General features: G+C 75.0%; 98 protein-coding genes, 1 tRNA gene, 1 other RNA gene and 1 pseudogene (1 of these 101 cut by a window edge). 56 read left to right on the top strand and 45 right to left on the bottom strand.

Translation table 11 applies throughout. The annotated features are described in order from the left end of the window. On the bottom strand, positions 1–372 hold the 5' portion of the coding sequence (locus ACH4SE_RS32935) for an RICIN domain-containing protein (RefSeq protein ID WP_398547213.1). Its footprint begins 72 nt before the window's first position; 372 of the gene's 444 nt are visible here — the first part of the coding sequence; its start codon is at positions 370–372; its stop codon lies off the left edge, out of view. Between the two features lie 499 nt (positions 373–871). On the opposite strand from ACH4SE_RS32935, the gene ACH4SE_RS32930 reads away from it, so the two are divergent. The 3 genes from ACH4SE_RS32930 (at position 872) to ACH4SE_RS32920 (ending at position 4992) form a co-directional block, all read left to right on the top strand. Next, positions 872–2149, top strand: a complete 1278-nt coding sequence (locus tag ACH4SE_RS32930; RefSeq protein ID WP_398547212.1) for a hypothetical protein — start codon at positions 872–874, stop codon at positions 2147–2149. 131 nt (positions 2150–2280) lie between these two features. After that, positions 2281–4392 carry a tetratricopeptide repeat protein gene (locus tag ACH4SE_RS32925; RefSeq protein ID WP_398547211.1) on the top strand — a complete coding sequence of 704 codons (2112 nt, stop codon included), beginning with the start codon at positions 2281–2283 and terminating at the stop codon, positions 4390–4392. Between the two features lie 39 nt (positions 4393–4431). Then, positions 4432–4992, top strand: a complete 561-nt coding sequence (locus tag ACH4SE_RS32920; RefSeq protein ID WP_398547210.1) for a flavin reductase family protein — start codon at positions 4432–4434, stop codon at positions 4990–4992. A gap of 23 nt (positions 4993–5015) precedes the next feature. Here ACH4SE_RS32920 and ACH4SE_RS32915 read toward each other — a convergent pair whose 3' ends face one another. Next, positions 5016–5810, bottom strand: coding sequence for a BTAD domain-containing putative transcriptional regulator (locus ACH4SE_RS32915; RefSeq protein ID WP_398547209.1), 795 nt, complete (start codon positions 5808–5810; stop codon positions 5016–5018). 597 nt (positions 5811–6407) lie between these two features. Between ACH4SE_RS32915 and ACH4SE_RS32910 the strand changes: the two genes are divergently transcribed. Continuing rightward, positions 6408–6953 (top strand): nuclear transport factor 2 family protein, encoded by a 546-nt coding sequence (locus ACH4SE_RS32910; RefSeq protein WP_398547208.1) that lies wholly within the window; start codon positions 6408–6410, stop codon positions 6951–6953. A gap of 164 nt (positions 6954–7117) precedes the next feature. Here ACH4SE_RS32910 and ACH4SE_RS32905 read toward each other — a convergent pair whose 3' ends face one another. Both ACH4SE_RS32905 and ACH4SE_RS32900 read right to left on the bottom strand, forming a co-directional pair. Continuing rightward, positions 7118–7264: a hypothetical protein gene (locus ACH4SE_RS32905; protein WP_398547207.1), complete on the bottom strand. Its 147-nt coding sequence runs from the start codon at positions 7262–7264 to the stop codon at positions 7118–7120. A 266-nt stretch (positions 7265–7530) separates the two neighbouring features. Further along, a complete protein-coding gene (locus tag ACH4SE_RS32900) occupies positions 7531–9162 on the bottom strand; it encodes a hypothetical protein (protein ID WP_398547206.1) in 1632 nt (543 codons plus the stop codon). A 286-nt stretch (positions 9163–9448) separates the two neighbouring features. On the opposite strand from ACH4SE_RS32900, the gene ACH4SE_RS32895 reads away from it, so the two are divergent. From ACH4SE_RS32895 to ACH4SE_RS32875, 5 genes are all read left to right on the top strand, one after another. Continuing rightward, complete coding sequence (locus ACH4SE_RS32895) at positions 9449–10501, top strand: ABC transporter substrate-binding protein (protein ID WP_398547205.1); 1053 nt, start codon at positions 9449–9451, stop codon at positions 10499–10501. A gap of 139 nt (positions 10502–10640) precedes the next feature. Beyond that, positions 10641–11513, top strand: a complete 873-nt coding sequence (locus tag ACH4SE_RS32890) for a Nif3-like dinuclear metal center hexameric protein (protein ID WP_398547204.1) — start codon at positions 10641–10643, stop codon at positions 11511–11513. Then, positions 11510–12250, top strand: a complete 741-nt coding sequence (locus ACH4SE_RS32885) for a zinc ribbon domain-containing protein (protein WP_398547238.1) — start codon at positions 11510–11512, stop codon at positions 12248–12250. Before ACH4SE_RS32890 ends, ACH4SE_RS32885 begins: the two co-directional genes overlap by 4 nt. Before the next feature lie 5 nt (positions 12251–12255). Next, complete coding sequence (locus ACH4SE_RS32880; protein WP_398547203.1) at positions 12256–12963, top strand: histidine phosphatase family protein; 708 nt, start codon at positions 12256–12258, stop codon at positions 12961–12963. Positions 12964–12967: 4 nt separating this feature from the next. Further along, positions 12968–13345 carry a hypothetical protein gene (locus tag ACH4SE_RS32875; protein ID WP_398547202.1) on the top strand — a complete coding sequence of 126 codons (378 nt, stop codon included), beginning with the start codon at positions 12968–12970 and terminating at the stop codon, positions 13343–13345. On the opposite strand, the gene eda is transcribed toward ACH4SE_RS32875, so the two are convergent. Both eda and yaaA read right to left on the bottom strand, forming a co-directional pair. Continuing rightward, complete coding sequence (gene eda / locus ACH4SE_RS32870) at positions 13342–13962, bottom strand: bifunctional 4-hydroxy-2-oxoglutarate aldolase/2-dehydro-3-deoxy-phosphogluconate aldolase (protein WP_398547201.1); 621 nt, start codon at positions 13960–13962, stop codon at positions 13342–13344. The two genes, ACH4SE_RS32875 and eda, sit on opposite strands and share 4 nt — an antisense overlap. 182 nt (positions 13963–14144) lie before the next feature. Then, positions 14145–14921, bottom strand: coding sequence for a peroxide stress protein YaaA (yaaA, locus tag ACH4SE_RS32865; protein WP_398547200.1), 777 nt, complete (start codon positions 14919–14921; stop codon positions 14145–14147). 94 nt (positions 14922–15015) lie between these two features. Between yaaA and rnpB the strand changes: the two genes are divergently transcribed. The 3 genes from rnpB to ACH4SE_RS32850 all read left to right on the top strand — a co-directional run bounded on the left by rnpB (position 15016) and on the right by ACH4SE_RS32850 (position 19759). Next, an RNA gene (gene rnpB, locus ACH4SE_RS32860) (RNase P RNA component class A) lies at positions 15016–15419 on the top strand. A 128-nt stretch (positions 15420–15547) separates the two neighbouring features. Continuing rightward, positions 15548–16069 carry a DUF664 domain-containing protein gene (locus tag ACH4SE_RS32855; RefSeq protein WP_398547199.1) on the top strand — a complete coding sequence of 174 codons (522 nt, stop codon included), beginning with the start codon at positions 15548–15550 and terminating at the stop codon, positions 16067–16069. Between the two features lie 126 nt (positions 16070–16195). Next, positions 16196–19759: an ATP-binding protein gene (locus ACH4SE_RS32850; RefSeq protein ID WP_398547198.1), complete on the top strand. Its 3564-nt coding sequence runs from the start codon at positions 16196–16198 to the stop codon at positions 19757–19759. A 61-nt stretch (positions 19760–19820) separates the two neighbouring features. On the opposite strand, the gene ACH4SE_RS32845 is transcribed toward ACH4SE_RS32850, so the two are convergent. After that, a complete protein-coding gene (locus tag ACH4SE_RS32845) occupies positions 19821–20771 on the bottom strand; it encodes a LysR family transcriptional regulator (RefSeq protein WP_398547197.1) in 951 nt (316 codons plus the stop codon). Positions 20772–20913: 142 nt separating this feature from the next. On the opposite strand from ACH4SE_RS32845, the gene ACH4SE_RS32840 reads away from it, so the two are divergent. Continuing rightward, the gene (locus tag ACH4SE_RS32840; protein WP_398547196.1) at positions 20914–22143 is read left to right on the top strand and encodes an MFS transporter; all 1230 of its coding nucleotides are present in this window, start codon (positions 20914–20916) and stop codon (positions 22141–22143) included. Between the two features lie 16 nt (positions 22144–22159). Here ACH4SE_RS32840 and ACH4SE_RS32835 read toward each other — a convergent pair whose 3' ends face one another. Next, complete coding sequence (locus ACH4SE_RS32835; RefSeq protein ID WP_398547195.1) at positions 22160–22657, bottom strand: hypothetical protein; 498 nt, start codon at positions 22655–22657, stop codon at positions 22160–22162. Positions 22658–22669: 12 nt separating this feature from the next. Continuing rightward, positions 22670–24106, bottom strand: a complete 1437-nt coding sequence (locus ACH4SE_RS32830) for a helix-turn-helix domain-containing protein (protein WP_398547194.1) — start codon at positions 24104–24106, stop codon at positions 22670–22672. Between the two features lie 129 nt (positions 24107–24235). Between ACH4SE_RS32830 and ACH4SE_RS32825 the strand changes: the two genes are divergently transcribed. Beyond that, positions 24236–24466: a hypothetical protein gene (locus ACH4SE_RS32825; RefSeq protein ID WP_398547193.1), complete on the top strand. Its 231-nt coding sequence runs from the start codon at positions 24236–24238 to the stop codon at positions 24464–24466. 100 nt (positions 24467–24566) lie between these two features. Here ACH4SE_RS32825 and ACH4SE_RS32820 read toward each other — a convergent pair whose 3' ends face one another. From ACH4SE_RS32820 to ACH4SE_RS32805, 4 genes are all read right to left on the bottom strand, one after another. Further along, a complete protein-coding gene (locus ACH4SE_RS32820; protein ID WP_398547192.1) occupies positions 24567–25772 on the bottom strand; it encodes a globin domain-containing protein in 1206 nt (401 codons plus the stop codon). Between the two features lie 137 nt (positions 25773–25909). After that, entirely contained in the window at positions 25910–26353 is a 444-nt protein-coding gene (locus ACH4SE_RS32815; RefSeq protein ID WP_398547191.1) for an RrF2 family transcriptional regulator, read from the bottom strand. A gap of 147 nt (positions 26354–26500) precedes the next feature. Beyond that, positions 26501–27448 carry a hypothetical protein gene (locus ACH4SE_RS32810; RefSeq protein ID WP_398547190.1) on the bottom strand — a complete coding sequence of 316 codons (948 nt, stop codon included), beginning with the start codon at positions 27446–27448 and terminating at the stop codon, positions 26501–26503. An 81-nt stretch (positions 27449–27529) separates the two neighbouring features. Next, a complete protein-coding gene (locus ACH4SE_RS32805; protein WP_398547189.1) occupies positions 27530–29794 on the bottom strand; it encodes a serine/threonine-protein kinase in 2265 nt (754 codons plus the stop codon). 439 nt (positions 29795–30233) lie between these two features. Between ACH4SE_RS32805 and ACH4SE_RS32800 the strand changes: the two genes are divergently transcribed. Together ACH4SE_RS32800 and ACH4SE_RS32795 are read left to right on the top strand one after the other, a co-directional pair. Then, positions 30234–31004, top strand: coding sequence for a LysM peptidoglycan-binding domain-containing protein (locus tag ACH4SE_RS32800; protein WP_398547188.1), 771 nt, complete (start codon positions 30234–30236; stop codon positions 31002–31004). Positions 31005–31185: 181 nt separating this feature from the next. Further along, on the top strand, positions 31186–31647 hold the full coding sequence (locus ACH4SE_RS32795; RefSeq protein WP_398547187.1) for a VOC family protein: 462 nt from the start codon (positions 31186–31188) through the stop codon (positions 31645–31647). Positions 31648–31763: 116 nt separating this feature from the next. Here ACH4SE_RS32795 and ACH4SE_RS32790 read toward each other — a convergent pair whose 3' ends face one another. After that, a complete protein-coding gene (locus tag ACH4SE_RS32790; protein ID WP_398547186.1) occupies positions 31764–32945 on the bottom strand; it encodes a cellulose binding domain-containing protein in 1182 nt (393 codons plus the stop codon). A 345-nt stretch (positions 32946–33290) separates the two neighbouring features. On the opposite strand from ACH4SE_RS32790, the gene ACH4SE_RS32785 reads away from it, so the two are divergent. Further along, positions 33291–34598, top strand: a complete 1308-nt coding sequence (locus ACH4SE_RS32785) for a PP2C family protein-serine/threonine phosphatase (RefSeq protein ID WP_398547185.1) — start codon at positions 33291–33293, stop codon at positions 34596–34598. A 49-nt stretch (positions 34599–34647) separates the two neighbouring features. Here ACH4SE_RS32785 and ACH4SE_RS32780 read toward each other — a convergent pair whose 3' ends face one another. Beyond that, a complete protein-coding gene (locus ACH4SE_RS32780) occupies positions 34648–35442 on the bottom strand; it encodes an ATP-binding protein (RefSeq protein WP_398547184.1) in 795 nt (264 codons plus the stop codon). Between the two features lie 130 nt (positions 35443–35572). On the opposite strand from ACH4SE_RS32780, the gene ACH4SE_RS32775 reads away from it, so the two are divergent. The 3 genes from ACH4SE_RS32775 to ACH4SE_RS32765 are packed head-to-tail and all read left to right on the top strand — an operon-like array spanning position 35573 to position 36912. Beyond that, the gene (locus ACH4SE_RS32775) at positions 35573–36406 is read left to right on the top strand and encodes a helix-turn-helix domain-containing protein (RefSeq protein ID WP_398547183.1); all 834 of its coding nucleotides are present in this window, start codon (positions 35573–35575) and stop codon (positions 36404–36406) included. Continuing rightward, positions 36403–36609, top strand: coding sequence for a DUF397 domain-containing protein (locus ACH4SE_RS32770; RefSeq protein ID WP_398547182.1), 207 nt, complete (start codon positions 36403–36405; stop codon positions 36607–36609). The genes ACH4SE_RS32775 and ACH4SE_RS32770 overlap by 4 nt, the downstream gene beginning before the upstream one ends. A gap of 36 nt (positions 36610–36645) precedes the next feature. Next, on the top strand, positions 36646–36912 hold the full coding sequence (locus tag ACH4SE_RS32765; RefSeq protein WP_398547181.1) for a DUF397 domain-containing protein: 267 nt from the start codon (positions 36646–36648) through the stop codon (positions 36910–36912). On the opposite strand, the gene ACH4SE_RS32760 is transcribed toward ACH4SE_RS32765, so the two are convergent. Further along, positions 36897–39101 (bottom strand): tetratricopeptide repeat protein, encoded by a 2205-nt coding sequence (locus ACH4SE_RS32760; RefSeq protein ID WP_398547180.1) that lies wholly within the window; start codon positions 39099–39101, stop codon positions 36897–36899. The genes ACH4SE_RS32765 and ACH4SE_RS32760 overlap by 16 nt on opposite strands. A 127-nt stretch (positions 39102–39228) precedes the next feature. Next, the gene (locus ACH4SE_RS32755) at positions 39229–39873 is read right to left on the bottom strand and encodes a dihydrofolate reductase family protein (RefSeq protein WP_398547179.1); all 645 of its coding nucleotides are present in this window, start codon (positions 39871–39873) and stop codon (positions 39229–39231) included. 244 nt (positions 39874–40117) lie between these two features. On the opposite strand from ACH4SE_RS32755, the gene ACH4SE_RS32750 reads away from it, so the two are divergent. The 5 genes from ACH4SE_RS32750 (at position 40118) to ACH4SE_RS32730 (ending at position 44978) form a co-directional block, all read left to right on the top strand. Further along, on the top strand, positions 40118–40741 hold the full coding sequence (locus ACH4SE_RS32750; RefSeq protein ID WP_398547178.1) for an RNA polymerase sigma factor: 624 nt from the start codon (positions 40118–40120) through the stop codon (positions 40739–40741). Beyond that, positions 40734–41717, top strand: coding sequence for a CU044_5270 family protein (locus tag ACH4SE_RS32745; protein WP_398547177.1), 984 nt, complete (start codon positions 40734–40736; stop codon positions 41715–41717). The genes ACH4SE_RS32750 and ACH4SE_RS32745 overlap by 8 nt, the downstream gene beginning before the upstream one ends. Positions 41718–41958: 241 nt before the next feature. Beyond that, positions 41959–42897: an ABC transporter ATP-binding protein gene (locus ACH4SE_RS32740; RefSeq protein ID WP_398547176.1), complete on the top strand. Its 939-nt coding sequence runs from the start codon at positions 41959–41961 to the stop codon at positions 42895–42897. Further along, positions 42897–43628 carry an ABC transporter permease gene (locus tag ACH4SE_RS32735; RefSeq protein WP_398547237.1) on the top strand — a complete coding sequence of 244 codons (732 nt, stop codon included), beginning with the start codon at positions 42897–42899 and terminating at the stop codon, positions 43626–43628. Before ACH4SE_RS32740 ends, ACH4SE_RS32735 begins: the two co-directional genes overlap by 1 nt. Positions 43629–43715: 87 nt before the next feature. Continuing rightward, positions 43716–44978: a sensor histidine kinase gene (locus ACH4SE_RS32730; protein ID WP_398547175.1), complete on the top strand. Its 1263-nt coding sequence runs from the start codon at positions 43716–43718 to the stop codon at positions 44976–44978. A gap of 104 nt (positions 44979–45082) precedes the next feature. On the opposite strand, the gene ACH4SE_RS32725 is transcribed toward ACH4SE_RS32730, so the two are convergent. Both ACH4SE_RS32725 and ACH4SE_RS32720 read right to left on the bottom strand, forming a co-directional pair. Next, a complete protein-coding gene (locus ACH4SE_RS32725) occupies positions 45083–45517 on the bottom strand; it encodes an ASCH domain-containing protein (protein WP_398547236.1) in 435 nt (144 codons plus the stop codon). 114 nt (positions 45518–45631) lie between these two features. After that, complete coding sequence (locus ACH4SE_RS32720) at positions 45632–46714, bottom strand: DUF5937 family protein (protein ID WP_398547174.1); 1083 nt, start codon at positions 46712–46714, stop codon at positions 45632–45634. Between the two features lie 101 nt (positions 46715–46815). Between ACH4SE_RS32720 and ACH4SE_RS32715 the strand changes: the two genes are divergently transcribed. After that, a complete protein-coding gene (locus ACH4SE_RS32715) occupies positions 46816–48051 on the top strand; it encodes an MFS transporter (protein WP_398547173.1) in 1236 nt (411 codons plus the stop codon). Positions 48052–48110: 59 nt separating this feature from the next. Beyond that, positions 48111–48737, top strand: coding sequence for a response regulator (locus tag ACH4SE_RS32710; RefSeq protein ID WP_398547172.1), 627 nt, complete (start codon positions 48111–48113; stop codon positions 48735–48737). A 16-nt stretch (positions 48738–48753) separates the two neighbouring features. Here ACH4SE_RS32710 and ACH4SE_RS32705 read toward each other — a convergent pair whose 3' ends face one another. Continuing rightward, the gene (locus ACH4SE_RS32705) at positions 48754–50202 is read right to left on the bottom strand and encodes an MFS transporter (protein ID WP_398547171.1); all 1449 of its coding nucleotides are present in this window, start codon (positions 50200–50202) and stop codon (positions 48754–48756) included. 196 nt (positions 50203–50398) lie between these two features. Here ACH4SE_RS32705 and ACH4SE_RS32700 point away from each other — a divergent pair, with 196 nt between their 5' ends. From ACH4SE_RS32700 to ACH4SE_RS32685, 4 genes are all read left to right on the top strand, one after another. Then, entirely contained in the window at positions 50399–51067 is a 669-nt protein-coding gene (locus ACH4SE_RS32700) for a class I SAM-dependent methyltransferase (protein WP_398547170.1), read from the top strand. A 75-nt stretch (positions 51068–51142) separates the two neighbouring features. Next, positions 51143–52060, top strand: a complete 918-nt coding sequence (locus tag ACH4SE_RS32695; protein ID WP_398547169.1) for an N-acetylmuramoyl-L-alanine amidase — start codon at positions 51143–51145, stop codon at positions 52058–52060. Positions 52061–52250: 190 nt separating this feature from the next. Then, complete coding sequence (locus ACH4SE_RS32690) at positions 52251–53075, top strand: hypothetical protein (protein WP_398547168.1); 825 nt, start codon at positions 52251–52253, stop codon at positions 53073–53075. Between the two features lie 119 nt (positions 53076–53194). Next, positions 53195–53479 (top strand): hypothetical protein, encoded by a 285-nt coding sequence (locus tag ACH4SE_RS32685; protein ID WP_398547167.1) that lies wholly within the window; start codon positions 53195–53197, stop codon positions 53477–53479. A 15-nt stretch (positions 53480–53494) separates the two neighbouring features. Here the strand turns inward: ACH4SE_RS32685 and ACH4SE_RS32680 are convergent, their stop codons facing one another. The 3 genes from ACH4SE_RS32680 to ACH4SE_RS32670 are packed head-to-tail and all read right to left on the bottom strand — an operon-like array spanning position 53495 to position 56783. Continuing rightward, on the bottom strand, positions 53495–54604 hold the full coding sequence (locus ACH4SE_RS32680) for a prenyltransferase (RefSeq protein WP_398547166.1): 1110 nt from the start codon (positions 54602–54604) through the stop codon (positions 53495–53497). After that, positions 54601–55362, bottom strand: a complete 762-nt coding sequence (locus tag ACH4SE_RS32675; protein WP_398547165.1) for a methyltransferase domain-containing protein — start codon at positions 55360–55362, stop codon at positions 54601–54603. The genes ACH4SE_RS32680 and ACH4SE_RS32675 overlap by 4 nt, the downstream gene beginning before the upstream one ends. Continuing rightward, a complete protein-coding gene (locus tag ACH4SE_RS32670) occupies positions 55356–56783 on the bottom strand; it encodes a glycosyltransferase family 4 protein (protein WP_398547164.1) in 1428 nt (475 codons plus the stop codon). Before ACH4SE_RS32670 ends, ACH4SE_RS32675 begins: the two co-directional genes overlap by 7 nt. A gap of 204 nt (positions 56784–56987) precedes the next feature. On the opposite strand from ACH4SE_RS32670, the gene ACH4SE_RS32665 reads away from it, so the two are divergent. Both ACH4SE_RS32665 and ACH4SE_RS32660 read left to right on the top strand, forming a co-directional pair. Beyond that, positions 56988–57578 (top strand): TetR family transcriptional regulator, encoded by a 591-nt coding sequence (locus ACH4SE_RS32665; protein ID WP_398547235.1) that lies wholly within the window; start codon positions 56988–56990, stop codon positions 57576–57578. Positions 57579–57870: 292 nt separating this feature from the next. Beyond that, a complete protein-coding gene (locus ACH4SE_RS32660; RefSeq protein ID WP_398547234.1) occupies positions 57871–58470 on the top strand; it encodes a LuxR C-terminal-related transcriptional regulator in 600 nt (199 codons plus the stop codon). On the opposite strand, the gene ACH4SE_RS32655 is transcribed toward ACH4SE_RS32660, so the two are convergent. The 4 genes from ACH4SE_RS32655 to lanKC form a co-directional block, all read right to left on the bottom strand. Continuing rightward, positions 58439–60259, bottom strand: a complete 1821-nt coding sequence (locus ACH4SE_RS32655) for an ATP-binding cassette domain-containing protein (RefSeq protein ID WP_398547163.1) — start codon at positions 60257–60259, stop codon at positions 58439–58441. The two genes, ACH4SE_RS32660 and ACH4SE_RS32655, sit on opposite strands and share 32 nt — an antisense overlap. Positions 60260–60476: 217 nt before the next feature. Further along, entirely contained in the window at positions 60477–62153 is a 1677-nt protein-coding gene (locus ACH4SE_RS32650; RefSeq protein ID WP_398547162.1) for an ABC transporter ATP-binding protein, read from the bottom strand. Between the two features lie 667 nt (positions 62154–62820). Next, positions 62821–62937 (bottom strand): SapB/AmfS family lanthipeptide, encoded by a 117-nt coding sequence (locus ACH4SE_RS32645; RefSeq protein WP_398547161.1) that lies wholly within the window; start codon positions 62935–62937, stop codon positions 62821–62823. A 71-nt stretch (positions 62938–63008) separates the two neighbouring features. After that, positions 63009–65756, bottom strand: a complete 2748-nt coding sequence (gene lanKC, locus ACH4SE_RS32640) for a class III lanthionine synthetase LanKC (protein WP_398547160.1) — start codon at positions 65754–65756, stop codon at positions 63009–63011. 588 nt (positions 65757–66344) lie between these two features. Between lanKC and ACH4SE_RS32635 the strand changes: the two genes are divergently transcribed. From ACH4SE_RS32635 to ACH4SE_RS32605, 7 genes are all read left to right on the top strand, one after another. Then, a complete protein-coding gene (locus ACH4SE_RS32635) occupies positions 66345–67199 on the top strand; it encodes a helix-turn-helix domain-containing protein (RefSeq protein WP_398547159.1) in 855 nt (284 codons plus the stop codon). 16 nt (positions 67200–67215) lie between these two features. Continuing rightward, on the top strand, positions 67216–67410 hold the full coding sequence (locus tag ACH4SE_RS32630) for a DUF397 domain-containing protein (RefSeq protein ID WP_398547158.1): 195 nt from the start codon (positions 67216–67218) through the stop codon (positions 67408–67410). A 97-nt stretch (positions 67411–67507) separates the two neighbouring features. Further along, positions 67508–68770: a prenyltransferase/squalene oxidase repeat-containing protein gene (locus tag ACH4SE_RS32625; protein WP_398547157.1), complete on the top strand. Its 1263-nt coding sequence runs from the start codon at positions 67508–67510 to the stop codon at positions 68768–68770. After that, entirely contained in the window at positions 68770–69429 is a 660-nt protein-coding gene (locus ACH4SE_RS32620) for an SCO2322 family protein (protein ID WP_398547156.1), read from the top strand. Before ACH4SE_RS32625 ends, ACH4SE_RS32620 begins: the two co-directional genes overlap by 1 nt. Continuing rightward, on the top strand, positions 69426–70649 hold the full coding sequence (locus tag ACH4SE_RS32615; RefSeq protein ID WP_398547155.1) for a CbiQ family ECF transporter T component: 1224 nt from the start codon (positions 69426–69428) through the stop codon (positions 70647–70649). Before ACH4SE_RS32620 ends, ACH4SE_RS32615 begins: the two co-directional genes overlap by 4 nt. Then, entirely contained in the window at positions 70646–72379 is a 1734-nt protein-coding gene (locus ACH4SE_RS32610) for an ABC transporter ATP-binding protein (RefSeq protein WP_398547154.1), read from the top strand. Before ACH4SE_RS32615 ends, ACH4SE_RS32610 begins: the two co-directional genes overlap by 4 nt. Further along, positions 72376–73188 (top strand): ECF transporter S component, encoded by an 813-nt coding sequence (locus ACH4SE_RS32605; RefSeq protein ID WP_398547153.1) that lies wholly within the window; start codon positions 72376–72378, stop codon positions 73186–73188. Before ACH4SE_RS32610 ends, ACH4SE_RS32605 begins: the two co-directional genes overlap by 4 nt. Before the next feature lie 1107 nt (positions 73189–74295). Here ACH4SE_RS32605 and ACH4SE_RS32600 read toward each other — a convergent pair. The 3 genes from ACH4SE_RS32600 to ACH4SE_RS32590 all read right to left on the bottom strand — a co-directional run bounded on the left by ACH4SE_RS32600 (position 74296) and on the right by ACH4SE_RS32590 (position 77955). Continuing rightward, positions 74296–74760, bottom strand: coding sequence for a hypothetical protein (locus ACH4SE_RS32600; RefSeq protein WP_398547152.1), 465 nt, complete (start codon positions 74758–74760; stop codon positions 74296–74298). Positions 74761–75092: 332 nt separating this feature from the next. Next, positions 75093–75800: a hypothetical protein gene (locus tag ACH4SE_RS32595; RefSeq protein ID WP_398547151.1), complete on the bottom strand. Its 708-nt coding sequence runs from the start codon at positions 75798–75800 to the stop codon at positions 75093–75095. Positions 75801–75903: 103 nt separating this feature from the next. Next, a complete protein-coding gene (locus ACH4SE_RS32590) occupies positions 75904–77955 on the bottom strand; it encodes an MFS transporter (RefSeq protein WP_398547150.1) in 2052 nt (683 codons plus the stop codon). A gap of 233 nt (positions 77956–78188) precedes the next feature. Here ACH4SE_RS32590 and ACH4SE_RS32585 point away from each other — a divergent pair, with 233 nt between their 5' ends. The 3 genes from ACH4SE_RS32585 (at position 78189) to ACH4SE_RS32575 (ending at position 81404) form a co-directional block, all read left to right on the top strand. After that, entirely contained in the window at positions 78189–79196 is a 1008-nt protein-coding gene (locus tag ACH4SE_RS32585; protein WP_398547149.1) for a peptidoglycan-binding protein, read from the top strand. An 881-nt stretch (positions 79197–80077) separates the two neighbouring features. Continuing rightward, positions 80078–80635 (top strand): hypothetical protein, encoded by a 558-nt coding sequence (locus tag ACH4SE_RS32580; protein ID WP_398547148.1) that lies wholly within the window; start codon positions 80078–80080, stop codon positions 80633–80635. A gap of 115 nt (positions 80636–80750) precedes the next feature. Further along, a complete protein-coding gene (locus tag ACH4SE_RS32575; protein WP_398547147.1) occupies positions 80751–81404 on the top strand; it encodes an HAD-IA family hydrolase in 654 nt (217 codons plus the stop codon). 3 nt (positions 81405–81407) lie between these two features. Here the strand turns inward: ACH4SE_RS32575 and ACH4SE_RS32570 are convergent, their stop codons facing one another. Further along, positions 81408–81989 (bottom strand): TMEM165/GDT1 family protein, encoded by a 582-nt coding sequence (locus tag ACH4SE_RS32570; RefSeq protein WP_398547146.1) that lies wholly within the window; start codon positions 81987–81989, stop codon positions 81408–81410. A 583-nt stretch (positions 81990–82572) separates the two neighbouring features. On the opposite strand from ACH4SE_RS32570, the gene ACH4SE_RS32565 reads away from it, so the two are divergent. Next, positions 82573–83259 carry a DedA family protein gene (locus ACH4SE_RS32565; RefSeq protein ID WP_398547145.1) on the top strand — a complete coding sequence of 229 codons (687 nt, stop codon included), beginning with the start codon at positions 82573–82575 and terminating at the stop codon, positions 83257–83259. Positions 83260–83494: 235 nt separating this feature from the next. Next, the gene (locus ACH4SE_RS32560; protein WP_398547144.1) at positions 83495–84913 is read left to right on the top strand and encodes a family 2B encapsulin nanocompartment shell protein; all 1419 of its coding nucleotides are present in this window, start codon (positions 83495–83497) and stop codon (positions 84911–84913) included. Between the two features lie 321 nt (positions 84914–85234). Here the strand turns inward: ACH4SE_RS32560 and ACH4SE_RS32555 are convergent, their stop codons facing one another. The 5 genes from ACH4SE_RS32555 to ACH4SE_RS32535 form a co-directional block, all read right to left on the bottom strand. Beyond that, positions 85235–85987, bottom strand: a complete 753-nt coding sequence (locus ACH4SE_RS32555; RefSeq protein ID WP_398547143.1) for a hypothetical protein — start codon at positions 85985–85987, stop codon at positions 85235–85237. After that, positions 85984–86508, bottom strand: a complete 525-nt coding sequence (locus ACH4SE_RS32550) for a hypothetical protein (RefSeq protein WP_398547142.1) — start codon at positions 86506–86508, stop codon at positions 85984–85986. Before ACH4SE_RS32550 ends, ACH4SE_RS32555 begins: the two co-directional genes overlap by 4 nt. A 496-nt stretch (positions 86509–87004) precedes the next feature. Continuing rightward, positions 87005–88309, bottom strand: coding sequence for an RNA polymerase sigma factor (locus ACH4SE_RS32545; RefSeq protein ID WP_398547141.1), 1305 nt, complete (start codon positions 88307–88309; stop codon positions 87005–87007). Continuing rightward, complete coding sequence (locus ACH4SE_RS32540; RefSeq protein WP_398547140.1) at positions 88309–88728, bottom strand: YciI family protein; 420 nt, start codon at positions 88726–88728, stop codon at positions 88309–88311. Before ACH4SE_RS32540 ends, ACH4SE_RS32545 begins: the two co-directional genes overlap by 1 nt. Positions 88729–88856: 128 nt before the next feature. Further along, the gene (locus ACH4SE_RS32535; RefSeq protein ID WP_398547139.1) at positions 88857–89789 is read right to left on the bottom strand and encodes an alpha/beta hydrolase; all 933 of its coding nucleotides are present in this window, start codon (positions 89787–89789) and stop codon (positions 88857–88859) included. A 385-nt stretch (positions 89790–90174) separates the two neighbouring features. Here ACH4SE_RS32535 and ACH4SE_RS32530 point away from each other — a divergent pair. Both ACH4SE_RS32530 and ACH4SE_RS32525 read left to right on the top strand, forming a co-directional pair. Next, positions 90175–91244: pseudogene (locus tag ACH4SE_RS32530) on the top strand (alpha/beta fold hydrolase). Positions 91245–91682: 438 nt separating this feature from the next. Then, positions 91683–92486: an alpha/beta hydrolase gene (locus ACH4SE_RS32525; RefSeq protein WP_398547138.1), complete on the top strand. Its 804-nt coding sequence runs from the start codon at positions 91683–91685 to the stop codon at positions 92484–92486. Between the two features lie 88 nt (positions 92487–92574). Here the strand turns inward: ACH4SE_RS32525 and ACH4SE_RS32520 are convergent, their stop codons facing one another. Further along, on the bottom strand, positions 92575–95340 hold the full coding sequence (locus ACH4SE_RS32520) for an AAA family ATPase (RefSeq protein ID WP_398547137.1): 2766 nt from the start codon (positions 95338–95340) through the stop codon (positions 92575–92577). 595 nt (positions 95341–95935) lie between these two features. On the opposite strand from ACH4SE_RS32520, the gene ACH4SE_RS32515 reads away from it, so the two are divergent. From ACH4SE_RS32515 to ACH4SE_RS32505, 3 genes are all read left to right on the top strand, one after another. Further along, entirely contained in the window at positions 95936–96403 is a 468-nt protein-coding gene (locus tag ACH4SE_RS32515; RefSeq protein WP_398547136.1) for an SsgA family sporulation/cell division regulator, read from the top strand. Between the two features lie 230 nt (positions 96404–96633). Beyond that, on the top strand, positions 96634–97062 hold the full coding sequence (locus ACH4SE_RS32510) for an Ohr family peroxiredoxin (RefSeq protein ID WP_398547135.1): 429 nt from the start codon (positions 96634–96636) through the stop codon (positions 97060–97062). Positions 97063–97097: 35 nt separating this feature from the next. Continuing rightward, positions 97098–97301 carry a hypothetical protein gene (locus tag ACH4SE_RS32505; protein WP_398547134.1) on the top strand — a complete coding sequence of 68 codons (204 nt, stop codon included), beginning with the start codon at positions 97098–97100 and terminating at the stop codon, positions 97299–97301. A gap of 283 nt (positions 97302–97584) precedes the next feature. Here ACH4SE_RS32505 and ACH4SE_RS32500 read toward each other — a convergent pair whose 3' ends face one another. The 3 genes from ACH4SE_RS32500 to ACH4SE_RS32490 all read right to left on the bottom strand — a co-directional run bounded on the left by ACH4SE_RS32500 (position 97585) and on the right by ACH4SE_RS32490 (position 101660). Then, complete coding sequence (locus ACH4SE_RS32500; RefSeq protein ID WP_398547133.1) at positions 97585–98148, bottom strand: CGNR zinc finger domain-containing protein; 564 nt, start codon at positions 98146–98148, stop codon at positions 97585–97587. A gap of 143 nt (positions 98149–98291) precedes the next feature. Then, on the bottom strand, positions 98292–99944 hold the full coding sequence (locus ACH4SE_RS32495) for an ABC-F family ATP-binding cassette domain-containing protein (protein ID WP_398547132.1): 1653 nt from the start codon (positions 99942–99944) through the stop codon (positions 98292–98294). A gap of 81 nt (positions 99945–100025) precedes the next feature. Next, positions 100026–101660 carry an ABC-F family ATP-binding cassette domain-containing protein gene (locus tag ACH4SE_RS32490; RefSeq protein WP_398547131.1) on the bottom strand — a complete coding sequence of 545 codons (1635 nt, stop codon included), beginning with the start codon at positions 101658–101660 and terminating at the stop codon, positions 100026–100028. A 661-nt stretch (positions 101661–102321) separates the two neighbouring features. On the opposite strand from ACH4SE_RS32490, the gene ACH4SE_RS32485 reads away from it, so the two are divergent. Next, a complete protein-coding gene (locus ACH4SE_RS32485) occupies positions 102322–103944 on the top strand; it encodes a DUF6351 family protein (protein ID WP_398547130.1) in 1623 nt (540 codons plus the stop codon). 43 nt (positions 103945–103987) lie between these two features. Beyond that, the gene (locus ACH4SE_RS32480) at positions 103988–104578 is read left to right on the top strand and encodes a DUF308 domain-containing protein (RefSeq protein WP_398547129.1); all 591 of its coding nucleotides are present in this window, start codon (positions 103988–103990) and stop codon (positions 104576–104578) included. Positions 104579–104706: 128 nt separating this feature from the next. Here the strand turns inward: ACH4SE_RS32480 and ACH4SE_RS32475 are convergent, their stop codons facing one another. After that, positions 104707–105195: a TetR/AcrR family transcriptional regulator gene (locus ACH4SE_RS32475; RefSeq protein ID WP_398547233.1), complete on the bottom strand. Its 489-nt coding sequence runs from the start codon at positions 105193–105195 to the stop codon at positions 104707–104709. 288 nt (positions 105196–105483) lie between these two features. Here ACH4SE_RS32475 and ACH4SE_RS32470 point away from each other — a divergent pair, with 288 nt between their 5' ends. Continuing rightward, a complete protein-coding gene (locus ACH4SE_RS32470) occupies positions 105484–107031 on the top strand; it encodes an MDR family MFS transporter (protein ID WP_398547128.1) in 1548 nt (515 codons plus the stop codon). A 434-nt stretch (positions 107032–107465) separates the two neighbouring features. Here ACH4SE_RS32470 and ACH4SE_RS32465 read toward each other — a convergent pair whose 3' ends face one another. After that, positions 107466–108317 (bottom strand): alpha/beta fold hydrolase, encoded by an 852-nt coding sequence (locus tag ACH4SE_RS32465; RefSeq protein ID WP_398547127.1) that lies wholly within the window; start codon positions 108315–108317, stop codon positions 107466–107468. 227 nt (positions 108318–108544) lie between these two features. After that, entirely contained in the window at positions 108545–109111 is a 567-nt protein-coding gene (locus tag ACH4SE_RS32460) for a TetR/AcrR family transcriptional regulator (RefSeq protein WP_398547126.1), read from the bottom strand. A 132-nt stretch (positions 109112–109243) separates the two neighbouring features. Between ACH4SE_RS32460 and ACH4SE_RS32455 the strand changes: the two genes are divergently transcribed. Then, entirely contained in the window at positions 109244–110686 is a 1443-nt protein-coding gene (locus ACH4SE_RS32455) for an aldehyde dehydrogenase (protein ID WP_398547125.1), read from the top strand. Positions 110687–110780: 94 nt separating this feature from the next. Here the strand turns inward: ACH4SE_RS32455 and ACH4SE_RS32450 are convergent. Then, a tRNA-Val gene (locus ACH4SE_RS32450) sits at positions 110781–110852 on the bottom strand. Between the two features lie 169 nt (positions 110853–111021). Here ACH4SE_RS32450 and ACH4SE_RS32445 point away from each other — a divergent pair. Next, positions 111022–112263 carry a hypothetical protein gene (locus ACH4SE_RS32445; protein ID WP_398547124.1) on the top strand — a complete coding sequence of 414 codons (1242 nt, stop codon included), beginning with the start codon at positions 111022–111024 and terminating at the stop codon, positions 112261–112263. 33 nt (positions 112264–112296) lie between these two features. On the opposite strand, the gene ACH4SE_RS32440 is transcribed toward ACH4SE_RS32445, so the two are convergent. Continuing rightward, positions 112297–112527 carry a zinc ribbon domain-containing protein gene (locus tag ACH4SE_RS32440; RefSeq protein ID WP_398547123.1) on the bottom strand — a complete coding sequence of 77 codons (231 nt, stop codon included), beginning with the start codon at positions 112525–112527 and terminating at the stop codon, positions 112297–112299. Between the two features lie 97 nt (positions 112528–112624). Between ACH4SE_RS32440 and ACH4SE_RS32435 the strand changes: the two genes are divergently transcribed. Then, positions 112625–113167 carry a DUF4383 domain-containing protein gene (locus ACH4SE_RS32435; protein WP_398547122.1) on the top strand — a complete coding sequence of 181 codons (543 nt, stop codon included), beginning with the start codon at positions 112625–112627 and terminating at the stop codon, positions 113165–113167. Positions 113168–113332 lie beyond the last annotated feature (165 nt).

Here is a 113332-nt window from a genome sequence, read left to right as displayed (position 1 = left end):
CAGGCAGAAGCCGGTGGACACGTTCTTGAACTGCACCGCGCCGCCGCCCACGCCCTGCTTCAGCCAGTGCTGGTAGTTGCCGCCGTTGCAGCCCAGCGTGTACACGTTCCCGTTCCCGTTGCTGTCGAGACAGAAGCCGGTGGACACGTTCTTCAGCTGGACCGCGCCGCCGCCCACGTCCTGGACGTCCCAGTTCTGGTAGTTGCCGCCGTTGCAGCCCAGCGTGTAGACGTTGCCGCTGCCGTTGCTGTCCAGGCAGAAGCCGGTGGACACGTTCACGAAGCGCGACGTGGCGGCGTTGGCCGGGACGGACATCGCGAGAGCCAGGGCGCCGGCCGCCCCGATGGTGCCCAGCACCGTACCCATACGCATGGGTGAACCTCCTGTTCCGATCGGCCACTTGGGACCGATGACACTCGAACAATATCGGCTGTATGTCCAGGAATTTACGAGTACGTGACTCTTGGTCACCCGTTCGTGGCAAGATCGCCCCGCCCGGCCGAATAGGCGCCAGGCACGCGCCCCGGCGTGCGGGTACGCGCCCGCGACCGCCCCTCCGCGGGAGGGGTTTGGCCGGGCTTTGGCGACCTTCTGGGGGCGGCGCCGAGTGTGGTGGAGCACGTTCCGTTCCCCCTTTCCAGGAGGCAGCCATGAAGAAGATCGTGATCCGCAAGGCCGGCCCGGTCCGTCTGACCACCTCCGGCTGCCACGTCTACCCCGCCGCCTGATCCGAGGCAGCCGGGTGACCCGGTAGAACCGCCGTCCGGCAGCGGCCACTTCGCTGCCGGACAGCGGCGCATCCGCCGCCGGCGGGGCAGGGACGACACGACGCGCGCACGTACGGCGCAGGCCCGGGAAGCGAGGTCGAGCGGTGCCGGAGCAGACGGAGCAGACGGAGCGGGCCGAGCAGGCCCGCCAGGCGGAACACACCACCAGCACACGGCGCGGGACCGACCAGCCGGTCCTCTTCCACCCGCTGGTCTACCTCGACGACGCCGACGGCGTGACGATCGGCCGCGCCGACATCGACTCGTACGCGATCTTCCCCCCTGACGGCGCACAGCTGGTGCGCTGGCTGGAGGCGGGCGCGACCGCCGCCGAGGCCGCGCGGCGCTACGAGGCGGAGTACGGGGAGAGCGCCGACGTCGCCGACGTGCTGGAGGCCCTGGACGAGCTGGGCTTCACCCGCCGGGCCGGCGAGGCCCCCGCCGAGAACGCCCCGCTGCGCTGGCAGCGGCTCGGCCGCGCGGCCTTCTCCCCTCCGGCGTGGGCCGGTTACGCGGCCCTCGTGGCGGCCGCGGCGGCGCTGACCGTACGGTTCCCGACGCTGCTGCCGCGCTCCCACGACATGGTCTTCAGCTCGTACTACACGGTGGTGAACCTGACGCTGCTGGTCGCCGTCACCCCGCTGATCGCCCTGCACGAGATCTTCCACGCGCTCGCCGGGCGGCGGCTCGCGATCCGCTCGAAGGTCTCGATGTCCTACCGCTTCTACTTCCTCGTCGTCGAGACCGCCCTCGACGGCCTGGCCGCCGTGCCGCGCCGCAGGCGCATCCTGCCGATCCTCGCCGGGATGCTCGCCGACGTCCTCGTGCTGTGCGGGCTGGTCGTCCTCGCCTACGTGCTCGGCGCCGCGGACGCCGCCCCGCCGGTGGCCGCCCGGGTGTGCCTCGGTGTCGCCTTCGCGACCTTCACCCGGCTGCTGTGGCAGTTCTTCTTCTACCTGCGCACCGACATCTACGTGCTGATCACCACCGTGCTCGGCAACGTCGACCTGCACGGCGTGGCGCTGCGCACCCTGCGCAACCGGCTGTGGCGGCTGCTGCGCCGCCCGGACAGGGTGCGGGACCTCGGCGGCGCGCACCCCGTCGACCTCAGGGCGGCGCGCTGGTACGCGTGGCTGGTGCTGGGCGGCTACACCGTCAGCCTCGCCACCACGCTGTTCGCGCTGCTGCCGGTCTTCGCCGACATGACGGCCGGCTCCGTGCGCCGCTTCACCTCGGGCGACGCGGGAGTGCTGCGGCTGCTGGACGCGGTCGGCTTCCTCACACTGCTGCTCGGCCAGATGCTGCTGCCGCTGTGGATCGCGCTGCGCGACCGCGCCCGGCGGCGCCGCGCCGGGTCCGCCCCCAGCGCGCTGGCCTCCTGACCCGCGCGGACCCGCACGTCGCACGACCCCGCACCACCCGTACCGCGTACGGACCGCACGGGCACCACCCGTACCGCGTACGGCCCCGCACCACCGTCGGAAACGAGCAACGAGCGTCGAAAGGCAGGCACATGGGCACCCACTACTGGATTCAGGCGCCGCTTCGGGCCGATCGCGACCGGGTGCGTGCCGGTCTGCCGCTGCCGCCGCCGCTCGCGCGGGTCAGCGCGCACCGCAACCTGCGCGGCCCCTACACCGCGGTGGGCACGCTCATGCGGCAGATCGCCCCGGAGGCGCTGCGCCGCGAGCCCGCGCTCGCCTACCGGCACCGCATCGAACTGCAGGAGACCACGCCGGAGTTGCTGGGCCTCGTCCCGGCGATCCAGCGGCCGCTGGAGGCGGCGGCGCAGGGCGGCGCGGTCGCGATCAGCCGCTACCCGGCGCGGCTGCACTCGCTGCGGGTCGCGCACGGCCTGGTCGACTTCCTCCAGGCCCATCTGGCGGCGACGGGCGGCGGACCGCGCACCCTGGTCGTCACGGACGTGGAGCACGCGGACGCCACCGACCGGGAGTTTCTGGCGGTGCTGCTGCGGCGCGTCCGGCCGGAGCTGCTGACCGTCGTCGTCGACACCGGCCCCGACGAGGTCGCGGAGGTGCCCGGGCCGGTGTCGGAGTCGCTGCCGGCGGCGCTCGCGGCCCACACCGGGCGGATCACCGACCCGGGACGGCCCGAGCCCGCCGCGACGGAGTCCGCCGCGGACCTGGCCCGTGCGTACGTCGACTCCGACGGCGTACGCGACGACACCGCGGCCCTCGCCGCCTACGGGGCGCTGGACGCCGGCGACCGCGCCGCCCTGCACGACGCGCGGGCCGAACTCCTCGCCGGCCGGGCGGAGTCGGAGCCGTCGCTGCGGCTCGGCGCCCTCACGTACCACCTGGAGCGGGGCAGCCGGCGCCGCACCGCGGGGGTCGAGGCGCTCATCCGGGCGCACGAGCGCTGCAAGTACCTGGGGCTCTACGGCACCGCCGTCGAATACGGCAGACGCGGGCTCGCCCTCGTCGACCCCGGCGAACAGCCGCAGGAGTGGTGGGAGCTGACGCGCGGCACGGGCGTCTCGCTCGCCGCGGGCGGCCGCCCCGACGAATCCGCCGAACTCCAGGACGCCGCGCGCCGCACCAGCCTCGACCCCACCGTGCACATGAAGCTCGCCTACGAGACCGCCATGCTCTACGCCCGCCACCACACCCCCGACAAGCGCGACCCGCAGCTCGCGCGGGCCTGGGTCAACCAGGCCATCGCGATCGCCTCGCTGCTGGAGGACCCGGCCGAGCGGGCGTTCTTCTCCGTCTTCAACCGCAACGGCCTCGCCCTCGTCGCCACCCGCACCGGGGGCATGGCGGAGGCGCTGCGGCTGCTGGACGAGGGCATCGAGCGGCTCGACAAGGAGATGGGCCTCGGCGAGCGCAGCTGGCACCGCGTCGGCCTGCGCTACAACCGCGCCCAGGTCAACGCGATGAGCGGGCGGCTGGAGGACGCGCTCGACGACTACGCGCACATCATGGCCATCGACGACGACTTCTCCGACCACTACTTCAACCGCGGCAACATCCTGCGCCGCATGGGCCGCACCGAGGAGGCGCTCGCGGACTACGAGCACGCGCTCACCCTGGAGCCGCCCTTCCCCGAGGCCCACTACAACTGCGGTGACGCGCGGCTGGAGCTGGGCGACACCGAGGGTGCGCTGCGCGAGTTCGACCGGGTGCTCGTCCTGGAGCCCGGCAACGTCGACGCGCTCCTCAACCGCGCCGGCATCCACGCCGAGCTGGGCGACGCGCGGGCCGCGCTGGACGACATCGCGGCGGGGCTGGAGCTGGCCCCGGGCCACGCCCACCTGCTGTGCCTCCAGGGCCGGGTGCTGGCCGAGCAGGACGCGCCGCAGGCCGCCCGCACCGCGCTGGACGCGGCGCTCGACGCCGACCCCGGGCTCGCCGAGGCGTGGGCGCTGCGGGCCGAACTCGCTTTCGGGGCCGGTGACCTGGCCGCGGCCGCCGCGGACTTCGACCGGGCGGTGGAGCTCGGCGGCTCGGTGGCCATCCGCTACAACCGCGGACTGGTCCACGAGGCGGCCGGGCGCTTCGCGCAGGCCGCCGACGACTTCGCGGCGGTGCTCGCCGAGACGGACGACGAGGACGCGCGCACCCACCACGCGTCGTGCCTGCGCGGCGAGCGGGCCGGGGTGTAGGGGGTGGGCCGGCGGGTCGCGCCGCATGCCCCGGCCGCGGTGCCGGGGCACGCGGCGGCCTTCACCGAGAGCATGGCGCACCTCGCCTCCGCCGTCGCCGTGGTCACGGCCCGGCAGGAGGACGGGGCACCGTGCGGGCTGCTGGTGTCCTCCGTGTGCTCCTACAGCGTCGCGCCGCCCTCCGTCCTGCTCACCGTCGCCGCGTCCGCCCGCGCGTACCCGGCGTTCGCGGCCGGCGCCCCCTTCGGCGTGCACGTGCTGAGCGGCGCCGACTCCCGTACGGCGGAGGCCTTCGCGCGCCGGGGCGCCGACAAGTTCGCCGCCGTGCGGTGGAGTTGGGACGGGCCGGTGCCGCGCCTCGCGGGCGTGCCCTGGTACCTGCGGTGCTTGTCCGCGGCCGTCTTCCCGCACGGTGACCACGCGGTGGTCATCGGCGAGGTGGTGTGCTGCGCGCGGGACTCCGGGAGCGGCCGCGAGCCGCTCGTCTACTACCGGCGCCGGCTCGGCTGGCGGCTCGGGGAGCCCGCCGGGGAGGAGCCGGACGCCGCGGCGCAGGCGGCCGCGGCCCCCGGGCCCGGCGGGGCGGTCGTCCTGCGGTGAACCCGCGGGCCGCCCCGCCGGGCTCAGGGGCAGTTCCGGTGCGCGGCCGCGTACGGCTCGCGGGCCTCCAGGGCGACGAGCTGCGCCGCCCTGAGCCCCGGGCCGGGCTCGATGCCCAGCTCCGCGACCATCATGCCGCGCACCTTCGCGTAGACGGCGAGCGCCTCGGCCCGCCGCCCGGCCCGGACGAGCGCCCGCACCAGCTGCTCCTGGAAGGACTCCCGCAGCGGGTGCGCGGCGCACAGCTCGTGCAGCTGCCCGACCGCGTCGGCGACCTCGTGGCTCTCCCCGCGGCACAGCACGGTGTCCAGGTACTCGCCGAGCAGCGCCAGCCGCTCCTCCTCCAGCCGCACCCCGTAGGCGCCGAAGTGCCCCGCCCCCTCCAGATCGGCGAACGGGCGCCCGCGCCACAGCCCGAGGGCCCGCCGGAACGCCTCCCCCGCCTGCCGGCACCGCCCCTCGCCCAGATGCCGCCGCCCGGCCGCCGCGAGCACCCGGAAGCGGTCGAGATCCAGTTCACCGGGCGCGACCCGCAGGCGGTAGCCGGTCACCTCCGTGACCAGCAGCGGATGGTGCCGCGGATCCCGCCGTGCCGCACCGTGCGCCGGATCGAGCGCCCGCCGCAGGCCCGTGACGTACATCTGCAGCGTCGCCGCGGCCGCCCGCGGCGGGCACGTCCCCCACAGCCCCTCCACCAGCCGGTGATTGGGCACGGGCCTGTCGGCCGACAGCAGCAGCAACGCGAGCAGCGCCCGCTGCTTGAGCGCGCTGGGTGTGCACGGCCTGCCGTCCCTGTAGACACCCACCGGTCCCAGCACGAGATAGCGCGGGTCCTCGCCGTACCCTTCGGCAGCGCTTTCCTGTTCCTGCGAGGCGGAAGGTGGCTGACTGACCACAGAGAGGTCTCCGAATTCTCAGGCATCGGTCTGATCACGACGGCGGTGCTGATCCGGGTACTGATCCGATCGATATCCGCGCGGCCCCGCCCCGCGCGGAAAGCACTCCGCGCCACGGCGCCGCACACGCTGTTCCTGGTGGGCCCCTTGAGCACCCGCCCGGAATGCGGTATTCCCTTGCCAGCTGATGTGGATGGACTCTGCCACACCGGCAGCCAGGCCTGAAGCAGAATTCAAGACACATCATGATTCCGGCCGTTAGGTCCGGACGGCGGCGCCGGGGTGGGGCCGCCGGCCGCGCGCTGTGCGCACACGATCCGTGCTTCGTCCGCGCCGTCGCCGGCGGGCACCCGGATCCCGCCCACGGGATCCGCCGGCCCGCTCACCACCGGTCCGCCCCACGCAGGACCCCCGGCCCCCACGGAGAATCGCCCCGTGACAGAACTCGGACATGCGCTCGGGAAACGCGCTGTCCGATTCCCGCCAGCGCCTTTCCCGCCGGATCGTCACCATGGTCCGGTGAGCGCAGAAAACACAGTGAATTCGAGCCCGACCACGGTGCCGGCGACCGGGCCGCGCACAGGCGAGGGCGCACGAGGCGACGCCCTGGCCGTACTCCAGGAGTTCTACGCGGCCGAGGCGGCCTACATCGCCGCCGGAGGCATGGGCAAGGCCGACTTCGGCGCACTCGCCGCGTGTCTCGATCCCGAGGTGGTGATGTACCAGGCGCCCGGGCTGCCCTACGGGGGCACGTGGCGCGGGCCGCGCGGCATCGAGGAGTTCATGGCCGCGATGAGCGAGGCGTGGCAGTCGCTGGAATTCCTGGAGCAGCGGTTCGTGGTCGGCGCAGACGCCGTCGTCGTAATGAACCGGGGCCGCCTGAAGGCCCGCGCCACCGGGCGGATCCTGGACACCTCGGTCATGCAACTGATCACCGTCAAGGACGGACTCATCACCGAGATGCACCCGTTCTACTGGGACACCATGGCGGTAGCCGAAGCCCTGCGCCCGGAGGAGGAGCTCCCGGTACGAGACGATCCGCCGGTGACTCGTCGTCCCGCCTGAGGCGAGTGACGAGGGGAGGGCCTCCGCAGCGCGTCCTGGACGCGCTGCGGACCGGAGCCGGAGGCTTCTCCGGGACCGGTGACCGTCCCCCGCTCCGGTGTCGTACGCCGCCTCACACTCCCGCCGTCCCAGGCCGGGTGACGGCCCGGAAGGGGCGTGGCGCGTCAGGACTCCGCGGGGCGGCGGTGGCGGCCGGGGGCGGGCGGGGCCTCGGGCTCGGGGGGCTCCGGGGAGGCGGGGCCGCGGTGGCGGCCCTGCGGGGGCGTGTGGTCGTGCGGGCCGGTGGTGGTGGACGCTGCGGCGTCGGACAAGGTCGGACTCCCCGTGGTGTGTCGGCGGCGCCGGAGACGGGCGAGCAGCGAAAACGCATGCGCGTGCTCACGTTGCGTCCCCCGACGCGCAACGGCGAGCGAAAAGTCTAGCGGGGGAAGATCGGGCGCGTGCGGCCGGCCCCCCGGCGTCCCCTCCACGGCAGGTGGTCCCGCCGCCCCGCTCAGCTCCTCCCACCGCACGCTCGCCGTCGCCCCCGGCGGGTGGGGTGCCCAGCGGGCGGGGTCGGCGGCCACCCGGGTGCGGCTCATGACGCGCGCACGGCGGCGAGCGGCGCCTGCTGCAGCGGCAGTACGGCCCAGGTCCGGCGTACGGGCAGCGGCCGCCCCCACTCCCCGGCGGGGGAGGGCGGCTCCACGGCGCGCCCCCCACCGCCCCGGCCCCCGGCGGGCAGCAGCACCCTGCCCCCGGCGCACCCGGCGAACGCCCGTGTCCCCCGGTGGCCCGCGGACGCGCAGGGCGTCGCCGCCCGCGCGGCTCCCCCGGCGGGGCTCGTTCCGGCGGGGCCACTCCCGGCGGCCCCGCCCGGACGGGCCGCGCCGCTGGCTCCGCGTGCCGCACCGGCGGCGCCCTCCCCGGTGGCCGCCGCCCCCGCCGCGCCGCCAGGTCCCCACGCCCGCCGAGCGGCGCCGCCCCGGCCCGCCTCCCCGCCGGTCACGCCGGTCACGCCGGCCGGGCCCTCGGTTCCGTCCCCGGCCGAGGGCCCGGGCCCGGCCTCCCACGCCGAGGCCACCACTCCCCACCTCACCGGCGGCTCGTAGGCCGCCAGCCCGCACACCCCCGCCCCGGCTCCTCCCGCCGCACCCGGCGCACCTGCCGTAGCGGCCGAGGCGCCCCCCGGCGCCGACTCCCCCACCGCGTAGGGCAGTTTCAGCTCGTCCCGCGGCAGCCACAGCCCCGCGCCCAGCCAGCCCAGGGGCGAGGCCCGCCAGTGGAGGCGGCGTTCCCCGGGGCGCCACAGCGCCAACGACTGCGCGCCGCCCGGGACTTCCGCGCGCAGGGCGACCACCGAGGCCTCCGGGGCGAGGATCTGGCCGGGCTGCGCGGCGACGGGGGTGAGCTGGACGCCGGGTACGCGCAGGGCGTCGGGGAAGCGCACCGGGTGGCGGCTGCCGAGCACGCCCCAGCCGAGCCGCGTTTCGCCCGCGGCGTCACTGCGGAGCACCAGCAGGCCGCTGTCGGGCTCGGCGAGCAGCAGCCGGTCGTCGCTGTCGTCGGTGAGCTGGAGCAGCGGGCTGGTGCGCCCGGTGCCGAGGTCGGCGGCCACCGCCTTGGTGCGGCCGCCGAGTTCGCGGTCGAGGGCGAGCAGCCGGCCGGCGCGGTCGAGCCACACCCCGCCGGTGCAGCGGCCCTCGACGGTCATGACGGGCTCGGGGCCGCGGCCGTCCGTGCCGTGGACGCGCCACACGCCGGTACGGCCGGCAGCCGCGTCGTACGCGAGCGCGTAGGCCACCGGCGGGGAGGCGGGGACGGGCGGCAGCAGGCGTACGTCGTCGCCCGTGAGCGAACCGGCGGGCAGTTCGCCGGTCTCGGGGCCGGAGGGGTAGAGCAGTGCGAGGTCCCAGCGGTCGGCGACGCGGCGGCGTACGAGCACCCGCCCGTCGGCGAGGGGGAGCGCCTGCGTGCCGGGCTCCTCGGGCTGCCGGCCGGGCAGGGGGACGGCGTAGGGCTCGGGGCCGGCGAGGGTCCAGCGCTCGACGAGCAGGCCGCGTCCGGTGCCGTCCGGGGTGACGCTCTCGGCCAGGCAGGCCGCGTACGAGCCGTCCGCGGCGATCGTGAGGCCCGACCGGCGCACGGCACGCGGCGCCCCCGCCCCTGTGGCCGCGTCGTCGCCCGTGGCCCGCAGTGCGCTCATCGCTCCCACAGCTGTGACGGTCATGTGAGTCGTCCACCTCCGGCGCACGACCGTAGTTTTCGCACTTCCGGGCGATCAACGCGACTGGGGTCCATTCACCCGTAAGGGTGTTGTCGTGCACGATTCCCCCGCGGGGCGTACGCGGGTGTGCACAACGGCGCCCGGCCACCGGGGACGGGGCCGGGCCGCGGGAACCGGGGGTGGGTGCGAAGGCCGCCCGCGAATGAGGTTAGGCTCACCTAAGAGACTGTGTGAATCTTGAACCACCAGCACGGTCGCCTCCGACACCCATCGCACCAGGAGTCCCGCCATGTCCCACCGGCGCCGCCGTAACACCGCCGCCGTCGCCCTCGCCGTCGCCGCCGGACTCGCCCTCGCCGCGTGCGGCGGCTCCTCCGACGACGGGGGGAAGGGCCCGGGCGGCGCGGACGCCGCGGCCAAGGACAAGCAGGCGGTCGCCAAGGGCGGCAAGGACTTCGGCTCCGCGGCGGACAAGACCGCCGCGATGGGGACGGACGCGAAGCCCGGCCAGTGGCCGCGGACGGTCCGGCACGCGATGGGCACGACCGTGATCCCGAAGCGGCCCACCCGGGTCGTCGTGCTCGACGTCGGCGAGCTGGACAACGTGGTGTCGCTCGGCGTCAAGCCGGTCGGCTACGCGCCCACCGAGGGCTCGCCTTCGCTGCCGTCGTACCTGAAGAAGGACGGCGGCGACCCGAAGAACGTCGGCACGATCAACAACCTCAACCTGGAGGCCGTCGCGGGCCTCCACCCCGACCTGATCCTCGGCAGCCAGCTGCGCGCCGCCACGCAGTACAAGGCGCTGGAGAAGATCGCGCCGACCGTCTTCTCGGTCCGCCCCGGCTACACCTGGAAGCAGAACTACCTGCTCAACGCGGCAGCGCTCGACAGGACGGCGCAGGCCGAGGCGAAGCTCGCCGACTACGACAACAGGATCAGGGCGCTGGACGCGGCGCTCGGGGCGAAGAAGCCCACGGTGTCGATGGTCCGCTACATGCAGGACGGGAAGACGCGGCTGTACGCGAACCAGTCCTTCATCGGCACGATCCTCAAGGACGCCGGGATCCCGCGGCCGGCGAACCAGGACATCGACGACCTCGCCGCCGAGATCTCCGCGGAGAACATCGACAAGGCCGACGCCGACTACATCTTCACCGGTGTCTACGGCGACCCGAAGACGACGGACATGGCACGCGCGCGGTCCAACCCGCTGTGGAAGAACCTGCGCGCGGTGAAGGCCGGGCACGCCTACGACGTCCCGGACGAGACGTGGTACCTCGGGCTCGGCGTCACGGCGGCGGACCTGGTCGTGGCCGACCTCCAGCACTACCTGGCGCCCTGACCCGGCGGGCGGCCGCGCCGCCCCCGGCCCCGGCGGGGGCGGCGCCGGGCCCCCGCCGGCGGCCGCACCGCCGGGGGCCGGGGCTCCTCCGCGAGGGGCAGGACCTGCGGCACGCCCGCGGCGGGTAATCTTCGTGGACGTGCCACGTCTATCCGAGCTCATCGACTCCCTCGACGCCCTCTGGCCGCCGGCCACGGCGGAGAGCTGGGACGCCGTGGGACTGGTGTGCGGTGATCCGGAGGCGCAGGTGGACCGGGTGGTCTTCGCCGTCGACCCGGTGCAGGAGGTCGTGGACGAGGCCGTCGAGGCCGGCGCCGGCCTGCTCGTCACGCACCACCCGCTGTACCTGCGCGGCACCACGAGCGTCGCGCCCGTGGGCCCGGCCGGCTTCAAGGGGCGGGTCGTGCACGACCTCATCCGCAACGGGATCGCGCTCTACGTGGCGCACACCAACGCCGACCGCGCCGACCCCGGGGTCTCCGACGCGCTCGCCGCGGCGGTCGGGCTGCGGGTGACCGGGCCGCTCGTGCCGGACCCGTCCGATCCGGCGGGGCGCCGCGGGCTGGGCCGGATCGGCGTGCTGGACGAGCCGCTGAGCCTCGCCGACTTCGCCGCGCAGGCCGCCCGCGGGCTGCCCGCGACGGCTACCGGGCTGCGGGTGGCCGGCGACCCGGCGGCCCCCGTCCGTACGGTCGCGGTGTGCGGCGGCTCCGGTGACAGTCTCTTCGAGCAGGTACGGGCCGCGGGCGTGGACGCGTACCTGACCGCCGACCTGCGGCACCACCCCGCCTCCGAGGCGCGCCAGGCCGCGCCGCTCGCGCTGATCGACGCCGCGCACTGGGCCACCGAGTGGCCGTGGTGCCCGCAGGCCGCCCGCCAGGTGGACGCGCTCGCCGAGTGGCACGGCTGGGCGCTCAGCACCCAGGTCTCGTACGCCGTCACCGACCCGTGGACGGCGCACGCCCCCTCCGCTTCTCCCGTCCCTTCCAGCAGCCCAGGAGCCCCCCGCTGAACGCCGAGCCCGCCGACCAGATCCGCCTCCTCGAAGTCCAGGCCCTCGACTCGCGCATCGCGCAGCTGGACCACAAGCGCAGTACCCTCCCCGAGCACGCCGAACTCGAACGCCTCGGCGCCGATCACGCCCAGCTGCGCGACCTGCTGGTGGCCGCGCAGACCGAGGAGAGCGACACCGCCCGCGAGCAGACCAAGGCGGAGCAGGACGTCGACCAGGTGCGGCAGCGGGCCGTACGCGACCAGCAGCGGCTGGACTCCGGGGCGCTCGGCGCGAAGGACCTGGAGAACGTGCAGCGCGAGCTGGCGTCGCTCGCCAGGCGGCAGTCCGACCTGGAGGACGTCGTGCTCGACGTCATGGAGCGCCGGGAGGCCGCGCAGCAGCGCGCCGCGGAGCTCGCCGAGCGCGTCGCGGCCGTGCAGTCGGAGACGGCGGCGGCCGAGGCGCGCAAGGCGGAGGCGCTGGAGGCCATCGACGCCGAGGGCTTCAGGGTGGCCAAGGAGCGCGAGGTGCTGGCCGCGGCCGTTCCCGACGAGCTGATCAAGCTCTACGACAAGCTGCGCGGCCAGGGCGGTGGCGTCGGCGCCGCGCGCCTGTACCAGAAGCGCTGCGAGGGCTGCCGGCTGGAGCTGAACATCACCGAGCTGAACGAGGTGCGGGCGGCGCCCGCGAACCAGGTGGTGCGGTGCGAGAACTGCCGCCGCATCCTGGTGCGTACGGCCGACTCGGGCCTCTAGGGCCGGTGACGTCGCCGGGTACGGGGGCGGGCGCCTCGCCCCTCCCCGACCTCGGGGCGCCGACCGTGCTGCTCCTGCTGCGGCACGGGGAGACCGGGCTGACCGCCGGGCGCCGCTTCTCCGGGAGCGGCGGCGCGGATCCGGCGCTGTCGGCCCGCGGGCGGGAGCAGGCGGCGTGCGCGGCACGGGCGTTGGCGGACGCGCGGCCGCCGGTGGACGCCGTCGTGTCCTCGCCGCTCGCCCGCTGCCGGGAGACCGCCGCGGTGGCCGCCGGGCGGCTCGGGCTGCCGGTCGCGGTCGAACCGGGCCTGCGGGAAACGGCGTTCGGGGCGTGGGAGGGCCTGACCTTCGCCGAGGCCCGCAGGCGCGACCCGGCCGCGCTGGACGCCTGGCTCGCCTCCCCCGCCGCCGCGCCGCCGGGCGGCGAGAGCTTCGCCGACGTCGCCGCACGGGTCACCGCGGCGCGCGACGCGCTGCTGGCCGCGTACCGGGGGCGCACGGTCCTGCTGGTCAGCCATGTCACGCCGCTGAAGACGCTGCTCCGGCTGGCGCTCGGCGCCCCGTACGAGGCCCTCTTCCGGATGGACCTCGACCCTGCGTCCCTGTCGGCGGTCGCCTGCTGGGCGGACGGCAACGCGACCGTCCGGTACCTCAATTCGACCGCGCACTTGGCTTCTTGCCCGGACGCCGCGGAGGGCACCGGGCCACAATGACCGCGTGGACGGACGAGACGGGGAAGCGCAGGACGGCACGTCCCGGGGTGCGGGTGTCGAACGGCTCATGGAGCCGCTGCGGACGAATGTGCCGCCGGACCGCGACATCAGCTTCGAGGGCATCCGCCGGATGGGCAGCCCCGTCCCCCTGCTGGTGAAGAACGACGGCGGGGACCTGCTCCAGCTGTGGCTCGAACCCGTCGGCCAGGACTACTGGCTGAGCCCGGGAGAGTCCGTGTACGTGACGTCGTACGGGATGTGGAACCGCCTCCCCTTCGAGATCGTCCACGAGGCGGACTGCATCACCGTGTGGGCCACGTCCTGGTTCGCGACGGTCTCCGACATGAACGGCGACGAATTCCCGCCGGGCCGCCGGGGTTAGGCCGCACCGAGCGCGGCCGCCTCCCTGGCCAGGGCGGTGATGCCCTCCCAGTCGCGGGCCGCGAGGAGTTGTGGCGGGATCATCCAGCTGCCGCCCACGCAGGCGACGTTCGGCAGCCGCAGGTACTGCGGGGCGCGGGCCGCGTCGATCCCGCCGGTCGGGCAGAAGCGGGCGCGCGGCAGCGGTGAGGCGAGCGACTTCAGGAAGGGCGCGCCCCCGGCGGGTTCGGCGGGGAAGAACTTCATGTCCGTGACACCGCGCTCCAGCAGCTTCATGACCTCGGAGGCCGTCGAGACGCCCGGCAGGTACGGCAGCCCCGTCCCGCCCATGGCGTCCAGCAGCGTCTCCGTGCACCCCGGGCTGACCAGGAAGCGCGCCCCGGCCGCTGCCGCCGCCGCCGCGTGATCGGGCGTGAGCACCGTCCCGGCTCCCACGACCGCGCCGGGCACCTCGCGGGCCACCGCCGCGAGCGCGTCGAGGGCGGCGGGCGTCCGCAGCGTCACCTCGATCGCCCCGAGCCCCCCGGCGAGGAGCGCCCGCGCGAGGGGTACGGCGTCGTCGGCGTCCTCGACGACGACCACGGGTATCACCGGGGCGAGCCCGAACACGGAGTCCATACGCCCATCCTGGCCCGGGCCCGCAGCCCCTGCAACGCGCGTTGCGCATGCCGCAACGCCGGGTGGACCTGTGCGGGGGGCACGTTCTCGTGGGTGCGGGGAAGCGCGCGCGGCCACAGGGCGCCGGCGGCCGCGCAGGGCCCCGGGGGCGGCCCGGGGCGGGGGCGGTGCGCCCGGCGGGCTCAGACCTCGCGGACGAGGATGTCGAAGCGCGGCCCGTCCGTCTCGACGGTGAAGCCCAGGTCGCGCAGGTCGCAGGCGAGGGCCTGCGGGGTCCGGGGCCGCGCCCCGGAGGTGAGCAGGGCCCGCACGACGCGGCCCTTCGTCGCCTTGTTGAAGTGCGAGACGACGGCCCGCCGCTCGACGCCGTCCACGACGGTGACCTGGAGCACCCGCACGGTGACCGTGCGCCCCGCGACCTCCCCCCGCGGCCGCCAGGCCGCCGCGTAGGCCGCCGAGCGCAGGTCGAGCACGAGCCCGCTCCCCGCGGCCTCCGGGAGCACCCGCTCCAGATGCGGCTTCCAGTAGGCGGCGAGCCCGCCCGCCCCCGGCAGCCGTACGCCCATGGAGCAGCGGTACGCGGGGATGCGGTCGGCGGGCCGCACGGCGCCCCACAGGCCGGAGAAGACCAGCAGCGACTGCCCGGCGCGGCGCTTGGCGGCGGTGTCGAGGGTGCCGAGGCCGAGCGCGTCGTAGAGGACCCCGGTGTAGAGCCGCCCGGCGGGCACCGCGGGGGCGGTGCGCAGCGCGGCGTTGCGGGCGATCTCGCCGCGCAGCCCGGGGGTGAGCCCGAGCACGTCCGCGGCCTTGTCCCCGTCCCCCTCGCACAGCGCGACCAGCTCGTCGAGCACGGCCGCGCGGGCCTGCGTGAGCGCGGGCAGCGACAGCGTGTCGAGGGCGAGCGGCCGCCCGCGTACGGCGCCGGTCTTCCCTTCCGACGGCGGCAGCAGGACGAGCACGGTTTCTCCTCGGGCGGGGTGCGGTCCGGGCCAGCCTACGCGGCCGCGGCACGGGGCCGGCGCCCTGATCCACTACGATGGCGGGTACGGCAGACGAGCCGGGCGGACGGCCGCGTCGGGATCTCCGGATCCCGCCGAGGAAGGTCCGGGCTCCACAGGGCAGGGTGATGGCTAACGGCCACCCGGGGTGACCCGCGGGAAAGTGCCACAGAAAACAGACCGCCGGGGATCTCGGTCCCCGGTAAGGGTGAAACGGTGGTGTAAGAGACCACCAGTGCCCAGGGTGACCTGGGCAGCTAGGTAAACCCCACCCGGAGCAAGGTCAAGAGGACGGTACGGCGACGCACCGTCCGCGCGGACGTCCGAGGGCTGCCCGCCCGAGTCCGCGGGTAGACCGCACGAGGCTGCCGGCAACGGCAGCCCTAGATGGATGGCCGTCGCCCGGGCCGCCGCGAGGCGCCCGGTGCACAGAACCCGGCCTACAGCCCGGCTCGTCTGCCGCCCCCTCCGCCCGCGGCCGGGGCGGCTTCCCCCCGCGGCCCTGCGGCCCCGCGGCCGAAAACGTCCTGCGTCCCGCGGCCGAAAACGCTCGCGCTGCCGCGCGAAGTCCGCGATCCTCGGTGCCTATGGCTGACAACACGACCGCGCACACACCGGATCCCGAGGTCGGGACACTGCTCAGGGTCCTGGACGCGCAGCGCCGCCATGTCCTCGGCGCCCTCGACGGCCTCGACGAGGAGGCACTGCGGCGGCCCGTGCTGCCGTCCGGATGGCACTGCCTGGGCCTGGTCCAGCACCTCGCGCTGGACGTCGAGCGGTTCTGGTTCCGCGCGGTCGTCGCCGGGGACCGGCAGGTCGTCCAGGGCCTGACGAGCGGCGACGAAGCCTGGCAGGTGGCACCGGACGTGCGGGCCGCCGACGTGCTGGACGGGTACCGGCGGGAGGCGGAGCTCGCGGACGCGGTCGCCGCCGCGGGTCACGCCGACACCCCGCCGGCCTGGTGGCCGCGCGATCTGTTCGGCGGACCGCACCTGCACACGCTGCGCGACGTCCTGCTGCACGTCATCACCGAGACCGCCTGCCACGCCGGGCACCTCGACGCGGTCCGCGAACTCCTCGACGGCCGCCGCTGGCTCGTCCTGACCTGAGGGCCGTGTTGCGGGCGGCATCAGGCGTGCTTCCATGGAATGGCCGGGAAGCGCGGCCGCCTGCCTGGGCGGGGTCCGCGGCCCCGGACCGAGTCACCGACCCCTCGGGGGGCGGAGGACCGCACCATGACCAAGGTCGTTCGGCACCCGGACGGGAAAGAGCGCCCGCGCAGCGCGCCCTGGTACACGCTGTACCCGCGGCGCCTGTCGGCCCGCGTGGGCGGCGCGATCGGCCGCCGCTGGCGGTGGTGGCTGACGAGCCGCGAGGCCCGCCGCAGCATCGTGCCCAACCGCCACTGGCGCAGGTGGCGGCTGTCGTTCGGCCGCGTATTGCGGATCTACGCCTACGTGGGCACGCTGCTGCTGGCCGCGTGGGTGGCGGCGATCGTCTACGACGCGGTGAACGGCGAGCACACCTTCTTCCACCGGCCGACGAACGAGACCTGGTTCTCGACGCTCATCGGCTACCTCGGTCCGTTCCTGGTGGCCGCCTTCGTGCTCACCCTGTTCCTGCTGTACTGGTTCCACAGGACCAAGCGGCCCCTCGTGCGGAAGGCCAGGACGGCCCCGCACGAACTGGTGCCCACCTCGGGCACCCTCGTCGACCGGATCGTCGGGCGCCACGAGCTGGCGCAGGTCATCGCGCAGACCCTGCGCGACCGCCGGACCCGCAAGCCCTATCTGATCGTCGGCGGCGTGGGGGTGGGCAAGACCGCGGTCCTGGTGGAGCTGACCCGCATGCTGGCCCGGCAGGACGCCGTACCGGTGCCCGTCCGGCTGCGCGACTGCGACGGCGCGGGCGAGCTGGACTTCGAGAAGCTGGCCCGGCGCCGTTTCGCCGAGGAGGCGGATCCGGGCGTGCTCGCCGAGGGCCAGATCGACAAGACCTGGCGGCAGCTGCGCCTGGACGACAAGGTCGTCGTCCTGGCGGACGGGCTGGAGGAGGCCCTGCTCGACGACGAGCACCGCGACGACCGCGACAACATCATCCGCCGGGCCATCGACCGCGCCGACCGCCAGCACCTGCCGGTCGTCATCGCCTCGCGCCCGCACGCCCCCCTGGAGGGCACCCGGGCCGCCATCACCGAGCTGGAGCCGCTGAGCGAGGAGGCGGCCCTGGAGTACCTGGCCAAGGACGCCGCCGAGGCGGACGAGCGGCGGCTGGACTGGATCGTGGAGACCGCCGACATCTCCGACTCACCGATCTACCTGCAGGTCGCCCGGGTGCTCGGGCAGCACAACCTGCTGGATCACGCGTCGGCCGGCAGCCGCCGCGGCACCCTCGACACCCGCAGCCACGACCGTTCGACCCTGCGCCTGTGGCTGCTGGACACCTACCGCGAGGGCGTCGAGGACGGGCGGCTGTTCGACCGGCTGGTGATGAGCCGCGAGGAGCGGCAGGACACCTTCTGGGTCGTCTCCGCGCTCGCCTGCCTGGGGCTGCTGGAGGACAGCCTCGACGTGAGCTTCGACAGCTTCCTCGGGCCGGACCGCCAGGAGCGGTCCCGGGAGATCTGGGAGACGCTGAGCCGGCGTTTCGGGGACCGCCTCGCACATCCCCGCGGGCGGACGAACGGCGGCGACGCGCACTGGCTGGATCCCGAGCAGCACGCGGAGGAGTGCCGGACCGCGCTGGCCCGTTTCGCGGCCGGCGCCCAGCAGCTCGGCCTGGTCAAGAGCTACCGCAACCGGGTCCGCTTCCCGCACAGCATCATCCAGGCCTACCTGGGCCACCGCCTGCTGGCCGAGATGACCGACGAGGGGCTGTGCCGCGTCGTCGAGCCCGCCCTGCGCATGCCCGGCCCCAGCCGCGAACTGCTCATCGCGCTCGTCCTGCTGTCCCGTCGGCGGGCCGCCGGGGCCGGGGCCCGGTCTCCCGGGTCCCCGGCGCCGGCCGGCGCGGGGGGCGGGCTGTTCCCGCGCGGTCTGCTGCGGAAGTTGCGCGAGAACGCGGACGACCGCCAGGACGTGAAGTTCTTCGACCTCTACGCCACCGCCCTGGAGATCGGCAGCGTCGATCCGCAGGAGGACCTGCAGGACGTGGCCGTGTCGCTGCTGGACAGGTGGAGGACGCTGTCGGTCGAGGGCGACCAGCAGTCGGTGGAGGAGGCGAAGCTGCGGCTGGTCGGCCGGTTCGGGGCCGCCCTCCACGAGGCGGACCGGCGTACCCGCGGGAGGACCGGCGGCGACGGCTCGCCGGCGGTCCCGCAGCCCTACGACACGTTCTTCGACCTCGGCACCTACGAGTCGTCGCACTCGGTGCGCTTCGCCATCGTGCGCGAGCTGGCCGCGGGGGGCGACGCGTCCTTCGACGTCCTGATCCGGCACTTCCCGAAGGGGGACGACCCCGTCGAGCTCTACCTGGGGTGGGTCAAGGAGCTCGGGCGCAAGCGGGGGGAGGAGTACAGGGCCTGGCAGGAGGGCGGCCGCCGGGCCGACCCGCGCGACACGGCCAGCGCCGCCAGACGCGACGCGGAGCACCTGGCGGCCGTCGAGCGGTACGACGAGGAGCGGGCCCGGATCTGGCGCTACTGCGTCATGCGGACGTGGGTGCTGCCCATGTTCGTGGGATCGGTCTCCGGGACCTACCGCGACGAGGCCAAGGAGCGCCTGGAGAGGTGGCTGATGCACCTGGCCCCCCGCGCCGGCCAGGGCGGGGCGGCGCTGTCCGGCACCGGCGGCGCGGCACCCGACCTGCCGCTGTCGCTGGAGAACGCGCTCGCCCAGGGGCTGAAGAACACGGCCAACCGCAGGAGGCGGCACCCCGATTCCCGCGACGAGACCCGCGCCTACCTGGTCAAGCAGGCCGAGCGGATGCTCGCCTGCAGCCGCTACTGGCACGCGCAGGTGATCCTGCTCCAGGCGCTGTGCCTGTGGCAGCTGCCGGAGGACGGCACCGGGCGCGCGGCGCCGCCGGGGAGAGGGCGGGCCCCGGGCAGGGCGGCGACCGACGACCCGGTGCGGTCGGTGGCCCGCTGGCTGTCCATGGCGGGCACCGCGCACGACCCGCCCGCCGAGGACGGCACCGGCGGGCACCACGGCGACCGGCTGCTGCACCCCTTCGTCGCCGAGGCCGGGGACCTGGTGACGCTCGCCCTGGAGACCGGGCACCCCGAGCGGTTCCTGTGGATCGACGAGAAGGGCGCGGTCGGCAACGTCGGCTCCACCCCCGCCGACCCGGAGCGCTATCGCAAGCACAACCTGTGGATCGCGCCCTCGGTCGGGTGGAGCGTGCTGCACCCGCGGGCCCAGAGGCTGATCGCCGACGTCCTGGTGATGCTCAACCTCACCGAGCGCAACAGCGGCCCCGACGACATCGAGGACCGGCTGGCGCGGGCCGACACCCCCCTCCTGCCGCCGTGCGTCACGCACGACCGCACCCCGCTGCATCCCGAGCGCAGTGTCGGCCGGGCGGACGAGGACGAGCCGGGTGCCACCTGCGTGGCCACCTGCCGCTTCCGGCTGTGCCCGTACCCGCCCAAGGCCGGCAAGGCGCAGACCGAGATCGAGGAGCCGTTCTGCCGCCAGCAGCAGGCCCTCCTGCACAGCCGCTTCCGCTGGCGTCCGCCCGCGATCAGCCGGCGCACCGCGCCCTGGGTGAGCATCCCGGTGCGGGAACTGCACTCGTTCTGGGAGGAGATGGCCAACCGCAACCGGACCACGTCCGGGGACGAGCCGCCCATGATCTGAGGCCCGCCGCGGTCCTGCCGGGCGGCTCCTCCCGGCCGGGCGCCGTGGACCGGTGGCGCCCTCACTCCGCCGGTGTCCACGGCGGGGTCCAGGTCCCCGGGGACCCGTGGCCGGGGGTGGTGGCGGCCAGGTGGGCGCGCAGGAGCGGGAGGGCGGGGTGGGGGTTGTCGCGGTGCCACAGGAGGGCGTGGGGGTAGACGGGGGCCGGGTCGGTGACGGGGACGAGACGCAGGCCGCGCTGCCCGGGGGTGCCGTCCTGCGGCAGCCGGGGCAGGGAGAAGGCGCCCATGAAGGTCGCCAGCGCGGGGGTGTCGGCGATGGTGTCGAGGAGGGCGTCGGAGCCGAAGTTGGGGCCGGTCGCCTCGATCGTGAGGCCGAATGCGGTGGCCAGGTCGTCGTAGTACGCGGCCCATTCCGTGCCGGGGGCGAGGCCGGGCATCCAGATGCGGTGGCCGGCGAGTCCGGCGAGGGGGACGGAGGGGGCCTCCGCCAGGGCGTGGGCGGGGCCGGTGAGCAGCTGGAGCGGCTCGTCCAGGACGCGGGCGCAGGCGATGTCCTCGGGGAGCGGGAGGCCGGGGGCGGCCACGGCGCGGAAGGAGGCGTCGAGGGAGCCGGAGCGGATCGCGTCGACGGCCTCCCCGAACCCGAACAGCATCACCACGTCGAGCGCGATCGCGGGGTGCGCGCGGTGGAAGGCGCGCATCACCCCCGACGCGGCGCTGCGCGAGGCGATGATGTCGACGCGCAGGGGGCGTCCGCCGGTGCGTACGGACGCGGCCGCGCGCTCGGCGACGCGCAGCAGCTCGCGCGCGTGCGGCAGGAACGCCTGGCCGTCGACGGTGAGTTCGGCCCCGCGCGGGGTGCGGGTGAACAGCCGTACGCCGAGGCTGCGCTCCAGTGCGGCGATGCGCTTGGAGACGGCCTGCTGGGTGAGCGAGAGCTCCGCGGCGGCTTCCTGGAAGCGCCCCGCGTCGGCCGCGGCGACGAAGGTCCGCACGGTGTCGAGGTCCACACCGCCACCCTAGGGACACAACCGGTGGTTGTGGCCCAGCGGCCCGGCGGTTGTTTGCGCGCCGCCGCCGGCCCCGGCTTGGATGCTCCGGGTCGCGGCCCGGGTTCCCCCGGCCGTCGCGCGGAGACGGAGGGGCGGGGACATGGCCGAGGCGGGTGGCCGGCTGGGGCGGCGGTTCGGGTGGCTGTGGGGGGCGTACGGGACGAGCGCGCTGGGCACGTGGCTGGCCTTCGGCGCCTTCCCGCTCATCGCCGTCCGGGTGCTGCACGCCGGGCCCGCGCAGGTCGCCGCGCTGGCGGCGACGGGCGCGGCGGTCGGCGCGGTGGTGGCGGTGCCGCTGGGGCCGTGGGTGGAATTCCGCCGCAAGCGGCCGGTGCTGGTGGGATTCGACCTGGTGCGGTGCGTGGCGCTGCTGACCATCCCGGCGGCGTACGCGTTCGGCGCGCTGACGTACCCGCAGCTGCTGCTGGTGTCCGTGGTGGTCGCCGCGGCGGACATCGGCTTCCGCGCCGCTTCCGGCGCCTATCTGAAGACGCTGGTGCCGCCGGAGCACCTGCTGACGGCCAACGCGCGCTTCGAGTCCACGGCGTGGACGGCCACGGTCGTCGGGCCGCCGCTGGGCGGTGCGGCGATCGCGCTGCTCGGGCCGGTGGCGACGGTGGCCGCCGACGCGGCGAGCTACCTGCTCTCCGCGCTCGGCATCCGCGCGACGGGCGGCCACGAGCCGCGCCCCGGGCGCCCGAAGGCGCCGCGGGTGCGGCCGCGCGACCTGCTCGACGGCTGGCGCCACATCCTCGCCGATCCGGTGCTGCGGCCGCTGTTCGCCAACACCGCCCTCTTCAACGCGCTGGTGATGGCGGCCGAACCGCTGCTGGCCGTGCTCCTGCTGGGCCGCCTGGGCTTCACACCGTGGGAGTACGGGCTGGCCTTCGCCGCGCCCTCGCTCGCGGGCCTGCTCGGCTCGCGGCTGGCCCGGCGGTTCGTGACGCGTTTCGGGCAGCACCGGGTGCTGGTCGCCTCGGGCACCCTGCGCGCCGTGTGGCCGGTGGGGCTGGCTCTCGTCGGGCCGGGGGCGGGCGGGCTGCTGGTGGTCATGGGCGTCGAGACGGGGCTGATCTTCTGCTGCGCGGTCTTCAACCCGGTCTGCGCCACGACCCGTCTCGAACGCGCGGCCCCGGACCGGGTCGCCCGCACCCTGTCGGCCTGGGCGGTGACGACGAAGGCCTCGACGGCGCTGCTCACGGCGGTGTGGGGCGTGCTCGGCGCGCTGATCGGCATCCGCCCGGCCCTCGCGCTGGCGGGCGTCCTCGTGCTGGCGACGCCGCTCCTGCTCCCCCGCGCCGAGCCGGAGCCGCTGCCCGCGGCGGCGTGAGGCCCGGCGCCCGCGGCTACCCGCGGGCGGCGCCCTCCGGCCACACCACGTCCACCGGTATGCCCAGCGCGCGCGCTTCCAGAACGGTGTCGGCCGTGCCGCCGCCGCGGCCCGTGGGGGGCCGGCCGTCCCACACCGCGACCAGGCGCTGCGCGCGGCGCAGCAGGGCGCGGTTGGCGCTCTCGTACGCGCGGCGGCCGGCCGTGGCGTGGTCCATGACCTCGACCTCTGCCGCGGCGCCGAGCAGCCGGTCGAAGCGCCCGGCGTGCGCGGGGGCGACCTTCGCGGCGCGGTAGTCGCGGGAGGGGACGATGACGACGAGCCGGCCGCCCGCGGCGAGCACGGCCTCGGCGAAGACGCTGTCGGCGCCCGCCGCGAGGCACGACACCCCCGTGAGCCCCGGTCCGGCGCACGGGGCGAGGAGGTCGTCGAGGGCGGCCCGTACGAGCGGGACGGACGGCGGTGTGAGGTTGATGTGCCCGGTCACGGCCAGTGTCACGCCCGGCGTCGTCACGGCGTTCCCCCCTCAGTCGGCCAGTTGCTCGCGGAGCCTAGCGCGCGCCTCCCGCACGGGCGCCGAGTGCCCGTGCCCGACGGTGCAGGAGTAGAGCCACTGCGCGCCTTCGCGGACACGGCCGGAACGCACCCCGGAGGCGGCGTCGACCGCGGCGTGCGTCTCGGCGACGGCGGAGTGCAGGTCGCCGAGCAGGAAGCAGGTCTCGGCGAGGCCGAGCCGGTCGAGGGCGACGGCCCGCCCGGCGCCCTCGCCGCGGGTGGCGAGGGCGTGCCGGATCTCCTCGCCGGCCTGCTCGGCGTGCAGGTGCGGGTCCTTGCGGGCGAGTTCCAGGCGCCGGCCGCCGGTGGTGCCGGCGAGTTCGGCCTCGTCGAAGTAGCCGATCCAGTACGGTTCCCGGCCGCTGCCGTCCGCCCCGGACAGGGCGTGCCGGGCCTGCTCGGTGGCGCGGGTGAAGGCGGCGGTGCGGCCCATCGCGGCGAGCGCCCAGGCCTCGCGGGTGTGCAGCATGGCCCGCAGCCGCGGTCCGGCGACCTCGCGGGAGCCGTCCTGCGCGAGCCGGACCAGCTCCAGCGCGTCCGACGGCCTTCCGGCGTAGAGGAGTTGGCGGGCCATGCCGGCCAGCACGTTGGCGCCCCACAGCCGGTCGCCGCCGGCGTGCGCGGCCCGCAGGCTGAGCCGGTAGTAGTCCTGGGCGCGGCGCTGGAGGCCGCAGTCCCAGGCGGCGCCGGCCGCGGTGCCGGCCAGCACGGCGAGCACCCGGTAGAGGCGTTCCTCCACGTCCGGGGCCTGGTGCTCGCCCAGCAGCGCGGTCACCTCGGAGAGCTGGCCGAGGACGGCGCGGCGCCGCAGGCCGCCGCCGTAACTGTGGTTCCAGGCGCGGAACGCCCGTGCGGTCTCCTCCAGTTGCTCGATGTCGCGCAGCCCCAGCCGGCCGGGGCGGACGCGCCGCCGGCCCGCCTCGCCGGGGTGCATCCAGCCCTCCAGGGAGTCCAGCAGGACGGGACCGCTCATGGCGGTGGCGGCGAGGGCGCGGGCCAGTGCCCGCCGGTCCGTCGCGAGGTCGGCGCGGGTGAGCCGGGCGGCCAGGTCGACGGTCGCGGCGGCCTGCCAGGGGGTGTCCACACGCAGCGGCACCTCGGGGTCGGGCACGGACTGCGGTGCGCGGGCGCGCTCCCAGGGGCGGGCGGCCAGGCCGAGCAGGTCACCGGGGACGCGCAGGCCGTCGGCGATCCGCCGCAGCACCTCGATGGAGGTGATCTGCGCGCTGCCGGACATGATCGTCGAGACCTTGCCGGGCGTGAGGCCGCACGCGAGGGCGATCTTGTTCTGGGACAGGCCCGCGTACTGCTTCAGCAGCCGGAAGGCGGCGGCGAAGTCGTGCTCGCGCAGGGCGTGCCGGAGGTCCGGCCTGGCCAGGACGCCGGAGGGGATGGGTGAGGGGCTCACGTGGCTCGGCGCTTCCTCGTACTCGTCGGGCTCGTGGAAGCCCGACCGGGGCTTCGTGCACGGGGGTTACCGCCGCGGGAACCCGAGACGGTACTACCCTCGTCCGGCCCCGCCCACGACTCTGGGTGCATGCCTGATCACGAGACGGCCGCCGCGCTCCGGGGCACGCCCCCGGCCGCGTCCCCCGCGGGGGCGCGCCACTGCGACCACTGCGGGCGGACGACCACCGAGTGGGCGGTGCGCGAACGCCTCGACGACCGCGGCCCGGTGGAGCTGGTGTGGTGCCGTGACGCGCGGTCCTGCGGCGCCGCCCGCCGCGCGGGCCGCACCCTGCCCCGGAGGTACTCCCGGGCGGGCTGAGCCGGGTCCCCGGCGGTTCGCCGTGCCGCCGGGGGCCCCGCCTGCGTGACCCGCGCTCCCCCGCGCCCGGGTCACGCAGGCACCCACGTCCGGCGGGGCGTCAGCGGCTCTGCCAGAGGTCGGGGCCGAAGACCTCGTAGTGGACGGCGGACGGGTGGAGGCCCTTGGCCAGCAGCTGGCCGCGCACCGCGCGCATGAAGGGCAGCGGGCCGCACAGGTAGGCGGTGCTCGCCGGGTCGGGGGTGAGGTGGGCGAGATCGGCGCGGCCGGTGCGCGCAGCGGGGTGTGCGGCCTCGTGCGCGTCCTGCTCGTACCACAGGTGCAGTTCGGCCCCGGGCAGCCGGCCGACGAGTTCGGCCTGCTCCTCGCGGTGGGCGTGGTGGCGCGGGCTGCGGGCGGCGTGGATGACGGTGACGGGCCGCCGCGAGGACGTGCGGGCGAGGTGGTCGAGCATCCCGAGTACGGGGGTGATGCCGATGCCGGCCGACGCCAGGACGAGCGGGCTGTCGCCGTCCGGCAGTGCCAGGTCGCCCGCGGGCAGCGACACGTCGAGGACGTCGCCGACCCTTGCGTTGTCGTGCAGCCAGGTCGAGACCTCGCCGTCCGGCACCGCGCCCTCCGCGCCGGTCTCGCGCTTGACGGTGATGCGCCAGGTCTTGCGGTCGGGCGCGGCGGACAGGCTGTACTGGCGTATCTGCCGTGCCCCGTCCGGGAGCTGGACGCGGACGCCGACGTACTGGCCGGGCAGGAAGGGCCGGGTGGGCAGGCCGTCGGTGCGGCGCAGGACGAGGGAGACGGCGTCGTCGGCCTCGCGGGTGCGCGCGGTGACCTCCATGGGCCGCCACACGTCGCCCTCCGCGACGCCCGCCCCGGCGTACAGCCGCGCCTCGGCGGCGATGAGCGCGTTGGCCATCAGCCAGTACACCTCCTCCCAGGCGGCGGCGACCTCGGGGGTGACGGCCTCGCCGAGCACCTCGCCGACGGCGCCCATCAGGTGCCGCCCGACGAGCGGGTACTGGTCGGCGGTGATGCCGAGGGAGACGTGCTTGTGCGCGATGCGCGACAGGATCGCGTCGGGCCGCTCGGCCGGGCGCTCGACGAGCAGCGTCGCGAAGGCCGCGACCGCGCCGGCGAGCGCCTGGCGCTGCGTACCGGTGGCCTGGTTGGTGCGGTTGAAGAGGTCGCGCAGCAACTCCGGGCGCTCCTCGAACAACCGGCGGTAGAAGGCCTCGGTGATCGTGTTCAGCGACGCCCCCACAGCGGGCAGGGTGGCCTCCACCACGGGAACGGACTGCTCGGACAGCATCGGGCACTCACTCCTCGGACGGTTGTTGAAATTGGTATGTCGAATGCGTATTCAGCGTCGGCGGGCAGGCAGGAGCGGCCGCACGCGCGGCGGCATGTCGCCTCACACCTCTCACGGCCCTTGCGGACGGGCCCCGTTCAGCCCGGCGGCGCCCCCAGCGACAGCAGGACGGGCCCGGTCGGCGAGGCCACCAGATCGGCGACGGTCAGGGCGTTGAGCGAGCCGTAGAACGCCTCCTGCGCGTCCCGCAGTGCGCGCCGCAGCCGGCAGGCGGCCGCGAGCGGGCAGGGCTCGGCACCCTCGCACACCACGGCTTCCCGGTCCGACTCCAGCGTCCTGACCAGGTCCCCCACCGGCGCGCGGCGTCCCGCGTCCGTCAGCGCGAGCCCGCCGCCCCGCCCGCGCCGCGCCTCGACGACGCCGAGGTGCTGGAGCTGTGCGACGGCCTTGGCCATGTGGGTGTACGGGACGCGCATCGACTCGGCGATCTGCCGCGTGGTGAGCAGCTCGGGGCCGTCGTCCACGACGGCCAGTCGCATCACCGCGCGGAGCGCGAGGTCGGTGTATCTGGTCAGCCGCACACCGGGACACTATCAATGTTGTATTTCAGATGCGTATTTGGGAGGGGGTGAGCCGTGTCTCATCCCGCCCCCCGCCCCCCGCCCGCCGGGGCGGGGGGGCGGGATCAGGCACGTCCCGGCAGGCCGCGGCGGGCGGAGGGGCCGCGCTCAGTCCTCGTCGGGGAGGGCCAGCCACAGGTCGATGTTGCTCACCATGAGGCGGCCGGGGTGCTGCTCGGCGCTGTCGGGGACCGTCACCCGGACGTACGGGAGATCGCCCTTGCCCACGGTCACCTTGCTGCCGCCGTAGAGCTTCGGCTTCTTCGCGGCGGCCGCCCGCAGGCGGCCCGCGACGTCGTCGGCGGTGTCCTGGTCCTTGGTGACCACGCACATCACCTCGGTGTTTTTGCCGCCGTCGTCCGCCTGGCCGAGCACCGTCAGCTGCACGGCGTCCTTGGTGCTCAGCCCGTTGAAGTCGGCGCGGTAGACGTCGCCGAGGCAGTCGGCCGCGCGCCGGTACTGGTCCGAGCCGGCGAGTGAGTCGCCCTTGTCCGGGTCGGCCGCCGTGAAGGTCTTGGCGTTCCCCGAGTAGCGCAGCTCGTCGTCGGTGACCAGGATCGTCAGCTCGCCGGTGTGGCTGTCGCCCGTGCCCTCGTACGCCAGGACGTCCTTGCCGTCCTTCTTCACGGCCTTGTAGCCGGCCGCCTTGAGCTTCGCGACGACGGCGTCGGCGTCGAAGTCGCCCTTCCACGCGCCGAGGACACCGGCGTCGATCTCGCTCGCGATCTGGCCGGTCTTGAGCGCGTCGCCCCACGGCGGCGTCCCGTAGGTGTTCAGCAGCCGGCTGGGCGACACCGCGACGGAGCGGTAGCGCTTGTCGTCGGCGGCGCTCAGCTTGCGCACGCGCTCCTGGTCGACGTAGCTCACCTGGCCCGAGGCGGCGCTCTTCGGCAGGTGCCGCAGCGCCTCCTCCGTGGCCGAGCCGCCGCCCGAGCCGGACGAGCAGCCGCTGACGGCGACCGAGGCGACGAGCAGCGCGGCGGCGAGGGCGGGGGCGGAGCCGCGGGCGAGCGCGGAGACGGACGGGGCAGCGGATCTGTCTGGTCCTATGTGCATAACAGAGCAGCCTAGGGTGTGCGTCCGCAAAGTCCCGCCTGCTGAAGGGCACTTCGCGGCGCGGGCCCGGGGCGGGACGGCTCAGCCCAGGCCCGCGACCGCCTTCCGGACGGGCGTCAGCAGCGTGTCGGGCAGGGGGCCGTAGCCGAGGGCGGTGGCGTCCTGACGGCCGGACGCACCCGTGGCGTACGCCAGGAAGGCGCGCAGCACGGCGAGGGCCGCGGGGTCGTTGCCCTTCGCGCACACGACGGCGTAGTTGACGGCGGTGAGCGGGTAGGCACCCGGACCGGGGCCGGCGGGGTCGGGGGTGAGCGCGAGGCCGCCGCCGGGGCCGCCGTTCGCGGCCGCGTGCGCGACGAAGGCGGTGGCGGTGGCGGGGCCGATCGCCACGGGCCCACCCGTGCCGGTCACGAGCCGCGCGGTGGCGAGCGTGTCGCCGGGGCCGGGGGTGGCGTAGCCGATCGCGCCCACCACCGACGCGACCTCGTGTTCCTGGGCGAGCACGCCCGTGCTCCCGGTGCCGCCTCGGCCGGGCCACGAGCCGCCGGGGGCATAGGGCCAGGCGGACCCCGCGGCCGCGTGGAGGTAGCCGGTCAGGACGAGGGTGGAGCTGCTGTAGTCGGCGCGGTGGACGGGCCGGACGGCGGTGGCGGGGAGCGCGGCGCCCGGGTTGAGCCGCGCGATCGCCGCGTCGTTCCAGCGGGTGACGCGGCCGTCGAAGATCCTCGCGAGCGTGGGCGCGTCCAGGACCAGGTCCTGGACCCCGGGCACGTTGTAGACGACCGCCACCTGCGTGGCGGCGAGCGGCACGTCGACGGCCTGCCCGCCCCCCGGGCCCGGGCAACGGCTCCTCGACCGGTCGACGCCGCGCTGGTCGAGCGGGGCGTCCGCCACCGCGAATTCCGCCTGCCCGGACAGGAAGGCGGTCAGCCCCGCGTCCGGGCCCGTGGCCAGGTAGTCGACCGCGGCGGCGGGGCACAGTTCCTGGAAGCGCTGCACCCACCGGTTCATGAGCGGGCCGAGCAGATTCGAGCCGTCCGCCCGCACATGCCCGCGGGCACCGGCACAGGAGAAGGCGGCGGCCGAGGAGGGGGAGGAGGACGCGGTGGCCTCGTGCCGCGGGGAGGACGCGCCCCGCCCGCGGTCGCCGTCGCGGTCGTGCAGGACCACCAGGGGGACGGTCACGGCCGCCGTGAGGGCGAGGACGGCACCGGTGACGACGGCCGCGGTCCGCTTCCGCCGCGGCCGCCGCCCCGCCGGGTCCGGGGGCGGGGGCGGAGACGGGGAGGGGTCGGGGACGCCGGGCGCAGCCGAGGGGGCGGGCGGGCCGGGCCGGAAGCTCCCGGTCTCCCCCACCGCGTCCGGCCCGGCGGCGGGCGGTGCGGCGGCGTCCGGCCCGGCGGCGGGCGGTGCGGCCGGCGCGGGGGGCGTGTCCGGACGGGTCGGGGTGTCGGCGGGGGCGGGGAGGGCGGGCTCCGCGGCGGGCGCGGCAGACGGTGCGTGCCCGGCCGGTGCGGCAGACGGTGTGTGCCCGGCGGGCGCGTCGCCCGGGGCCGCCGCCAGGGAGAGCAGCAGCTCCTCCGCCGTGGGCCGTTCGCCGGGCTCCTTCGCCAGGCACGCCTCGACGAGCGGCCGCAGCTCGCCGGGCAGCCCGGTCAGGTCCGGCTCCTCGTGGACGACCCGGTAGCCGACGCCGTACGCGCCCTCGCCGTCGAAGGGGCCGTGGCCGGTCGCGGCGAAGACGAGCACGGAGCCGAGCGCGAAGACGTCGCCCTCCGGTCCGCTGCCGCCGGTGCGCAGCTGCTCGGGGGCCATGTAGCCGGGCGTGCCGAAGACGACGCCGGTCGTGGTGAGCGGGGCGGCGGCGACGGCGCGGGCGATGCCGAAGTCGATGACGCGGGGGCCGTCGTCCGCGAGCAGCACGTTGCCGGGCTTGAGGTCGCGGTGGACCAGGCCCGCGCGGTGGATGTCGCGCAGCGCCTCGGCGAGTCCGGCGGCCAGCGCGCGCAGGGCGCCCGCGGCGAGCGGGCCCGCGGAGGCGACGTGCTCGTGCAGCGAGGGGCCGGGCACGAAGAGCGTGGCGAGCCAGGGCCGTTCGGCGTCCGGATCGGCGTCCACGACGGGGGCGGTGAAGGCCCCGCTGACCTGCCGCGCCGCCGCGACCTCGCGCCGGAAGCGGATGCGGAAGCCCTCGTCGGTGACCAGTTCCGGCCGGATGACCTTGATCGCGAGCCGCCGCCCGGACACCGAGCGGCCCAGGAAGACCACTCCCATGCCCCCCGCGCCGAGCCTGCGCTCCAGCCGGTACCCGCCGATGTGCGGCGGGTCCCCCTCCAGCAGCGTCACCGCACAGTCCTCCCTGTCCCGGGTGCGGCACCAGGATAGGGACGCCGGGCCCCTTCGGCGGAGCCCCGAGGGCGGCCGACTTGTCCGTTTTACCGGGTAAGCCATAAATGACTTCTTAAGGAAGTTGAGGACTTATTCATGCGATAAGGCCGCGGCAAAAGGGCCCGCGGGAGCGTGACGCGCGCCACAGGACGCACATCACTTACTACCGCGCTTAGTGATTCCGGCCCCCGCCGGCGGGCCCATTCCCCGGGGAACCCCGGACCCGGCCGGACGGGCTTTCTACTACGCCGCTTAGAACAGCAGGTAATTGTCGCGTCAAATTCGAGCTGATACCAATGTGCTCGCCGCAGCGCACCGCAAACGAAATGCGGGTCGGATTGGCATCGGCGGGGGCCGGCGCCTGCGGAGAGGAATTGACTGGAACGAGGTCCGCACCATGCCGAAGCACGCCCGTAACCGCTCGCTCCCCAAGCGTCTGGTCTCCCTGCGCGGAGCTGTCGTCGCCGGAACGTTCGCCGCGCTGTCCTGCGGGATCGTCACCGGTACGGCGAGCGCCGCCGCCCCGGCGAAGTCCCCCGCGAAGTCGACCGTGGCCGCGCAGCAGAAGGCCGGGCACAAGACCGGCAAGCGCACGTACACGGTCAAGAAGGGCGACACCCTGATCGGTATCGCCCGGCACCACAAGGTGACCGGCGGATGGAAGGGCATAGCCGCCCGCAACCACATCCGCAGCCCGTACATCATCCACCCGGGCCAGGTCCTCCACCTCCCGCACGCCCCCGGCGCGAAGGCGCCCGCGGCGCCGGCCAGGACGGCTGCGGCGACCACGGCGAAGAGCACCACCGCGACGGCCACCGCGCAGACGGCGAGCACCGCCACCGCCTACCCGGACAACCTGGACGGCTGGATCAACCACGCGCTGGCCATCATGAAGCAGCAGGGAATTCCCGGCACTTACGACGGCATCTACCGCAACATCATGCGGGAGTCCTCCGGCAACCCGAATGCCATCAACCTCTGGGACTCCAACGCCGCGGCGGGCACCCCGTCCATCGGTCTGCTCCAGGTGATCCAGCCGACCTTCGACGCGTACCACGTGCCGGGCACCTCGAACAACATCTACGACCCGGTCGCGAACATCACCGCCGCGTGCAATTACGCCTACCACGTGTACGGCTCGATCGACAACGTCAACGGCCCCTACTAGGCCGCGAATTCAGTTCCTCCCGGCACCCGCCGCCGAGAACCCCGCAGGGGACGCACCCGCTTTTCCGGGCGCGTCCCCCGCGGCGTTCTTCCCGCCGCCCGCGCACCCGGCCCGCCCCCGTTGTCGGACCCTGCTGCCAGGCTGGGCACGATCCGCGTGAGCCGAGTGAACGGAGCAGCCGATGAGCCGTCAGGTCCAGATCACCTTCGACGCGCACGACCCGCTGGCACTGTCGTCCTTCTGGCGTGACGCGCTGGGATACGTCCATCCGGGGCCGCCCGGTGTGGAGGTGCCCGAGGGCGCGGACCCGCTGGCGGCGTGGGCGGAGTTCCTGGAGCGCGTCGGGGTGCCGCCGCAGGAGCGCGACGCCCGCTCGGCGATCGAGGATCCCGAGGGCCGCGGTCCCCGCATCTTCTTCCAGCGCGTCCCCGAGGAGAAGGCGGGCAAGAACCGCGTGCACCTCGACGTCCGCGTCGCGCCCGGGCTGCGGGGCGAGGAGCGGATGGCCGCGCTGGAGGCGGAGTGCGACCGCCTGGTCGCCCTCGGCGCCAAGCGCGGCCGCCGCCACGAGCCCGAGCCCCCGCTCGCCGCCGGCCACATTGTCCTGACCGACCCGGAGGGCAACGAGTTCTGCCTCGACTGAGGCCGGGCGGGGCGTCGCCCCCACACACACACGGGCGCCGCCCGCCGGAAGGGCGGGCGGCGCCGTGCGGCGGCTGCGGTCGGGAAGGAAAGAGCCGCCGGGTCACAGGGGACCGGTCAGGAGCAGGGGGTGCCGTTCAGGGTGAAGGCGCTGGGGGACGCCGTGCTGCCCGTCGAGGTGCCCTGGAAACCGAAGGACTGCGAACCGCCCGCCGGGATCGAGGCGTTGTAGGACATGCCGCTCGCCGTGACGGCGCCGGAGGACGGGCTCACCGTGGCGTTCCAGGCGCTGGTGACGGTCTGGCCCGAGGGCAGGGTGAAGCCGAGCTTCCAGTTGTTGACCGCGCTGGAGCCGGTGTTGGCGACCGTGACGTTGGCGGTGAAGCCGCCGGACCAGGTCTGCGTCGCGTAGGTCACCTTGCAGCCGGAGCTGCCCGTGCCGCCGGTGCTGCCACCGCTGGTCGTGCCGCTGGTGGTGCCGGTCGACGTGCCGCCGTTCGTCGAGCTGCCGCCGATGTTGACGGAGGACGAGAAGCTCGTGACGGCCAGGCCCGCGCCGTTCTGCCAGGGCTCGAAACCGGCCTGGACGCTGGTGAGGTACCAGCTGTTCTGGGCCATCCCGCGGCTGATCGTCTCGTTCGCGAAGGCCTTGACGTCGAAGTTCCAGCTGCTGATCGCCGAGGGGGCGACGAAGGAGATGACGTCGTTGCCGCCGTTGTTGCCGGTCCACACGTCCCAGCTGCGGCCGCCGACGTTGGCCGTGCCGACCTTGGAGCCCACCGGCTGGACCGACCCGACGTGGTTGAACCACACCATGATCTCGGTCTTGTTGACGCCGTCCGTCTTCGGCGTCGGGTCCAGCCAGATGTCGTAGGCCGCGTCGAACACCGCGTTGTTCACGAAGTTGTACGAGATGCTCGTGGGCGCGCTGCTGATCTGGCTGAGCTGCGCGGGCAGGTTGGTGCCGGGCGAGCAGTTGGTGTAGTGGCAGCCGTTGAAGATCGACGGGTACGACTTCGGCGCGCCGTTGGTCGCCACCGAGCCGTTGGCCGTGGTGATCTGGAAGCCGCTGCTGGTGACGTTGATGCACTGGGTTTCCGAGGTGCCCCAGCGGTTGTTCTGCACGACGTACTTGCCCTGGATCGTCGTCGAGCCGTACTGGTCGCAGATCTGGGTGTCGGCGTGCGCGGCGGGCGCGGAGGCCAGGGTGACGAGGCCGCCGACGCCGAGGCCGAGCGCCGCGAGCGCGGCGACGGCCGTTCTGCGGGTGGAGCGGAGAGCTTGCCGTAGCGACTTCATGCTTGTCCTTTCGATGACAGGCACGGAGGTGGGGGGACCGAGCAAGCGCGGTGGGGGCGGGATCCTTTCGATGCGGTTCGATCGCGTTTCGATTCGATTCGATCTGTATGGGAGCGCTCCCACAACTGCTTCGGAACAAGGACCGTAAGGGCGTCGTCCCACGCGTGGCAAGAGTCCCGTCCAACCCACGGGCGTATCCGCAGGTGGGCGCCTCCACCGGCGCGGGCACTGCGCTGGACGGGGGCCGTACGGGCGCGTCGCGGAAGGCGTGCGCGGGCCGGGCGGCGCCCGCAGGTTGACTGGACCGCCGGACGGAACCGGGCGGGAGCGGGCGGAGGCGACGCGGTGGCGGGGGGCGAACGGGAGAGCGGCGGTGCGGGCGCTACGGCCGCGGGGCGCGGCGGCGCGCGGGGCGGCGGGCCCGCCCTGGACTACGCAGCCCTCTTCGCCGCCGTCCCGGCCGCCTGCGTCGTCCTGGACCGCGACCTCAGGATCGTCACCCTCAACGACGCGTACTCCGAGGTCACCGGCCGCACCGCCGACGAGCTGACCGGCACCAGCTACTTCGACGCCTACCCGCCCGACCCCGGCGAGCCGACGTCCCAGGCCGTCGAGGCCCAGCGCAACGGCCTGGAACTGGCGCTGCGCACGGGCAACCCCAACGTGCTGCTGCTGCACCGCTTCGCGATCCCGCGCCCGGACCGGCCCGGCATGTTCGAGCCCCGCTGGTGGAACGTCACCAACCACCCGCTGACCGGTCCGGACGGCCGGGTGGAGCTGATCATCCACCGCGTCGACGACGTCACCTCCTTCGTCCGCTGGGAGCGCGAGGGCGTCGAGCCCGTACCGGACGGCGAGCTGATGAAGGCGCCGCGCGCGGAGCTGTTCACCCGCGCGCGCGAGCTCCAGCAGGCCAACGCCCGCCTCCAGGAGATGACCAGCCGCACCCGCGACCTGGCCCTCACCCTCCAGCGCGCGATGCTCGCGAACCCCGACCTGGACGCCCACCCCGAGATCGCGGTGCGCTACCGCCCGGCGCTGCGCGACCTCAACGCGTGCGGCGACTGGTACGACGTGGTGGACCTCCCGGAAGGCCGGCTCGGGCTGACGGTGGGCGACGTCGTCGGCCACGGGGTGGACGCGGCGGCCATCATGGGCATGCTCCGCAGCGCGCTCAGCGCGGCGATGCGCGTCGCGGACGGCCCGAGCGGGGCGCTGGAGACACTGGGCCTGTACTCGCGCGCGCTGCCGGGCGCGATGTCCACGACGACCTTCGCGTGCCAGGTCTACCCGGAGAGCTCACTGCTGACGTACAGCAACGCGGGCCACCCGCCGCCGGTGCTCATGCGGACCGACGGCTCCTTCTGCTTCCTGGACCAGGCGACCGACCCGCCCCTGGGAGTGCGCCTGGAGCACGTACCGCGCCCGCAGGCGACCGTCGACTACCACTCCGGCTCCCTCCTGGTGATGTACACGGACGGGCTGATCGAGCGGCGGGACGAGGACATCGACGTCGGCCTCGACCGCCTCGTCGCCGCCGTCCGCGAACTGCGCACCCTCCCGCCCGCGGAGCTGGCGGACGGCCTGCTGACGGCGATGGCCGGGCCGGACGGCCAGCAGGACGACGTCTCGCTCATGGTCGTCCGGCTCTGAGCCACCCGCGGCCTGCGCCGCCGGCACGCGGTGGGCCGGGCACGCCGGATCAGCCCTCCCACTCCCACGTGTGGCGCCCGGGGTGCGCCGCGAAGAGGGCGCAGCCGGTGGTGGGGCCGGGGGCCGGGCAGTCCGGCCGTACGGCGACCTCGCGCGGGCGGGCCCGCGTACCGCCCCACGCCGACCAGACGGCTCCCGCGTCCGGGCCCGCGAGGTGGTCGTAGACGAGCCCGGCGTGGTCGCCCTCGTGCCCGCGCTCCAGCGCGCACAGCAGCCTGCGGGCGATCAGGTCGGAGGCCACGTCCTCGCCGAACCCGAGCACCCGCGCGGCCAGCCGGGTCCCCAGCATCGCGACCGCGTCGCAGTAGGGCGCGCTGTGCCCGGCCGTACCGCCGACGTGCGCCCACACCACCTTGCCCGGCACGTCCTCGCGCGAGGCCACGCCCCACATCCGGTGCGTGAGCACGTCGACGAGGTGCAGCCCGCGCCCCCGGGCCGCGTCCTCGGCCCCGCTGCCCAGCACCGGAACACGGAAGGCGTCCCCGTCACACACCTCCACCCGCACGCCGGCGCCGCGCGGCAGCGGACCGCACCGCGTCTCGACGATCCCGCTCCCGGCACGCGCGTGCTCGACGGCGTTGCTGAGCAGCTCCGCGAGGACGAGCTCGGCGTCGTCCGCGACCGCCGTCATCCCCCACGCCGTGAGCACCTCCCGCAGACCCCGCCGGGCGAGCGGTACGGCCTTCGGCGTCTGCGGCCAGCTCCACACGACCGGCTCCGCCCGGGAGGGGGCCGGAATCGCGGCCGGTGGCACCGGCGTGGGCCCGGTGCGCGTCGTTGCCATCAGGAGTCGCCTTTCTCCGCATTTCGCCCCCATGACCGGGGATGTGCCTCTAGGTTGGGCCCTGAGCACGGTCGGTAACAGAGAGGCCGCGTATTCAGCACCAACCGGATACGCGGGAAAGGACAGCACCATGGGCACCACCGACAGCGACGAAGGCGGCAACCCTGGTTCCTGGCTCGGCTACTTCGGCGAGGAACTGCGCCTCGCGCGGGACGCGCAAGGCATCTCCGGCCGCCAACTGGCCTCTCAGACCTCGTACTCCTACCAGCAGCTCTGCAACGTCGAGAAGGGCCGCCGCACGCCGTCCGAGGCGTTCACGAACGAGGTGGACGCTGCGCTGGGCACGGGAGAACGGTTCGCGCGGATCCTCCGCCGGGTGCTCGCGGAAGCGCTGCCGGACTGGTTCCAGGGTGCGGCTCGGGAAGAAGCGCAGGCGATCCGCATCCGGACGTACCGAAGCCAGGTTGTGCACGGCCTGTTGCAGACGGAGGAGTACGCGCGTGCGCTCATCCGGGCGTCGCAGCCGCGCGCGACGCACGAACGGATCGAGGCGCTGGTCGCCGCGCGGGCGGCGCGGCAGGCGATCTTCAAGAGCGAGGAGCCGCCGTACTTCTGGACCATCCTGGACGAGGCAGTGCTGCGTCGCCCTGTGGGCGGGCGTGGGGTGATGGCAGAACAGCTTGAGCGCCTGCTCAAGGAGTGCGCCAACCCGAACGTGACGGTCCAGATCCTGCCGTTCGCGGCCGGGGCTCACGCGGCGACGGACGGCGACTTCACCCTCTGGTCATACCAGGACCGCTCTGACGTGCTGTACGTGGAGGGCCTGTGGACCACTGCCCTCAAGGAGCACGTGACCGAGGTCGAAAACGCCCGCCTGAAATATGATCTGCTCCAGGCCGCCGCACTCCCCCGGGAGCAGTCGGCGGACATGATCCGCGACATCCTGGAGGGCTACGCCGCATGATCGACCTGACTGGTGCCACCTGGCGCAAGAGCACCTACAGCGGCGGCGAGGGCGGCGAGTGCGTCGAAGTCGCCGATGGCCTCGACGTCGTCCCCGTGCGGGACTCGAAGGACCCCGAGGGCCCTGCCCTCACCTTCCACCCGGCCGCCTGGACGGCGTTCATCGCCGACGTCAAGGCGGGCCGCTACCCCAGCGCCGAGTAATCGGCGAACTCCGCACACACCCCGGAGGGCCTTCCCATGACCAACCTCACCGGCGCCACCTGGCGCAAGAGCACCTACAGCGGCGGCCAGGGCGGCGAATGCATCGAGGTCGCCAGTGCCGCCTGGCGCAAGAGCACCTACAGCAGCGGTCAGGGCGGCGAATGCATCGAGGTCGGGGACGGCCTCGACGTCGTCCCCGTGCGGGACTCCAAGGACCCCGAGGGCCCCGCCCTCGCCTTCGCCCCCGCGGCCTGGACGGCGTTCGTCGATGACGTCAAGGCGGGGCGCTACCCCGGGGCCTGAGCCTCGCGCCAGGCCGCTGCTTTGGCGAGGACGGCGCGGGTGTCGGGGTGGTCCGTTCCCAGCACCCGCGTCATGTCGTCCACTAGTGCGGCGTAGGCGGCCAGCGCCGCTTCCGTGTCGCCCGCCCTGCCCAGGCTCCCGGCCAGGTCCTCGCGCAGGATGAAGGCGTTGCGGTGGTCGGGTCCGAGGACCCGCTGCACGTCGGGCAGCAGCTCGGTGCACGCCGCCACGGCCCCCTCCGGATCGCCCGCCTTGCCGCGCCACCGGGCGAGGGTGTGGCGCAGGCCGAGGGTGCGCCGGTCGTCAGGGCCGAAGACCCGCACCACGTCGGGCAGCAGCCCGGTGAACGCCGCCACCGCGCCCTCCGGGTCGCCGGACTCACCTCGCCACCGCGCCAGGCCGAACCGGGCGGAGAGGGTGTTGTGGTGGTCCGGGCCGTGGACGCGCCGGGTGTCGTCCAGCAGCTCGGTGTACGCCGCCACGGCCCCTTCCCCGTCACCGGACTCGCCGCGCCACTCGGCGAGATCGAGCCGGGTGGCCAGCGTGCTGTAGTCGTTGCGGCCGAGGACCCGCAGCCGGTCCTTGAGCAGTTCCTCGTACGCCTTCGCCGCGCCCGCCGCGTCACCCGCCCGGCCCCGCGCCTGGGCGGCGAGCTGCCGGGCGACGAGCGTGCACCAGTGGTCGCGCCCCAGGTGCCGGGTGGTCGCCTCGGTCAGCGCGCGGTAGAACTCCGCCGCCTCGGCGGCCGGCAAGGCGTCCTCCAGGCTCATGCCGTAGCGGAACAGCACGATATGGGCGCCGCTGCGCTCGTAGAGGCATCCGGTGGGCTCGCCCAGGGCGATGAGCGCGGCGGCGTTCGCGCGCAGTGCGGCGGCGAGGGCGATGTCGCGCTCGTTCTCCGGCCAGGCCTCGGTGAGCGCGTCCGCGGTCGCCCGGAGGCTGGCGGCGAACCGCTTCGGGGTGAGGGTCTCGCGGGTCGTGCGCTGCACCAGCGCGTGCACGTGCACGGCGCGCTCGGGCCGCTCCGGGGTGTGGTCGACGAGGCTCAGCCTGTGCAGGACGCGCAGCGTCTCGTGGACCTGCTCGACGGTGACCCGGCGTCTGCGGCCCCAGCGGGGACGCCCGCGCCCCTTCCGGGCCAGGAAGGCGCGCGCGGCGGGGGCGGTCAGGACGGCCGCGGGGATGCCGTTCGGGTCCAGCACCGCCGTCAGCGCGAGCAACGGGCGGGCCAGCCCGCGGGGTTCGGAGGCGTCGGCGAGTTCCGCGGAGAGGGACCAGGCCGCCGCGACCGGGAGGCGCTGGTCGTCGGGCAGGGCTTCGGGGCCGGGCAGGGCGTGCGCGAGCGTGCGGGTGCGGTCGGCGAGCAGCGCGCGGTACGCGGCGGCGGTGAGGGCCTGGTCCGCCAGGTACGCGGCCGCCTGCGACAGGGCCAGCGGCAGGCGGCCCAGCTCCTCGGCCAGGTCGGCGAGTTCAGCGGCGGGCTCGGAACGGCCGTGCGCCGCCAGGACACCTGCGAGGTAGCCGGTGGCCTCCTCCGGTGTGAAGAGGCCGACGTCGACGCGGCGGCGGCCCGTGCCGGTCAGGGCGGCGTCCCGGCGGCGGGTCGTGACGAGGGTGCGGCCGGTCGGGCTGTCCGGCGGCCACAGGCCCCTGAGGTCCGCGGGGTCGGCGACGTCGTCCAGCACGACGAGCCAGCGGTGCGGCTTGGCGCGCAGCCACGCGAGGAAGGCGGCGGCCGCCTGCTCCGGCTCCGCCGGGTCCGCCCCGCACAGCTCGGCGGCGGCCTGGGCGTAGGACGCGACGACCGCGGGGCGGCCCGTGGCCGTGACCCACACCAGGACGTCGACCTCGCGGGCGTCCCAGGCCCGGTGCGCGTGCGCGGCGGCGAGCTGCGTCTTGCCGACGCCGCCCAGGCCCGTCAGGACGTGGCAGGGCCCCTCCGCCCGCAGCTCGGCGGATTCCGGCCGCGCCTGGAAGGACTGCGCGAGCGCGGGCACGACCCCGACCTGGTGCGGCAGCGCCGCGGGCTGCCGGGGCGCTGCGTACAGCGTGACGTGCTCGGCCGCCCCGACCGCGAAGCCTCCCCCGGCCGCCCGGACCTCCACGTCCCGCCCGGCGCTCACCCCGCGCCGGAGGCCGCGCCCGCGCCCGCCGGTCACCCCGTCCGCCACCCCGACCACCTCCGGCACCGATTCTCCCGCCGGAGGGCCCCGGGGCGCAGGTTTCCCGAGCCCCGCCGCCGGTGCGGACCACCGGCGGGGCCGGCCGCGGCCGGGGCCCCGCGGGGGGGCCGGCCGCACACCGCCGCGCGGCGGTTCAGCGGCGCCAGAACAGGTGGTGCACGACGCCGCTCGGGCTCGGGATCACCTCCAGGTGGTAGCGGTCCCGCAGCTCGTCCGGGGAGTCCCAGAGCCGCAGGCCCTCGCCCAGCTCCACCGGCGCGACGGCCACGTGCAGCGAGTCGACGAGGCCGGCGTCCAGGAACTCGCGGACGGTGGTGACCCCGCCGCCGAGGCGGACATCCTTGCCGTCCGCCGCCTCCCGCGCCTTCTCCAGCACGGACGCCGGGTCCCCCTCCACGAAGTGGAAGGTGGTGTCGGAGAGCGAGAACGACGGCCGCGGGTGGTGCGTCATGACGAAGACCGGCGTACGGAACGGCGGCTCGTCACCCCACCAGCCCTGCCACTCGTGGTCCTCCCACGGCCCGCGCTGCGGCCCGAACTTGTTGCGGCCCATGATCTCGGCGCCGATGTTGTTGAGGAAATCCCGCGTGAAGTAGTCGTCCAGCCCGCGTGTGCCGCCGGCGTCGGTCCGGTTCGGCCAGCTCGCCGTCGCCCCCGCCCAGCTGAACAGCCGCTCCGGGTTCGGCAGCCCGAACGGCATCTCCAGGCTCTGGTTCTCCGCGGCGGCGACGCCGTCCCGCGAGACGCAGAAATTCATGACTCTGAGCAGCTGCCCCATGGCGTTGACCTCGCCGTTCCTTCTCGTACGTGCGCGCGGGGCGGTTGCCCCACACCAGTGCGTCGAACGGGCAGGGGCGGAATCGACACGGCGGCGGGAGATTTCCCCGGAAGGATGCGGCCGCCCGCCGCACGGCCCGGGCGCCCGGAGGATGGAACCCGGAACGGCCCACCGGCGAAGGACGGGTGAAGAACCCGAACGAGCCCAAGCCTTCGAGGCGTTCGCACGAACGAAAGGAGCCCCGATGGCCGTCGAGTCCCCGGGCGTCCGCACCCGTGAGGAGGAACGCGGGGAAAGCGACGCCCGTGTGATCGCGCGGTCCCGGGACGAGCCCGAGCGCTTCGCCGCGCTCTTCGACCGCTACGCCGGCGACGTGCACCGCTACGTGGCACGGCGGATCGGACCCGAGGCGGCGGAGGATCTGATGGCGGAGACGTTCACGACCGCCTTCCGGCAGCGCCACACCTACGACCTCGCGCGGGCCGACGCCCGCCCCTGGCTGTTCGGCATCGCGACCAACCTCGTGGGCCGTCACCGCAGGGCCGAGGCGCGGCGCTTCAAGGCGCTCGCGCGGATCCCGGAGCCGGTGCGGGACGAGGAGCCGGTCGCGGACCGCGCGGTCGCGAGGGCAGGTGCCACGGGGGTGCGCCGGGAGCTGGCGGCGGCGCTGGCCGGGCTGTCCGCCCGGCACCGGGACGTCGTCCTGCTGGTGGCCTGGGGCGACCTCGACTACGAGGAGGCGGCCCAGGCCCTCGGGGTGCCGGTCGGCACCGTCAGATCACGGCTGAGCAGGGCTCGCAGCAAGTTGCGCGAAGCACTGGGCGGGTCCGATCCGACAGCATTCCGGGAGGCAGACGCTCGTGCGTGACATCGAAGAACTGCGGGAACTCAGGGAGTACGACGCGGGGGTACCCCCGCTCGACGACGCCGTCCGGGCACGGGTGCGGGCGCGGCTGCTCGCCGCCGTGACCGCGGAGGACGAGCCCCTGCTCGCCGTACGCCACCGCCGTCCGGCCGTGCGGATCGTCGCGACCGCTCTGCTCGTGACCGCGCTCCTCGGCAGCATCCTGGTCGCGGGTGCGGGCGGCCCGGCCCGTCACCCGGCCATGCGGAACGCGGCCGCGCAGACCGTGCTCAACGGTGCGGCCCGCTACGCCCGCCAGCACGAGCAGGCGGCCCACCCGCGGGACGACCAGTTCGTCTACACCAGGGAGACCATCAGGGAGACCGACCGGAAGACCGGCGCCACCACGACCTACACCGACGAGGACTGGAGGTCGGTGGACGGCACACGGCCCTCCTGGATCATGGAGATCGGCAAGGGATGGTGGGCGCAGCCGCTGCCGCCGGGCCAGATCCTGTGGCCGCCGGAGGACTGGGCGTCGCTGCGCAAGCTCCCGACCGACCCCGAGAAGCTGATCGTCGCGCTGGTCCCCGGCGGGGTGCCCGCCACCAAGGGCGACCCGCTCCGGATGATCAGCGACCAGCAGTGGTCCCAGGTGCACTACGCGCTCGCGGGGATGCTCAAGCTGGTCCCGGTGATGCCCAAGGGGCTGCGCCCGGCGGCGTTCGAGGCGCTCGGCATGGTTCCCGGGGCGAAGCTGGTGCCGCGGCAGAAGGACGCCAGGGGCCGCACCGGTGTGGCCGTCGCGTACGACGACCCGACGCGCCCGGGCGGGGGGACGGACTCCGCCGGCTACTTCATCTTCGACCCGAAGACCTACGAATTCCTCGGCTTCCGCGACGAGCGCGTCTCCGGCGAGGGCGCGGCGAAGAAGGACTTCACCCAGCTCTCCTCCCTCGACAGCTGGGCGGTCGTCGACAAGGCGAAGCAACGGCCGTAGCCGGACGGCCACCGCCGCGGCCGGGGGGTCGCGGCGGTGGCCCCGGACGTCACGCCGCAGCCCGGGGAAAGCGCGGCGGCAGCCCCCGCACGTCACCGCCCGCAGCCCCGGGCGGTGGCTCCGGCGTCACCGGCCGCGGCCCGCTGACCGGCGCTTGCGCGGGGGGCAGGACATTTGTCCCGGGCCCCCGGGGACATTCGGCGCTGCCTGCGCCAACCCCCTTACCCGTAGCGTCAGTTGCATGGAAGACGCCGCGCGGCTGCGCGCAGTACGGAAGAGGTTCGGGAGCGTCGAGGCCGTCGCCGGGCTCGATCTGACACTCGCCGCGGGCGGGACCTGCGCGCTGCTCGGACGCAACGGGGCCGGGAAGTCGACGACGATCGCCCTGCTGCTGGGGCTGGACCGGCCCGACGAGGGGGAGGTGCGGGTCTTCGGCGGGACCCCGCGGGAGGCCGTGCGGGCCGGGCGGGTGGGGGCGATGCTCCAGGCGGGCAGCCCCGTGCCGCGTGCGACCGTACGGGAGCTGGTGGGCTTCGTGGCCGCCACGTACCCGCGGCCGCTGCCGGTGGGCGAGGCCCTGGAGCTGGCCGGGATCGGCGAGCTGGCGGGGCGGCGGGCGGACCGGCTCTCCGGCGGGCAGGCGCAGCGGCTGCGGTTCGCGCTGGCCGTCGCGGGCGGGCCGGAGCTGCTGGTCCTGGACGAGCCGACGGCGGCGCTGGACGTGGAGGCCCGGCGTGCGTTCTGGCGCTCGATGCGCGGCTACGCGGCGCGCGGCAACACCGTGCTGTTCTCGACGCACTACCTGGAGGAGGCGGACGGCAACGCGGACCGCGTCGTCGTCATCGACCAGGGCCGTACGGTCGCGGACGGCACCGGCGAGGAGATCAAGCGTCGGGTCGGCGCCACGCTCGTGGCCTTCGACCTGGCGGGCCGCGGCACGGCGGGGCTGCGCACGCTGCCGGGCGTGCTGTCGCTGGAGGTGCGCGGCGACCGCGCGGTGCTGCGCAGCGCCGACTCCGACGCGACCGTGCTCGCGCTGGCCGCCGCGGGGCGGGTGCGCGGGCTGAGCGTGACGCCCGCGAGCCTGGAGGAGGCCTTCCTCACCCTGACCGCGCACGGCACCGCACACGACACCGCTCACGAGCCCGCCGCGGCTCCGCACGAGGAGGCCGTCCGATGATGCTCGCCTACATCCGCCTGGAGGTCCGCCGCACGCTGCGCGACACCGGCTTCGTCGTCGTCGGGATCGCGACCCCGCTGCTGATGTACCTGCTCTTCACGAACCTCGGCACCGGCGGCTCCGCCGAGGACACCATGGACTACGCGCGCTACTCGATGATCGGCATGGCCGCGTACGGGGCGATGGGCGCGGCCCTGGGCGTGGGCCCGGGGATCGCGGACGACAAGGCGCGCGGCTGGCTGCGGCAGCTGCGCGTGACCCCTCTCGCCCCGCTCCAGGTGGTGCTGGCGCGCGCGCTGACCGCCGGGGTGACGGTACTGCCCGCGATCGTGTCCGTCTTCGCCGCGGGCGCCCTCGTCAACGGCGTACGGCTCGCCGCGTGGCAGTGGGCCGCGGCCGCCGTGCTGATGTGGCTGGGCACGATCCCCTTCACGCTGCTGGGGCTCGGCAACGGCTACGGGCTCACCGCGCAGACCGCGGGCGTCGTGAGCATGGTCAGCATGACGGGGCTCTCGGTGATCGGCGGCCTGTGGCTGCCGGCCGACGTCTTCCCGGGCTGGCTGGCCGCGATCTCCCGCTGGACCCCGACGGCCCGCTTCGGCGACCTGGGCTGGAGCGTGCTGGACCGGCACGCCCCCGGCCCCGGCACGGTGGCCGTCCTGTCCCTTTGGCTGGTCGTTTTCGCCGGTTACGCTGTGTTCTCCTATCGGCGGAGCGCCCGGACCGTATGACCGTACGGCCGCGCGGAGTACGGGACGGTGCCGCCTCCCCGGCAGGTACAGGAAGAACGTGTACATGACGGGGGACGGGGACCAGCCATGGCGAGGAAGACGAAGACCGAACCGGCGGACGCGGCGGACACGACCGCCGGGGCCGCGGACAAGGCGTGCCGCCGCATGTGGTGGCGCCGCGGCCCGGAGGACTTCGACCAGGAGATCGAGCACCTCAAGGCACCCGACGGCGGGGCGCTGATCCCGTGGCTGCTGATGGTGCTCGGCCCCGGCGCGGACATCCTCAAGGGCGAGGTGGCCCTGCCGTGGCTCGCCGGGAGCGGGCTCCTCCTCTTCTGCGCGCTGTACGTGTGCACCGTCCGCTCGGCCTTCGGCGAGCGGTGGCGGCGCGGCCCGGTGCCGTACCAGCTGCTGGGGGCCCTCGGCGCGCTCACGCTCGCACTGGCGATCGGCTACGGCGGCAACTTCATGCTGCTGTTCGTGCTGGTGTCGCTGGGCGCGGGCTGCGTCTCGCGCAGCCGCCGCTTCATGGGCTTCACCCTCGCGGGGCTGAGCGCCTCGGCGGGCACGGTCTCCAGCCTGCACCACGAGGGCTTCTGGAGCACCACGAGCCTGGCCTACGGGACGTTCCTGTCCGGCTTCGTCGTGTCGCTGATCATCACGCTCTTCCAGGCGGTGGCGCAGCTCAAGGCCACCCGCCAGGAACTGGCGCGCAACGCCGTCGCCGAGGAGCGGCTGCGCTTCTCGCGCGACCTGCACGACCTGCTGGGGCACACGCTGTCGGTCGTCGTCGTCAAGGCGGAGGCCGCGCGCCGCCTCGCGCCGCGCGACATGGACGCGGCACTGACGCAGGTCGGCGACATCGAGGCGGTCGGACGGCAGGCCCTCACCGAGATCCGCGAGGCCGTCACCGGCTACCGCGAGGGCAGCCTCGCGACGGAGCTGGACCGGGCCCGCTCGGCGCTGGCCGCCTCCGACATCGAGGTCGTGGTGCTGGAGTCCGGCCCGCCGCTGCCGCCGCAGACCGAGGCGCTGCTCGGGTGGGTGGTCCGCGAGGGCGTCACGAACGTCGTCCGGCACAGCGGCGCGGCGCGGGCCCGCATAGAGCTGCACGCCGCGGACGGCAAGGCCCGCCTGACGATCACCGACGACGGCCGCGGCCCCGCCCCCGCGGTCACACCGCACCCCACGCCCGGCGGCACCGCGACCCTGCCCCGCACCGGCACGGGCCTGCGCGGCCTGACCGAACGCCTCGCCTCGGCGGGCGGCTCGCTGTCCACCGGCCCGGCCCCCTCCGGCGGCTTCCGCGTCACGGCGGTCCTGCCGACGGGCGAGGACACGGCGGGCTGAACCCGGGGCGCGGCCCCGCGGGCGCCCGGCAGGCGCGGCCTGCGGGACCGGCCGCGGCGCCGCCCGTTCGATCCGGCGCGGCCTGCGGGACCCGCCCGCCGGGCTCAGGCGCCGGCGTCCGGCGCGGCAGAAGCGTCCGGTGTGCGCAGGTCGGCGACGAGCCGGAAGCGCTCCAGCACCACGGGCGTACGGTCGTCGACCGTGAACTCCGGGTCCCCCAGGGCCTCGCGCATCTCGGGGCCGTGCCAGAAGGCCTCGTGCCCGCGGCGCCACTCATCGACGGTGGTGAAGCCCTCCCCCTCGTCCACGGCGTGCGCGAGGTCCACCTCCCCCAGCGGCACCACCCGCACCTCGGTGACCTCGACGACGGCCACCCCGCGCCCGGCCGAGTCCAGCACCACGGACCGCCTGCCGACCCGCGGCAGCTCCTCGCCCTCGTGCTCGTAGTCGGCGACGATCCCCGTCGTCGCCGTCTTGCGGCCGTCCAGCACGGCCGCGACCAGCTGGTCGCGCAGCTCCCCGGGGAACCCCAGCTGCATGATCCCCGGCGCCTCGGCGCCGCCCTCTGCCCCGTCCGTCACGGCACCCCACGCTACCGGCTGGGCCCGCGGGCCACGCACCCGCGACGTCCGCCGCCGGCCCCACGTTCCGCCTCAGCGCAGCACCACCGACAGCAGGTCGCTGCCCAGCGCCACCAGGTCGGGCAGGTTGAGGCTGTGGTGGACGTAGCGGCCGTGCCGGCGGGACGTGAGCAGGCCCGCGCGGCGCAGGACGGAGAGGTGGCGGGACACCTCCGGGGGTGACAGGCCCCAGAAGTGGCCCAGCTCGCCGGTGGTGTGCGGGCCGCGGGCCAGGGTGCGCAGCAGACGCAGCCGCACGGGGTGCGCGAGGGCCTCCAGCCGGAGGGTGATCGTCTCCACGGGGACCGGCTCGGCCGGACTCTGCTCGGCGACGGGGTACTGCAGCACCGGGTGCCACCCGGCGGCGTAGACCGCCACCAGGTGCGGGCGGCTGAAGACGCTGGGGATGAAGGTGACTTCGGCGCCGCGGGCGGCGGTGGCCCGGTCCTGGACCTTGTCCACGACGATGCACTCGCCGTCCGGTGCCAGGGTGACCGCGTGGGAGACCGAGGCGAGGGCCGCCCCGAGGCCGTGCCGCCGGTGCAGCTCGTTCTTCAGCCGCAGATCGGTGGCGAGCCGCACCGCGGCGTCCGCCCAGGCGCGGTCGAAGAAGGCCTCGGCGCACTGTTCGAGGGTGTCCCGCACCCGTGCCCGCACCGCGGCCGGGTCCGCGAGCAGCCGTTCGGCGAAGGCCTCCTGGAGCGCGCCGCGGGCCTGCGCCAGGTCCAGTGCCCACTCGCGCGCCGCCGCGTCGGTGAGCGGCGAGGCGCCCCGGAAGCGGACCCGGTTGCTGCCGCACGCGGTGACGAGCGCGGCCGTCACGTACGTCTCGTCGTCGATCCGGTCCACGCCGTCCAGTTCCTCGGCGAGGGTCGGCCGGGGCCGCGCGGGGATCAGGAAGTCGGCCTGCGTGTAGCGCCAGAGGAACTCCGCCTCCCGCAGCCGCTCGGCCAGCTCCGGGCGCAGCCCCGCGAGGACGTCCGCCGCCCAGCCGGCGAACTGCGGGTGGTGGCCGGGCTCGGCCAGCACGTGCAGCATCGCGGTCAGTTCGGCCAGCGGGGAGGCGGCGAACCGCACCCGCTCGGGCGGCGCGCCGCTGATGTCGATCCTCAGCATCCGCCCATCATCACCGCCCGCACGGCGGGACGGGGGCGCCGATTGACGAGACGCGTCAACCGGCGTGCCCCGCCCCCGCGATCGGACGCACCGTCCGGGACATGGCAACCACCACCAGAATCCGGCCGCGCGCCCTCGTGCGCGCCTCGGGCGGCCCCCGCTACGCCGTCGCCCTCGCCGTGGACGCGCTGGGCACCGGCATGCTGCGGCCCTTCCTCCTGCTCTACGGCATGAAGGTGCTGGGGCTCTCCGCCCCGGTCGCCGGCGCCGCCATGACCGCCGGCATCGTCGTGGGCCTGGCGTGCACCCCCGTGGTGGGCCGGTGGCTGGACCGCGGCGCGCGCAGCACGGTCGTGGCGGCGTCGATGCTGGTCCGGGTGCTGGGCGTGGCCCTGCTGCTGGCCGCCCCGGCGGGGAGCGCCGGGCTCTTCGCGGGGGCCGCGCTCTTCCTCGGCATCGGCAACCAGGCCTGGCCGGCCGCCCACGCCGCGCTCGTGGCCACGGTCGCCCGCGGCCGGGAACGCGACACCGCCCTCGCCGCGGCCCGGGCCCTGCGCAACGCGGGGCTCGGCGCCGGGGGGCTGCTGGCCGCCGCGTGCCTGGCGGGCGGCACCGGCGCGCTGCGGGCGCTCGCGGCCGGCACCGCGGCCGCCTACCTCGCCGCGGCCGCGCTGGCGTGGTCCGTCCATGTGCGCGCCGATCCCGCCGGGGACGCCCGGGAGGGGGCCGGGGACGGGGGCACGGGGCCCGCGCCCGGGATGCGCGCGCTGCTGGCCGCCAACGTGGTCTACGTCTTCTGCCTCAACGTCCCCGAGGTCGCGCTCCCGCTGGTCCTGTCGACGCAGCTGCACGCGGCGCCGGTGTGGCCGGCCGCCGTCTTCGTGGCCAACACGGTGCTGGTCGTCACCCTGCAGGTGCCGGTCACCGCCGCGCTGTCCCGCTTCTCGCGGCGGACGGTCCTGGCCCTCTCCGGCGTACTGCTGGCCGCGTCCTACGCGGGCTTCCTCGCGGCCGCCTCGCTGGGGGGCGGCTGGGCCGTCCCCGCCGTCGCCGCGGTGTCCGTGCCCTGCACGCTCGGCGAGATCGTCTACGCCGGCAGCGCCACCGCGCTCGTCACCGCCCTCGCCCCGGCCCGCGTCCTGGGCCGCGCCCTCGCCCGCTTCCAGCTCTCCACCGGTTTCGGCCTCGCCGTCTCCCCCGCGGTCATCACCACGCTCGCCCCGCACGGCCCCGCCGTCCTGTGGGGCGGCCTCGCCGCCGCGACCCTGCTGTCCGCGGCCGCGGTCGCCGCCGAGAAGGACCGGGCCCGGCGACCGGACCTGTGCCGCGCGGCCTGACCACCTCCCTTCCCGGGGCACGGCCGGAGCGCGGCGGGCGCGGGCCGTAAGGTGGCGGGGTGACGGAGGACGGGGCGCGGGCCGTGCGGGTGCTGCTCGCGGAGGACCAGGGGATGATGCGGGGGGCGCTGGCGCTGCTGCTGGACCTGGAGGACGACATGGAGGTCGTCGCGCAGGTCGGGGCCGGGGACCAGGTGGTGGCCGAGGCACTGGCCGTACGGCCGGACGTGGCGCTGCTCGACATCGAGATGCCGGGCGCCAGCGGGCTGGACGCCGCCGCCGAACTGCGGGAGAAGCTGCCGGAGTGCCGGGTGCTGATCCTCACGACCTTCGGGCGGCCGGGGTACCTGCGGCGGGCGATGGAGGCGGGCGCGGCGGGCTTCCTCGTCAAGGACGGGCCCGTGGAGGAGCTGGCCGGGGCGATCCGGCGCGTGCTGCGCGGGGAGCGGGTCATCGACCCGGCGCTGGCGGCCGCGGCGCTCAGCGCGGGCCCGAGCCCGCTGACGGCGCGCGAGCGGGACGTGCTCAACGCGGCCGCGGACGGCGCGACCGTCGCGGACATCGCGGGGAAGCTCTTCCTGTCGGAGTCCACCGTCCGCAACTACCTCTCGGCCGCGATCGGCAAGACCGGCAGCCGCAACCGCATGGAGGCGGTGCGCGCCGCCCGCCAGAACGGCTGGCTCTGACGGGCGGCCCGGCCCGCTACGCCGTGAGCTGCGGCTGCGGCCTGGGGAGCAGCACCGCCAGCGCGCTCGCCGCGACCAGGAAGCCCGCGCTCACCAGGAACGCCAGGCCGTAGCCGGAGGACAGCGCCACCGCCCGGCTCGCGCCCGCGTGCCCGCGGGAGGAGATGCGGGACGCGGCGATCGTCGCCAGGACCGTCAGGCCCAGCGCGCCGCCGAGCTGGCGGGAGGTGTTGAGCAGGCCCGACACCAGGCCCTGGTCGGCCCGCCCGACACCGGACATGGCCGCGGCCGCCACGGGCGTCATCATCAGGCCCGCGCCGAACATCGTGAGCATGCCCGGCCCGAGGATGACACCGGTGAAGGTGCTGTCCGCGCTCACCCGGCTCTGCCAGGCCAGACCCGCCGCCGACACCGCGCCGCCCGCGGCGACCAGCAGCCGCGCGTCGAAGCGGGCCATCAGGCGCGGGGCGAGCTTGGACCCGGCGACGATCGCGACGGTGTGCGGCAGGAAGGCCAGGCCCGTGCGGATCGGGCTGTAGTGCAGCACCTGCTGCATGTAGAGGGAGAGGAAGTACCAGGTCGAGAAGGTCGCGGCGCCCGACACGAAAAGCAGCGTGTTCGCCGAGGACACCGAGCGGACGGTGAACAGCCGCAGGTGGATGAGGGGTTCGGCGGTACGCCGCTCCACCGCCGTGAAGAGCGCGAGCACCAGCAGGCCGCCGGCGAGCGGGCCGAGCGAGCGCGCCGACGTCCAGCCGTGCGACTCGGTCTCCGCGATCCCGTACGCGAGCGCGGCGACACCGCCGGTCACCAGCACCGCGCCGGGGACGTCGAGGCGGCGCACGGTCTGGCCGCGGCTCTCGGTGAGGCACCACACCGCACCGATCAGCACGATCGCGCCGATCGGCACGTTGACCAGCAGCACCCAGCGCCAGGACAGCCAGTCGGTGAGCGCGCCGCCGACGAGGCCGCCGGCCGCGCCGCCGCCGGCGCCGACCGCGGTCCAGGTGGCTATCGCCCGGGTCCGCTCGGGGCCGTCGGGGAAGGAGGTGGTGAGGATGGACAGCGTGACGGGGGCCAGCACCGCCGAGCCGAGACCCTGCACCGCCCGCGCGGTGATGAGCATGGCGGGGTTCTGCGCGAGCCCGCCGGCCAGGCTCGCGGCGGTGAACAGGCCGAGCCCGGTGACGAAGGTCGCCTTGCGGCCGAGCAGGTCGGCGGCGCGCCCGCCGAGCAGCATGAAGCCCGCGAAGGTCAGCGCGTATCCGTTGACGACCCACTGCTGCGCGTTCTCGCCGAGCCCCAGCGAATTGCGCATCGACGGCAGCGCGACGTTGACCACCGACACGTCCAGGACGACGAGGAACTGCCCGGCGCACACCGCGAGCAGCACGGCCCACGCGGGTGCCGTCCGGCGCGTGCGGCGGCCGGCGGGGGTGGTGCGCTCTCCGAGGATCTCACTCATGGGCACCATGCTCCCGGTCCGCAGGCCCGCTCCGCATCGGGACTTGGGACTACGACCACGGCCCCGGGTGCCTACGCCGGGCGGCCCCCGGGCCGCTACCGCCGGCGTCCCGGTGCCTGTACGCCCCGCGCCCGGCCACACCCGTACGGCCGCGCCCGCCGTACGGGCGCCACCAGCGGCTTCGTACGATACGGGGATGACGGACACCACTCAGACGGACCCGGCCGTGCTCGCGGCGTTCGAGGCCGCCAAGGGGTTCATGCCCGCCGGCGAGGGCCTGGCCCTGCACGCGGCGGCCCGCGGTGCGGCCGCGCGGCTGCGGCTGCCCGTCCTGGAGATCGGCACCTACTGCGGGCGCTCGACGATCCTGCTCGCGGACGCCGCCCGGCAGGCCGGCACGGTCGTGGTGACCGTCGACCACCACCGCGGCAGCGAGGAGCAGCAGCCGGGCTGGGAATACCACGACCCCTCGCTCGTCGACCCGCACACGGGGCTGATGGACACCGTGCCGCACTTCCGCCGCACCCTGCACGCCGCGGGCCTGGAGGACCACGTCGTCGCCGTCGTCGGGCGGTCGCCGCAGGTCGCGGCGCTGTGGTCGCGGCCCTTCAGCCTGGTCTTCATCGACGGCGGCCACACCGACGAGCACGCCGGCGCCGACTACGAGGGCTGGGCGCCGCACGTCGCGCCCGGCGGGCTGCTCGCGATCCACGACGTCTTCCCCGACCCGGCGGACGGCGGCCAGGCCCCCTACCGCGTCTTCGTACGGGCCCTGGAGTCCGGTGACTTCGCCGAGGAGTCCGTGACGGGCTCGCTGCGGCTGCTGCGCAGAGTGACCGGCGGGCCGGCCGCGGACGTACCGTAGCGGCCCCGTCGCGTCCGGTGCCCCTTTCGCCGGGGCCGGTGCGAGGCGGTCAGCCGGGCCGATAGAGTCGCGGGCGTGTTCAGCAACGAGTCACGCGGGGGCACTCGGAGCAGGCCGCTGGCCGCCACGGCAGTCGTGGTGGCCGCAGCTCTGGCCGGGGGCTGGTTCGTGTACGGCGCGCACCGCGGTTCCGGTGCCGGCACGGCGGACGGCCGCGGGCCGGCGACGGCGCCGGCCGCCGACCGTACGAGCCCGGCCCCGGTCGCACAGGGTGACTCCCCCGCGACTCCCGGCGCGACGCCGGGGGTGCCCCGCAAGGAGCTGGCCGGCCGCACGATCGTGCTCGATCCGGGACACAACCCGGGCAACGCCGGGCACACCGCCGAGATCAACAGGTCCGTGGACATCGGCACCCACCGCAAGGCGTGCGACACCACGGGCACGGCGACCAACAGCGGTTACCCCGAGGCGTCGTACACCCTGGACGTCGCCCACCGGGCGCGGGCGCTGCTGGAGGCGCGCGGCGCGAAGGTGGTCCTCACCTACGACGGCGACCGCCCGTACGGCCCCTGCGTCGACGAGCGGGCCCGGACGGGCAACGCGGCACACGCCGACGCCGCCCTGTCCATCCACGCCGACGGGGCGCCGGCCGACAAGTTCGGCTTCCACGTGATCGCGCCCAGGTCCCTGCACGAGGGCGCGGCGGACACCCGCGCGGTCGCGGCGCCCTCGCTGCGCCTGGCGACCACCCTGCGCACGCGCTTCAGGGCGGTGACCGGCGAGCCGTTCGCCAACTACCTGGGCGGCAAGGGACTCACCGTCCGCGACGACCTCGGCGGGCTCAACCTCACGACCGTGCCGAAGGTCTTCATCGAGTGCGGCAACATGCGCAACGCGCACGACGCCGCCGAGATGACCGACCCCGCGTGGCGGCAGAAGGCCGCCGAGGGGATCGCCGACGGGCTCACCGACTTCCTGGAAGGGAAGAGGTGACAGGGCTGTAGCAGTCCGGTATGGATCGTGCACCAATGCTCGTACGGGGCCACCCGGTCAAGATCGTCCCCGTACCATGGGGCACCTCCCCGAACTCGACGGTGCCAGGGCGCACGTGCCGCACCCGCGGCGGATGCGAGAGCACGACATTCACCAGCAGAAGCAGTACCGACAAAGGACAGGACCTGACGTGAACATCCGCTCCCTGACCCGAGGAGACGGCGCGGTGATCGGAGCAGCGGCGCTGCTGCTCATCGCTTCCTTCCTGCCGTACATCAGCGTCGACTCGCAGTACGGCTCCGGGTCCAAGAACCTGTGGCACTCGGACTTCTTCCCGATCCTGCCGTCGATCACGCTGGTGGCCGTCGCCGCCGCGGCGGCGGTGCTCGCCTCGCGCGCACCGCAGTTCAACGGCAAGCAGGTGATCGGGCTGTCGTTCAAGCAGTGGGCGGTGGCGCTCTCGGTCTTCGCCGGCTGGACGGCCGTGTGGGCCGTGCTGTTCGGCAACTTCGACGGCCCCTACGAGCGCGGCGCGGGCGCCTGGCTCACCCTGGTCTTCGGCCTGGTCATCGCGGCCGTCGCGCCGCTGTCGGACCGCCTCCCGGCGCTCAGGGCCCCGCTGGCGAGCCCGGCCGCGCCGGCCGGCCAGCAGCCCTACGCGGTGGGCGGCCCGTCGTACGGCGGCGCCACCCCGCAGCAGGCCGGCTACGGCTACCCGGGCGGCGCGCAGTCCGTCGACCCGAACTTCGGCCAGCAGCAGCCGTACGGTGCGCAGACCGCCGCCCCGCAGGCCGCGCAGCCGGCCGCTCCGGCCGCGGACTTCAGCGCCTTCTGGTTCGCGGTGCCGGTGCCGCGCCCGCTGTACGCCGAGGACGGCTCCGGCGCGCAGATCGCCGAACTGACCCCGGGCACCTGGTACCTCGCGGTCGACCAGCGCGGTGCGCAGCTCGTCGCGCAGACCCAGGACGGGCGCCGCGGCGTCCTCCAGGACAGCAGCGGCATCCAGCGCGGCTGAACCGTATCTCCTCAACGCACGGCACGGCGGCCGGCCCCCCCGCGACGGGGGGGCCGGCCGCCGTCCGCGTGTGCGGCGCGGCCGGGTTTCGAACGCCCGATCGCGGCAAGGCGGCCGTCATGGCCAGACGTTACGGCGGCAACCCCGCCGCGGCGCTCATCTTGATCGCCGCAGACATCGCTGCTCTGATCCTCGTTCTGTGGATCCTCTTCTTCGTCTTCGACGCCAACCGGGCCAACGACCTGGTGGACTGGGTCCACCACGCGGCCAACTGGCTGGCGACGTGGTCGAGGGACCTCTTCACCCCGGACAACGCGAAGTGGCGCACGGTCCTCAACTACGGTCTGCCCGCCGTGGTCTACCTGGCCGTCGCCCAGGCGTTCGCCGGCCGGGTCAACCGTTAACGGGCGCCGGGCGGTTCAGCGGATCCGGGGCGGACAGCAGCCGGGCGCGAGGCCGTTCGGCAGCCGCTCCGCGCCGAAGACTGCGGTGGTCGCCTCGTCCCCCCCGAGTGCGGCCACCGCCAGCAGCAGCGCGCCCGCCGTCCAGGTGGTGCGCTCCACGGGCCAGTAGGCGTCGTCGTCGAAGACGTAGCCGGTCCAGTACAGGCCGTCGTCGGCCCGCAGGTGCTGGATGTCGGCGAGGATGCGCACCGCGCGGTCCGACTCCCCCACCGCCCACAGCGCCAGCGCCAGTTCGGCGCTCTCCCCGCCGGTCACCCACGGGTTGGGCAGCACGCAGCGCACCCCGAGGCCGGGCACCACGAAGCGGGACCAGCCCTCCTCGATCCTGGCCACCGCGCGCGGACCGCGCAGCGCGCCGGACAGCACCGGGTAGTACCAGTCCATCGAGTAGCGGGACTTGTCGAGGAAGCGCTCGGGGTGCCGGCGGATCGCATGGCCCAGCGCGCCGGTCGCCAGCTCCCAGTCCGGCTGCGGCTCCTCGCGGTGCTCGGCGAGGGCCAGCGCGCAGCGCAGCGCCTGGTGCACGGACGAACTCCCCGTCAGCAGCGCGTCGGTGACGACCGCGCCCGGTCCGCCGTCCTCACCGGCCGCCTCCCGCTTCCAGCCGATCTGCCCGCCGGGCTGCTGGAGCGCGAGCACGAACTCGACCGCCGCCGCGACCGTCGGCCACATCCGGTCGGCGAAGGCGTCGTCCCCGGTGGACAGGTAGTGGTGCCACACGCCGACGGCGACGTACGCGCAGAAGTTGGACTCGCGGGCCCGGTCGACCGGGCGCGCCGGGTCGCCGTCCTGGTAGGCGGCGAACCACCCGCCGTCCGGCTGCTGGTGGCGGGCGAGCCAGGCGTACGCGGCCTCCGCCGCGTCCCGTTCGCCCGCGGCGTCCAGCGCCATGGCGGCCTCGATGTGGTCCCACGGGTCGAGGTGGTGGCCGGGGAACCACGGGATCGCCCCGTCCGGCCGCTGCGCGGCGAGCAGCGCGTCGACCGTCCGCCCGGCCTGCTCCGCCGTGAGCACGCCGGGCAGCACCAGCCGTTCGGTGCCGCGCCACCGCCCTGCCGTGGTCACGCGGGGGCGTCCAGCGACTCGTCGAACACCGCTGCCGCGTCCGGCAGCTGCGGCTTGGTCGCGTAGGCGACGAAGCTCTTGCCGATGAGCGGGTTGAGCGCCTGCTCGGCGAGCCGGGTGGCCAGCGGCTTCTTCACGATGTCCCACACCAGCAGCTTGTGGTAGAGCCGCACCGGCAGCGCCTTGTCGTTGTCGACGCCCACCGCGCACTTGATCCACCAGTACGGCGCGTGCAGGCCGTGCGCGTGGTGCGTGCCGTACGGGCGCAGGCCCGCCTCCCGCATCCGCTCCAGCAGTTCGTCGGCCCGGTAGATGCGGATGTGACCGCCCTCGACCTCGTGGTAGGCGTCGGAGAGCGCCCAGCAGATCTTCTCCGGCCCGTAGCGCGGCACGGTCACCGCGATCCGGCCGCCGGGCCGCAGCACCCGCACCATCTCGGCGAGCACGCCCTTGTCGTCCGGGATGTGCTCCATGACCTCGGAGATGATCACGACGTCGAAGCTGTCGTCGGGGAAGGGCAGGTGGTGGGCGTCGCCCTCCATGGCCGTCGCGCTCGCCCCCGCGGGGGCCTCGCCGGCCTCCCGCATCGCCGCGAACCACTTCGCGACCTCGCGGATCTCGTCGCCGTTGCGGTCCAGCGCGACGACCCGGGCGCCGCGGCGGTAGCACTCGAAGGCGTGCCGGCCGCCGCCGCAGCCGAGGTCCAGCACGCGGTCGCCCTCGGCGACGGGGAAGCGGGTGAAGTCGACCGTCAGCATGAGCTGCTCCCCTTTGCGGCTGCCCGCTCCGGTTCCGCACCGAAGGGGTGGTTGCTGTCGTCCCCGGGCCACGGGCCGGTGGCGGGCCGCACGCGCTCGGGCGGCGCCGGCCGCACACCGGGCGCGGCCCCTCGCCCCCGGAGGGCGCCCGCCGGCGCGAGCCCGCCCTGCGCGGCGATCGCCTCGCGGTACAGGTCCGCCGTCCGTGCCGCGGCGCGGGCCCAGGTGAAGTGGGCCAGGACGCGGGCGCGGCCCGCGGCCGCGAGGCGGCGGCGCAGGGCGGGCCCGGCGAGGGCGCGGTCGAGGGCCGCGGCGAGGGCGGGCGCGTCCCCCGGCGGCACGGCGAGGCAGGTCTCGCCGTCGGGCCCGGCGACCTCGGGGACGGCGCCGCCCGTGGTCGCGACCAGTGCCGTACCGGTCGCCATCGCCTCCGCGGCGGGCAGCGAGAAGCCCTCGTAGAGCGACGGCACGCACGCCACCTGGGCGCTGCGCAGGAGGCCGACGAGCTCCGCGTCGCTTATGCCCTTGACGAAGTCGACGGCCCCTTCGAGCCCGTGGCGCTCGATCGCCTCCGCGACCGGCCCCGCTTCGGGGCGCTTGCCGACGACGACCAGATGCGCCGCCGGGTGCGCCGCGCGGACCTTCGCGAGCGCCTCGACGAGGAACACCAGGCCCTTGAGCGGCACATCGGCGCTGGAGGTCGTGACGATCCGGCCGGGCACCTCGGGCACCGCCGGATCCGGGCTGAAGAGCGCGGTGTCGGCGCCGATCGGGACGGTGTGGACACGCTCGGGGCGTACGCCGAGATCGGCGGTGATCTCGGCGCTGGACGAGCCGGAGACGGTGAGCACGGAGGGCAGCCGCCGGGCCACCCGCTTCTGCATGCGCGTGAAGCCGTACCAGCGGCGGACGGAGGCGCGCCGCTTCCAGTCCTGTGCGGCGGCCAGTTCCAGCCGCCGGTCCACGGTGACGGGGTGGTGGATCGTGGTGACGAGCGGCATCCGCAGGCCCAGCAGGCCGTAGCCGAGCGTCTGGTTGTCGTGGACGACGTCGAAGTCGGCGCGGCGGGCGGCGAGGTGGCGGCGCGCCCGCAGGCTGAAGGTGAGCGGCTCGGGGAAGCCGCCGGTCCACATGGTGGCGACCTCCAGCGCGTCGATCCAGTCGCGGTACTCCCCGCGCGAGGGCGTACGGAACGGATCCGGCTGGCGGTAGAGGTCGAGGCTGGGCAGCTCGGTGAGGGTCACGCCCGCGCCGACCGCGTCGAGGACGGGGTAGGGCTGGGCGCCGATCACCTCGACGGTGTGGCCGAGCGCCGCCAGCTCGCGGGACAGGTGCCGTACGTAGACGCCCTGGCCGCCGCAGTACGGGTTGCCCTTGTAGCTCAGCAGCGCGATCCGCAGCGGTCTGGAATCTGCCGTCACTCCGGCCCCCTTCGCAGCGATTGAGCCGGAGCGTAACCGGTCGCGCTAATCTAGAACAAGTTTCAGACTCGATGGTACAGAGGGTGGATCACCCGGCAACCGGACGGCCCCCGCTGGGCCGGACGGCGGCCCCGGGAGCCTCCTGCGCGACGGACGGACGTGCCCATGGACCGCGTGACCGGTGGTGTGACCGGCGGGACCGGTATGACCGGCGTATCAAGTTTGTCCGGTTTGACCGTACGGCAGGAAGCGCGGCGGCGGCGCATCCTGGAGGCCAGCACGCGGCTCGCGGCCGGGGGCGGTTTCGACGCGGTCCAGATGCGGGAGGTCGCCGAGGAGTCGGGCGTCGCGCTCGGCACGCTCTACCGCTACTTCCCGTCCAAGATCCACCTGCTGGTCGCGGTCATGCAGGACCAGCTGGGGCGCCTGCACGGCACGCTGCGGGACCGCCCCCCGGCCGCCGCGACACCGGGCGAGCGGGTGGCCGAGACACTGCTGAGGGCCTTCCGCGCGCTGCAGCGCGAGCCGCTGCTCGCGGAGGCGATGGTGCGGGCCGTCATCTTCGCCGACCGCTCGGTGCGCGAGGAGGTCGACACCGTGTCGGTGCTGACCCGGGCGATCATCCTGGACGCGATGCGGCTCGGCGGTGAGCCGAGCGCGGAGTGCCTCTCGGCCGTCCGGGTGGTCGAGCACACCTGGCACGCGGCCCTGGTCAGCTGGCTGACCGACAGGGCGGCGGTGCGTCAGGTGCAGGCGGACATCCGGACGGTGTGCCGGCTGGTCCCGGCGGGCTGAGGACCGCCCGGAAGCCCCCGCGGGCGGGCACGGCCGGGGTCCCGGCCATGGCTGTCACCCACACGGGTGTCACCCACACGGGTGGCGCAAAACGTCGGGCGGCGCGCGCCCCCCGCGAGCACCTCATCCACCCCCATCCGCGCCCGAATGACGTGAATGTGGGTCCTCCCGGGGAAGCCTCCGGGGTAGGAATGGACCGCTCTCCTCCGGTTCCCGCCCCGGGAGCCGGTGTGCGCCGAGACGAGGGTAGGCCGAGTTGATACGCGTTCTGGTGGCCCATGACACCAAACTGATGCGGTCCGCGCTGGCAGCGCTGCTGGGCAACGAGCCGGATTTCGAGGTGACCGACGTGGGATGGCGCCAGATGGGTGAGCCGGGGCGATGTCCGGGCTCCCAGGTGTGCGTCGTGGACGCGGACTGCCCCGGCTGGCGCCGGCACACCGACCGCTACGCGGCCCCCGCCACCGGAGCGCCCAGGCCCGCGGACGGCGCCGCCGGCGGCGGCGCGTGCAGCGGGGTCATCGTGCTGACCAGCAGCGGCAAGCCCGGCAACCTGCGCCGCGCGTACGCCGCCGACGCGCTCGGCTTCGTCAACAAGGACCGCTCCGCGGACCGCTTACCGGCGGCCATACGCCAGGTCGCGGAGGGGAAACGGTTCGTCGACGAGTCGCTGGCCGTGGAGTTCCTCCAGGCCGCGGACATGCCGCTGACACCGCGCGAACTGAGCGTGCTGTCGCTCAGCGCGGAAGGCGCGTCCGTCACCGAGATCGCCCGCAGCCTGCACCTGTGCAACGGCACGGTGCGCAACTACCTCGCGGCGATCACCCGCAAGACCGGGGCGCGCAACCGGGTGGACGCGATCAGGATCTCCCGCTTCGCGGGCTGGGTGTGAACGGTCCCGTTCCCGCCACCGGAACGGGGTCAGGGGCCCACGCGGCGGCGAGGTCGCGGTAGAGCGGTGACAGCGCCGGCAGCTCGGCGTGCGGCGCGCACGCGGTGTGCGTGCCGTCCAGCACGAGCGTACGGGCGGCACGCCGCGCGGAGCTGATGCGGTGCGCGACCACGAGCAGCGTCGTCCCCGGCCGCGCCGCGAACGCCCGCTCCGCGCGGGCCTCGGCGTCCGGGTCCAGGTGGCAGGTCGCCTCGTCGAGCAGCACCACACGGCCGGGTGCGGCGTACGTCCGGGCGAGCGCGAGCAGTTGCCGCTCCCCCGCGGACAGGGCGGCCGGATCGACCCGGGCACCCGGCCCGCCCAGCGCCGCGACCAGCTCCCCCGCCCCCACCGCCGTGACCGCCTCCACGACGGCTGCTTCGGGAGCCCGCCCCGGCAGCAGGTAGCCGACGTTCTCCGCGACCGTCCCGCGGAAGACGTACGCCTCCTGCGGCACGAGGACCACCTCCCCGCGCACCCGCACCTCCCCCGCCCCGGGCCGCAGCAGCCCGGCCACCAGCCCCGCGAACGTCGACTTCCCCGCCCCGCTGGGCCCGACGACGGCCAGGTGCTCCCCCTCCCCGACGGCCAGGTCCACCCCGTCCAGCACCGGCGCGGCGCCCGGCCCGTACGCGAAACCGACCCCCCGCAGCTCCACCGCGACACCGGGCGGCGGGGCGGCCGCGGGGCCGCGCGGCACGGACGTTGCGCCCGGCTCCGGCGTCATCCTCACCCGCCCGTCCCCGCCCGCCGGGGCGGACCCCGCTGCCGCTGTTCCGGCCGGTACGGCATCCGCCTCGTCCGGTCCGCCCGCCGGCGGGGACAGGCGGGTGAGGATGACGCCCAGACGGGTGCCGGCCGCGCCCAGGGTGTGGACGAGGTTCTGCAGGGCGGGCTGGAGGGACTGCGTCAGATAGGCGAACGCGCCGAGCAGCGCGCCCGGTGTCAGGCGGTGCGAGGACAGCAGCCAGGGCGCCGCCAGCAGCAGCAGCACCAGCGGGAGCTGGCCGCCGACCGCGAGCGCCACGGCGCGCACCACCCCGAAACGGGCCAGCGACCGGGCGGCGTCCAGCGCCGCCCCGATCCGTTCCCCGGCACGCCCGGCGACCGCCTCGCGGGCCCCGCACGCCGTGACGTCCCGCAGCCCCGCGGCGAGCGCGCCGCACTCCTCCGCGACCGCCTCGTCCGCCGTGAGGTAGCGGTCCTGCCGCCGCGCCAGCGGGCGCAGCGCCGCCACGAACAGCCCGACACCCGCCACCAGCGGCGGCAGCACCACCAGCAGCAGCACGGGCGCCAGCGCGATCATCCCGGCCAGCGCGCCCGCCGCCGTGAAGGCGAAGGAGCGCAGCACCATGACGATGCCGCCGAACGCGTCCCGCGCGATCTCCACCTGGTGCGTGAGCCGTGAGACGACCGCGGAGTCCGCCGCCCGCCCCCCGGCGGCGGCCCGCACCGCGTCCCGCAGCCCGCGCCGTACGACCGCCCGCACGAGCCGGTCCCGCAGCGGCTCGACGAGCGCGGCGACCGCCCCGAAGACCCGCGCCGTCCCGTACGCCCCCGCGGGCACCCCCGCGGCCGCGAGCGCCAGCCACCACAGCCCGGTGCCCTCGCGCCCGCGCAGGAAGCCGTCGTCCATCGCGCGGGCGAGGGCGTAGCCGAGCAGGAACGTCTGCCCCGCCTCCAGCACGGACCACCCCAGCAGCACCGCGACGACCCCGCCCCGCCCCCGGAAGGCGTCCCGCAGCCGCATGCCGCCTCGGGAGGGCGCGCCCCTGCCCCGCCGGGCCCCCTCCGGGCCGCCGTCGGCGTGCGGCCCGGACGGGGCGGGGGGAGCGGACGGGGCGGACGGGGCGGACGGGGCGCCGTCACCACCGGCCGGGGAGCCGCGCGGCGCCTCACCCGGGTGGGGCACCGGGTGCCCGGGCCGGGGCGGCCGGGGGCCGCCCCCCTCCCCCGCGCGGGAAGCGCTACGCATCGGACGCTCCGAAGAGAGTGCGGTAGTCGGGATCCGGCCAGAGGGCGGCGTGCGGGGCCAGGGCGCGCAGGCGCCCCTCTTCCAGCCACGCGACGAGGTCGGCGCGGGCCGCGGTCGTGGCGCGGTGGGTGGTGAGCAGGCGCGTGCGGCGGGGACGGTCGCGGAAGAGAGCGCGGGCGACGCGCAGTTCGGTGACCGTGTCGAGGCTGGACGTCGCGTCGTCCAGGATCAGCAGCCGCCCCGGGTGGGCGAACGCGCGTGCCAGGCCCAGGCGCTGGTACTCCCCGCCGGAGAAGGGCGCCTGCGCGCGGGGGGTCGCGTAACCGGCGGGGAGCAGCTTCACGAAACCGTCCGCCTCCGCGGCACGCGCGGCCTCCTCGACCTGCTCGCGTGGCAGGGGGCGCGGCCCGAAGGCGACGGCGTCCTCGATCGTGTCCCCGAACAGCACCGGCCGTTCGAAGGCGTAGCCGACCGCGTCACGCAGCTCGTGCTCCGCGAGATCCGGCAGCGGGCAGCCGTCGAGCAGTACCGTGCCGGCGTCCGGGTCCGCCAGCCGCCCCGCGATCTCCGCCAGCACCGACTTGCCCGCGCCCGAGCGGCCCACCACGGCGACACAGCTGCCGCCCGGCACGGTCAGATCCAGCCCGTCCAGCACCGTCTCACCGCCCCGGCGCGCGGTCACGTCCCGCAACTCCAGGGTGCCCGGCCCCCCCGGCGGCAACGCCCGCCCCCCGTACGCCGGTACGGGCTCCGCCAGCACCCCGGCGACCCGCGCCGCCGCGGCCCGGCCGCGCACCAGCGCGCCCAACTGGCCGACGACCACCCCGATCCCGGTCGCCAGCAGCACGTAGCGGCCCGCCGCGAGGAGGTCGCCGGGGCTCAGCGCGCCCTGCGACAACCGGACGCCGCCCACCGCGAGCACCGCGATCTGGAGCAGCGGCACCAGCACCATCGCCTGGGCCGTCGCCCGGCCCTGCACCCGCCACATCGCCCGCCCGTGCACGCCCAGTTCGGGCAGCGGCCCGAGCACGCGGTCCGCCTCGCGGCGCTCGGTCCCGGCCGCGGCGACGGTGCGCGCCCCGCCGAGCGCCTCCACCAGCAGCGTCGCGATCCGGCCCTGCGTCTCCTGGTAGCCGGTGATGCAGTTTGCCGACGCGCGGGCGAAACGGTGGACCAGCAGCGTCAGGAGCGGGGCGCCCGCGAGGAAGACCACGGCGAGCCACAGGTCCGTGAGGGCCAGCGCCACGATGCCGCCGATCGGCGCGGCCAGCGCCGCCGGGAGGGCGGCGGCCGCCGCGGGGGTGCCGGCGGCGTCGGCGGCGTTCCCGACCAGCCGCGTGACGAGGTCGCCCTCGCCGTGCCGGGCGGCGGCGCCCGGACCGGCCGCGAGCACGTGCCGCAGCGCGCGGCGGCGCAGGAACGCGGTGGCCCGCGCCGTCGTCACACCCGTGAGCAGGTCCTCCGCCGCGGCGGTGGCCGCCTGGGCGGCGACGATCGCCGCGCACAGCACCACCCAGCGGGTCGCGGCCTCGCCGCGGAGCAGCAGGTCCAGGGCGTGGCCCAGCGCGGCGGGCAGCCCCACCGCTCCCGCGGCGGAGACGACCCCCAGCGCCCCCAGCGCGGTGACCCGCGCCCCGTCCCGCCGCGCGGCGGCCGCGATGAGTCCCATGGCCTCTCCCTTCGGACGCGGTGTGCTGCGCGGTCTCGCTGCGGGTGGGGCTTACTCGCGCCGTTCCCCGCGCCCCCGAAGGGGTGCCACGTGCGGTGGCCGTACTGCCGTCCCCCCGGTGGGGGCTGAGCGCGCCGTTCCCCGCGCCCCTGAGGGGTGCCACGTGCGGTGGCCGTTCTGCCGTCCCCCGGCGGGGGCTTGCTCGCGCCGTTCCCCGCGTCCCCGAAGGGGTGCCACGTGCCGTTGCCGTACTGCCGTCCCCCCGGCGGGGGCTGAGCGCGCCGTTCCCCGCACCCCCGAAGGGGTGCCACTTGTCGTGGCCGTACTGCCGTCCCCCCGGCGGGGCTTGCTCGCGCAGTTCCCCGCGCCCCTGAGGGGGTGCCACTCGCCGTGGCCGTACTGCCATCCCCCCGGCGGGGGCTGGGTGCGCAGTTCCCGCGCCCCTGAGGGGGTGCCACTCGCCGTGGCCGTACTGCCGTCCCCCCGGCGGGGCTTGCTCGCGCAGTTCCCCGCGCCCCTGAGGGGGTGCCACTCGCCGTGGCCGTACTGCCCCCCGGGGGCCGGGAGCGGTGCCGCGTGCGGGCGGGGGCAGCCCCCCGGGGGGTGCGGGGACGGGGACGGCCCCGGGGGCGGTTGGGGCCGCCGCCCGGGGCCGCCGCCGCACTGGCTAGAGGCAGACGAGGAAGCTCACGGAGCTGACGCAGCTCAGCAGGCTCAGCGAGCTGGCGGCGCCGCCGTTGGTGTGGTTCTCGGTCTCCATGTTCTGCAGGTCGAGGAGCGCCATGATGTGTCCCTTCGGTAGGTGGTGCGTGGATGGGTGGTGCGCGGTCCCGGCCGCGAACGGCCGGGCCCGGTTCAGGAGCCGCCCGTGAAGGGCGGGAGGAAGGGCAACCCGGCGGCGGCGCCGCCGGTCGCGGCGCCCAGGGCGAGCAGGCAGCCGGCGGTGCCGGTGCCCAGGTCCATGGAGAGCCGCATCATCTGGTTGCCGGGGAAGGCGAGCCCGCCGCCGTACGGCATGCCGTACCAGCCGAGCGCGCCGGCCTGCTCGGCGAGGGCGCCGGCGGGCACGGGGGTGCGGGTGCGCGCGAGGTGCAGGAGTGTCCCGGCCCGGCCGGAGAAGAGGCCGGGCTGGGCGTAGAGCCGCAGGGTGGCGGCGCGCACGATGTCGGTGCGGGCCTGCTCGAAGCGGACGGCCTCGTCGGGTGTGAGGGTCCCGGCCTGGCGGGCGAGCGGCAGCAGGTCGTCGAGGACCATGCCGATACCCGCGCTGCCGTCGCCGAGGTAGGGCATGGTGCGCCAGCCCTCGTCGACGTCGAGGCCGCCCGCGGCGGTGTGCACGCAGCGGTCGAGGTCGAGGGAGAGCGCGCGGGCGGCGTGCACGAGCAGGCCGCGCGCGCCGGTGCGCTCGAAGAGGCGGACGAAGAGCAGCGCGGCGCCGGTCGCCCCGTGCATGAGTCCGGCGCGCGGGGTGCCGCCGGAGAGCCGGGCGGCGACGATGCCGGCGGCTTCGAGGGCTCGGTCGTGCAGCGAGGCGTCGCCGGTGCTGCGGGCGAGGTGGTCGAGGACGAGGCCGAGACCCGCGAGGCCGCCGTGGAGGTCGGAGGCGAGGTGCTGCCACTTCTCGGCGAGCAGGGTGCGGACGAGGTCGAGGGCGCGGTCGCTGTGGCCGAGCCGGTCGAGGACGTACGCGATCCCGGCGATGCCGTCGTAGAGGCCGAGCGGTGTGCCGTTCGGGGGTGGGGCGGTGCGGTCCAGCAGCCACCGTTCGCCCTCGGGGTAGCGGGGCAGCCCGGTTTCGGCGAAGGCGAGCAGGACTCCGGCGGCGCCGTGGGCGATGCCGAGGCCGCCGCCGTCGCCGAACTGCGCGATGTCGCCGGGGAAGAGCCGGTCGTCGCGCTGCGGTGTCGCGGAGGCGAGGACGGCGCGCCCCATGGCGTCCCGGGCGGCCGGCCAGTCCGCGACGTCGACGGGCAGGTAGCCGGACGCGCCGTCCGCCCCTTGCGCGGGAGCAGCCGCGTGCTCCCCGCCGGCCCGTTCCCGCGCGGACGGCCCCGCCGTCGCCGTCCCGCCCGGTGCGGGGACGCCCTCGCCGGTGCCCACGTCCCGTGTGATCTCCCGGACGGCCTCCGCCAGCCATTCGGCGGGCACCGGGAACTGCCCGGCGATCACCTCCGCGAGGTGGGCGGCCTTGGTGCGGTCGATGGGCAGGAGCGTGGTGACGGGGAGGAAGAGGGCGAGGCGCAGGCACGCCAGGGCGTAGTGGTCGACGGCGAAGCCGCGGCGGTCGGGGGGCGCCATGAAGCCGGGGTGGGCGACGGACTGGCCGCGCCCGTCGCCGGCGTCGGTGGCGGCCTCGAAGTCGAGGAGGCGGACGGACTCGTCGTCCGGGCCGACCATGACGTTGTACATGTGCAGGTCGTTGACGACGAGGCCGCGCGCGTGGACCGCGGCGACGGCCCGTTCGACGCCCTCGTGGATCCGCAGCGCCCAGTGCGTGTAGCCGGCGACGGCCTCCGGGTCGGGCTCGGGCGTGAGCAGCGGGTGGCGGTGCCCGAAGTAGCTGTTGAGCGGCTTGCCCTCGAGGAACTCCATGACCAGGAAGCGGTGGTCGCCGAGGGTGAACCAGTCGCGTACCTCGGGCGCGACACCCGTCCCGCCGAGCGCGCGCAGCACGTCGCGCTCGCGCTCCAGACGGGTCACGGCGTCGGCGCCGTCCGAGGCGAGTCCGGCGTGCGGGCGGCCCTCCTTGAGGACGACCTTCTCGCCGGTGCGGGTGTCGGTCGCGGTGTAGACGCCGCCGCCGTTGGAGAAGTGCAGCGCCTTCTCGATGCGGTAGGGGAGTTCGCCGACCGTCGTGGCGTTGCGCGCTTCCAGGTGCGGCCGCAGGAAGTCCGGCAGCGTCACCCACTCGGGTACGTGGAAGGCGGGCGCGCGGCTGTCGGGGACGAGCCGGCCCTCGCCGTCCTCGATCGCGGAGACCAGGGTGCCGTGCTCGCCGACGCAGAAGCGCTTCGCGAAGGCCCCGTAGCGCACGTAGAGCGGCCCCTCGCGCCAGCGCAGGTCGGTGAGGATGTACGGGCCGGGTTCGCCGTCGAGGAGTTCGCCGAGTTCTTCGAGGATCTCCCGCAGCTGTTCCTCGCCGTCCGGGTAAATGGTGACGAACTTTCCGCTGGTGTCGCGCCCGGCGTATTTGGAGTTGCGCAGGTGCAGCAGCTGCGGGCTGGGCACGAATTTAAACGGAATGCCGCGCGGAACGCAGTGGTCCCACACCTTGGCGGCCACCTTGTCGGCGTTCCCGAGGGCGGCGGAGACATGGATCTTCCAGCCCTGGAGGGGGCGCCCGGCGCCCTCGGCGCCGGCCCCGGCACCCGGATCGAGGTGCATCCAGTCCCCGACCCGTACGGTGCGCCAGCCGGCCGGCACCTCGCGCTGCGCGGTCTCGAAGGCGGCGACCGGCGTCCGGACCGGCTCCGCTCCCGAGACCGCGCCGGCCACCGCGCCGGATGCCGAAGCGGAATCGCCGGACACGGCCATGGGAAGCCGGTCGAGGCTTTCGTAGAAATGCCGGTCCGCGAGGCAGAAAACCTCGTAGCGGTTGTCCATCGATCCCCCTTGTGGCGGTGACGGACACGAGATTTCCATATCGGCGGGCACGCGGAGAAGTCACCGTTGTCACCTCCTGGCCGTGCGGAACGCACGGGTCCGGCGGGCGCGCCGGCGTAGTCCGCGGGGCCCCCGGGAGGCGGCCGCCGGCGGCTTCCGGTGGTCGCCCGGCCGCACTGCCGCGGCGGGTGTGCGTACCGCCCGCGGCGGGCGTGCGGTTCGGCCACCGGCGGCGAATTGCCGGGGGGCAGCGGGCGCCGGAGCCGCCGCGGCGCCAACTCCCTTTCGCCACAGGGGCGTCAACCGGCCGCCCGCCGGAAACGACGCCTGTCCGGCTGATGTTCCGCCGCCGCCCGGGAGCCGTCCGGCGGCCGCCGGGGCCCGCGTCGCGCGAAAAGACCACGGCAACCCTGCACCCTGTCAACAGCCTTGCCTCAAAAGGGAGTTGACTGGGCGGGCACACCTGGACCGCCGAACCATTTGGGGCAATACTGCCCCTCTGCAACCTTGTCGCCGAAATTTCCAGAAACGATCTGGACCCGGCGTGAGCGGAACGGCACACTCGAACCAGAGTCAAGAAGGGACACCATGCCGCTCAGAAGCACCGCAACCGCCCGTCAGGAGCGCCTCGGTGCGGAGCTACGGAAGATGCGCGAGGCAGCCGGAATCACGGCCCGCGACACCGCCCGTCTGCTCGGCACCGACCCGGCCAAGGTCAGCCACATCGAGGCCGGTCGGCTCGGCGTCAGCGAAGAGCGGTTGCGGCGCCTCGCGTCGTTCTACCAGTGCGGTGACGAGGCCCTCATCGACGCGCTCGTCGTGATGGCCAACGGCATCGGCCGCAAGGGCTGGTGGGAGGCGTACCGGGGGGTCGTGCCGGCCCCCCTGCTGGACATCGCCGAGCTGGAATTCCACGGCACCGCGATGCGCACCGTCCAGATCACCCACATCCCCGGGGTGTTCCAGACCGAGGACTACACCCGCACCATGTTCAGCAACACCGTCCTGCCGCTGCCGCAGGCCGAACTGGAGGCGCGCATCGCCCACCGGCTCGAGCGCAGCAGCATCCTCTACCGCGACTCCGCGGCGCCGTACGAGGCGGTCGTCCACGAGGCGGCGCTCCGGATGGGCTACGGCGGCCCCAAGATCGCCCGCGCACAGCTCGACCACCTGCTGGAGCTGAGCCACCTGCCCCGGATAAGCGTCCGGGTCGTGCCCTTCTCCACCCACGCGTACTTCAGCTCCGGCCACGTGCACCTGTACGTGTGCGGCGCCGTGCCCGCCCTCGACACGGTGCAGATGGACTCCTCGCCCGGCCCGATCTTCCTGCACGCCGCGCCGCACCTGGCCAACTACCGCGTCATCCACCAGCGTCTCGCCGCGACCGCGCTCGACGAGTCCCAGTCGCGGGACTTCATCCTCGCCGTCTCCCGAGACCTCTGACATCCGAAGGCAGCCGATGACCGCGCAGACCACGACCTGGCAGAAATCCACGTACTCGAACGATTCGGGCGATTGTGTGGAGGTCGCCGTCTCGGCGGGTGGCGCGGTGCTGATACGGGAGAGCGACGAACCGGGTGTCGTGCTGTCCACGACGCCCGGCGCGCTGGCCCGCTTCCTCCAGGCGATCAAGCGCGGCTCCGCCGCCACCTGACACCTCCGGCGCCCTCCACGGCGCCGGAGCCCGCCACGGCCGGCCGGCGGCCGCACGTTAGGGTGAGGGATCCCCCGTCCCGGAAAGGCCCACCCCCATGTCCCTGCGCCGCCGCGCCGCCCTGCTGGTGACCGCCGCCTCGGCCCTCACGGTCCTGGCCGCACCCGCCGCGCTCGCGGACACCACGCCGACCGCGGCCCCGAGCACCCCGACCGTCACGCGCGCGGACCTCTACGGCGCGGGCGACCCGACGTACGACGGGGTGTGGCGGCAGGCGTACGCGGAGATGGCCGTGTCCCGGAACGGCTACTCCGCCGCCGCCGGCGCCACCGCGTGGCTGCTCGCGCAGCAGTGCGCGGACGGCGGCTGGCCGTCCTACCGCGCCGACACGGGCAAGCCCTGCGACCCGAAGACCGAGGACACCAACGCCACCGGCATAGCCGTCCAGGCCCTCACGCAGACCGGCGCCGGCTCCTCGCCCGCCGTCAAGCGCGCCGTGGCCTGGCTGGGTTCCGTGCAGAACGCCGACGGGGGCTGGTCGTACAACCCCGGCGGCCCCTCCGACCCCGACTCCACCGCCGTCGTCATGGCCGGGCTCGGCCCGCAGGCCGCCCGCAAGCCCAACGCCAAGGGCCGGACGCCCTACGACGCGCTGCGCGGCTTCCAGTTCGGCTGCTCCGCCAAGCCCGCCGACCGCGGCTCCTTCGGCTACCCCGGCACGGACGGCAAGCTCACCCCCAACGCCAAGGCCACCGCCGACGCCCTGCGCGGCCTCGCCGACGCAGGCCTCATCGGCTACGGCACCCCCGCCGCCACGCCCTCCGCGGCCGCCCCCGACTGCACCGCCAACCCGGGCGCCTACGCCTCGCTCGACGCGCACGGCACCGCCGCCGCGGCCGGCGCCTGGCTGTCCGCACAGCTCGCCAAGGGCGGCGGCCACCTCACCGCCGTCACCCCCGGCGCCACCGCGCCCGTCCCGGACTACGGCACCACCGCCGACGCCGTCGTCGCCCTCGCGGCGTCCGGGCGCCTGACCGAGGCCCAGCGCACGTACACCTGGCTCGCCGCCAACTCCGCCTCCTGGTCCAAGGGCAACCCGGCCGCCCTCGCGCAGCTGGTGCTCGCCGCGGGCGCCGCGCAGACCCCCCGCGCCAGTGGCGCGGACGACCCGCTCACCCGGCTCATCGCCCTCGGCCCGGCCCCCACCAAGCGCGCGACCGGCGCCGAGACGCACGCCGACGCGGACGACGACGGCGGCCTGTCGTCCAGCACCACCACCTGGATCGTCGTCGGCGTCGTCTTCGTCGCGAGCGCGGGCTTCGGCATCCTCCTCAGCGGCCGCAAGCGACGGCAGGCGTGATGCCCCGCCGGACCGCCTCCCCCGCAGGGCCGGCCCGCCGCCGGGCCGCGCTCCCCGCCGCTGCCCTGGCCGCGGCGCTGCTGCTGCTCGCCCTCGCCCCGCCCGCACACGCCGCCGGCTACCGCTACTGGTCCTACTGGCTGCGCTCGGGCACGAGCTGGACGTACGCGCAGACGGGCCCGGCCATGCACGTGCCCGCCGACGGCAGCGTGGAGGGCTGGCGCTTCGCCGTGAGCAAGGACGCCGCCGCCAAGGCCGTCCAGCCGCGCGGCACCGCGGACTTCGCGGCGATCTGCGCGCACACCCCCGCGGCCGCGGGCCGCAAGCGGATCGCCCTGGTCATCGACCCCGGCACCAGCGCGGACGCCGCCGGCCACGCCACGCCCCCGCCCGCCCGCACCGCCTGCGCACAGGTCCCCACGGCGGCCTCCTCCGCCGACGCCCTCGCCTCCGTGGCCAAGCCGCTGCGCTACAACTCCGCCGGCGTCCTGTGCGCCATCACCGGCTACCCCGCCGCCGGGTGCGGCGACGAGGTCGGCTCCACGGCCTCCGCCCCCGCCGCCCACCACTCCGGCCCCTCCCTCGGCCTCCTCGCGGGCACCGCCGCCGTCGCCGTCCTGGCCCTCGCGGCCGCCTGGCAGTTCCGCCGCCGCCGATGACGAACCCGCCAGACACGCCGGGCGGTGCTCCCCCCCGGGCGCGAGGAACCGCACGCCCGGCCGCCACCGGCGGGACGATCCCGCCCCAGCGGCCCGCGGCGCCCCGCGGGGCGGCCGCCACCGGCCGGCGGACAGCCCTGCATGCCGGAGCGTGGTGGATCTGGGCCCTCGGCCTGGCCACCGCGGCCAGCCGCACGACGAACGTGCTGCTCCTCGCCCTGGTCGCGGCCGTGACCGCCTACGTGGTCGCCGCCGCCCGCACCGACACCGCCCCCTGGTCCCGCTCCTACGCCACGTTTCTCCGCCTCGGCCTGCTCGTCGTCGCGATCCGCGTCGTCTTCGCGGTTGTCCTCGGCTCGCCGATCCCGGGCACGCACACCCTCGTCACGCTCCCCGAGGTCCCGCTGCCGGGCTGGGCGCAGGGCGTGCGGCTGGGCGGGCGGGTCACCGCCGAGGCGGTGGTCTTCGCGCTGCGCGACGGCCTGAAGCTCGCGACGCTCCTGGTCTGCCTCGGCGCCGCCAACTCCCTCGCGAACCCCGCCCGGCTGCTCAAGTCGCTGCCGGGCGCGCTGTACGAGGCGGGCGTCGCGGTGGTCGTGGCGATGACCTTCGCCCCCCACCTGGTCGCGGACGTGGCGCGGCTGCGCGCCGCCCGCCGGCTGCGCGGCCGCGACGACCGCGGGGTGCGGGCCCTGCTCCAGGTCGGCCTGCCGGTGCTGGAGGGCGCGCTGGAGCGGTCCGTCGCCCTGGCCGCCGCGATGGACGCGCGCGGCTACGGGCGTACGGCCGACGTCCCGCCCACCGTGCGCCGGGCCACCGCCGCGCTCACCGTCGGCGGCCTGCTGGGCGTGTGCGCGGGGACGTACGGGCTGCTCGCGGCGAGCGGCAGCGGCGCGGACTACGGGCTGCCCGTGCTCCTGGCGGGCCTCGCGGCGGCGATGGCGGGCCTGCACCTGGGCGGCCGCCGCACGCCGCGCACCCGCTACCGTCCCGACGCGTGGGGCGCCCGCGCATGGCTCGTGGCGGGCTCGGGCGCGGCGGTCGCGGCCGCGATGATCGCCGCGGCCACCTACGCGCCCGACGCGCTGGACCCGCCCGCGGTACCGCTGACCGCCCCGGCGCTGCCGCTGTGGCCCGCGGCGTGCGTCCTGCTCGGCCTGGTCCCGGCCGTCACGGCGGCCCCGGGAAACGCGCGGCGCCCGGAAGGAGAGACACGGTGATCCGCTTCGAGCAGGTGTCCTTCCGCTACGCCGAGGACGCGGGGGCCGTCCTGAGCGGGGTCGACCTCGACGTGCCCGAGGGCGAGATGTGCCTGGTCGTCGGGCCGTCCGGGGTCGGCAAGTCGACGCTGCTGGGCGCGGTGAGCGGCCTGGTGCCGCACTTCACCGGCGGCCACCTGAGCGGCCGCGTGAGCGTCGCCGGCCGCGACACCCGTACCCACCGGCCGCGCGAACTCGCCGACGTCGTCGGCACGGTGGGGCAGGACCCGCTGTCCCATTTCGTGACGGACACCGTCGAGGACGAACTCGCCTACGGCATGGAGTCGCTGGGGGTGCCGCCGGAGACGATGCGGCGGCGCGTCGAGGAGACCCTCGACCTGCTGGGCCTGGCCGAGCTGCGCGACCGCCCGATCGCGACGCTGTCCGGCGGCCAGCAGCAGCGCGTGGCGATCGGCTCGGTGCTGACCGTCCACCCGAAGGTGCTGGTGCTGGACGAGCCGACGTCCGCGCTCGACCCGGGCGCCGCCGAGGAGGTACTCGGGGTGCTCCAGCGGCTCGTGCACGACCTCGGCACGACGGTGCTGCTGGCCGAGCACCGGCTGGAGCGCGTCGTCCAGTACGCCGACCAGGTGGTCCTCCTGCCCGCGCCCGGCGCCCCGCCGCAGGTCGGCGACCCCGCCGCCATGATGGCCGTCTCCCCCGTGCACCCCCCGGTCGTGGCCCTCGGCCGCCTCGCCGGCTGGTCACCCCTGCCCCTGTCCGTCCGCGACGCCCGCCGCGCCGCGGCCCCGCTCCGCTCCCGCCTGGAGGGCCTGACCCCCGGCGCCACCGCCCCGCTCCCCGCCGCCACCGCGCCCCGGACCGAGGACGCTCCTCCTCCCCCCGAGGCGGCGGCGCGGCGCCCCCGCAAGCTCCCCTGGCGCCGCTCACCCGGCACGCCCGGCGCAGGCCCGGCCGCACCCGCCACCGACGTGCTCGTACGCGCCGAACGGCTGGCCGTACGGCGCGGGCGGGTGGAGGCGCTGCGCGGGGTCGACCTCACCGTGCGGGCCAGCGAGACCGTCGCCCTCATGGGCCGCAACGGCGCCGGGAAGTCCACGCTCCTGTCCACGCTCGTCGGCCTGCACACCCCCGCCGCCGGTTCGGTGACCGTGGGCGGCGCCGTACCCCACCGCACGCGCCCCGCGCAGCTGCTGCGCCGCGTCGGACTCGTCCCCCAGGAGCCGCGCGACCTCCTCTACGCCGACACCGTCGCCGCCGAATGCGCCGCCGCCGACCGGGACGCCGCCGCACCGCCCGGCACCTGCCGCGCGCTCGTCACGGACCTGCTGCCCGGCATACCCGACGACACCCACCCCCGCGACCTCTCCGAGGGCCAGCGGCTCTCCCTCGCACTCGCCGTCGTCCTCGCCGCGAACCCGCCGGTGCTGCTCCTCGACGAACCCACCCGCGGCCTCGACTACGCGGCCAAGGCCCGCCTGGTCGCCCACCTGCGGGCCCTCGCCGCCGAAGGCCACGCGATCGTCCTCGCCACGCACGACGTGGAACTCGCCGCCGACCTCGCCGACCGCGTCGTGATCCTCGCCGACGGCGAACCCGTCGCCGACGGCCCCACCCCCGACGTCGTCCTGTCCTCCCCCGCCTTCGCCCCGCAGATCGCGAAGATCCTCGCCCCCTCCCCCTGGCTGACGGTCACCCAGGTCGCCCGGGCCCTGGAGGCCACCCCGTGAACCGCACCGACCCCGTACGGCTCGGCCCCCGGGCCGTCGTCGTCCTCGGCCTCGTCTCCCTCGTCGGCGTCGCCGCCTTCTGCTGGCCACTGCTCGCCGCACACGGATCCGCCGTGGCCGCACACAGCGCCGACGCGCCCTGGCTCTTCGCCGCGCTGCTGCCGCTGCTCGTCGCCGTCGTCATCGCCACCATCGCCGACAACGGCATGGACCCCAAGGCCGTCGCGATGCTCGGCATGCTCGCCGCCGCCGGAGCGGCCCTGCGCCCCCTCGGCGCAGGCACGGCAGGCATCGAGCCGATGTTCTTCCTCATGGTGCTGTCCGGCCGGGTCCTCGGCCCCGGCTTCGGCTTCACCCTCGGCTCCCTCACCATGTTCGCCTCCGCACTGCTCACCGGGGGCGTGGGCCCCTGGCTCCCCTTCCAGATGCTCGCGATGGGATGGGTCACGACGGGCGCCGGGCTCCTGCCCCGGCCCTCCCTGCGCGGCCGCCGCGAACTCGCGATGCTCGCGGTGTACGGGGCGGTGGCCGCGGTCGCCTACGGCACGGTGATGAACCTCCAGGGCTGGCCCTACATCGGCGGCCTCGCCTCCGACATCAGCTACTCCCCGCACATCTCGCTCGCCGCGAACCTCGCAAGGTTCACCACGTACTGCCTCACCACGTCTCTGGGCTGGGACCTCCCCCGCGCCGCCCTCACCGCGGCCCTCACCTTCACCCTCGGACCCCCCGTCCTCGCCGCCCTCCGCCGCGCCACCCGCCGCGCCGTCTTCTCCCCCACCCCCACGTTCACGCCTCCGGCGCGGTAAGAGCCCACCTCCCCCCGCACGGTGGCCCCCGCGCCTGACGGCGCCGCGCCCGGACGGTGCCCGCTTGCCCGTACGTTGGCGGCTGACCCGCCGCGGGGGTGCCCGCGCCTGACGGCGCCGCGCCCGGGCGGTGCGTGGGCGGCTGACCCGCCGCGGGGGTACCCGCGCCTGACGGCGCCGCGCCCGGGCGGTGCGTGGGCGGCTGACCCGCCGCGGGGTACCCGCGCCTGACGGCGCCGCGCTCGGACGGTGCGTGGGCGGCTGACCCGCCGCGGGGGTACCCGCGCCTGGCGGCGCCGCGCTCGGGCGGTGCGTGGGCGGCTGACCCGCCGCGGGGTACCCGCGCCTGGCGGCGCCGCGCTCGGACGGTGCGTGGGCGGCTGACCCGCCGCGGGGTACCCGCGCCTGGCGGCGCCGCGCTCGGACGGTGCCCACCCGGGGTGAGCTCGCGGCTGCCCCGCCGCGGTTGGTGCCCGCGCCTGGCGGCGCGGGGTGTTCCCACCCCCACCACCCGTGCAGATACGACGTCGGCTGACGGCCTTCTCGTGGGGGTGCGCCGCCGTCGGGGGCGAACCGCAGTCCCCGCAGAGACTTCACCCCCACCGGCAGGCAGCCGCCACACCGGCCCGGGAGGGGGACGATCCGGGGGTGCCCCCGCAGGAATGCGCACCCACTCCCTCACCGGACACGGGGGAGGTCAGACGCGCATTCCGAGGAGGTACCCCCGGAGTGGCACCCGACCCCACCCCCGCACAGGACGCGCGATGCCCCGCCGGGCAACCCAGGGGCGCGAGGAACTGCGCGAGCAACCCACCACCGGCAGAACGGCGAACCGCCCACCGCAAGCGGCACCCCCTCAGGGGCGCGAGGAACGGCGCGCTCAGCCCCCACCGGCGGAACGGCGAACCGCCCGTCGCAAGTGGCACCCCCCGAGGGGCGCGGGGAACGGCGCGAGCAACCCGCCACCGGCTGAAGATCGCGCGCACGAGCGCAACAGACACCCCCGCAGCGCAAAACGGGCCCGTGCAGCGCAACGCCCCGGCACGGGCACACGCCCGCCGGGGCGAGGGGCAAGCAGAGCAGGCCCCACAGGTTTTGCGCGCGAACTCAGGGCGTGGGCAGCGCGAGAAGGTGCGAGGTCAACGCGCGGTACCGCTGCATGGCCACGCGCAGCGCTTCCGTGTCGGAGCCGCCCTGCGCCACCGCGGCCCGCGCACCGGACACCGCGCGCTCGGCCTGCTCCAGCGCCTCGCGCAACACCGCTTCGGCCTCCTCCACGGCCCGCCGCGGCTCGTCGACGAAGCCGACCACCGCGTGCTCCATCCGCTGGTCCAGGCCGTTCCCGTTCACACGCCCGGCGGCGTGACCGGCGGCGTGCTCGACCCGACCGCTCCGCTCGGCACGGCCCGCGCGCTCGGCTGCGGAGGTGTCGCCGGAGACGGGCACCTCACCGCGCCCGGCACCGTCGCGGCCCAGGTCCGTACGCCCGGCGCTGTCACGGCCTGCGGCGTCACGCCCGGCGTCCGTACGCCCGGCGCTGTCACGGCCTGCGGCGTCACGCCCGGCGTCCATACGCCCGGCACCGTCACGCCCGGCCGCGTCACGCCCGGCGTCCATACGCCCGGCACCGTCACGCCCGGCCGCGTCACGCCCGGCGTCCATACGCCCGGCACTGTCACGCCCGGCCGCGTCACGGCCCGCGTCCATACGCCCGGCGTCCATACGCCCGGCACCGTCACGCCCAGCCGCGTCACGCCCAGCGGCATCGCGCCCAGCCGCATCGCGCCCAGCGGCGTCACGCCCGGCCCGTTCCGAGGCGGGCAGGGGTCCGGGGGCCGGCGGGGATGCCGGGGGCGTTCCCGCCCGGTCGTTCTTCAGGGGCGTTTCCGTCTGCTGCGTGTCACTCATCGCGAAGCTCCCGTCGTCGTCCGTCCCCGCGCGGTCAGCGCGGAGAATCGCTTGCCCAGGGGCGCCTTGGCCGAGCCGTCCGGGTCCTCGCTCGCGGCGGGTTCCGCGGTCTGCTCGCCGTCCGCGTACTCCACGGGCTCCGCCGGCCGCGCGGACTTCGCCGTCCTCGGCGAGGCGGCCGCGTCCAGCAGCTGCTCGAACAGGCCCCGCGCGGCGACGAGGGCCTTGCGCCGCCCCTCGGTGTCGAGGGAGGCGTCGGTCACGGCGGTGTGCACGTCGCGGTAGCCCTGGACGTGGTGGGGGTGGTGGACGGAGAGCGCGTCGATGTGCTCGGGCGAGTCCGCGGCCGGGTAGCCGCGTTCGACCGCGAGTTCCCCGAGGGCCTCTTCCGCCTCGGCGAGCGCGGCGCCCGGGTCGTCGACGAACCGCCCCTGGACCGCGGTCCAGCGCGTCGCGTACCGCTGCCGCGCGTCCTCGCCGAGCGGCATCCGTTCCATGTCGCCGTAGCGCTTGACGCGCCCGGCCAGCTCGCGGCGCGCGGCGCGCGCGTCGCCGTCGTGGAGGGCCAGCGTCCGCTCGTACTCGGGGCCGAAGCGACGCTTCACGCCGGGCCCCGCGCCGCCGCCCCGGCGGAGGATGACCGCGACCGCCGCCGCTATGACGACGACCGCCACCACGAGGGCGATGATCGATCCTGTGGACATGGTCTGCTCCCGTCTGTCCCGATGTGGGCCTCAGACGTTCGGCTTGCCGCCATTTCGCTGCGCAAACCCCGGCCGCCCCCAACCGCCCCCTCCGAGAAGGCGGTTACGCGCCCGCGCGGTAGGAGCCGCTACGGACGGCGGGCCGCCGTTCCGGCTGGTCGGTGTCGCCGCCGCACAGCTCGGCGCTCAGCTTGCGGACGAGCGCGGCCAGTTCGGCGTGCCCGGCGGGGTCCCAGTCGCCGAGCAGTCCGGCGAGGACGGAGCGGCGGGCCTCGGCGAGCTGCTCGCTGAGGGCGGTGCCGGAGGCGGTGAGGACGAGCGGGTTGCCGGCCCGTACGGCGTAGCCGCCGGCCTCCGCCTCGACCGCGGCGGTCTCGATGAGCTCGGCGGGGACGGTGGTGCGGCGGGCGAGTTCGACGGGGTCGGCGCTGCCGTGGTGCGCGATCCGCAGCAGCAGCCAACTGGTGGCGGGGTGGATGTCGGCGCCCGCCAGCCGGGTGATGCGCTCGTAGAGGCCGCGTCGCGCGTCCCGGCTGCCGAGCAGGGACAGGCAGCGGGCGATCTCGTCGAGGGAGGAGCGTTCGACGGGGTTGACGCCGACCGTCTCGCCGCCGTCGGGCACGGTGACGCTGCCGCGCAGCGGCTGCTCCCTGAGCATCCAGGCCATGACGAAGCCGAGCGCGGCGACCGGGACGGCCCACAGGAAGACGGTCGTGATGGCCTGCGAGTACGCGTGCAGGACCGGCCCCTTGACGCTCGCGGGAAGACCGCCGATGGCGTTCGGGTCCGCCTGCAGGCGGGCGGGGTCGAAGCCGGGCGGTACGGGCAGGCCCCGCAGGGCGTCGGTGAGCTTGTCGGAGAGCTGGTTGGTGAAGACGGTGCCGAAGACGGACACGCCGAAGGAGGCCCCGATGGAGCGGAAGAAGGTCGCGCCGGAGGTGGCGGAACCGAGGTCCTCGTAGCCCACGGCGTTCTGCACGGCGAGCACCAGCACCTGCATGACCATGCCCAGGCCCAGACCGAAGACGAAGAAGTACAGGCTCATCACCCAGGTGACGGTGTGCTCGTCGAGGGTGTGCAGGAGCAGCAGCCCGATCGCGGTGACGGCGGTGCCGAGGATCGGGAAGATCTTGTAGCGGCCGGTGCGGCTGACGATCTGCCCGGAGCCGGTGGACGCCAGCAGCAGCCCGACGACCATCGGGATCATGTGCACACCCGACAGCGTCGGCGAGTAGCCGTGCACGACCTGGAGGAAGGTCGGCAGGTACGTCATCGCGCCGAACATGGCGAAGCCGATGATGAACGAGATCACCGAGCACACCACGAACGTCCGCACCCCGAACAGCCGCGGCGGCAGCACCGGCTCCTGCGCCCGCCGCTCGACGGCGACGAACACGGCGACCAGCAGCACCCCGGCCGCGGCCAGCGCGATGATCGACGGCGACCCCCAGGCGAGCGTGGTGCCGCCCAGTGAGGTGACCAGCACCAGGCACGTCGCCGCCGCGGCGACCGTCGTCATGCCCAGGTAGTCGATGCGGTGCGTGGTACGGCGGGCGGGGATGTGCAGTACGGCCGCGATGACGGCGAGCGCGACGACACCGATGGGCAGGTTGACGTAGAAGACCCAGCGCCACGACAGCTGCTCGGTGAACACCCCGCCCAGCAGCGGCCCCAGCACGCTCGCCGCGCCGAAGACCCCGCCGAAGACGCCCTGGTAGCGGCCGCGGTCGCGGGGCGGCACGATGTCGCCGACGATCGCCATGGACAGCGCGATCAGTCCGCCGCCGCCCAGCCCCTGGAGCGCCCGGAAGGCGATCAGCTCGCCCATGCTCTGCGCGACGCCGCACAGCGCGGAACCGATCAGGAAGATCACGATGACGGTCTGGAAGAGCCGCTTCCGGCCGTACATGTCGCCGAGCTTGCCCCACAGCGGGGTCGCGGCGGTCGAGGCGAGCAGGTACGCGGTCACGACCCAGGACAGGTGGTCGATGCCGCCCAGCTCGCTGACGATGGTCGGCAGCGCGGTCGACACGATCGTCTGGTCGAGGGCGGCCAGCAGCAGCCCGAGGGCGAGGGCACCGATGGCGATCCGCACCTGCCGCCGGTCCTGCCCTTCCCCCGGCGCGGCCGCCGCGGTGCTGGTGTCCTGCGCCATCAACGGCTCCTCGCGTCGCCCCCCGACGGTCGGACTCCCATATTCACACCATTCGTACGGCTATGGCCTGCGGGAGTGCGCCACCGGGGAGGGACCGGCTGCGCGGCGGCACGGTGTGTCGGCATAATCACTGACACGTCTTTGCGAACGCGCGAACGACGGCAGGAGGGGAACCAGTGGCGCCGCAGCAGCCGCACCGAGCAGCCGGTTCGTACGAGCCCGTGGATGACGGTGTGACCGGGGTGACGAGGGGGCCTGGTGGTGGAGGCGGCCAGGTCATCGAGGGCACGGTCGTCTCCGCGGGCGGCGGGTACGGCGCGGGGCGGGCCGCCGAGCGGTCCGCGGAGCGCGCCGCCGCGCTCGCCGTGACCGAGGGCTTCCACCCGCTCCGGGTACGCCCCTACGTCGGCCCTTCCGACGACGACGGCGCCGCCGCCGGTACGACCGCGCGCCCGCTCATCGACGTCGACCCGGACGGCGGGCCCGCCACCACCGACCTCGGCCTCTTCCCCACGGCCTACGCCGAGATGGAAGCCGCCGAGGAATACCCGGCCGACCACGCCTCCCCCGCCCCGCAGGACGCCCACGAACCGGCCGCCGGCGCGGCGCACGGACGGCACCGGCGCAGGCGGCGCGGCATCGTCGTGGCCGCGGCCGCCGTCGCCGCGTCCGCGCTCGCCGCCGGAGCGGTCGCCGTCACCGGCTCCGTCACGGGCGAGGAGAGCGGCGGGGCGAAGGCGCTGCCCGAGCCGTCCGCCGCGACGCCCGACGTCACGCTGCCGCCGGGCGCGGCGCCCGGCGCCGTCACCGAGCCCGTCGCCGTCACCCACCACCCGCCCATGCGGGCGACGACCTCACCCTCCCCCAGGATCACCCCCAAGGCGTCCGCGACCCCCACCACGACGGCCCCCGCCGCCGCCGTCACGAGCGCGCCGCCCACCGCGACGGCGACCGCGCCCACGACACCGCCGCAGAGCACGCCGCCGACCACCGCGCCGTCCGACGGCGACACGCTCCAGCTCGGCGCGAGCGGGCCGGAGGTCCGCGACCTCCAGCGCCGGCTCACCCAGGTCTGGGTCTACGCCGGGCCCGTGAACGGCACGTACGACCAGGCCACGCAGCGGGCCGTGGCCACCTTCCAGATCTGGTACGGCGTCCGGGGCGACCCCGCCGGCGTCTACGGCCCCGCCACCCGCGCGGCCCTCCTCGCCGCGACGTCCTCCGGCGGCCACCACCGCTGAACACCAATGCGGTGCCCGCGGCCTCTTCGCCGGTGAGCCTCCCCGCGCCCCTTCGGCCGCCGCCCCTTGCAGTGGGCGGTCCGCCGTTCGCCCGGTGGGGGCTGCTCGCGCCGTTCCCCGCGCCCCCTCGGGGGTGCCGCTTGCGGCGGGCGGTCCGCCTTTCCCCCGGTGGGGGCTGAGCGCGCCGTTCCCCGCGCCCCTGAGGGGGTGCCACTTGCGGTGGGAGTTCGCCGTTCTGCCGGTGAGGGCTGGTCGCGCCGTTCCCCGCGCCCATGGGGGGTGCGGCTTGCGGTGGGCGGTTCGCCGTTCCGCCCGGTGGGGGCTGCTCGCGCCGTTCCCCGCGCCCCTGGGGGTGCCACTTGCGGTGGCCGGTTCGCTGTTCCGCCGGTGGGTGGTTGCTCGCGCAGTTCCTCGCGCCCCTGGGGTCATCCGGCGGGGCATCGCGCGTCCTGTGCGGGGGTGGGGTCGGGTGCCACTCCGGGGGTACCTCCTCGGAATGCGCGTCTGACGTCATGACGTGTTCGTGGGGCGGTGGGGTGCGCATTCCTGCGGGGGCACCCCCGGATCGTCCCCCTCCCGGGCCGGTGTGGCGGCTGCCTGCCGGTGGGGGTGAATGTGGTTTGGGGAGTGCGGTGCGCCCCCGACGGCGGCGCACCCCCACGAGAAGGCCGTCAGCCGACATCCATCCCGCACGGGTGGTGGGGGTGGGAACACCCCGCGCCGCCAGGCGCGGGCACCACGGCGGCGGGCCAGCCGCAAGCCCACCCCGGGCGGGCACCGCCCGAAGCGCCCCCGGCGGCGGGCAAGCCGCAAGCCCCCCCCGGGGCGTGGGTGCCGTCGCGGCGGGGAAGCCCCCCGCGGGAGCGGCTAGGCTCGGGCGGATGGCGCGCTACGGAGTGGAAGAGTTCCAGCTCATGCTGCTGCGCCGCATGGCCGATCACCGGCCGGAGTTGGTGGATGACGCCCTCCGGGCGCTCGGCGCCTCGCACGCCGAGCTGCGGGCGGCGCACAACGGCTGGCAGGCGCGGCTGCGTTCGCGGACGTATCCCGGGGGTGTGCGGCGGTACACGACGGTGCTGGGGGCGCCGGAGCGGGAGGTCGAGCGGCGGGTGGGGGACCTGGTGTGCAGGGCCCTGCAGTGGCGGTTGCCGTTGTGGCCGGATCTCCGTTTCGAGGTGTTGTGCGCGCCGGGCGGGGCGGTGTGGAACGAGTGGCTGGTCCGCGCGCCGGAGGCGGCTCGTCCGGAGTTGGGCCGGACGGCGGACCTCGCGCCGTGGTCGTGTGTCGTGGAGGACGTGGTGCGCGCGTTCCCGCCGACGGCGCCGCTGCCGCCGGACGCGCCGAGCCGCGCCCGGCTCGCGCTGACGGCGCCGGAGACGGGCGAGCGGCTGGTCGCGCATTTCACCTGGGGCCTGCTCCAGTACGTCGCCGACCGCTGAGCAGCGCGCTTGTCGTACCGGGCATCCGTTTGTATCGTGAGGAAACAAAGTGGTTCCGCCCGCTTCCCCTGACCGGCGGGCGGAACCACTGAGTGCACCGTGCCGAGGGAGTCCCATGCCGTCCGTCTTCACCGTCCGCGCCCTGCTCCTCGACATGGACGGGACCCTGGTCGACTCCGGCGCGGTGGTGGAGCGCTGCTGGACGCGCTTCGCGCACCGGCACGGGCTGGAGCCCGCCGCGGTGCTGGCGGTCGTGCACGGGCGGCAGGGCCACGCGACGATGGCCGCACTGCTCCCGGACCGCCCGATGGAGGAGAACTACGCGGAGAACGCGGTGATGCTCGCCGAGGAGACCGCGGATCTCGACGGGGTCGTCCCGGTCCCGGGCGCCCCGGCCTTTCTCGCCGCCCTGGCGGGGCGCCCGCACGCGCTGGTGACCTCCGCGAGCGACGGGCTGGCGCGGGCCCGGATGGCGGCGGCCGCGCTGCCGCTGCCGCCGGTGACGGTGACCGCGGAGCGGGTGGGGGCGAGCAAGCCGGATCCGGAGGGCTTCCTCAAGGGCGCCGCCGAACTGGGTTTCGCGCCCGCCGAGTGCCTGGTCTTCGAGGACGCCGAGGTCGGTGTCGCGGCGGCCCGGGCGGCGGGGATGCCGGTCGTGGGCGTCGGCCCGCGCGCGGCGGCGTACGGGCCGGACGCGCTCGCGGCCACGCTGCTGGACGTGACGGTCACCGCGGGCCCGGAGGGTCTGCTCACGGTGACCGTGGCCTGAGGGTCAGCCGGCGATCGCCTCGTAGAGGCTGAAGACCGCGAGCACGGCCATCGCGGCCGCGGCGATCTTCGTGATGAGCGCGAGCGGCACCTTCTTCATGAGCATCCGCCCGCCGAAGATGCCGAGCGCGCCGACCGCCCACAGCCCCAGTACGGCGCCGATGCCGACGGAGAGCGGGTTGTCGTAGCGGGCGGCGAGGTTGGCCGTCATGATCTGCGTCAGGTCGCCGAACTCGGCCACCAGGATCAGCATGAAGCCCGCACCGGCGACCTTCCAGAAGCTCTGGTCGGCGGGCGCCTTGACGTTCTCCTCGTCCTCGGGCTTGGAGCGCAGCAGCATCACCGCGCCGCCCAGGAAGAGGACGCCGACGATCGCCTGGAGCAGGCGGTGCGGGAGCAGGGTGAGCAGGCTGCCGGCGGCGATGGCGAGCGCGACGTGGACCAGGAAGGCCGCGGCCACGCCCGCGAAGACGTACGACGCCCGGTAGCGGGTGCCGAGCATGAGACTCGCGAGGGCGGTCTTGTCGGGGAGTTCGGCCAGGAAGATCACGCCGAAAACGACGGCGACGACGGTCAGGCTGAGCACGGGTCGGATTCCTCGATCGGTAGGGGCGCCCTGCCGAGAGAGACCGGGAAAGGGGTCGCTTCGGCACGGCAGCATCAGGACACTGCGGCCGAAGGTCTCGCTGGCGGTGTCACGATGTTCCACCGCTCCGGGCGCCGGCCCGGCCCGCTGCGGCGCCTTCCGGCGCCGTGCACGAACCCGGCAGTATGTCGACGGTCCGGCGAAGAGCTACTCCCCTTCTGCTGCCCACCAGTGTACGGGACCGCGGACCTGGGCATATAGCGGGCACAGCCCTGGCATCCCCGCAGCGGTGGCCGTAACGATGCGGTATCGGCGGGGCCGTGCAGGCTGGTTCAGGAGGTATTCCTGTCGTGACAAGGCCGTGATTGTCTCGTACGTCACTCACCCTGACCGGTACCGCCGGGCGATGCTGGCGTACGCTGTACGGCTGACGGCTGATGAAGATCCGCTGCCATCGACGCACGACCGGCACTGAGCGTTCACACGGCCCTGACCTGTGCGCATGGTCAGGTTCGATTCGTCATTGCAGGACCTGACAGGACTCGGAAGCGACATGTAGAACCGGCAAGGACGAGGAGGCGCGGTGCTGCAAGGCCTGGGCTCTCTTTTCGAGTGGCCGTGGATCTACCTGCTCGTGGCACTGTCCGTCCTGCTCGACGTCTTCGTCCCGGTGCTGCCCAGCGGTGTGCTGGTGGTCAGCGCGGCGACCGCCGGATCGTCCGGCCCCAGCGACGACATACTCGACGTGGTGGCGCTGCTGGCCTGCGCCGCCGTCGCGTCCTGTCTCGGCGACCTGCTCGCCTACCGGCTCGCCTTCCGCGGCGGCGAGTGGTTCGCCCGCCGGATGGCCGCCTCGCGGCGGCTGACGGCCGCGCACGACCGGCTCGGCCAGGTGCTGGCCAGCGGTGGCGGCGCCCTGGTGGTGCTCGCCCGCTTCGCGCCCGCCGGCCGCAGCGTGGTGAGCCTCGGCGCCGGTACGGCCCGCAGGCGGCCGCGCGAGTTCCTGCCGTGGTCGGCGCTCGCCGGGGTCTGCTGGGCCACCTACAGCGTGGGCCTGGGCTGGGTCGGCGGCGAGTGGCTGGGGGCGAGCTGGATCGGCACCCTGATGTCCTTCCTCGCGCTGCTGGGCGCGGGCTTCTTCGCCGCGTACGTCTTCCGGCGCGAGCGGCGCACCGCGCTGGCCGCCGCGAGCTACGCGGCCGTACCGCTGGCCATCCCGCCGCAGAGCGCCACGGGGCCGGACCGCTCCTCGGTCGTCGAGGCCCTGTAACCCCCTCCCCGGGTACCGGAGCGCGCGCCGGTCGCGTGCGCCCGCCCTCCGCGCCCCCTGCTGCGCCTTTCACCACCCCCGCGCACGGCTGCCTCCCAGGACAGCCGTGCAGGCGTTTTCCATGCCTCTCCCCCACCCGCACCCAAAGTATTCTCACTCGATACGGCAATAGGCAGCACGCAGCGTCACGGAAAGAATGCTCCCGTATCACCCCCATACGGGAAGGACAGGCACCATGTCGGTTGATGCGGGCCAGGACACCGCACTCGGCAACTCCCCGGATGACGCGCGGACGAGCCTTGACACGGCCGCCGCGCGGAATCTGGCCACGACCACGAAGTCCGCTCCCCAGATGCAGGGGATCTCGTCCAGGTGGCTGCTGCGCGCGCTGCCCTGGGTGAACGTCAACGCGGGCACCTACCGCGTGAACCGGCGGCTGAGCTACGCCGTCGGGGACGGCCGCGTGACCTTCGTCAAGACCGGGTCGCAGGTCCGGGTCATCCCGCAGGAACTCGGCGAGATCGCCGTCCTGCGGACGTTCTCCGACGAGGAGGTGCTGACCGCTCTCGCCGACCGCTTCGTCCAGCGGGAGTTCGCGCCGGGGGAGGTGCTGGCCGTGGCGGGCGAGCCGGCCGACACGGTGTACCTGATCGCCCACGGCAAGGTCGACAGGCTCGGCGAGGGCTCCTACGGCGAGGAGAACCGTCTCGGCAGCGTCGCGGACGGCGGGCACTTCGGCGAGCAGGCGCTGCTGTCCTCCGACGCCACGTGGGACTTCACCGCGCGCGCCGTGACCACCACGACCGTCCTCGCGCTGACGCGGCAGGACCTGGAGCAGCTGCTCGCCCAGGCCGAACCGCTGCGCACGCATCTGGACGCCGTGCGCGCGCTCCCGCAGCAGCGCACCAACCGCAAGGGCGAGGCCGACATCGCCTTCGCCTCGGGCCACCGCGGCGAGCCCAGGCTGCCGGCGACCTTCGTCGACTACGAGCTGAAGCCGCGCGAGTACGAGCTGAGCGTCGCCCAGACGGTGCTGCGGGTGCACAGCCGGGTCGCCGACCTCTACAACGAGCCGATGAACCAGACCGAGGAGCAGCTCAAGCTGACGGTCGAGGCGCTGCGCGAGCGCCAGGAGCACGAGCTGATCAACAACCCGGAGTTCGGCCTGCTCCACAACGCGGAGTACGACCAGCGCATCCAGCCGCACGCCGGGCCGCCGCTGCCCGACGACCTGGACGAGCTGATCAGCCGCCGCCGCGGCACCCGCTTCCTCTTCGCCCACCCGCGCACGATCGCGGCCATCGCCCGCGAGTGGACGCGGGCCGGCATCTACCCCACCCCCGTCGAGCTGCACGGCCACTCGGTGCCCGCCTGGCGCGGCATCCCGATCCTGAGCTGCAACAAGATCCCGGTCACCGAGGCCCGCACGAGCTCGATCATCGCGGTCCGTACGGGCGAGGACAACCAGGGCGTCATCGGTCTCAACCAGACCGGCCTGCCCGACGAGTACTCGCCGGGGCTCAACGTCCGCTTCATGGGCATCGACGAGAAGGCCGTCATCAGCTACCTCGTCACCACGTACTTCTCCGCGGCGGTCCTGGTGCCGGACGCGCTGGGCGTGCTGGAGAACGTGAACGTGTCCCACTGGGGCTGAGAACGCAGAAGGGGGAGGCCCCGCCGCCGGTCCGGGCGGCGGGGCCTCCCCCTTTCGTCGTCCTTCCGCGCCCCGGGGCCCGTCCGGCGGATCCTGTCGCGGGCGAGGGCCACCCCGGACGCGACCTGATCCGCCGGACCGGCCCTAGGGCGTGTCCGCAAAGTCCCGCCTGGCACACGGCGCCTGGCACGCACGCTCGCTACGTTGTCGGGCTCGTCCGAGTAGGCCCACTACGAGGACGACCCTCCGCCTTGCGATCGCACGCACCAGACACCGTCTGCCCCGCCCTCCGGGCGGACGACGGGACTTTGCGGACACGCCCTAGCCGATGATGTCCCGCAGCGCGTCCGCCGGGACGGCGAGGCCGCTGCCGAAGGGCGCGTCCAGGTCCCAGATGAGGAACAGCAGGAAGGCGATGAGCGCGCTGAACAGCCCGGCGAGCAGCAGCTCGCGCGGCGACCGGCGGATCTGCAGCGTGAAGATCAGCCCGACGGTCACCAGGGCGCCCGTCACCAGCCCGAACCACACCACCGGCGGCATCGTCGCGCCCGCGCTCTGCCCGCGGGTGCTGCGGGCCGCGTCCGCCGCCGCGACCTCGTCCACGAGCGGCTGGTAGGCCTGCGCCTCCAGGTCGGTCTTCGGGACGTACTGCGTGATGTCGGTGCGCACCCGCTCCAGCAGCTGCGTCCCGCGCGGTGACAGGTCGCCGTGGTGCCGCATGTACGGCCACTCCTTGTCGGCGGCGAAGGAGGCGTAGGCGTCCACGTCGGCCCGCACCCTGTCGCGGACCGCCGGCGGGTAGACCTGCACCCGCTCCTTGACCTCGTGCAGCGCCTGCGCCTCGGCCTGGACGGCGGTCTGCGCCGCGCCCTGGCCCTCCCACACCCCGGCGATCGCCAGGCCCAGCACGATCGCGTAGATCACGCCGATCATCATGACCATGTACTCGATGACGTCCGGCGTCTCGTTCGGGTCGTCGTCCTCCCCGATCCTGCGGTGCCGCAGCACCACGACCACGATCACGACCGCGCAGACCGCGATCATCGCGATCAGCAGGGCCACCCATTGCGTCATGTGAACTCCCCCTCGCGTCCTACCGGTTGTTCCTGCGATACGCGCCCGATCCGGGCTTGAGCACGGCCGCGGCGAGCAGCCCCGGCACCGTCGTGACCAGCAGCACGGTCGTGAGCCTGCGGCGGTGCTGCGCGGGCGCGGCGGCGTTCACCGGCGGCCGGTCGGGCCAGTGCACGACGGGCGGTGCGGGCGGCGGCGCCGGCTTCGGCGCGGGCGGTGCCGGCCGGGGCGCCGGCTTCGGCGCGGGTTTCGGTTTCGGCTTCGGGGCGGGCTTCGGTATGGCTCTCACCACCGGTTTCGGTGCGGGTTTCGGCTTCGGTCGCGGGACGGCCGTGGGTTTCGGCCGGGGTTTCGGCTTCGGCGCGGGTTCCGGCGCCGGTGCCGTCGGCGGCGGGGGCGCGGGGTGGTGGCAGTGCAGCGGCGGCGGCCACTTCCACTCCCGGTGCCAGTGCCCGCACCAGTACGCCGGCCGCGGCAGCTTCGGCGGGTGCGGTGGGCGCGGTGCGTGCGGTGGGTGCCACGGATGCCGCCGGTGCGGAGGTTGCGCCGCAGGCGAGGGCCGGGGCTTCGGCGCGTGGTGCGAGGCCGGGGCGGCGGGGTCCGGCACCTGTACCCGGACGTCCACCTGCCCGCCGGAGACGTGCACCGAGACATGCGCCGGCACGTGGACGGAGACGGGGCCGGGTACGCGTGCGGGGGCGCGTACGGGCGCTGACGGGCGGTCGGGGAGATCGGGCGCGCGGACGGACCCGGGCGGGTGCGGGCGCCCCGGCGCGGCCTCCGCCGCACCGCCGAACCCCCACGCCCCGGTGGCCGCCGTGACCACGGCGACCACCGTCCAGGCCCGCAGGCGCCTCCCTCTGGGAGTGCTCACGCGTTCATGGTCAGTACCCCGCAAGCCGCCGCACAGGGACATCGGCGGCATTCCCCGTAAGGAGTAACAAGGCCGCCAAACATACGATCACCTGCTCGAATCCCCCGGGGTGGCCGGAGCCGCCCGGGGCGCCGCGCCGGGTGTCACCCCAGCGCGGCGGCCTTGCGCATCAGCAGGGAGCGCTCACGGGCGTTGCCGCACAGCCGGGCGGCGAACTCCAGCTCCTCGCGGGCCTCGGCGGTGCGGCCGAGCCGGGCCAGCAGCTCGCCGCGCACGCTCGGCAGCAGGTGCGAGCCCGACAGGCGGCCGGAGGCGGCCAGTTCGTCCACCATGTGCAGCGCCTGCTGCGGGCCGCTCGCCATCGCGACGGCCACGGCCCGGTTGAGCTGCACCACGGGCGACGGGGCCACCCGGCCGAGTGCCTCGTAGAGCAGCACGATCCGCTCCCAGTCGGTCTCCCGCACCGAGGGCGCCGTCGCGTGGCAGGCGGCGACGGCGGCCTGGAGGCCGTACGGTCCCAGGCCCCGCCCGGCGCCGGCGGCCCGGCCGAGGGCGGCGAGACCGCGGCGGATCGCCGAGCGGTCCCACCGGCGCCGGTCCTGGTCCTCCAGGAGCACCGGCTCACCGTCGGGCCCGGTGCGTGCCGGGAAGCGCGCGGCCGTCAGCTCGAACAGCGCGAGCAGCCCGTACGCCTCCGGCTCGGCGGGCAGCAGCGCGGTCAGCGTCCGCGCCAGCCGGACGGCCTCGTAGGCGAGGTCCCGGCGGATCAGCTCGTCGCCGGCCGTGGCCGTCGAGCCCTCGGTGAAGACCACGTACAGGACGTTCAGGACGGCGCCGAGCCGCTCGCGGCGCTCCTCGGCCGGCGGCAGCCCGAAGGGCACGTGCGCGGCCGCGATCGTCTTCTTCGCCCGCGTGATGCGGGCCTGGACGGTCGCGGTGGGGACCAGGAAGGCCCTCGCGATCTCCTGGCTGGACAGGCCGCCCACCACGCGCAGGGTGAGCGCCACCCGGGCCTCGGGGGAGAGCACCGGGTGGCAGGCGACGAACATCAGGGCGAGGACGTCGTCGCCGATGCGGTCGGGGTCCCACGGCAGGCCGTCCGGCGGCGCGGACGCGGTGTGCCCGCCCGCGCTGAACTCGCCCTCGGCCAGCTGCCCGGCGAGCAGCGCGTACCGCTCGTCGAGCGCCGCGCGGCGGCGGAAGGCGTCGACGGCCCGCCGCCGCGCGGTCGCGAGCAGCCAGCCCACCGGGCTGTCCGGCACACCGTCGCGGGACCAGCTGACGAGCGCCTCCGCCAGCGCCTCCTGCGCGACGTCCTCGGCGAGCGCGAAGTCACCCGTGTAGCGGGCCAGCGCGCCGACGATCCGGGCGGACTCGATCCGCCACACGGCCGAGGCGGCCCGCCGTGCCGCCCCGGCGCCCGGCGGGCCGCCACCGGCCTCGGCCATCAGAGCTGACCGGTCCGCTCGCGCCAGGCCCGCTCCTTGACGATCCACTCGTTGTCCTGCGGGAATTCGTCGATGCCGGGGACCCGGCGGATCTCGACCTTCGAACCGGTGATCGCCGGGAGCCGCTTGGCCCACTCCACGGCCTCCTCCTTCGAGGCGACGTCGATGAGGTAGAAGCCGCCGAACAGCTCCTTGGTCTCCCCGTACGGGCCGTCGGTGACCACCGGCACCTCCGCGCCGAAGTCGACCACCACGCCCTGCGAGGGGTCGTCCAGTCCCTCCGCCGCGACGAGCACGCCCGCCCGGATCAGCTCCTCGTTGAAGCGCCCCACCGTCTCCAGCATCTCCTCGAAGGGGGTCTCCATCATCTTCGCGACGGATTCGTCGGTTCCGCGCATGATCAGCATGTACTTCGCCATCGTCGGTCTCCTCGGCCTCGGGTCGCTTGCCGACCCTCTCTATCCCAGGTCGAGTGGCGAGCGCGCGGATCGACACAGACCGCGGATCAGAAGCATCTTTTTTTTCCGGGCGGGCGGACGGGGGCGGTTCAGGCCGCGACGGGCAGGTTCGCCGTGAAGAAACCGGTGAGCTCGTCGACGGCCGGCCCGACGTACTCCGGCTTGTCGTACAGGTCGACGTGGCTCGCGCCCGCGATCCAGTGGATCCGCGCGGGGCCGGTGGCGCGGCGGTGGGCCTCCAGGCCCATCCACGCGGTGACGGCGCGCTCGCCGAGGATCTGCAGCACAGGGCGCGGGCCGATCAGCGGGACGGCGTGGAAGACGTCGCTGGAGGCCATCTTGTCGACGCTCTCCCAGGCGAGGAACGTGGCCGAGCGCTCGTGGTAGCCGCGTGCGCCGCAGTAGTACTCCCAGCCTTCGACCCCGTGCCGGCCGCCGAGTTCGCCGGCCTGTTCGGCGGTCGGCGGGAACATGGTCATCACCCCGGGGTCCTCGCCGCGCGCGGCGGCGGTACGGGCCTGGGCCGCGGCGTCCAGCAGGGACCGGAAGACGGCGGGGTCCTGGGTGCCGTCGGCGCCGTAGCGGAACTGGCGGGCGGGCTCGGCGGTGGACACGGTGGCCACCGCCCTGACCCGGTGGTCGCCGCCGGCGGCGGAGAGGCTGTAGCCGCCGGAGGCGCAGATCCCCAGCAGGCCGATCGCGCCGGCGTCGACCTCGGGCCGGGTGGTCAGGTAGGACACGGCCGCCTTGAAGTCCTCCACGCGCTGCGCGGGGTCCTCCAGGCCGCGGGGCAGCCCGCCGGACTCCCCCTGGTAGGCGGCGTCGAAGGCGAGGGTGACGAACCCGCGTCCCGCCAGCTGCCGCGCGTACAGGCCGGAGGTCTGCTCCTTCACCCCCGTGCCGGGATGGCCGACCACGAGTGCCGGGCGGCGTCCGGCCGGGGCGGCGGGAAGGTACAGGTGCGCGGCGACCGGGATGCCGGCGCTGTCGAAGGTGACGGGGACGGGGGACGTGCTGTCCATGGTGGGTGCTCCTCCTGCTTGTGCGGGGCCCGGGGCGGCACCGGGCGACGGCCGTGACCCCCGCGAAAAGTAACCGCCCTGAGTGGTGACGATCCTTTCTCCTTCATTCATCACCTGTCAAATCGGTGACGAAGGGAGTCCGCTCCGGAGCCCGGGCCGCACGGCACGGGGCGGTGGCGCGCAGTCACATGACGTAGCCGGATCCCACTCCCGACTCACCGTCAACTGACCGATGTGGCCCGCCGGCCGGCGGGCGACAGTGGTGAACCGTCAGCCCGCGGCGCGGCGGCCGGAAGTCACCGCCCGGCGCGGGCGGGCGCTTTGGGACCGAGGCCGCCCGCGGTTCGGGCCGGCCACCGACACACCGGACACAGAGGAAATCCACATGATCGACAGGCGTACCTTCGGCAAGGCGTTCGGCCTGGGCACCGGCGCGGCGGCCGCGGCACTGGCCGGGCTGCCGGGCACCGCGAACGCCGCCGGCACGGCCGCCCGGAACGGCGGCGGCACGACCGCTCCCACCGTCCCCCCGGTCGTTCCCGGCACCCACACCACCTTCCCCCCCGTCAAGCAGGTCAGGGCGGGCGTCCTCGACGTGGGCTACGCGGAACTCGGCCCGTCACACGGCCCGGTGGTCCTGTGCCTGCACGGCTGGCCCTACGACATCCCAGCTTCGTCGACGTCGCCCCGGCGCTGGCCGGCCTCGGCTACCGCGTCCTCGTCCCCTACCTGCGCGGCCACGGCAGCACCACCTTCCTGTCCGCCCGCACCCCGCGCACCGCCGAGCAGTCCGCGGTGGCGCTGGACGTCATCGCGTTCATGGACGCCCTGCGCATCGACAAGGCCGTGCTCGCCGGCTTCGACTGGGGCTCGCGCACGGCCGACATCATCGCCGCCCTGTGGCCGGAACGGGTCAAGGCGCTGGTCTCCACCAGCGGCTACGTCATCACCAACGTCGAGGCGCAGAAGAGCCCGGCCGCCGCCGCCGTCGAGCACAACTGGTGGTACCAGTGGTACTTCACGACCGACCGCGGCAAGCAGGCGATGGAGACCCCCCGGGACCGCGACGACCTGTGCCGTCTGGTGTGGCAGATCGTCTCCCCCACCTGGAACTTCGACGACGCCACCTTCCAGCGCACCGCGCAGGCGTTCACCAACCCCGACTACGCGGCCATCGTGCTGTTCAACTACCGCTGGCGCCTCGGTCTGCTCGACACCGGCCCGCGCTACGCCCGTTACGAGAAGCTGCTGGCCGACGCCCCCAGGATCGGCGTTCCCACCATCACCCTCGACCCGGCGCTCGACCCGTTCACCCCGGCCGGCGACGGCATGAACTACCGGCAGTACTTCACCGGGGCGTACGACCACCGCACGATCCCGGACATCGGCCACAACCTCCCCCAGGAGGCACCGACCGCCTTCGCCCAGGCCGTCGTCGACGCCGACCACCTCTGATCCCGCGTCCGGGGCCTCAGCCCCCGGCCGCCGCACACGGGCACGCCGCGCGGCCCGTCGCCCTCCGCATCCCGCGGCGGCGACGGGCCGCGGCCGCGGGAGCCCTCCCCCGCGCCTGCCGGGGCGGGAGAGAGCCGCGGCTCACGGCGGCCGGCCGCCACCGCGGCCCTCAGTCATTTGACGTACGGTCCCCGGGGCCCCTCCCCCGGCGCATCCCGGCGGTCCCGTGCCCCTCCGCCCGCCCCCGCGGGGGGAAAAGCCGCACGGTCCCTCCTCCGAGCCCCCCGGCCAGGAGTGTTCCGGGGCGGGGCGCGCCCGGAGCAGGCCGGCGCGAACATTCAGTCATTCGACTCTGGCCGGCGCCGCGCGGGCGGACGATGCTCGAACGGTCGCTCGTCCACCGGTGCCGGGTGGTCGACATGCCCGGAGGAACCAGCCGTGAACCGTACTCCCGTCGTCTTCATCCACGGCGCGTGGCTGCACGCGCGCGTCTGGGAGCCGTGGGCGGAACTCTTCGCCACCCGGGGGTTCCTGGCCTTCGCCCCCGGCTGGCCGGAGGACGCCGCCGCCCGGCAGGGGGGCGGGGACCACGCGCCGGCCGCCGGACTCGGCCTGGACGAGCTCACGGACCACTACGCCCGGTTCGTGCGGTCGCTGGACGTCCCGCCCGTCCTCATCGGCCACTCGGTCGGCGGGCTCATCGCGCAGCACCTCCTCGGTGCCGACGTCGGCCGGGCGGCCGTGGCGATCGCGCCCGCTCCCGTCAACGGCGTCCCGCTGCCCGCGTCCCGGACGGGACTGTGGGCCCCCGACGGGGCGGAGCGCGCCGACAGGCTGGTGCCGCTGTCCGCGGAGCGGTTCCACCAGGTCTTCGCGAACACCGCCGGGGCACAGGAGTCCGGCCGTCTCTTCGAGCGCTACGTGGTGCCGGCGCCACGGCGCCTGCTCGCCGACCTCGGGTGCGCCGGCACGCCGCGCAGCCCGCGTACCGCGGCGGACGTCACCAACACCCGCCGTGGCCCGCTGCTGCTGGTCTCCGGGCAGGAAGACCTGCTGGTGCCCGACGTCGTGACCCGTACGGTCTACAAGCAGTACGGCGACTCCACCGCCGTCACCGACCTGAAGCAGTTCGCGGACCGCGCCCACTCCCTGATCATCGACGGCGGATGGCCCTCCGTCGCCGGCTACGTGCTCGGCTGGCTCGGCGAACGCGGCCTCGGGACCCGTCCCGCGCAGGGGTGAACGCACCGCGGCCCCGGACCCCGTGAGGGGGCCACCCGGCCGGCTCCACCCCACCGGTACGCGGGAGGGGAGTCCGCCCGTCCCCGGGTCACACGTTCTGCGCGCCGGGGAGCCCGCCCAGCGAGTCGCGCAGCGCGGCGCGGGAGGTGATGCCCAGTTTGGGGAACACCCGGTAGAGGTGGGAGCTGACCGTACGCGGCGACAGGTGCATGCGCTCGCCGATCTCCTTGTTGGTCAGGCCGCTGGCGGCCAGGTCGGCGATCCGCTGTTCCTGCCAGGTCAGCGCCGCCAGGGGGGCCGACGCGGCGGGGGCCGCCGCACCGGCGGCACGGAGTTCGGCCCGGGCCCTTTCCGCCCAGCCGGCTGCGCCGAGCCGCTCGAAGGTCTCCGCGGCCAGGGTCAGGGAGGGCCGTGCGGCCTTGCGGCCCCGGGTGTGGCGCAGGCGGACGCCGTGCGCGAGGCGGATGCGGGCGTGCTCGAAGGGGAAGGTGGCCGCCGCCGGGTGGGTTTCGGCGCGGTCGTACATGGCTTCGGCCTCCGCGTCGTCCTCGGCGGTCATGGCGAGGGCGCCGTACGTGACCAGGGCGAGGCGGGGGGAGATGCCGGGCAGGTCCGCGTCGCGTGCCGCGAGGGCGTGGGCGCGCGCCTCCTGCGAACGGCCGGTGTGCAGGGCCGCTTCGACGAGGTCGAGGAGGGTCCGGGGCGCCTGGTGGGCGTAGGGGGCGAAGGTGCCCGGGGGCGTCAGGCCGATGGCGTTGAGGTAGGCGGCCTCGTAGTCGCCCTGGCTGAGCGCGGCGACGGTGCCGGTGGCGTCGGTGATCTGGGTGAGGAAGCCGAGGCCGCGGGGGCGCGCCCAGGCGTCGACCGTCGCCTGCAGTTCCGAGGCGCGTTCGGCGTCCCCGCGCAGCGCGGCGAGCAGGCCCAGATAGGCGCGGGTGTGGTGGACGAAGAGTGCGTACTGGTGCGTGGTGCTCAGCTCCAGGCAGCGCCGTCCGGTCCGCTCGGCCTCGTCCCACTCCCCGAGCGCCATCTGGTCGAGCATGATCAGGTGCAGCATGAGCATGGCGTCGGCGACCGCGCCCGTCTCCACCTCGCGGTCCACCACGCGCTGGAGACGCGGCCGGTACCGGGTGAGGGTGTCCACGTGGTAGGCGGCGACGCACAGCCACGTGACGCGCCACGGTTCGAGGTCCCGGGGGCCGGCGAAGGCGCGTTCCACCCGCTCGTGCACGCCTGCGCCGCGGCGCACCACATCGCCCCAGGCGTCCTGGAGGATGCGTGAGTGCGGCGGCACCAGGTCGCCCAGGTCGTCCAGCAGGCGGTGGGTCCGCTCCCACGCGGCCTCGTCACCGGCGTACTGGTTGATGGCCAGGAGCAGGTCCACCAGGCGCGTGAGGACCTCGTCCGGCTCCCGTACCCCGTTGTCCTGCATGCTCCGGATCGCCGCGAAGACCTGGCGTTGCGAGGACCGTACGTCCCCGTCCCCGAGGAGCGCGGCATAGCCCGACGCGACCACCGAAGCCGGGGAGTCGTCGGCGCCGGTCCCGGCGCCCGAGCGGATGAGCCACTGGGCCTGGGCCAGCTGGCCGGAGTGCCCCGCGAGGAACGCCGCGCTGCCGAGCCGCCGGTGCCGCTCCCCGGGGCTCTCGCTCAGCTCCGCGGCCCGCGTCAGCCAGGCCACGGCGGCCAGCGCGCCGCCCCGCAGGGTGGCGGAAGCCGCGGCCTCCTCCAGCGTGGCGGCGACCTGTTCGTCGGGGTCGATCGTGGAGGCCGCCAGGTGGGTGGCGCGCCGCTCCACGTCGTCGCGGTGCAGCCGCGCGAGTTCGGCGTGCGCCGCGCGCCGCTCGTTGGGGGCGGCCGTCTGGACGACCGTCGAGCGCACGAGCGGGTGCCGGAAGACGAAGTCGCCGCTGAACGGGTCGACGTCCAGCAGGCCCCGGGCCGCGGCCTCTTCGGCTCCCGTCATGCGGTAGCGGGTGCCCCGGGTGCGGTCGGCCGCCGTGCCCGCGCCGACACCGTCCAGCGCGCCGCGCAGCAACTGCGCGCGCACCGCCCCGTCCAGGGACTCGATACGGGCCCTGTACACCTGCTGCAGGCGCTGCGACAGCGGGATGCCGGTGAATCCGAACGGTTCCCCGGCGGCGTGGACGGCCGGGGAAACGCTCACGTGGGACGGCAGTTCCAGCAGGGCCAGGGGGTTCCCCCGGGCCTCGTCCAGCACCCGGCGCCGGATCCGGGGTTCCAGCCCGGCGTGGCGGGTGTCCAGGAGTTCCTCGGCGGCCGCCTCGGACAGCGTTGTCACCGGCAGTTCGGGCAGCGCGGCCGTGTCGAAGCCCGAGGGCACACCGGAGCGCAGGCCGACGAGGAGCTTCACCGCGCTGCCCGTCAGCCGGCGTCCCACGAAACCGCACACCGCGGTGCTGGAGTCGTCGAACCACTGGCCGTCGTCGAGCACCAGCAGCAGCGGCTCCGGCGACGCCGCGAGGGAGAGGAGGTCCAGGACGGCGATGCCGAGCGTCATGACCGAGGGCGACGTGCTCCCGCCCCTGCCGAAGACGACGTCGAACACCTCCCGATGGGCTTCGTCGAGTTGGCCGATGGAGGAGAGCAGCGGGTAGAGGAACTGGTGCAGCCCGGCGAACGGCAGCTCGGACTCCGCCTCGACGCCCGCCGCCCGGATCACCCTGTGCCCGCGGGCCGCCGCGAGTTCCGCCGCGTGGTCCAGCAGCGCGCTCTTGCCGACGCCCGCGTCCCCGCGCAGCACGAGGGCGCGCCCGCCGGAGGCCGCCGTGAACTCCGACAGCACCTCCCGCTCGCTCTCCCGGCCGACCATGGCCTCGATGAACGACCTCATCGCCCCACTCCCCTCAGCCCTGGACACCCCGGACCGGAACGCTGCCGTGCTGTGCGGAACGGAAACGCGCCACGTCCGGGGGCGACGGTACGCCGCCGTGCCTCTTCGCCGCGGCGGTGTCCATCCGCGGAGACGCACCGACCGCCCTGGTGCCGCGGCCGCCGCTCCCCGCACTCCCCTGCCGCGGAGCACGAGGGGGCCGCGGCGTCCCCGGCACCAGTATGGCCAGAAACGGACGCCGGTCCGGCACCGGTGTGCCGTTCCCGAAGGACACGCGTCACAGGCGGCGGCGGGCGCCACCGGTGCGCGCCGGGCGCCGTGTCCGCCCGGGGAAGGGCGCGTTGACGCCCGCGCCGCGGGGCACACCCCGCCGCACGCCGGCCGCCGGCTGACTTAGGTCACCTGGCCCGCCCGCGCACCACCGGTGCGGGGGGAGGCCCTTCCCGGTGCCGTGCGGGCGCGTCGCGCGGGCCCGCGTACTCCGTCACCCTCCGCGCCGGCCAGGCGAGTTGACCGTCAACTGACCGATGTGAGGGGCGCGCCGCCGGCGAAGAGTGGGTGCCGAGACGTCGTCCCACGGAGGGGAACTCCTGTCATGCACCGCGACCACACACCACTGCGGGCTCCTTCGCGCACCGGGCTCGTGCCCTCGCTGATCCTGGAACTCGACCAGATGCTCGACGAGTTCACCCGGCTCCCGGTACGGGCGGAGTTCACCTTCGACCCGGAGGAACCCGCCCTGATCAGGGTGGAGTTCCTCGCGGGGCGCGGGCCCGGTCTCATCTGGTACATCGGCCGCGAGCTGCTCCAGCACGGCCTGACGGCGATGAGCGGCTCCGGTGACGTGCGGATGTGGCCGACGCTGCCCGGGGAGCGGCCCTCGTCCTGGCTGCTCCTGGAGTCCCAGGACGTGGAAGCCCTCTTCGAGCTGCCCCGGGACCGGCTGGCCGCGTGGCTGGACACCACCTACCGCGTGGCCCCGGCCGGGACGGAACTGGACGGCCTGGACTGGGACGGCTTCCTCACCGGGCTGCTCGGCGGCCGGGGGCCGGCGTCCACCTGACAGCGGGGCCCGGGGGCGCGGTCCCCCGGCCACGCGGGCACACGGGAGGGCGGCCCCCGGGCGCGTGCGCCACACGGGCCCGGCACCCCCCTCGTCAATCATCACCACCTTGACAGGTGACGTACTCGGTCGCCATGATGACGTCACCGCTTCAACGGGTGACGCACGGCGTCGCAGGTCACGGTGGCGGAAGATCCCCACCCTTCGATTCGGATTGAGGAGCACGAACCATGGCAGTCAGCTACACCGCCGTTGTCGACGTCGACGGAGAAGGCCGCAACGGCGGTCGCGCCCGGTCCTCCGACGGCCTGCTGGAGGCCACCCTGGCCATCCCGAAGGAGCTCGGCGGCGCCGGCGACTCGACCAACCCCGAGCAGCTGCTCGCCGCCGGCTGGGCCGCCTGCTTCCTCGGCGCCCTGCGCCGGGCCGCCGCCGCCCGCAGGATCCGGCTCACCAGTACGACCATCACCGCCGCGATCACCCTGACCCACGGCGACGACGGCGAATTCGCCCTGTCCGCGCGGCTCGACCCGGTGCTCGGCGGCGTGGACCAGGCCACCGCCGAGGAACTGGCCCAGGCAGCCCACCAGATCTGCCCCTACTCCAAGGCCATGCGCGGCAATGTCCCGGTCACCGTCCACGCCACCGCCGCCGCCTGACCCGCGAAGACGCGAAGACGAGACGAGGGGACGGTATGGCCGCCACGGCACGCACCCGCGCACCGGCCGCCGGGCGGCGCCGTCCCGCCGCCGCCCGCGTCCCCGTCCCCGTCGCCGGGGCACCACGGGGCGCGGAAGGCCCGGCGTGCCCGGCCCGGCCCACCGCCGGGCAGGTGTGGGACTGGGCGGAGGGCGCGGTGCTCTTCGGGCGGGGCCCGTCGCCCGCGGACTTCCTCTGAGCGGCGGCACCGCCGGGGGGCGGGCCGGCGGCGGGGAGGTGCCGGTGAATCCGCCGCGGCAGGCCCGGCGGCCGTCGGCGGCGCCGGCACGCGGCGGGAGGCGCGGCGGCGGCGGACCATCGGCACGAACGCGTTCGGCCGCGCCCGGCGCGGCCTCCGGTCACGGCGCTCCCCCGGCCGGACCGCCGAAACCGCCGGAGGACGGGTGTCCTCCGGCGGTTTCAGGGCGTTGGCGCGACGCGCGTGCGGTACGGCGCCGGGGGCGCCGGGCGGGCGTGCCGGCTCAGTGCGCGGACGCCGCGGGCGCGTTCTTCTTGCGGGCGCGGTAGGCCGCCGCCTTGATCTTGTTGCCGCACGACTCCATGCCGCACCACTGCCGCCGCATGCCCCGGGAGCGGTCGATGTAGACCCGCGTGCACTCCGGGTTGCCGCACTCCTTCATCAGCGGGACGTCCGGGCCGCTGAGCAGCTCGACGGCCTGCCGGGCGACGGTGGCCAGGGCCTGCCCGGGAGTGGCCTCGGTGTGCCGGCCCGCCATGGTGAGCTGCGGTGTCGCGGGCGGCTTGCGCGCGGCACCGTTCACCACGGCCAGCGCCTCACGGTCGAAGTCCTCGCCCAGGCGCCGGTTGGTGACGAGCCGGTAGATGGCCTCGCGCACGGTGGTCGCCTCGCGGACGTCCTCCTCGGCGCCGGGCGTGATCGAGTCCACGAGGCCCGACTCCACGTACCAGGCGTTGAGCCGCTCCGGTGTCACGAACATCTCGAACCGGGTCGACCGGCGGGCCCGGAGGGTGGCCGCGAAGTCGAGTGCCGGGTGATCGCACACGAAGACATGGTTAAGGTTCACATCACCATCCTGACAGGTGACCCCTACGAGCGCAAGAAATCGTCACCGCTCCGGGCGGTGTTCCCCGGTCCCGGCGGCCGCCCGCGGGACGGCGGTGTGCGCGACGGCGCGGGTGCGGGCCGCGCACGGCCGCCGGGACCGGGTCAGCGCCCGCCCACGTCCCCTCCCGTCGCCCGGCCGGCCTCCAGCCGCAGTTCGCGGCCCTGCCAGCGGCGCCGCAGCCAGCGGTCGTGGCTGGCCAGGACGATCGCGCCGGGGCCGGGCCCGAGTGCGGCCTCCAGCTCGTCGCACAGCGTCGGGGACAGGTGGTTGGTGGGCTCGTCGAGCAGCAGCAGCTGCGGCGGACGGGCCACCAGGAGGGCCAGCGCGAGCCGCCTGCGCTGCCCCACGGACAGCTGCCCGACGGGTCTGCCCAGGTCGGCCTCGTGCAGCAGGCCGAGCGAGGCCAGCGGCACCTGCTCGGCACGCTCGGGGCCCAGGGTCCGCAGGTAGGTGTCCCGGACCGTGCGGTCCGGCCGGCCGAACACGGTGTCCTGGGCGAGCAGCCCCACCGTCAGCCCCGGCCGCCTGCGCACGTCGCCCTCGGCGCCCAGGTGCCCGGCGAGCACGGCCAGCAGCGTCGACTTCCCGGCTCCGTTGCCGCCGGTCACCAGCAGCCGGTCGGTGTCCGGCACCCGCAGCCCGCCGAGCGCGAGACGGCCGGGCACCCGCACCTCCCCCAGCGTCACCAGCGGCTCCGGGGACCGCGCCGCCCGCGCGGCCGGCTCCCCCACGGCGAACCGCAGCGGCCGCGGGGGTTCGGCGACGCGGGTGCGTTCGAGCTCCTCCAGCCGGCGGGTGGCGTTGCGCACCCGGCGGGAGACCTGCTGCTGCACCCGGCCGCCGCGGTGGCCGTAGCCCATCTTCTCGTTGTCGCGCCGCTCCCGGCCGGGGGCGACGCGGTGCGCGGTGACCTGCGCGGAGTGGCGCAGCTCCGTCAGCTCCGCCGCCTCCTCGGCGTACTGCCGCTCCCAGCGCTCCCGCGCCGCGCGCTTCTCGCCGAGGTAGGTGCTGTAGGTGCCGCCGAAACGCGTCGGGCCGGCCGCCGCCGGATCGAGGTCGATCAGATCGGTGCAGACGGCGTCGAGGAACGCCCGGTCGTGGCTGGCGGCGACGACGGCGCCGGGCAGGCCGCGCAGCTGCTCCTCCAGGAAGGCCGCGGCGTCGTCGTCGAGGTGGTTGGTCGGCTCGTCCAGCAGCAGCGCCGAGGGCCTGCGCACCAGCAGTGCGGCCAGCGCCAGCCGGCTGCGCTGCCCGCCGGACAGCGAGCCGAGGGCGCGGCCGGGGTCCACCGCGGCGAGACCGAGGCCGTCCAGCGCCAGGGCGGCGCGCCGGTCGGCGTCCCAGGCCTCCCGGACCTGGGCCCGGTCGAGCGTGCGGCTGTAGGCGTCGAGGATCTCCCGGTGGCCGGGGGCGTCCTCTGGGACGCGGGCGAGGTCGGCGCCGAGCCGTTCGAGTTCCGCGAGGTCCTCCCGGGCCTCGCGGAGCGCCTCGCCGAGCACGGCGGCGACGGTCGTGCCGGCGTCGAACGGCATCTCCTGGTGGAGGAAGCCGAGGTCGGCGGGGCGCGAGACGCTTCCCGCGTCGGGGGCGTCGACGCCCGCGAGTACCCGCAGCAGGGTGGACTTGCCGGCGCCGTTCTCCCCGATCAGGCCGATACGGCGGCCGGGGGCGGCGGTCAGCGAGATGCCGTCGAGGACGCGCCGGCCTCCCGCGGCGCGGACGACGTCATGGGCGAGCAGGGCGGTCTGGGGCATGGGGTTCCGTCCGGGGTGTTCGGTGGACGGCCCGCGGGGCGCACGGCGCCTCGGTCGCGGGCCACGGCACACACCGCCGGCTCACACCGCGGGCGCCCCGGTCTCCTCCAGCACCCCGTCGGCCAGCCGCAGCCAGCGGTTCACACCGATCGCGGCGAGGAACCGCTCGTCGTGGCTGACCACCACGAACGCGCCCCGGTAGGACGCGAGGGCACTCTCCAGCTGGCCCGCGCTGACCAGGTCCAGGTTGTTCGTCGGTTCGTCGAGCAGCAGCAGGTGCGGAGCCGGCTCGGCGCACAGCACGCAGGCCAGGGTGGCGCGCAGCCGCTCCCCGCCGGACAGCACGCCGGCGGGCAGGTTCGCGCGGGCGCCGCGGAAGAGGAAGCGGGCGAGCAGGTTCATCCGCTCGGCCTCGGCCCGTTCCGGGGCGAAGTCGGCGAAGTTCTCCGCGACGGTGCGGTCCGGGTCCAGCAGGTCGAGGCGCTGCGAGAGGTACGCGACACGGCCGTCGTTGCGCCTGATCTCCCCGCTGTCCGGGGTGAGCCCGCCGGCGATCAGGCGCAGCAGCGTGGTCTTGCCGGCGCCGTTCGGGCCGGTCAGGGCGATGCGTTCGGGGCCGCGGACCGACAGGTCGGCGCCGCCGCCGGCGAACACCGGGCGTCCCGCGTGGTGGATCTGCAGGCCCTCGCCGAGGAAGAGGGTGCGCCCGGCCGGCACCTGGGTGTCGGGCAGGTCCAGTGTGATGCGCTGCTCCTCGCGCAGCCCGCGCCCGGCCTCGTCGAGCCGCGCCCTGGCCTCGCCGACCCGGGCGGCGTGCATCTGGCCCGCCCGCCCGGCCGACTCCTGCGCGCCGCGTTTCATGGTGCCGGCGAAGATGCGGGGCAGCCCGGCGCTCTTGAGGTTGCGGGCGGCGTTGCTCGCGCGCCGCTCGGCGCGTTCGCGGGCCTGCTGCATCTCCCGCTTCTCGCGCCTGAGTTCCTGCTCGGCGTTCCGGACGTTCTTCTCCGCGACCTCCTGCTCGGCCCGCACGGCCTCCTCGTAATCGGTGAAGCTGCCGCCGTAGAAGCGCAGTTCGTGGCTGCCGAGCTCGGCGATGCGGTCCATGCGGTCGAGCAGGGCGCGGTCGTGGCTGACCAGCAGCAGGCAGCCGGTGAAGTCGGACAGCGCGTCGTACAGCTTGTGGCGGGCGTCGAGGTCGAGGTTGTTGGTCGGCTCGTCGAGCAGCAGCACGTCCGGGCGCCTGAGCAACTGGGCGGCCAGGCCCAGCGAGACGACCTGGCCGCCGCTGAGCGTGGCCAGGCTGCGGTCCAGGGCGAGGTGGGCCAGGCCGAGGCGGTCGAGCTGGGCGCGGGTGCGCTCCTCGATGTCCCAGTCGTCGCCGATGGTGGTGAAGTGCTCCTCGCTCACGTCCCCCGCCTCGACCGCGTCGATGGCGCGGATCACCGGGGCGACGCCGAGCACCTCGGAGACGCTGAGGTCACCGGTCAGCGGGAGGGTCTGCGGCAGGTAGCCGAGCGTGCCGCCGACGGACAGCGACCCGGCGGAGGCCCGCAGCTCGCCGGCGACGAGTTTGAGCAGGGTGCTCTTGCCGGAGCCGTTGGGGGCGACGAGGCCGGTGCGGCCGGCGGTCAGGGTAAAGGACAGGTCGTGGAAGACCGGGGTGTCGTCGGGCCAGGCGAACGACAGGTTCGAGCAGACGACGGAGACGTCGGACATGGGGCGACCTCGTAGAGGTGGCGGGCAGACGGAGACCTCTGCCCTGGGCAGACGGGGAAGGAGGCGACCGCGGTCCACACCGGACCGGGTGGCGGAAGAAGGAACGACGAACCGGGCCGCGGCAGCGCTCCTGAGCGCCTCCGTCGGCCGTCAGCTCCGGGTCTCACCCGGAGATGTCGTCGTCACCCGCCATGTCCGCCACTCCTCGCTGCACGATCTACGTCACGGAAAGCCTAACAAACGGCGAGGCCCTCGCCGGGGACCGCCGGTCCGGTCGCCCGGGGACGTGAGCCGCCGGTCCCGGCGCCCGGCGGACGGGGGGGCCGAGCCCGGCGCCCGGCGCCCGGCGGACAGGGGGCCGAGCCCGGCGCCCGGCGCCCGGCGGACAGGGGGCCGAGCCCGGCGCCCGGCCGCCGTTCGCGTCACCGGTTCGTCGGGGTCGCCGCACGACACTCCTGCTTTCGTCACCGGCTTAACTGGTGATACGGTCACACCAGTCTTCGGCGCCCGGGCACGTCCCGGAGCGCACGGCCGGGGCACGGCCGCACACGTGTGGGGATCACACGCCGTGCGGCAGCCGGCCCCGCCACCACCCACCCCGCCTGACGAGCGCACGTGCTGCCGCCGTCAGACGCACACCTCCTTCCTGATGGGGACAACGATGAACAAACGGCTCCTCACCGTGCTCGCGGCCGGTGTGCCGCTGGCCGCCGCGGTGTACCTCCCCACCCCCTCGGCCGCGGCGCCGGCCGGCGGCTCCGCCGCGCCCTTCGCCTGTACGACGCCCTCGGTGCAGGCCCCGGCCGGTACCGCGGTCGAGTCCGTGACGGCCGTGCGCCAGGCGGGCGGCACCGTTCGGGGGACCGGGATCCTGGGCGGCTCCGTCGACGGCGTCCCGGCCTACTGCGAGGTCACCGTCACCCTCACGCACCCCGGGGACAACGACCACGCCACGGTGCGGACCTGGCTGCCCGCCGACGGCTGGAACGGCCGCCTGCAGGCACTCGGCGGCTCCGCCTTCCTGGCCGGGGACAACGGCCCCGGCCTGGCCACGGCGGTCAAGAACGGCTACGCGGCGACCACCACCGACGCCGGCGTCAAGGACGCGCTGGACACCAGCTGGGCGCTCACCTCCGACGGCAGGGTCGACACCGCGCTGCTGGCGAACTTCGCCTCCCGCTCGCAGCACGAGGCGGCCGTCGTCGGCAAGGAGGTCGTCGGCGCGGTCTACGGCAGGAGCGCCTCCTACTCCTACTTCACGGGCTGCTCCACCGGCGGCCGCCAGGGCTACATGGAGGCCCAGCAACACCCCGGCGACTACGACGGCATCCTGGCCGACGCGCCCGCGGTCAACTGGGACGAGTTCGAGGTGGCCACCCTGTGGCCGCAGGTCGTCATGAACAACGAGAAGACCTATCCCACCGACTGCGAGTTCAAGGCCTTCACCGACGCGGCCGTCGCGGCCTGCGACGCCCTCGACGGCGTCAGGGACGGCCTGCTCAACGACCCTCAGCAGTGCGACTTCGACCCGCGGCGGCTCATCGGCACCACCGTGGAGTGCCGGGGCAGGCAGCTGACGGTCACGGCGGCCGACGCGGCCGTGGTCCGCAAGATCTGGGACGGCCCGCGCACCGCCTCCGGCCGGAAGCTGTGGGCCGGTGTCCCGGTCGGCGCCGACCTGACCGGCCTGGCGGGCACCACCACCGACGACAACGGCGACGTCACCGGCGGCCGCCCCTTCCAGGTGCCGCAGGCCTGGGTCGCCACGTGGCTGGAGAAGGACCCGTCCTTCGACGTCTCCACCCTCACCTACAGCCGGTTCACGCGGCTGTTCCAGCAGTCCGAGGCCGAGTACGACACGATCATCGGCACCGACGACCCCGACCTGTCGGCCTTCCGCAGGTCCGGCGGCAAGCTCCTGAGCTGGCACGGCGAGGCCGACCAGTACATCCCGGCGCAGGGCACCGTCACGTACCGCCGGCAGGTCGAGCAGGAGATGGGCGGCAGCAGGCGCGTCAACGACTTCTACCGCCTCTTCCTGGCGCCGGGCACCAGCCACTGCGGCCTGAACGGCCAGGACGGCTCGGCCGACGGCCTCAGCGCACTGACCGCGTGGGTCGAGCACGGCAAGGCGCCCGGGACCCTGCCCGCCACCCTCGTCAACGACCGGGGCCAGACCTACGCACGCGACCTGTGCGCCTACCCCGAGGTGTCCCGCTACACCGGCCACGGCGACCCGTCCGAGGCCTCCAGCTTCCGGTGCGCCGCACCGGCCCGGCACTGACCGGCCGGCAAACGACCCCCTGATCCGAGAAAGGCCGAACAACATGAGCACGCACACAGCCGCGCCGGCGGGACCCGCGGCCACCGGACTGCGCTCCTCCCTGCTGAGGCTGTACCTGGGCCGCGGCGTCCTGGCCCTGGCGTGGGCCGCCGCCTTCACCGGAGCCCACGAGCACGTCGACGCGGTGGCGGTCACCCTGCTGGTCGCCTATCCGCTGATCGACGCGGTGTCCTCGCTGATCGACCACCGGTCGGCCGCCGACGGCCCGGACCGCCGCATCACGGCGTTCAACGGGGCGCTGAGCACGCTGGCCGCGCTCGCGGTCGGCGTCGCCGGCGCCGGCGGTGTGGCACCGGTGCTCCACGTGTTCGGCGCCTGGGCCGTCGTCTCCGGGGCCGCGCAGGTGGCCGTGGGCCTCAGGCGGCGCGGCCCCGAACTGGGCACGCAGTGGCCGATGCTGATCGCGGGGGGCCTGTCGTTCCTCGTCGGCGTCTTCTACAACATCCAGGCCGCGGGCGACGACCCGTCGCTGGACGTGCTGTCCGTCTACGCCACCGGTGGCGGCCTCTTCTTCGTCGTCCAGGCGGCGCTGCTGGGCTGGAGGACGCGCCGGCCCGGCGCCCGCACCGCCTGATCCCCCGCCCCCGGGAACGACGTCCCGGCCCGTGCCCCCGCGGCACGGGCCGGGACGTCGTCGTGGGTGCGCGAGGCAGCGGGCGGCGCCCGCCCTCACACGGCGTCACACCGCGGGGCCGTGCGCGGTCAGCGCGCGCCGACGCCGTTCAGGAGGGTGTCGACGACGACGTCCGCCGCCTGCGCCGGGCTCAGGTCGGGCAGCTGCCGGGCGACGAGATGCATGAGCTGCGGCAGCAGGGCGGCGGCCCATCCCGGGGGGAGGTCGTCACGCAGGAGGCCCTCGCCGGTGGCCCGGCGCAGGAACGCCTCGACATCACGCACACACGCGTCCCGCCGCGCCCGCACCACGTCGTCGGCCAGCATCCGCGCCAGATCCACCGGCCACTTCCGGTTCACCCCGATCACGTTCTCCACGTACCGGTGCAACGCCACCGCCACCGGCGCCTCCCCCAGCCGCGCATCCGCGATCGCCCCCTCCACCGCCGACAACCGCGCCTCGTACACCGCCGCCAGCAACTCCTCACGCGACGCGAAACGCCGGTACACCGTCCGGCGATCCACCCCCGCCTCCGCCGCGATCCCCGCCATGCTCACCCCCGGATCCACGGCAAGCATCCGCGCACCCGTCACCACAACAGCCTCCAGATTCCGCGCGGCATCAGCTCTCATCCCACCGAGTGTAGGGCGGTGTGCAATCTCGGACCACTAGCGCCTCGCATGAGTAGACATCCATTCATTAAACGCTACAGTGGAGTGACAGATAAATCCGGTAGTGCCAATTGGATGAGGCGTCGCCACTTCCGCCGGCCACCGGCACCACCACCCGTCCCTTCACGAGAGGCACCTGCGATGCCGAAGGCACAGCAGTCCGCAGCACCCCGGCCCGGGGGTGTGGCCGCCGCCATGACCGCGCTGATCCTGGCGGTCCTCCTGGCGGCCCTGGACCAGACGATCGTCTCGACCGCGCTGCCGCGGATAGCGGAGGACCTCAACGGGTTCGACGACATCGCGTGGGTCAGCGCCGCCTACCTGCTCGCGTCCACCGCCGTCACCCCGCTGTGGGGCAAGCTCGGCGACATGTTCGGCCGCAAGCGGCTCTACCTGGCCTCGACCTCGGTCTTCCTGCTCGCCTCGGTGGCCTGCGGCCTGGCGGGGAATCTGCCCGAGCTGATCGGCGCCCGCGTCCTCCAGGGCGTCGGCGGCGGCGGGATGATCGTGCTGACCTTCGCCCTGGTCGGCGACATCGTCGCCCCGGGCGAACGCGGCCGCTACCAGGGCATGTTCGGCTCGGTCTACGGAGTCGCCAGCATCGTCGGCCCGCTGCTCGGCGGGGTGTTCACCGACCAGCTGTCCTGGCGGTGGGCGTTCCTGGTCAACCTGCCCGTCGGCGCCGTCGCCCTGGCCGTCGCGGCGCGGTCGCTGCCCGCCGCCACCCGCAGGGCCCGCGCCCGCATCGACTACCCCGGCGCCCTGATGCTGGCCGCCATCGCCACCGGACTGGTCCTGGTCACCTCGTTCGGGCAGCGCTGGGGCTGGACCTCACCGGCCATCACCGGGCTGAGCGCCGCCACCGCCGCCCTCGCCGTCCTGCTGGTGCCCGTCGAGCGCCGCGCCGCCGCCCCGGTGCTGCCCCCGGCCCTGTTCGGCTCGCGGACCGTGGTCTTCTCCTCCCTGATCGGCTTCGCCGCCAACGCGGCCATGTTCGCGGTGCTGGTCTACCTGCCCACGTACCTGCAGATCGTCCACGGGGTCTCGGCCACCCTCTCCGGGGTGTACATGCTCCCGCTTGTCGCCGGCCTGGTCGTCAGCCAGTCCCTGGCCGGGCGGTGGGCCGCACACGCCGCACTGCTGCGCCGGATCCTGCTCACGGGCCTGCTGGCCAACCTCGCCGGACTGCTCCTGCTGAGCACCGTCGGGGCCGCCACCGGCACCCTCGTACTGAGCGTCTACTTCCTGGTCACCGGAATCGGCATCGGCATGGTGCCGATGGTCGTCATGACCACCGTGCAGAACAGTGTGTCCACGGCCGACCTCGGCGCCGCCAGCGCCGTGGTCACCTTCGCCCGCTCCATCGGGGCCGCCTTCGGCGTCGCCGTCTTCGGCACCCTGCTCAACACCGGCTTCGCCGGCCGTGTCCGCGACCTGCCGGCCGCCGGCGGCTTCGACGCCGGGCGGCCCGACACCATCGCGCAGCTTCCCGCGGCGCTGCGGGGCACCGCGCTCGACGCCTTCGCGCACGCCACCGCCACCGGATACCTGTGGATGGCCCCCGCGCTCGCCGCCGGGACCGTGCTGGCCCTCTTCCTCAAGCCCGTCCGGAAGGAGGACGGCGGCAGCGCACCCGCGCACACCGGGCGCGGCACCACCGCTCCGGTCGCGGTCCCCGCCGCCGGGGACGCCCGCACCCCCGGGCACGGCGCCGCCACCCCCGACGCCGCCCGGGCCGCCTGACCACCTCGCCCACGCGCCTCCGGCCGGCACCCCGCGGGGTGCCGGCCGGAGGCGCGTTCGGCACCGCGCGCCCGCGGCCGGGCGGACGGCAGGACCGGCTGACGGCTCCTGCGAACCGGCGGCCGGCCCCTGCGAATCGGCGGACGGACCGGCGGAGCTGCGGCCGAACGCGAGGCAGCCGGGCGGGTGAACGGGCAGCCGGCCGAACGGGGGGACGGGCGAAGGACTCCCGGGCCGGCCGCCGACCGGAGCGGCGGACGGCCGGAGCGGCGGACGGCCGGAGCGGGCGGAGCGGGCGGAGCGGGCGGAACGGACCGGCGGACGAGCGCGGAAACGCCGGGCGGGCGGCCGGGCCGAGTGGGGTGCTCGGTGTCCGGCCGCCCGCCCGGCGTGGTCCGGTGCCGGGACGGGCGGAGGGGGCGTCGCCCCCCTCCTCAGCGGGAGGTGGCGCGCGCGGCCTGCTCGATGACGTCGGCGACGAGCTTCGGGTGCGAGACCGCGACCGAGTGCGAGGCGGCCACCTCGGTGGTGTGGGCGTGGGCCCGCGCGGCCATGAAGCGCTGCACGGCGACCGGGATGTTCAGGTCCTGCGTGGTGACGACGTCCCAGCTCGGCGTGGTCTGCCAGGCCGCGCTGGTGGCCTTCTCCTCCAGGGCGGACTGCGCGATGGGGCGCTGCTCGGCGGCCATGAGCGCGGCCTGCCGGGCCGGCACGTCCGCGGCGAACTGGTGGTGGAAGCTGTCCTGACGGATGTACAGGTCGGTCGCCGTGCTGCCGTCGGGCTGCGTGAAGGTGACCGGGTCCAGGGCGTCCGGGAGGGTGGAGCCCGGGTACTTGCCGGTGAGTTCCAGCGCGCTCTCCCCGGGGGCGGGGAGGAACGCGGCGACGTAGACGAGGGCCTTGACGTCGGCGTCGCCGGTGGCGGCCTCGCTGATGACGTCGCCGCCGTAGGAGTGGCCGACGAGGATCTTCGGCCCCTCGATGTGGTCGAGGACCGTTCGCAGGGCGGCCGCGTCGGAGGCCGGGCCGCGCAGCGGGTTCGCGGCGGCGACGACCGGGTAGCCGTCGGCGCGCAGTGCGGTGACGACGCCGTTCCAGCTGGAGCCGTCGGCGAACGCGCCGTGCTCCAGGACGATCGTCGGCTTGGCGTGCCCGGCGCGGGCGGCGTTCCCCGTCGCGCCGTTGGCGGTGCCGCCGAGGGCGAACGCGCCGAGCGCCAGCCCTGCCGTGAGCGTCGCGGCCGCGACCGTCACGACCCGCTTGCGTCCACCCTTGATGCTTACCACGACAGACCCCTTCCAGGTGTCCTCACAGGGGGCGGCCCGGTCGCACCGGAGAATGTCACCGCCCTGACTGGTGACGAATCTGCCAGAACGACGCGTCACCCGTCAAGCCGGTGATGTGACGGCACGACGCGCACACCACCGCGGCCGCACGGGACAGCCGCGCCGGGGCGGTTCGGAGGGGGCGGCAGCCCGCGGACGTACGCCGTCCGCCCGGGCGGCATTCGACGTCACCCGGCCGGGCGGACCGCCGCGCCCGCCGCGCCCGCGCCGCGCAGGAACGACTCGACGACCAGGTCGGCCGCACGGCCCGCGTCGCGGTGCGCCTGCCCGTGCGCCGCCAGGGTCACCAGCTCGGGCAGGACGGTGGCGGCCCATCCCGGGGGGAGGTCCTCACGCAGCAGGCCCTCGCAGGTGGCCCGGCGCAGGAACGCCTCGACATCACGCACACACGCGTCCCGCCGCGCCCGCACCGCGTCGTCGGCCAGCATCCGCGCCAGATCCACCGGCCACTTCCGGTTCACCCCGATCACGTTCTCCACGTACCGGTGCAACGCCACCGCCACCGGCGCCTCACCCAGCCGCGCATCCGCGATCGCCCCCTCCACCGCCGACAACCGCGCCTCGTACACCGCCGCCAGCAACTCCTCACGCGACGCGAAACGCCGGTACACCGTCCGGCGATCCACCCCCGCCTCCGCCGCGATCCCCGCCATGCTCACCCCCGGATCCACGGCAAGCATCCGCGCACCCGTCACCAGAACAGCCTCCAGATTCCGCGCGGCATCAGCTCTCATACGTCAAGAGTACCGGCACCGTAGAGGATGACCCACTTTCCGCGACATGAGTGTGCACATGAGCTAGAGAAGTGCTACGTTGAAGTGACAGTTGAACGGCAAGGTCCGAGCGGACGGAAAGCGAGAAGGCACATGATCACCTACGACCGGCTCTTCATCGGAGGTTCCTGGCAGGCGCCGAGCAGCCCCGAACTGCTCGACATCACCTCGCCGCACGACCGGTCGGTGATCGGCCGCGCGGCCCAGGCGCAGCCGGCCGACGTCGACCGTGCGGTGGCCGCCGCACGCGCCTCGTTCGAGGCCGGCGGGTGGCGGCTGACCCCGCCGGCGGAGCGGATCGCGGTCCTGCGGCGGTTCAACGCGCTGCGGGAGGAGAACGCGGAGAAGGTCGCCCGTCTGATCTCACTGGAGAACGGTTCCGCCGGCTGGTTCACGCTGGCGGGGCAGCCCGGACTGACCCGGCAGGCGAACGCCTACCTGAAGGCCGCCGAGGAGTTCGGCTGGGAGGAGACCCTGGCCCCCTCCGACCCGGAGTCCCCCTTCCGCAGCGTCGTGCGCCGTGAGGCGGTCGGCGTGGTGGCCGCGGTGATCCCGTGGAACTCACCGTTCTCCTCGGCCACCTCGAAGATCATCCCCGCCCTCCTCGCGGGCAACTCCGTGGTCCTCAAGGTGTCCCCGGAGAACTCCCTGAGCATGGGCTTTCTGGCCGAGCTGCTGGAGCGGTCCGGGCTGCCCGGCGGCGTGGTCAGCGTGCTGCCCGCGGACCGGGAGACGAGCGAGTACCTGGTGTCCCACCCGGACGTCGACAAGATCGCCTTCACCGGCTCGACCCGGGCCGGGCGCCGCATCGCCGCCATCGCGGGCGAGCAGCTCAAGCGCGTCAGCCTGGAACTCGGCGGCAAGTCCGCGGTCGTGATCCTGCCGGACGCCGACATCGAGAAGGCCGTGGCGGGCCTGAAGTTCGCCTCGCTGCTCAACAACGGCGAGTCCTGCATCGCGCAGACCAGGATCCTGGCCCCGCGCGGCCGCTACGAGGAGGTCGTCGCCGCGCTGAAGGATCTGGTGGAGTCTCTGAAGGTGGGCGACCCCGGCGACCGGGACACCTTCATCGGCCCGATGATCCGCCCCGACCAGCAGGAGCGCGTGCGCAGTTACATCCGGCTCGGCATCGAGGAGGGCGCCCGCCTGGTCACCGGCGGCCCGCAGGTCCCCGAGGGCCTGGAGAAGGGCAACTACGTCACCCCCACGGTGTTCGCCGACGTCGACAACTCCATGCGGATCGCGCAGGAGGAGATCTTCGGTCCGGTGCTGGTCGTCATCGCCTACGACGACGAGGACGACGCCGTCCGTATCGCCAACGACTCCGCGTACGGCCTGTCCGGCGGCGTGTGGTCCTCCGACGAGGAGCACGCGCTCGCCGTCGCCCGCCGGATCCGCACCGGCACGGTCACCGTCAACGGCGCCCCCATCGGTTTCGACGGCCCCTTCGGCGGCTTCAAGGCCAGCGGTACCGGCCGTGAGTACGGCGCGGTCGGCCTCGGCACGTACACCGAGTACAAGACCGTCACCGTGTGAGCGCCGCCCGCTCGTGCGCGCCCCGTGTGCGCCGGAACGCCGCGGGCCCCTCCGTCGTCCTGACGAGAGGGGCCCGCGAACCGGTCTTCCGGGGTGGGCGTGGACGGTTTCGAACCGCCGACATCCGCCTTGTAAGGGCGGCGCTCTACCACTGAGCTACACGCCCCGCAGAATGCGACGTCACAGGTTACCTTGCCGCGGGGGCGGGTCGGCAAGGGCATCCGGGGCGTGTACGGGGGCCGGGCGGCACAAGGACCGGGCCGTGTGTTCGGGGCGGACGGGTGGGAGGATGGGACGCGACGGTGTGGGCGGCGACACGGGGAGAGGGACGTAACGTGACGACGGCACGTTCGTGGTGGCGACGCGGCGACAACGTGCGCGCCGAGGCCCAGGCCGCGAAGGACGCCGCCGCGGAGGCCTTCTACGAGCTGGACACCGCGCAGCGGGAGCTGGAGATCTCCATCGAGACGATCTCCGCGGTCGAGCAGTCCGCCGAGGCCCGCCGGGCGCTGTCCGGCTTCGAGGCGCTCAAGAACCGGATCGACGAGGTCAGCGCGGCCTACATCCGTACCGTCGACGCCCACGACCTGGACCGGGACGACCTGGACCACGGCGCGGCGAACCGTGCGGTCGCCGAGCTGAACCGCGCGAGGGACGACCTGGCCGGCGTCCGCAAGGAGCTGGAGCGCTACCAGGCGCAGACGGCCCCGCTGCTGGACCGGGCCGAGACCCAGCTCGCCCGTCTCGCCCCCGCCCGCGAGCAGGCCAAGCAGACGCTGCTGGCCGCCAGCCAGGCGCTGGACGCCGTACGGGCGGCCGGGTTCGCCGCGGACGACCTCGCCGCCCGGCTCGCGGCGCTCGCCCCGGAGCTGACCAAGCTCAACGAGGGCGCCGCCAAGCACGGCGTCCAGGACACCGTGCGCCGCGCGAACGACATCCGCCTCAAGGCGGAGGCGGTACGGGCCGAGGCGGCGCGGCTGCCGGAGCAGGCCCGGGAGATAGACAAGCGCCTGGTGTCGCTGCGCACCCGGGTGCAGGCGCTCGGCACGCGTGCGGAGGGCGTGGCCCCGGTGCTCAGCGAGCTGCGGCGGCGCTTCTCGCTCGCCTGCTGGCAGGATCTCCAGCCGGTGCCGGAGCAGGCCGCGCAGGCCGTGCGGCAGGCGGAGGCGACACTCGCGGAGGCCCGCAGGGCGCGGGACGCGCAGGCGTGGTCGCAGGCTTCCGCGAAGCTCGCGACGGTCCGCGCGCTGATGGACGACGTGGACGGCGCGGTGGGCGCCGCGCGGGACCGGCTGCAGCGCCTCAACGAGGTCAGCAGGGACCCGAAGGCCGAGGTGGAGCGCACCCGCTTCGCGATCCGGGACGCCCAGCGGCTGGCGATGCAGGGCCGTACGCAGCCCGAGCCGCGGCACGCCCGCCCGCTGGACGAGGCAGTCGCCCGGCTGGACCGCGCGCTGGCCGGCCTGGAGGGCGCGCACCCGGACTACTGGGCGTTCCTGACCGAGACGGCCGCGGTGCGCGAGACCGTCAACCGCGTCGTGTCCAACATCCGCGAGGACCGCGCCGCAGGCCGCTGACCCGCGCGCGGTCCCCCCGCGCCGCGCGGGCGGTCAGCCGCAGCAGCCACCGCCGCAGCAGCCGCCCCCGCCGCCGCCCGCGGGAGCCGGGGCGGCGGAGCCACCGGCGGCCGAGGCGGTGCCGCCGACCGAGACCGTCGAGAGCAGCTTGACGGTGTCGCCGTGGCCCTTGGGGCAGGGCGCGGGGGCGCCGGACTGCGACATGGGGCGGCGCATTTCGAAGGTCGCGCCGCACGTCTTGCAGCGGTATTCGTAACGAGGCATGGCCACAGCGTATCGGGGCCGCGCTGCCGGGCGGCGGTGGCCGCCCTATCCTGGACAGTGGCGTCCTGGACCGGCCAACCTCCCGAAGGAGGCGCCCATGCAGCTCGACGACCACCTCCCCGTCGACAACCGGCTCAGCAAGGTCTACCGCTTCGGCGCCGGCCTGATGGGCCTGGTCCTGATCGTCTTCGGCGTCCTCGGACTGCTCGACGACGTGTCGTTCCTGTCCCAGGCGGGCAAGCGCATCGCGGGCCTGAACTCCAACGGCGCGCTCAGCTCGATCTCGATCGGCGTCGGCGTGCTGCTGCTGATCGGCATGGTCATCGGCGGGAACTTCGCCTCCACCCTCAACATCTGCGTCGGCGCGGCCTTCCTCGTCAGCGGCTTCGTCAACCTGGCGCTGCTGGACACGGACAGCAACCTGCTGGCGTTCAAGATGTCCAACGTGCTCTTCAGCTTCGCGGTGGGGCTGCTGCTGCTCTTCTTCGGCATGTACGGGCGGGTGACGGGCGGCCTCCCGCACGACAACCCGTACTGGCGGCAGCGCCACCCGGAGGAGGCCAGGCGCGAGTACGAGGCCCGCAAGAAGGCGTCCGCACCGCCGCACCGTCCGCCGCCGCGCCGCATCCCGCAGCACTGACGGCGCCGGCCGGGAGCGGCCGCACGGGGGCCGCCGGCCGTACCCGCGGGACGGCCGGCGGCGCCGTGCACGCCCTAGGGCGTGTCCGCAAAGTCCCGCCTGGCACACGGCGCCTGGCACGCACGCTCGCCACGTTGTCGGGCTCGTCCGAGCAGGCCCACTACG

This window comes from Streptomyces sp. NPDC020983, from assembly GCF_044333485.1.
Taxonomy (GTDB): Bacteria; Actinomycetota; Actinomycetes; order Streptomycetales; family Streptomycetaceae; genus Actinacidiphila.
Note: the sequence above shows the minus strand (reverse complement) of the source record. Positions and strands in the feature narration are given on the sequence as shown.

Bases quoted from the DNA above. Each gene is read 5' to 3' on its own strand.
- ACH4SE_RS32925 (WP_398547211.1), top strand. From the start codon at position 2,281: ATGGGCACCCACTACTGGATTCAGGCGCCGCTTCGGGCCGATCGCGAC.
- ACH4SE_RS32900 (WP_398547206.1), bottom strand. From the start codon at position 9,162: ATGACCGTCACAGCTGTGGGAGCGATGAGCGCACTGCGGGCCACGGGC.
- ACH4SE_RS32895 (WP_398547205.1), top strand. From the start codon at position 9,449: ATGTCCCACCGGCGCCGCCGTAACACCGCCGCCGTCGCCCTCGCCGTC.
- eda (WP_398547201.1), bottom strand. From the start codon at position 13,962: ATGGACTCCGTGTTCGGGCTCGCCCCGGTGATACCCGTGGTCGTCGTC.
- ACH4SE_RS32855 (WP_398547199.1), top strand. From the start codon at position 15,548: ATGGCTGACAACACGACCGCGCACACACCGGATCCCGAGGTCGGGACA.
- ACH4SE_RS32850 (WP_398547198.1), top strand. From the start codon at position 16,196: ATGACCAAGGTCGTTCGGCACCCGGACGGGAAAGAGCGCCCGCGCAGC.
- ACH4SE_RS32840 (WP_398547196.1), top strand. From the start codon at position 20,914: ATGGCCGAGGCGGGTGGCCGGCTGGGGCGGCGGTTCGGGTGGCTGTGG.
- ACH4SE_RS32825 (WP_398547193.1), top strand. From the start codon at position 24,236: ATGCCTGATCACGAGACGGCCGCCGCGCTCCGGGGCACGCCCCCGGCC.
- ACH4SE_RS32820 (WP_398547192.1), bottom strand. From the start codon at position 25,772: ATGCTGTCCGAGCAGTCCGTTCCCGTGGTGGAGGCCACCCTGCCCGCT.
- ACH4SE_RS32810 (WP_398547190.1), bottom strand. From the start codon at position 27,448: ATGCACATAGGACCAGACAGATCCGCTGCCCCGTCCGTCTCCGCGCTC.
- ACH4SE_RS32800 (WP_398547188.1), top strand. From the start codon at position 30,234: ATGCCGAAGCACGCCCGTAACCGCTCGCTCCCCAAGCGTCTGGTCTCC.
- ACH4SE_RS32795 (WP_398547187.1), top strand. From the start codon at position 31,186: ATGAGCCGTCAGGTCCAGATCACCTTCGACGCGCACGACCCGCTGGCA.
- ACH4SE_RS32790 (WP_398547186.1), bottom strand. From the start codon at position 32,945: ATGAAGTCGCTACGGCAAGCTCTCCGCTCCACCCGCAGAACGGCCGTC.
- ACH4SE_RS32780 (WP_398547184.1), bottom strand. From the start codon at position 35,442: ATGGCAACGACGCGCACCGGGCCCACGCCGGTGCCACCGGCCGCGATT.
- ACH4SE_RS32775 (WP_398547183.1), top strand. From the start codon at position 35,573: ATGGGCACCACCGACAGCGACGAAGGCGGCAACCCTGGTTCCTGGCTC.
- ACH4SE_RS32770 (WP_398547182.1), top strand. From the start codon at position 36,403: ATGATCGACCTGACTGGTGCCACCTGGCGCAAGAGCACCTACAGCGGC.
- ACH4SE_RS32765 (WP_398547181.1), top strand. From the start codon at position 36,646: ATGACCAACCTCACCGGCGCCACCTGGCGCAAGAGCACCTACAGCGGC.
- ACH4SE_RS32755 (WP_398547179.1), bottom strand. From the start codon at position 39,873: ATGGGGCAGCTGCTCAGAGTCATGAATTTCTGCGTCTCGCGGGACGGC.
- ACH4SE_RS32750 (WP_398547178.1), top strand. From the start codon at position 40,118: ATGGCCGTCGAGTCCCCGGGCGTCCGCACCCGTGAGGAGGAACGCGGG.
- ACH4SE_RS32740 (WP_398547176.1), top strand. From the start codon at position 41,959: ATGGAAGACGCCGCGCGGCTGCGCGCAGTACGGAAGAGGTTCGGGAGC.
- ACH4SE_RS32735 (WP_398547237.1), top strand. From the start codon at position 42,897: ATGCTCGCCTACATCCGCCTGGAGGTCCGCCGCACGCTGCGCGACACC.
- ACH4SE_RS32730 (WP_398547175.1), top strand. From the start codon at position 43,716: ATGGCGAGGAAGACGAAGACCGAACCGGCGGACGCGGCGGACACGACC.
- ACH4SE_RS32725 (WP_398547236.1), bottom strand. From the start codon at position 45,517: ATGCAGCTGGGGTTCCCCGGGGAGCTGCGCGACCAGCTGGTCGCGGCC.
- ACH4SE_RS32720 (WP_398547174.1), bottom strand. From the start codon at position 46,714: ATGCTGAGGATCGACATCAGCGGCGCGCCGCCCGAGCGGGTGCGGTTC.
- ACH4SE_RS32715 (WP_398547173.1), top strand. From the start codon at position 46,816: ATGGCAACCACCACCAGAATCCGGCCGCGCGCCCTCGTGCGCGCCTCG.
- ACH4SE_RS32705 (WP_398547171.1), bottom strand. From the start codon at position 50,202: ATGAGTGAGATCCTCGGAGAGCGCACCACCCCCGCCGGCCGCCGCACG.
- ACH4SE_RS32700 (WP_398547170.1), top strand. From the start codon at position 50,399: ATGACGGACACCACTCAGACGGACCCGGCCGTGCTCGCGGCGTTCGAG.
- ACH4SE_RS32685 (WP_398547167.1), top strand. From the start codon at position 53,195: ATGGCCAGACGTTACGGCGGCAACCCCGCCGCGGCGCTCATCTTGATC.
- ACH4SE_RS32675 (WP_398547165.1), bottom strand. From the start codon at position 55,362: ATGCTGACGGTCGACTTCACCCGCTTCCCCGTCGCCGAGGGCGACCGC.
- ACH4SE_RS32665 (WP_398547235.1), top strand. From the start codon at position 56,988: ATGACCGGCGTATCAAGTTTGTCCGGTTTGACCGTACGGCAGGAAGCG.
- ACH4SE_RS32660 (WP_398547234.1), top strand. From the start codon at position 57,871: ATGCGGTCCGCGCTGGCAGCGCTGCTGGGCAACGAGCCGGATTTCGAG.
- ACH4SE_RS32655 (WP_398547163.1), bottom strand. From the start codon at position 60,259: ATGCGGCTGCGGGACGCCTTCCGGGGGCGGGGCGGGGTCGTCGCGGTG.
- ACH4SE_RS32650 (WP_398547162.1), bottom strand. From the start codon at position 62,153: ATGGGACTCATCGCGGCCGCCGCGCGGCGGGACGGGGCGCGGGTCACC.
- ACH4SE_RS32645 (WP_398547161.1), bottom strand. From the start codon at position 62,937: ATGGCGCTCCTCGACCTGCAGAACATGGAGACCGAGAACCACACCAAC.
- lanKC (WP_398547160.1), bottom strand. From the start codon at position 65,756: ATGGACAACCGCTACGAGGTTTTCTGCCTCGCGGACCGGCATTTCTAC.
- ACH4SE_RS32635 (WP_398547159.1), top strand. From the start codon at position 66,345: ATGCCGCTCAGAAGCACCGCAACCGCCCGTCAGGAGCGCCTCGGTGCG.
- ACH4SE_RS32630 (WP_398547158.1), top strand. From the start codon at position 67,216: ATGACCGCGCAGACCACGACCTGGCAGAAATCCACGTACTCGAACGAT.
- ACH4SE_RS32625 (WP_398547157.1), top strand. From the start codon at position 67,508: ATGTCCCTGCGCCGCCGCGCCGCCCTGCTGGTGACCGCCGCCTCGGCC.
- ACH4SE_RS32620 (WP_398547156.1), top strand. From the start codon at position 68,770: ATGCCCCGCCGGACCGCCTCCCCCGCAGGGCCGGCCCGCCGCCGGGCC.
- ACH4SE_RS32615 (WP_398547155.1), top strand. From the start codon at position 69,426: ATGACGAACCCGCCAGACACGCCGGGCGGTGCTCCCCCCCGGGCGCGA.
- ACH4SE_RS32600 (WP_398547152.1), bottom strand. From the start codon at position 74,760: ATGGACGCCGGGCGTGACGCCGCAGGCCGTGACAGCGCCGGGCGTACG.
- ACH4SE_RS32595 (WP_398547151.1), bottom strand. From the start codon at position 75,800: ATGTCCACAGGATCGATCATCGCCCTCGTGGTGGCGGTCGTCGTCATA.
- ACH4SE_RS32590 (WP_398547150.1), bottom strand. From the start codon at position 77,955: ATGGCGCAGGACACCAGCACCGCGGCGGCCGCGCCGGGGGAAGGGCAG.
- ACH4SE_RS32580 (WP_398547148.1), top strand. From the start codon at position 80,078: ATGGCGCGCTACGGAGTGGAAGAGTTCCAGCTCATGCTGCTGCGCCGC.
- ACH4SE_RS32575 (WP_398547147.1), top strand. From the start codon at position 80,751: ATGCCGTCCGTCTTCACCGTCCGCGCCCTGCTCCTCGACATGGACGGG.
- ACH4SE_RS32560 (WP_398547144.1), top strand. From the start codon at position 83,495: ATGTCGGTTGATGCGGGCCAGGACACCGCACTCGGCAACTCCCCGGAT.
- ACH4SE_RS32555 (WP_398547143.1), bottom strand. From the start codon at position 85,987: ATGACGCAATGGGTGGCCCTGCTGATCGCGATGATCGCGGTCTGCGCG.
- ACH4SE_RS32545 (WP_398547141.1), bottom strand. From the start codon at position 88,309: ATGGCCGAGGCCGGTGGCGGCCCGCCGGGCGCCGGGGCGGCACGGCGG.
- ACH4SE_RS32540 (WP_398547140.1), bottom strand. From the start codon at position 88,728: ATGGCGAAGTACATGCTGATCATGCGCGGAACCGACGAATCCGTCGCG.
- ACH4SE_RS32535 (WP_398547139.1), bottom strand. From the start codon at position 89,789: ATGGACAGCACGTCCCCCGTCCCCGTCACCTTCGACAGCGCCGGCATC.
- ACH4SE_RS32520 (WP_398547137.1), bottom strand. From the start codon at position 95,340: ATGAGGTCGTTCATCGAGGCCATGGTCGGCCGGGAGAGCGAGCGGGAG.
- ACH4SE_RS32515 (WP_398547136.1), top strand. From the start codon at position 95,936: ATGCACCGCGACCACACACCACTGCGGGCTCCTTCGCGCACCGGGCTC.
- ACH4SE_RS32510 (WP_398547135.1), top strand. From the start codon at position 96,634: ATGGCAGTCAGCTACACCGCCGTTGTCGACGTCGACGGAGAAGGCCGC.
- ACH4SE_RS32505 (WP_398547134.1), top strand. From the start codon at position 97,098: ATGGCCGCCACGGCACGCACCCGCGCACCGGCCGCCGGGCGGCGCCGT.
- ACH4SE_RS32495 (WP_398547132.1), bottom strand. From the start codon at position 99,944: ATGCCCCAGACCGCCCTGCTCGCCCATGACGTCGTCCGCGCCGCGGGA.
- ACH4SE_RS32490 (WP_398547131.1), bottom strand. From the start codon at position 101,660: ATGTCCGACGTCTCCGTCGTCTGCTCGAACCTGTCGTTCGCCTGGCCC.
- ACH4SE_RS32485 (WP_398547130.1), top strand. From the start codon at position 102,322: ATGAACAAACGGCTCCTCACCGTGCTCGCGGCCGGTGTGCCGCTGGCC.
- ACH4SE_RS32480 (WP_398547129.1), top strand. From the start codon at position 103,988: ATGAGCACGCACACAGCCGCGCCGGCGGGACCCGCGGCCACCGGACTG.
- ACH4SE_RS32475 (WP_398547233.1), bottom strand. From the start codon at position 105,195: ATGCTTGCCGTGGATCCGGGGGTGAGCATGGCGGGGATCGCGGCGGAG.
- ACH4SE_RS32470 (WP_398547128.1), top strand. From the start codon at position 105,484: ATGACCGCGCTGATCCTGGCGGTCCTCCTGGCGGCCCTGGACCAGACG.
- ACH4SE_RS32460 (WP_398547126.1), bottom strand. From the start codon at position 109,111: ATGAGAGCTGATGCCGCGCGGAATCTGGAGGCTGTTCTGGTGACGGGT.
- ACH4SE_RS32455 (WP_398547125.1), top strand. From the start codon at position 109,244: ATGATCACCTACGACCGGCTCTTCATCGGAGGTTCCTGGCAGGCGCCG.
- ACH4SE_RS32440 (WP_398547123.1), bottom strand. From the start codon at position 112,527: ATGCCTCGTTACGAATACCGCTGCAAGACGTGCGGCGCGACCTTCGAA.
- ACH4SE_RS32435 (WP_398547122.1), top strand. From the start codon at position 112,625: ATGCAGCTCGACGACCACCTCCCCGTCGACAACCGGCTCAGCAAGGTC.